A 104,492-nucleotide genomic window follows, 5' to 3' on the forward strand; every position below is an offset into this window, starting at 1 on the left:
AACGACTCGCCCAAGGCAAAAGCAAACGCGACATCATCCGCTGCCTCAAACGAGCCGTCGCCCGCGAAATGTTCCAGCTACTCACACAGAAAATCAGCAGTTGACACTCATAGGAGCATCACGGGTGGCGCAGCCGCCAGAACCGCCGCGCCCGTCAGCGTCCCGGCCCCGCCGAGTTTCGCGGGCACGATGGCGAGGTCGTCGAGGAAGCGCAGTCGCGCGTGCAGTGCCGCCGACTCCTTGATCGGATCCCACAGCGGTGGCCCGGCCTGCGCGAATCCGCCCCCGATGACGACGAGGTTCACGTCCACCAGCGCCACCGCCGACGCGATGGCCTGCCCCAAGGCGACGCCCGCGCGCTGCAGCGTCGTGATCGCGACGACGTCACCGTCCCCCGCGGACCTGGCCAGCTCGGCGCCCGTCGAGCCTTCCCATCCCTGTTCCTGAGCCCAGCGCACCGCGGACGGCCCGCTGGACACCGTTTCGACGCAGCCGAGGCCGCCGCACGTGCACGGCGTCGTCGAACCGGGGACGACGATGTGGCCGATGTGGCCCGCATTTCCGCTGCGTCCGTGCACGATCTCACCGCCGAGAACAAGGCCGCCGCCGATCCCGGTGGACACGACGATGCTCAACACGTCGTCGACGCCTTGCGCAGCGCCGAACTTGTGCTCGCCGAGCGCGGCGCATCCGCCGTCCATGGCGACCGTCACCGACGCGTCGGGAAACTGCTTTTCTACCGCTTCGCCGAGGCCGAAGCCGTCCTTCCATTCCGGGATGTTGATCGGTGCGACGGATCCGGCGACGGTGTCGACAGGCCCGGAACACGCGATTCCGACGCGGTCGATGTCGCTGCCGACGGCTACCGCGTCGAGCAGCTCGGAACAGGCCTTCCAGACGTCCGTCCGGGGCGTCGGAACTTCCAGTGCTTCGCCGGGGCGCCCGTCCTCGGCGACGACCGCCGCGGTCATCTTCGTTCCTCCGATGTCCAATGCCAGCGCAGTCATCGTTCCACGGTACCGGTGCCCGCGCTCGGTTCTAGGAAGCCCGCAGGACCACGACGAGATTGCTCGCGAGTAGCTCCCGAACGAACGGGATGTCGATGAGCCACCAGGCCCACCGCGGATGGTAGCGAGGGAATGCCGCGAGTAGATCACCGTTGGAAGTGCTTCGCGCCCAACGTAATCCGTCGGCGGCACCGATGTCGAACAGGGATTCTCCGAAGAGGTTCTTCGGGTCGCGGCCGTGCTTTCGGCGGTAGCGTTCGGCGGCGTATCGACCGCCGACGTAGTGCCACGGCCGGGTCTCGTGACCGCCGAACGGGCTGAGCCAGAGCGTGTACGACAGCACCATAAGGCCACCGGGTTTGGTGACGCGGAGCATCTCCTCGGCCATCGTCCACGGTTCACGCACATGTTCGGCAACGTTCGACGAGAAACAGATGTCGACGCTGTCGTTGCGGAACGGCAGTGCCATCCCGGAACCGCGCACGCTGCCGTGCACCTGCAGTCCTGCGGCGTGCATCTCGGAGGGGTCCGGTTCGACCGGGAGGTACCGGGCGCCGCTGTCGAGGAACACCTGGGCGAAGTAGCCGGGGCCACCACCGACATCCACGACGACGCGGTCGCGCAGCTCGTCACCGGTCAGGCCGCGGTAGAGGTCGCCGATCAGCTCGACGGAGTCGCGGGCGAGTGCGCCGTAGAAGATGTCGGGAGCGGTCTGTTCGTGGCCGAAGTCCTTCAGCAGGCTCACCGATCGACGCAGTGTCGCGCGTTTCGCGAAGTAACGGGTGACCCCGGACCTGCGGCTCCTGAAGTACGACACGAGCAGAAAGAGTATGTGAAGCTGACGCGTCGAGCTTCGCTGGGCCGGACGAACCGCTAGGGTGTTTCGAGTTCGTGTTTCGTGGCCGTAATGGGGGAAGCTGTGCAAGAGGTGCTGCTGCTCTGCTGGCGAGATACCGGCCACCCGCAAGGTGGGGGCAGCGAGCGCTACCTCGAGCAGGTAGGCGCGGGTCTGGCGCGAGGCGGAGTTCGAGTGACGCTGCGGACGGCGTCGTACCCGGGGGCTCCCGCCGAGGAGATGGTCGACGGCATCCGCATCAGTCGCGGGGGTGGTCGTCTCAGCGTGTACCCGCGGGCTCTGGCTGCCATCGTCGCTGGTCGGCTCGGGTTCGGGCCTCTGCGCGGAATCCGGCCCGACGCCGTCGTCGACACCCAGAACGGCATTCCCTTCTTCTCGCGCCTCGCCGCGGCCGCCCCGGTGACGTTGCTGGTGCATCACTGCCATCGCGAGCAGTGGCCGGTAGCGGGTCCGCTGATGGCCAAGCTCGGCTGGTGGCTCGAGAGTGTCGTGTCGCCGCGGGTGCATCGACGCAATCAATATTTGACGGTGTCGCTGCCGTCGGCCGACGAGCTGGTTGCCCTCGGGGTCGATCGTGACCGCATCGCCGTCGTTCGCAACGGCGTCGACGCGCTTCCGCCCGAGGCCCCCGAGGACGTTCGATCCGCTCATCCGTCGCTGTCCGTGCTGTCGCGTCTGGTGCCGCACAAGCAGATCGAGGACGCGCTCGCCGCCGTCGCCGCCCTGCGGCCGCGTGTTCCGGACCTACATCTCGACGTCATCGGCGGCGGTTGGTGGGAAGACAACCTGCGGCAGCGCGCCACCGAACTCGGCATCGACGACGCAGTCACCTTCCACGGCCACGTCGACGAGGCTCGCAAACACGAACTCCTCGGGCAGTCGTGGGTGCATGTGATGCCGTCGCGCAAGGAGGGGTGGGGTCTCGCCGTCGTCGAAGCGGCTCAGCACGGTGTTCCGACGGTGGGATACCGCAGCTCGAAGGGCCTCACGGACTCCATCATCGACGGCGTGACGGGTTTGCTCGTCGGCTCCGACGAGGCCGAGCGTGACGTTCCTGCGTTGACCGATGCCGTGGCCGATCTTCTGCTCGACGCCGACCTGCGTGCCGATCTCGGTGAGAAGGCACGCGTCCGCGCGCGGGAGTTCTCGTGGGAACAATGCGCGCACGGCGTGCGCAACGTTCTCGAGGCGTCGACGACGGGTGCGCACGTGTCCGGGCTGGTGTCGCCCGGGCCGGCTCAGGTTTTGCGTCTGTAGACCGCGACGCTCACCCCGCCGACGAGCAGCGCGATCCACACCAGATGTGCCGCGCCGACCAACCAGTTGGCCGACGATCGAGCTCTCTCCCGTGCGTCCGGAACGCGGTACAACGCCAATTCGTCGTCCGAGTAGACGTTCTCGAGCTGGTCCAGCGTGCGCTGCGAGTCGCCGAGCTGCCCGGGCGTCGTACGTTCCACCAACACCCACGCGACACCGAGTTCTCGCACTCGTTCGACGTCGCCGCCGGCCACCAGCACGGACTCGACGCCTTCCGCGCGTGATCCTTCACCGCGGACCGTGCCGCCCGCGACGATCAGTTCGCCGGTCTGCAGCACGTCGAGCGGCAGCATGCGCGGCGCCGGATCCAGCACGGGCGCGTCGCCGCTGTACGGGAAGATACGGAACATGCCCGCGGGGAGGACGGCGACGTCGCCCGCTTCGTTCTCGAGTCGTTCGGCGACGGTGGTCCACGACGACGGATAGCGAACCGGCTCGACCTGCCCGGCGACGCCCCACACCAGGTCGGGCAGCGCGACGACGACGGCCAGCATCGCGGCGACCGCAGGCAGCCATCGATTGCGCAGTCGCACACCGACCCAGACGACCCCGGCCGCGGCCGCGAGGGCGTAGAACGGCATCGCCAACGCGACCCACTTCTGGGCGTCGCGCAGCAGTCCCGCGCCGGGGACGTTCGAGACAGCCCATTCGCCGACGCGCAGGCCTGGGCCGGTCGCGCCCAGCGTGGGGCCCAGAACTGCGACAGCCGCAACGACACCCAGCGCGAGCACGTACGGGTTGCGTCGACGCCGCCACAGCGGTGCGAGACCCAGCGCGACGACTGCCAGCAGCAACACCGTTCCGAACAGCGCGAACACGGACGTGCGAGTCGGCGGGACGGCGTCGGAGTTCCAGATGCCGCCCAGTCCGGCGAGACTGCCGATCGTGCCGAGGCCCGGTTCGGCGCGGGCTGCGAATGCTGCGACTCCGGCCGGGTCGCTGCCCTCGGTTCCACCTCCGGACACGACGGTCGCGACGAGCCACGGCAGCGAGGCCGCGACGGCCAGCACGAGCGTCACGACGGTTCGGCGGGCGCGATGCACGCCGCCTGGAGTCGCCGCGAGCACGATCGCGACCGACGCCGCGAGCAGCGCGCCCGTCGGCGTCAGTCCTGCAGCGGCGAGACAGGCTGCCAGCGAGGCCCAGCGGCCGCGTCGGCGAAGGGTCAGGGCGGCACAGACAGTCCACGGCACTGCGGCGTAGCCGACGAGCAGCGACCAATGCCCCTGCAGTAGGCGCTCGGCCACGTACGGGTTCCAGATGGCGACGGTCGACGCCGTCAGCAACGCGGGCGTCGACGCGAAGGGAAGCAGCGCCCGCACCATCTGCGCTGCACCCCACCCGGCCAGCCACAGCGCGAGCAGCAGCACGGTCTTGACGACGATTCCGCCGTCGACGACGGCCGACAGCGTCGCCACGAACGTGTCCTGCGGCACCGCTCGGGCGGCAGCGTCGGTCGTGCCGAGAGCGGCGTCGGTCAGGTACGAGCGAGGGGTGCTGACCGCGTCGCGCATCAGCAGGTAGCCCGAGCCGAGAAGGGGCCCGACGACGGCGAGCGCGAGGATCAGGCTGAACGCTGCCGGTGCGGCCGTCCGGCCGCGCTGCGTCCACGCCACTCACGGGACCCTATACCGTGTCCCCATGCCGTCCCGCACCGTCAGCACCTCGGCGGTCGCCGGGATGTCGATGGTCACGGCCGGGTCGATGGCGGCCAACGCCGCGTCGTACCTGCTTCACCTGCCTGCCAGCCGTTTCCTCGGCCTCGCCGGCTACGCCGAGTTCGCAAGCCTGCTCGCCGCGCAGTTGGTTCTCGCGGTGCCTGCGCTCGCGCTGCAGTCCGTCGTCGCGCGTGATGTCGTGCGGGGGCGGAACAGCGGTGAGCTGCGGTCGCTCGGATATCGGTCCGCTGCCGTCGTCGCGGTCCTGGCGTTGGTCGCGTCGCCGGTCGTCGCCTGGGCGCTGCAGACGGGCGTGCTGGCGACGGTGTCGGCGTTGGTCGTCGCGCCCGTGCTGGTCGTGTTGGCGACGGAACAGGGGTTGCTGCAAGGTTCTGCGCGTTTCGGGACGTTGAGCATCGTGTTGGCTGCCGCGGGTCTCGGCAAGGTCGTGCCCGCGGTCGTCGTACTGGCGTTCGGAGGTGGGCCGGGCATCGTCCTGGCGGCCAGTGCGGCCGGAACGTCGATCGTGGCCGTCGGCGCTCGGCTTGCGACTCGAACGACGACTGGGCCGTCGACATCCCGGCTCAGTGTCGTCGAGGTGCTCGCCGCATCTCAGGTGCAACTGGCGTTGATCCTGCTGTCCTCGGTCGATCTCGTGCTCGTGAAGGCGTTGCTCGACGACGATCAGGCCGGTCTCTACGCACTCGGTGCGGTCGCGACGAAGGCCGCGTTCTGGCTGCCTCAAGCCGTCGGCGTCGTGCTGTATCCGAGAATGGCGAACCCGAAGCAGTCCGCGTCGGCGCTTCGATCCGCGCTTGCGGTCGTCGCCGGAATCGGGGCCGTGCTGGTCGTGGGGTGTGCCGTCGCGTCGCCTCTGTTGCCGCTCCTCGTCGGCGACGCGTATGCACCGGTCAAGGGGTACGTGTGGATCTTCGCGCTGCAGGGAGCGTGCCTCGCGGTGTTGCAGAGCGGATTGCTGTGGGCTATCGCGGGCAACAGAACTCGCCTGGCGGCCGTCGCCTGGGTCGGCCTCGTCGTCGAGGTGGTGCTTCTGGCGACGGTGGCGTCGACGGTGGTCCAGTTCGTCACCGTGGCGGCGTCCGTCGCTGCGGTCTGTGCGGCGGTGATGAGTGCGGTCGCGATAGGCGCGTCGCGCCCGTGAGTGGGAATGTATAGCGGGCTGTACATTCCCACTCACGGGTGACGAAGTCGCCTACTCCTTCGACAGATTCGTACGGGGGATTTCCTCGGTCCGGTCCGTCGTCCAGTCGCGGCCGACGGGCTCGGTGCGCGGGGCGTAGCCGCCGTCGTCGGTGCGCTGCGGTCCGCCGGTGCGTGCAGGCTGACGCGGGCCGCGGCCGCCGCGCAGGCCGAGCAGGATGCCTGCGATCAGTGAGATGACTCCGAGAATGCCCGCGATGATCGGGAGCGTGCGGCCGAACAGCGACAGCTTGTCCTGACCGTCCTTGGCTTGCTGGATCTGGTACTCGACGGTGTTCTCGTCGAACGCGATCGGGGCGTTCAGGACGTCGACCTCGGGCTGGCCCGCGGTGCGCGAGTAGTACTGGTGGACCTGCTCTTCGCCCTTGACGATGACGCCGGTCTCCGGCTCGACCCACACCGTGCGCGTGTTCTCGTACCAGCGCGTCATCGTGACCGGAGCCTCGCCGCCCTCGACGCCCCACGTCGCGGCAGGCAGCGTGACCTTGTTGGTCGGGGTGTTGACGACCGTCGACAGATCGACCGGTCCGACGTCCTGCTGGTACTTGTAGACCTTGGTGCCGTTGATCTCGGTCTCTTCGACGAAATCGATGTCCTTCGACGCGCGAGCGTTGATGTCGAAGAACGGGTAGCTCTTCTGCTCGGCGTTGAACGGGAACTTGTACTGAAGGCCCGTGTGCTGCACTTCCTCGGCGGGCTTGTCACCCTGCACCTGGATGCTGCCGATCGGATCGTCGACGGGCATCGAGCTGACGCGGTCGACGGTGACGCGGTCGACGGTCGCGGTCAGCAGGCCGGTGTCGCCCTGCTTGTCACTGCGGCGCAACGTCTGTCCGGCCTGCAGCGTCATGTCCGTTGCGCCCGACGGCTCCTCGACGGTGACGAAACGCTGCGACACGAGCGGAACGTTCTGGTCGACCTGTGCGCGACCCGCGGTGAGCGATGCGGCGTTGAGCACGCTGCCCGTTCCGGTCGACACCGTCGTGACCTCGAGGTCCAGTGGCGTCTTCTCGAGGCGCGACACCGTGTAGGTCGGTATCAGAATCGCGGCGATCACGAGGAATGCACCCAGGCCAACGAGAACGAGGGCAACAATCCGGCTCGGCCCTGAGCGCTCCGCCATGTGACAGTCTCCTTAGTCTTATTTCCCGGCGTGCCGCTGCTTCCACCCCCGTCAGCTCGGGTAACGCCCGCGTCCCCGACCTGGAGTGTCCGATTGGTATCGCCACGTCGCAGGTGACAGTAACAGTGATCACGCGTCGCAGTCGCGGGCACGCCCGATCATGGTCAACTTTCACGAACGTAAGTGCTTGACTGGTCGACGATGAGTACACCGACTGTCTCCGTTCCGCGCGAAGTCGTTCCGTTGCGCGGGTTCATCCCCTCGCTGGAGGGGATGCGCGCCTTCGCGTCCATCGGGATCATCGTCACGCACGTCGCGTTCCAGACCGGTGCCGCGAACTCGGCCGTCCTGGGCCGCATCTGGGGACGATTCGATCTCGCCGTCGCGTTGTTCTTCGCGCTGTCGGGCTTTCTGCTGTGGCGGCCGCATGCGGCTCACGCACGGGGCCTCGGCCAGGCCCAACCCATCCTGCGGTACTTCTGGTCGAGGGCGGTCCGCATTCTGCCCGCGTACTGGGTCGTCGTGACGCTGGTGCTGTTGTTCCTGCCGAACACGGGAAGCAGTTGGCGGGTGTGGGCGGCGAATCTGTCTCTGACACAGGTGTTCGTGCCGTTGACGCTCACCGAGGGCATGACTCAGATGTGGAGTCTGTCGGTCGAGGTGGCGTTCTACCTGGTGCTGCCGCTCATCGCCGTGTCGATGCTCGGACTGCGTGGTGATCGAGCACGATTCCGACGGCCGGTGCTGTTCGTCGTCGCTCTCGCGAGTCTGAGTTGGGCGTTCATCCCGGTGTCGACGCCCGACGCCATCCACCACGACAACTGGCTACCCGGCTACTTCGCCTGGTTCGCGGCGGGCATGCTGCTGGCCGAGTATTCGACGAGTTCCAGGACGTGGATGCATCGCGTCATGGGGCACAGGGTGTTTGCCGCGTCCATCGCGGTGGTGGCGTTCGCCCTGTCGGCGACGCCTCTCGCCGGGCCGGAAGGATTGGTGCGTCCCGAGCCGTGGCAGTTCGCGGTCAAGGTGACGCTGGGCGCGATCCTCGCGTTCGCGATGTTGTCGCCGCTCGTCCTTGCCGACGAAGGTCGGAAGCACCGCGTGCTGGAACATCCGGTGACGCTCGCGCTCGGCCGTTGGTCCTACGGCATCTTCATCTGGCATCTCGTCGTGCTGGCGATGGTCTTCCCGGTGTTCGGTCTCATCCCGTTCTCCGGCCATTTCCTGTTGGTGTTGGTCGTGACCGTCGGCCTGTCGATTCCGGTCGCCGCGGCGAGCTACGCCTTGATCGAGGAGCCGGCGAGGCGGGCGCTGCGCACCCGTGCGCGGTAAGTCGGTCCATGGAGCAACTTTTCACGCACGGGTGCGAAGCGCACTCACCGCCAAAGCCGCGATGCCGACGAGTGCGGAGAACTGCACGAGATACGAATGCCCGACGTAGCCGTCCGCGTCGCGCCACGGCCCCTTGGACAGCAGACCCATCGAGAGCAGGGTGCCGACGCCTGCAGTGGCGACGAGCGTCGTCGCGGCGATGTCCGGTCCGTAGCGTCGGCCCAGCCACCAGCCGAGTGCACCGACAGCCGCCGTCGTGACGACCCCGGCGATACCCGCGACGACCGCTGCTGCGACGAGTAGGAACGTCCAGGCGAGTATCGGACTGCGCCAGGGCGCCGGGGCGGGTGCGTCGGTCTCTCGGCTCCGAAGGAAAGCGAAGAACGTCAACGGGATCAGCAGCAACAGGCCGCCGAAGATGCCGAGGCGGTACCACGTGTCCGACGGGTAATCGAGCGTCACCGCAGTGACTCCTGCGGGAACGGTCCAGCCCTGCTGCCACCCGTTCACGACGACGGGTTCGAGTACGGTGCCGTCGGGAGTCGTTGCGCGCCAACCGATGTTGCTGCTCTCGGGGACGACGAGGAGCTGATCGGTCGTCGAGTCGCTCAGCTGGATCTCACGGTGGTTCTCTTCCCACGCCGACGTCGCCACCTGGCGGGGGGTGTTCGCCTGCGTGGTCTCGGCAGCAGTGGAGCCTGCGGAACGATCGGTTGCAGATGCAGGAACGGGCATGGTGCGCAGGCGCATTCCGTCGACGACGAACGCCGCACCCGGATCGACGACGACGTCCTGTCGACCTTCCGGCAGCGGGGTCGGGTTGAGCCTGTCGTTCGGGACCGGGAACACACCCTCGCACATCGTCGCCTGCAGCGGTGCACCGGAACGGAATTGTTCTGCCGTCGCGGTCACCGACGCGCGGGTGGTCTGCCCGGCAATCGACACGATCGGTCCGACGTCGCATCCGACGGTGATCTCGCGGTCCTCGTTCGCGGGAGCGAACTCATCGGCAGCTGTGCCGACTTCCTGTCCACCGGACAGGACCGTCACCTCGGCGAGACCCGGCGGCTGCGGGACGATGAAGCCGAGTGAGTTCCGGTCCCATACGTCGTCCCAGTCGACGATCGACAGCACGATACGGTCGGTCACCCGTGGCTGGAGGTCGACGGTCGTGGTCCCGTCCGTGTCCACGTCCCGAACCTGCGGTCCGGCACCGAGATTCACGGCCACGCGCGTCGGGTGCGCGGGTAGGGTGCCGACGCTCGGCGTCAGGGTGAGACCGTCGACGAGGGTCGGCTCGGGCAGATCTATCGTCAGGGTCGGTTGAGTTCCCGCTCGCTTCTCGACGCTCTTCTGCGGTGCCGTCCACGACGTGCGGTCGTCGCCGTCGGTGGCCGCGAACGCCGAGCCGTGCAGATCGCCGACGTCCGACGCGCCACTCGTCGTAGGCCGATCGGGTTGAGACAGAAGCGCTTCCAGCTCGGGGCTCTGTCGAGTGCGCAGCGTCAGTTCCGGCAACACCGCAGTTCCGATGGGAACCGACAACGTTCGCGAGAACCTGCCCAGTTCCTCGGGTTGCTGCGACAGGCCGCTGCTGCAGCGGATGCGATCGGCGGTGTCGAGGCATCCAGGGCGACCGGGGAATTCCTGGCCGAGGTCCCACTCCTTCACGCGCGCACCGTCGGTCACGGGAGGGAGTACCGCACGGTGAACGATCGACACCTGTTGCGGCGCATCGCGATCGGAGTAGTCGTCGACGGACAGCTCGCTGATGCCGAACTGGCTTCCTCGGGTGCCGTCGACTGTCGATTTCGCAGTGATTCGCACCCAGGGCGTGGAGCCACCGGGAAGCGACACCGTCAACGGGTCACCCGGCCTGTCGACGCGGGCCGCGGTGCTGCCGTTCGGTGTGGTGATTTCGAGCCACTTCACGGGGTCGCCGATGGTGCCGGGACTCGTGCGCAGATGGAGCAGTCCACCGCGTATCGGAGTGTCGAAGTCGACCTGAAGCCACTGTCCCACAGCGCTTTCGATGCCGTTGGACACCCAGGCCGTCGCGAGGTCGCCGTCGACGACTGCCGCGACGCCACTGCCGGGCTTCGTGCCACCGATCTGCGTCGAATCCGAGGCGGAGCTCGACGCGGTGATGGTCGCGCCCTCCCATTCCGCGTTCACCGTGTCGGCGCCGTCGACCGGATAGTCGGGCACTTCGTTGAGCGACCGTCGCGGTTCGTCGATCGAACGCAGCGCGGAACTGTGGTCGTCGACCTGGCCGAAATCCGTTTCCCGATTCATCGGGGTGTCCGTCACGGTGACCGTGTCGACGTCCATGCCCGCGGCGGCCGCGTCGGATGCGAGGATGACGGGACCGGCAGGGACCGCGTCCGGAGCGCCGGAGTTACGCCGAGTGTTCAAGCGCTGCACCGATTCCGGGCCACCCTGCACGAACGGCACGCGATCCAGGTCGACGGCGTAGGGGCCGGACACCCCTGCCGTCGACTCGACTTCGTAGATCTCGATTGCCGGGTACGGGGGCCGTAGATCGCCGTCGACGGTGACGCCCTCCACCGTGCCGGGGGCGATCTCGTCACCGAACTCGGCGACGCGCGTCAGTCCCGGGGATCCGTCGAGTGCCGCATGCACCTGCACGGGACGGGTGGAACGAGAGGTCTCCGGTTCCAGATCGTTCCGCACGACGACGTAGCGAATTCCCTGGCCGCGCAACGTGTCCGCGAGACCCGCCGACGGGGAACCGTCGGCGATGAGGCGTTGGACGGAGTCGAGCGCGCGAATCGCGCCGGGAGGGGTGAGCGGCACCGAATCACGCACGGCCCAGGGCGTCGTCGCCAATGCTTGAAGCGGTTCGTCGCGGGTCAGGCCCCACGTCTGCAGGGCGAAGGGTGCGCCGGGGACGACGAGGGCGCGGTCGGCGTCGGAGCCGTCGGGACTCGTTCCCGACGCGTTCTCGGTGAGCCAGTCGGCCGCATCGTGCCAGTACTGCGGAATGGATTGATAGGCACCGCGAGGGGCGAGCTTGCCGGTCCAGGCGAGTGACGTCGAGAACGTCAGAGCGACGAGGACGAGCCCGGCGACGGCGACCATCTTGTCGCGTTCGGGGTGTGCGATCGCTGTGGTCCACGTCCGGAACGGCGCGGAGCCGGGCAGCGGAACACGTGCCAGGAGGTGAGCGAGCCCGAGTACCAACGGGATTCGAACGACCGGCTCGAGCTTGTGCACGTTGCGCAGGGGAGCGCCTGCCGTGTCGAGGAAGAGTCGGACGGAGTCCGCGATCGGCGAGCTCAGGTCACCGACGTAGCCCGCGGTCAGTCCGACGATACCGACGAACAGCAGAACGGTGAGGCGTCCCCGGGCAGGCATGGACCGCATCGCGAGGCCGATGACGCCTGCCGCTGCGACGACACCCGTCGCGACGACGGCCGCCGGCTGAGTGACCAGCACTGCGCCGGCCACGCGCTCGGGGGAGACGAACGGCGTCCAACTGCTCGTGCCGCGCAGAATTTCGGCGAGCGACGCCCATTGCGTCGTGGTGCCGGATGATTCGATGTAGTCGAGGAACGGCGGGCTGACGCTGCCCAGTAGCAGCAGCGGGACGATCCACCACAGTGTCGCGAAGACGAGGAAGCCTGCCCACCACGCGCAGAACCGGATCCAGCGACTGTTCGGTCGGTGGCACAGTACCCAGACGACGCCGACGAGGCACGCGGCCGCCGTCGCAACGGCATTGACGGCACCCATGAGCGCGACGGCGACGGCCGACTGCGCGGCGAGCTTGCGGAGTGCAGGCGACCTGTCGGAACCCGGACGGAACGCCCACACGATCGGAACAAGCACCCACGGCGCGAGCATCATCGGCATCGTCTCCGACGAGATCGACGCCAGAGTCGTGATCACGCGCGGCGACAGAACGAATGCGAACGCCGCGACGATGCGCGAGCTGCGGCTTCCGACACCGATCGCCTCGGCAAGTCGAACGATTCCCCAGAAACCCGCGATCAGCAGCAGTGCCCACCAGATGCGCTGTGTGACCCACGGCGGAATCGACAGAACATCACCGAGCGCGAAGAACGCTCCGTGCGGAAAGAAGTAGCCGTACGCCTGATTCTGAACCTGACCGAGCGGCGCCTGCGACGTCCATTGATGCGCAGCGCGCGCGAGGAAGCCCAGCGGGTTCTGGGTCAGGTCGTATTTGGTGTCCGCAACGGTGAAGCCGGGAACCTGGAGAAAGGTGAGAAGGAAAGCGAGGGCGGAGACGCCGAGCAGCCACCGTCGACCGAGTGGTTCGGAAGAGATCGAAGCAGGAGCGTCAGCGGCTGCCGTACTCAACCTGGTTCAGCAGCGAGGAGTCGGCATTTCCGGAACGATCGATGTCGGGACGGGTGTTGTCCGACGCCGCCGCAGTCACTCCGAACACGACACCGGCGCCCAGCACCGCGCCGACCACCGCAGCAACAACTCCCGGGACAGCGAACTTCATCTCGGTTCTCCACTTTCGTCGACAGGCGCCGGGGACAAACGATCGCGCGCGGCTCACGGTATCACCCGAACGCGTGGACGCCCGGGTGCACGCGCGGTTCAGGCGACCGCGAACCTGCGTTACTTGCCCGGAGGGACGATCAACACCGGTCGATGACTGTGGCGCAGCACATGATCGGCGACGGAACTCTGGAGCAACGAACGGAGCCCCGTCGTGCCGCGAGTGCCGGTGACGATGATGTCGGCGTCGACGTCGTCGGCCTTCTCGACGATGGCGCTCCAGATCGCCGTCGTGCATTCGGCGCAGCTGCCCTCGACTTCCAGACCCGCTCGTTCTGCGAGTGCGACGCCTTCGTTGTTGGTCACCTTCGCGTCGGTCAGCGCGACGTCCTCGGCCTGGTCGTCGGGAACCCATTCGGGCTGCATGACGCCCGAGAGTCCCGACATGCGCGCGGCTTGGCGCACCATCGGCTCCCATGCGGTGACGACGACAGCCCGCCGCGTCGTCAGAAAGCGGCCTGCGTACTCGATGGCGCGTTTGGCGTTGTCGGAGCCGTCGTAGGCGATGAGGATCAGGTCCGAAGGCATCGAATTTCCCTTCTGATGTCGCTTTTGTCCAAGGTTATCTCGTTCGGACGCGGGATCGCGTGGGTACGGTCCGCTCCGCTACGGTCGAATGTCATGAGGAAGTTCCGTTCGCCCGTGCCCGTCCTCGCCGTGGTGCTCGGGGTCGGTGTCGTCACCGGATGCAGTAGTCAGAGCTCCGAGTCGGCGCCGATTGCCACGTCCTCGCCCGTCCCCGTCGCCGAACCGACCGGTACGACAAGCGAAGTCGTTCCGCCGCCGGTCGACGCGTGTGCGACGTTCGTCGGAACCCTCACCGAACGCCAGCGTCTCGCGCAGCTGTTGACGGTCGGCGTCACCGGAACTGCCGACGCCGTCGACATCATGTCCCGTGAGCAGGTCGGCGGAATCTTCATCGGCAGTTGGACCGATTCGTCGACGCTCGCCTACGGCCAAGTACCCGAGATTGACGCGGCGGCCGCGGTTCCCCCGATGGTGACGATCGACGAAGAGGGCGGCAGGGTCTCACGCGTCGAAGATCTGTTGGGTCCCGATCCGTCGGCGCGCGAAACAGCCCGGACGATGACGCCGGATCAGACATATCAGATGGCCCTCGAACGCGGCACCGAGCTGAAAGAGCTCGGCATCACCGTCGATTTCGCTCCCGTCGTCGACGTCAGTGGCCAGCCCGACGATTCGGTCATCGGTGACCGTTCGTACTCCGAGGATCCCCAGGAGGTCATCGCCTACGCCGGGGCGTACGCCCAGGGATTGCGCGACGCGGGAGTTCAGCCCGTCATCAAGCACTTTCCCGGCCACGGCTCCGGCTCCGGCGATTCGCACACCGGTGCTGTGACGACGCCTCCGCTCGAACAGCTGCGTCAGTCCGATCTGCTTCCCTATCAGGCTCTCTCCCAGACAGGTGTCGGAATCATGGTCGGGCACCTCGACGTTCCCGGTCTGACCGATCCCGGATACCCGGCCAGCATCAGCCCCGCCGCGATGAAGTTGCTGCGCGACGGCGTCGGATACGGTGCTGCACCGTTCACCGGGCCGATCTTCACCGACGACCTCAGCGGAATGGCCGCGATCACGGATCGGCTGGGCATCGTCGCAGCCGTCGAGTCCGCCTTGGTCGCGGGCGCCGACGTGGCGTTGTGGCTGACGACCGACGACGTGCCCGCAGTGCTCGACAACCTCGAGGAAGCCGTCGCGACGGGGCGTCTGCCTGCAGCGCAGGTCGATCGGTCGGCTGCCACTGTGGCCCAGTTCAAGGGTGCCTGCTAGATTTCACGGGCTCTTCGAACGCTCGTAGTGACGTAGGCCTCCTTACCGTGGAGTAAGGTTATGTGTTCGACGTTGTTTGGGAGGACACATGGCTGGCGGCTCCAAGCGATTGCCCCGCGCCGTCCGGGAGCAGCAGATGCTCGACGCGGCGGTCGATGTGTTCTCCGACAACGGTTTTCACGAGACCTCGATGGATGCGATCGCCAAGAAGGCGTCGATTTCCAAGCCGATGCTGTACCTGTACTACGGATCCAAGGACGAACTGTTCGCCGCGTGCATCAACCGGGAGGGCGTCAAGTTCGTCGAGGCACTCACCCCTGCCGCCGACCCGACGCTCACTCCGCGCGAGCAGCTACGACGCGCACTCCTCGGCTTCCTCGGCTTCGTCGGCGAACACCGAAAGTCCTGGATGGTGCTGTACCGGCAGGCCATCGGACAGTCGGCCTTCGCGTCGCAGGTGCAGAGCAGTCGTGATCGGCTCATCGAACTGACCGCCGGACTGCTCGAGATGAGCACGAAGGACCCGGAGCCGGGCCAGAATTTCGGCCTCATGGCTGTCGCCCTCGTCGGGGCGGGTGAAGCTGTCGCGGACCGCGTCGCCGGTGGCGAAATCGAGGTCGACGCGGCCGCGGACCTGCTCGAAAACCTCGCCTGGCGTGGTCTGGCGGGTAAGAAAACTGCGCACCTGGGGTAATGGGCTTTGGTAGGCCCGGCCGGGGGTCGGTCCCGCCCCGGGGGTTCGGACTTGCGCCCGGGGTTCGGACCGAATGTGGCTTTCGGGTCACTCTGAGTGACTCAGGGGCGCCCTCGCTCTGGTGGCCCCGGCTGGGGGGTTCGGAGCGAATGGAGCTTTCGGGTCACTCTGAGTGACCGAGGGGCGCCTTCGCTCCGGTGGGCCCGCCCGGAGTGACCGAATGTGACATTCGGTCACTCCGGGGACCCAGAACTCCGGGGACCCAGACCACCGGACCAAACCACCGCACTCGGGCCGGGCACCTACCTCAATGTGGCGGTCAGGTGCGGGTAACCCTTTTTCGGGTGCTTGAGGGACAGATCCCAGCCGGACTCGACGGGTTCGGCATAGAGGTTGACCGTCGCGGGCAGGATGATCGGCTTGCCGAAGCGGACGTTGTACGTGACGCGCGAGGGCACGCGACCCTCGACGACGCCCAGTACCGCTGCGGCACTCCACATTCCGTGCGCGATGGTGCGCGGAAAGCCGAAAGCCTTGGCCCCCAACGCCGACACGTGGATCGGGTTCCGATCGCCGGAGATCGACGCGTACTTGCTGATCGTCTTCTGGTCGACTCGCAGGGTGCGGGTCGGCGGCGGTGGCACTTCGTCGGCGGGCGGTGCTTCACGTGGACCACCCGACAGCGAGGTCTTCTGCAGGCTGAGGAAGCTGGAGGTCTGCTTCCAGACCAGTTCGCGCCCGACGCTGACTTCGCTGACGAGATCGACCAACAAGCCCTTGCGGTGTTCGCGCAGGTTCTCGGCGTGCACACGCACGTCCAGCGGCTCCGACGACGAGATGTCTCGGAACTGTTCGATGACGTTCTCGGCGTGTACCGATCCGATGGCCGCGAACGGAAACGCCTTCGACACCATCAGTTTCATGACCGTCGGGAAGACCAGCGTGAACGGGTAGGTGATCGGCAGGGTGTCGCCGAATCGCAGACCCGTCGCACGGCAGTATCCCGCGAGATTGTCCGGATCGACGCGCAGGCCGTTCAGTTCGAAGGTGGTGTCGGGCACCGAGTTCGACTTCGATCCGAGGAACGGCAGAGCACCCAGTGCCGCCGATGCGTAGATGTCGGACGTCTTCGGCTGCTCGTCGAGCTTGACGACGCTCATGCGCCGAGGAGGCTCTGGCCGCAGACGCGGACGATCTGTCCGGTGACGGCGTTGGACGCGGGAGAGGCGAAGTACGCCACCGTTTCTGCGACGTCGACGGTCTGGCCGCCCTGCAGCAGCGAGCTCATGCGTCGGCCTGCTTCGCGCGTCGCGAACGGAATGGCGGCCGTCATCGCGGTTTCGATGAAGCCGGGGGCGACGGCGTTGATGGTGATGTTCTTCTGCGCGAGCACCGGCGCCGACGCGTGCACGAGGCCGATGACACCCGCCTTCGACGTTCCGTAGTTGGTCTGGCCGCGGTTGCCCGCGATACCTGCAATAGAGGAGACGTCGACGACGCGGCCGCCTTCCTTCAGCGCCCCGGTCTTGACCAGGTGGTCGGTGATGCGTTGTGGCGCAAGCAGATTGACGCCGATAACGGAGTTCCAGCGACTCTCGTCCATGTTGGCGAGTGTCTTGTCGCGGGTGATGCCTGCGTTGTGGACGATGATGTCGGCGCCGCCGTGACGCTCGAGCAGGTGCTTCGACAGCACCTGGCCCGCGTCGTCCGCAGTGACGTCCAGCGCGAGAGACGTGCCGCCGACCTTGTTGGCGGTCTCGGACAGCGCTTCACCTGCAGCCGGGATGTCTGCGGCGACGACGGTGGCGCCGTCGCGTGCAAGTACTTCGGCGATCGTTGCGCCGATGCCGCGGGCAGCGCCGGTCACGACGGCGACCTTGCCTGCGAGCGGCTTGTCCCACGATGCGGGAGCTTCGGAGTCCTGATCGCCGACGGCGATGACCTGGCCGTCGACGAACGCCGACTTGGCCGACAGCAGGAACCGCAGCGTCGATTCGAGTCCGGACAGCCCGGTCGACGCCTTCGGGGAGATGTAGACGAGCTGCGCCGTCGCACCCCGCTTGACCTCTTTGCCGACGCTTCGGGTGAAGCCTTCGAGGGCGCGCTGCGCGATGTGCTCGTCGACGCTGGCTGTCTCCTCGGGCGTCGTACCGATGACGACGACGCGCGCCGACGGCGCGAGATTGCGGATGACCGGCTGGAAGAACTGGAACAGCTGCTCGAGTTCGGAGACCTGACCGATGCCGGTGGCGTCGAACACGAGTGCGCCGTACTTCTCGTCGTGCGGCTGGGCCTGGGGGTAGTCGGACAGCAGGGTGCGCAGCGGTTCCACGAGTCGGCCGTTTCCGCCGATCAGTACGGGTCCTGCCAGCGGCGGTTCGCCTGCCTTGTAGCGCCGCAGCTTCTCGGGCTGCGGCAGTCCTGCCTGCTTGGCGATGAACGCGCCCGGCGCGGACGCCAGGAACGTGGAGTAAAGGTCTGGGGCTCCCTTGGTGGCTGCCATGTCCTACCTTTCATTCGGCGCCGCGAAGCGCTCGACCGGGTGTCGACAACCAACTTACTCGTCAGTAAGATGAAACTCCACCAGGGCTATTTCAGCGATGTTGGGAGACGCAGTGACAAGCAAGCAGCTACGACCGGTCGCAATTGTCGGTGGCAACCGCATCCCGTTCGCGCGCTCGGACAAGAAGTACGCACAGGCCTCGAACCAGGATATGCTCACCGCCACGCTCGATGGGCTCGTCAGCCGATTCGGCCTGCAAGGGGAGCGTCTCGGACTCGTCGTCGCAGGCGCGGTGTTGAAGCACAGCCGCGACTTCAACCTCACTCGTGAGTCCGTTCTCGGAAGCGCTCTGAGCCCGTACACCCCGGCCTACGACCTGCAGCAGGCGTGCGGCACCGGTCTGCAGTCGGTCATCGCGGTCGGCGACGCCATTGCCTCGGGCCGCATCGATGCGGGCATCGGCGGCGGCGTCGACACCACGTCGGACGCGCCGATCGGCGTCAACGACGAGCTCCGCGAATTTCTGCTGTCGCTCAACCGCGCGAAGTCGACGACCGATCGCATCAAGCTGCTCGGCAACGTCCGCCCGTCGATGCTCGGCATCGAGATTCCGCGCAACGGCGAGCCGCGCACCGGCCTGTCCATGGGTGAGCACGCCGCGATCACCGCCAAAGAATTCGGTGTTCGACGCGAGGACCAGGACGAACTCGCCGCCGCCAGCCACAAGAACATGGCCGCCGCGTACGACCGCGGTTTCTTCGACGACTTGGTGACGCCATTCCTCGGCCTCACCCGCGACGACAACCTGCGCCCCGGATCGACCGTCGAGAAACTGTCGACGCTCAAGCCCGTGTTCGGAAACAAGCTGGGCGACGCCACCATGACGGCCGGTAACTCGACGCCTCTCACCGATGGTGCGTCGGCCGCGTTGCTGTCGACCGACGAGTGGGCGGCCGAGCGGAACCTGCCCGTGCTTGCGCACCTCGTCGATTCCGAGACCGCAGCCGTCGATTACATCCACGGCAACAGCTCGTTCAAGGACGGCCTGTTGATGGCGCCGACCTACGCTATTCCGCGTCTGCTCGCTCGTAACGGCCTGACGCTGCAGGACTTCGACTACTACGAGATCCATGAAGCGTTCGCGTCGGTCGTGCTCGCCACGTTGCAGGCGTTCGAGAGCGACGAGTACTGCAAGGAGCGTCTCGGACTCGATTCGGCGCTCGGGTCGATCGACCGCAGCAAGCTCAATGTCAACGGATCCTCGCTCGCTGCAGGGCACCCGTTCGCCGCGACCGGTGGTCGCATCGTCGCATCGCTGGCCAAGATGCTCGCCGAGAAGGGTTCGGGCCGTGGCCTGATCTCGATCTGTGCAGCCGGTGGTCAGGGTGTGACCGCCATCATCGAGCGCTGAGTCAGCGCACCTATACGGGGGCCGACGGTCGGCAAGTGAGGCCGGCGGAGCGATCCGGTCGGCAGATCCGTCAAACGAGGGGTTTATGGATCTGCCGACCGTGAGATCGGACGCCGACAGGTACGTCTATCGCGCCCCGATGCGGGGTGCCGTCGATCGTGCACTCGAGCTGGGCGTGGTCGGAGTCGGTGGTCGATTGGATGCGGTTCCCGTCGATTTCGCCGACGCGGTCGCGCGGACGGATCGGCTGTACGACGAGCGCACGGCGCGTCGGCTGGAGCGGTTCGCCGCTGTTCCCGACCTGTCGTTCGTCTGGACTCGCTCCGCTGACGGAGACTATTTCCTCGGGCAGATCGACGGGCCCTGGCGGTACGACGCCTCGGCCTCGGACGTGGATTTGGTGAATGTGCGGCCGTGCCGTTGGGTGACTGTGCCCGAACATCGCGTTCCGGCGGCCACTGTGCGCACTTTCGCCCGTGGCGGCCGCAACTTTCAGCAGACACATGATGCGAATGTCGGCAGGCTCAGCGCGGAGATCTGGACAGTTACTCATTCGAACGAATGAATCTCGAGAGACAGTCCAACGTCCGTTGTAACGCATCACAAAGACCGGCGATACTGGGAGTGGCTCCGCACTGCTGCCTGACCCCCGACCCGGCAGCGGTGCGGGGCCACCTTCGTATTGTCGACCCAATCCTCCGAAGCGAAGGTTCGGTTGCGCCCGCGTAAGCTTCGTGGCGGATGTCGATTGGATTGCTGGGGGTTCGGGAGGGCCGAGAACGTGAGCGTCGGTGGAGACGGTAGGGACAGGCGTGGAGACCAGCCGGATCCCGACGAAGGTACTTCCGCCGGCCAGGATGCCGCACCCGACGTCCCCCCGTACGACGCTCCCACCGAGGTTCTCCGCGCGATCGATCCGAACGAACCGGCCCCCGAGACCGCTCCCGAAAAGCCCGTAGCCGGTCAGCACGAGGCGCCCGTCGACCCGCCGACCGAGGCCTATTCGGCGCTCGCGCCCTCCGACGCCGCAACACCGGACGACGTCGACTCGGCCGCGCCCACGGTAGCTCAGCCGGCGGTGCCGCAGTCCGACGCGCAGCAGCCGGAAACACCAGGGCCCGAAACCACGCAGACCGAAACACTGCAGCCCGAAAAACTAGAGCCCGGAACATCCGAGCCCGAAACGCTCCGGCCCGAAACACCCGAGCCCGCAACACCCGAGCCCGCAACACCCGCGCCCGCAACACCCGAGCCCGAAACACTCGCGCCCGCCGCCCCGGCCCAGCAGTCCGAGGCCGACGGTCCGTCGAAGCGAGTGAAGATCGCGGTCGTCGCGGGAGCCGCCGTCGCGATTCTCGGGGTGTTCTACACGGCCGACATGCTGTCGACGAGCGGGTCGGTGCCCCGCGGTGTCACGGTTGCCGGTATCTCGGTCGGCGGTCTGAGTCACGACGACGCCGAGGAACGTCTGCAGTCCGAGCTCGGCGCACGCGTCGACCAGCCGGTGCGTGTGATCGCCGGCGACCAAGATCTCGAATTGGTCCCTGCTGCAGCAGGTCTCGACGTCGACTGGGCGTCGACGCTCGATCGGGCCGGGTCACAGCCGATCAACCCCTTCACGCGACTGGCGTCGTTCTTCACCGACCGCGAGATCGGTGTGCAGTCGACGGTCGACGAACCCGCGCTCGACGCGGCCGTGGAATCGATTCGCGCACAGACGGATCGGCAGCCGACCGAAGGCGACGTCGTCTTCGAGGGCTCCACGCCCGTCGCGGTGACGCCTGCACCGGGTCAGTCCGTCGACGTGACGGCGGCGCGCGACGAGATCGAATCGAACTGGGCTTTCGGCACTGTCGAGCTTCCGGTCGAGACGGTGGATGTGACCGTGCACCAGGACGAGGTCGACCGCGTTCTTCGAGATGTCGCGACGCCGGCCGTCTCCGCGCCGGTCGTGTTCACCGGTCGAGGTGATGCCACCGCCGTCCTCGCGCCGGACGCCATCGCGAGCGTCGTCTCGTTCGAGCCGGACGGAAACGGTGCTCTCGCAGAGAGATACGACGCGCAGGCCGCCACCGCGATTCTCGCCCCGCAGTTGGCGTCGACGGAAACCCAGCCCAAGGATGCGTCGTTCGCGCTCGGAGGCGGTGCGCCGACAGTGGTGCCCGGTGTCGTCGGCGAACTCGTCCAGTGGCCGAAGACGTTGGAGCAGTTGCCGACTCTGCTCGGATCCTCCGACTCGCGGTCGACCGAGGCCGTCTACGACCAGGCGCAACCCGCGTTGACGACGGAAGGCGCGCAAGCGCTTGGAATCAACGAGGTCATCGGCGAGTTCACGACAGGCGGGTTCGAGTACGCGTCAGGTGTCAACATTCGTCTGACCGCCGACATCGTCAACGGCGCTCTTGTGAAGCCGGGAGAAACGTTCTCGCTCAACGAGTACACCGGGCCCCGTGGGTCGGCGCAGGGATTCGTCGAGTCCGGCATCATCGACAACGGCCGACCCGATCGCGCCGTCGGCGGCGGCATCAGTCAGTTCGCGACGACGCTGTACAACGCGTCGTACTTCGGTGGTATGGAAGACGCCGGGCACACCGAACACAGCTACTACATCAGCCGGTACCCGGAAGCGCGTGAGGCGACGGTGTTCGAGGGCGCGATCGACCTGAAGTTCACCAACCCGACCAAAACCGGTGTGCTGATCGAGTCGTTCGGCACGAGTTCCAATGTCACGGTGCGCCTTTGGGGTACCAAGACGGTCGACGTCGAGTCGATCACCGGACCGCGCACCAACCCGACGAGCCCGAACACGATCACGTTGCCCGCCGGCAGCGCGTGCGTACCGTCGAGCGGTGGACCGGGATTCACGGCAAGCGACACCAGGGTGATCACGGATGTGGCGTCGGGCAACGAGATCTCGCGCAACACGCGGACGGTCAAGTACGACCCGATCCCGATCGTCAGATGCGTCTCACCCGAGCCCGAGCCCGAGCCGGAGGCGCCTGCCGATTCGCCGTCCGAGGAGACCCCGGCGAATCGGCCCGCGCCCGCCGAACCGCCTGCGGCGACCCCACCGGCGGACGGCGAGTAGCTACAGCGCCTGCAACGACGAATGTTTCGGCGCCACACCGTCACCCGACGACGTGCCGCGCAATCGTCTCGACACCCACGGTCCTGCGAACGACCTGACCCACTCCGTGTTCTCCCGACGCCTCTCGGCGGCCGCGAGAGGAGGCAGGGGATCGAGGGCGTCGACCTGGATCGAGTGGGGGACGCCCAGGAAGTCGAGTACTTCCGCTGCCATCCGTGTGTGACCGAGGGTCGACATGTGCAGCCGGTCCCAGTCCCACATACGTGGGTCGTCGTAGCCGTCGAAACGCCAGTAGTCGACCAGCTCGACGCCACGGCGTTCGGCGACGCCGCGGAGCAGCTCGTTGTAGATCGCGGTGCGACCGCGGAGCATGCGGAAGATCGGTGACCAGCCGGCGTCGTAGGCGGTGAAGGCGACGACGCGCGCTCCCGTGGCCTTCAGATCGGCGAGGGCCGCGTCGTAGCGGGCGACGATGCCGTCGATATCGACCTTCGGCCGCATCATGTCGTTTCCGCCTGCGTAGATGGTGACGAGATCCGGGGCCGCCTCGATCGCGATGCCGACCTGGTCCTCGATCACCTGGTCGAGAAGCTTGCCGCGGACGGCGAGGTTCGCGTAGCGGAACTCGGGATTGCCGACGGCCAACTGCTCGGCGACGCGATCTGCCCAGCCCTTGACGCCGTTCGGGCTGGCGGGGTCGGTGTCTCCGACGCCCTCGGTGAACGAATCTCCGAGCGCGATGTAGCTGTCGATCCTTGGCACGTTCCGGCCTCCGTACTCTTGCTAACTATTTGTTCCAGAAAGTCCAGCGTCGCGCGACGCCATTTCATTCCCTCTCGAAAGAATCACGATGATTCTGACCGTGGACACGCGAACCTCGACCGGGTTGGCTGGACGTGCACGTGTTCTCCGATCGAAAGTAGGCGCATGACAGTCACGGTGGTGGCAGGCAATCCGAAGCCGGGTTCGCGAACCCTCGAGGCGGCGGGACTGCTCGCATCGCAGCTCACCGGTGGGCAGGCGGACCAGGAGATCGACGTCGTCACCTTGGGCGCGGGCCTGCTCGGGTGGGGTGACGACGCGGTGAAGGCGGCCGTGGACACGGTTGCGTCCAGCGACATCGTGGTCTTCGCGAGCCCGACGTTCAAGGCGACGTACACCGGTCTTCTCAAACTGTTTCTGGACCAGTTCGCCACCGACGAGGGTTTGCGTGACGTCGTCGCCGTTCCGCTGATGCTGGGCGCAGGGCCCGCGCATGCGTTGGCACCCGATCTGCTGCTGAAGCCGGTGCTCGTCGAGCTCGGTGCGATCACCCCTGCACCTGGTCTGTACCTGTTGGACAGCAGCTACACCACCGATACTCGTATCGTGGACTATGCGCGGCGATGGGGACCCACCGTCACGGCCGCAGCAGACGCACGAAAGGGAGCATCGGCATGACGCTCACGCACACCGACCTCGACCAGACGACGCTTCGTCAGGCCTACGCCCAGTTCCCCAGCGGTGTCGTCGCCATCGCCGCCGAAATCGACGGGACCCCGGTCGGACTTGCTGCGAGCAGCTTCGTCGCGGTGTCGATCGAACCTCCACTCGTCGCCGTCTGCATTCAGAACACGTCGACGACGTGGCCGAAGCTCGAGGGTCTGAGCAGCATCGGCGTCAGCGTCCTCGGGGAAGCGCACAACGACGCCGCCCGCACCCTCGCGGCGAAGACCGGTGACCGGTTCGCAGGTCTCGAGCTGTTGACCACCGACCAGGGCGCAGTGTTCATCGAGGGTGCCACCGCCTGGCTGGAGACCAGCATCGACCAGCAGGTTCCCGCCGGCGACCACGTCATCGTGCTGCTGCGTATCCATTCGCTCGAGGTTCAGAGCGAGATCAGTCCGATCATCTTCCACGGCAGCAAGTTCCGCCGTCTGCAGGTGTAGCGTCCTTCCTCCCCCACACGGCTGATCGCGAGAACGCGGTCCGTAGCCGCTCACCGTTTCGCCAGGTGCACGGCAAATGGCCAACGATTACGCGCGCGTCTGGCGAAATGGTGAGCATGTGTCACGGACCTCATTACGGTACGTCCGTGCCGGAATCTATCCACAGGCCCAGAACTTGTGCACAGATTGCGGTGGAGCCCGTTTGGGAGCGTTGGCAGCGTGCAGTCTTGGCGGCATGGAACTCGATCCCACCCGGCTGCTCAGTCGTCGCGACGCGTTGTCGATGGGCCTGGCCGACCACGAAATTCGCGCGCTGCGCACGAGCGGCGGCTGGAGGACGCTGCACCACGGTAACTACATCGGTGCAGACCACTCGGACTCTCTCGACGCCAGGTCCACGCATCGACTACTCATCGACGCGGTCTTGCCCACGTTGTCGGACAAGGCAGTGGTGAGTCATGAATCGGCTGCGATACTTCATGGACTTCCCCTCTACGGGGTCGATTTGTCACGGGTCCACGTGACACGTGACCGGCGTGGTGGTGGCCGGACGTCCAAAGGGGTGGTGACGCACTGTTCGCCCCTCGGCGAAGTTGTGATCGTCGACGGCTTTCGAACCACGACACTCGCACGCACGCTCGTCGACATCGCTCGGACAATGTCACTGGATACCGCGGTGGTGCTCGGTGATGTCGCGATGAGGCACGGCGCATCGCTCGACGAAGTCGCAGAAGAGTTGGAACGTGCACGTCGATGGCAGGGCATCGCCTCTGCCCGGCGTGTCGCGGACATGGTGGACGCGCGGAGCGAAAGCGTCGCCGAGTCGTTGAGTCGAATTCGGCTGCATCAGCACGGTTTTCGGGACGTCGAGCTACAGGTGGAGGTTCGCGATCCGAGGGGCAGGTTCCTCGGACGAAGTGATTTCGGTGTGACGCCCGCGGTCATGGGTGAGTGCGACGGCAAGGTGAAGTACGGGAAATTCCTTCGCCCTGGGCAGGATCCCGGGGACGCTGTCTTCGAGGAGAAGAAGCGGGAGGACTCGATCCGCGACACCGGACTGCAGGTCGTCAGGTGGACGTGGAGCGAGATCTTCACGTTCGACGTCGTAGTGGACCGCATCCGTCGAGCGATCGTGAGGGCCGAGAACTCCCCGAAGCCGACGGCCAGCGTGCGGCCGGGAAAGCTCCGTTAGTGGCTCACCGTTTTGCCAGGTGCACGGCAAATGGCCAACGATTACGCGTGCATCCAGCGAAATGGTGAGCGTCTGCGCGCAAAACCCCGAAACACCAACGGCCGCACCCGAAGTCGGGTGCGGCCGTCGAGAAGCCAAAGATCAGAATGCGGCTTCGTCGAGCTCCATGACGTCGAGGTCGAGGTTCGTCAGGATGGTGCGAGTTGCCGTGAGCTGCGGGAGCACGTTTTTGGCGAAGAACGATGCCACAGCGACCTTGCCCTCGTAGAAGGCCTTGTCTGCGCCCTCGGCACCGTTGTCGAGTGCCGTGATGGCGATTTCGGCCTGACGCTGCAGCAGCCAGCCGATGAGCAGGTCACCGAAGGCCATGAGGAAGCGCACGGATGCGAGTCCGACCTTGTACAGCTCGGTCGGGTGTTCCTGAGCGCCCATGAGCTGCTGGGTCATCGAGGTGACGATGGCCTGCACGTCTTCGAGCGCAGTGTTCAGCAGTGCGCGCTCTGCCTTGAGGCGGCCGTTGCCCGCTTCGCTGTCGATGAACGACTTGATCTGTCCTGCAACGTGAGCCAGCGCTACGCCGCGGTCGCGGGCGATCTTGCGGAAGAAGAAGTCCTGCGCCTGGATGGCCGTGGTGCCCTCGTACAGCGAGTCGATCTTCGAGTCACGGATGTACTGCTCGATGGGGTAGTCCTGCAGGAAGCCGGAACCACCGAGAGTCTGCAGCGACTCTGCCAGCTGGTGGTACGCGATCTCCGAACCGACACCCTTGACGATGGGCAGCAGCAGGTCGTTGACGCGGAAGGCGATGTCCTCGTCGGCGCCGGACACCTGCTTCGCGGTGATCGGATCCTGGTGGGCGGCCGTGAACAGGTAGACCGCGCGGAGGCCCTCGGCGTACGCCTTCTGCGTCATCAGGCTGCGTCGGACGTCGGGGTGGTGCGTGATGGTGACGCGCGGCGCGGACTTGTCCGTCATCTGCGTCAGGTCGGCGCCCTGGACACGCTCCTTGGCGTAGTCCAGTGCATTGAGGTAGCCGGTGGACAGCGTGGCAATTGCCTTGGTGCCGACCATCATTCGCGCGTGCTCGATGACGTCGAACATCTGCGCGATGCCCTTGTGAACCTCGCCGACGAGCCATCCCTGCGCGGGAATGCCGTGGCCGCCGAACGTCAGTTCACACGTGGCCGACGCCTTCAGGCCCATCTTGTGCTCGACGCCGGTGACGAAGACGCCGTTGCGCTCGCCCAGCTCGCCCTTCTCGAAGTCGAAGTGCGTGTTCGGGACGAAGAAGAGGCTGAGCCCCTTGGTGCCGGGTCCTGCGCCCTCGGGGCGGGCCAGCACGAGGTGGAAAATGTTCTCGAACAGGTCGTCGGAGACGGCCGAGGTGATGAAGCGCTTGACGCCCTCGATGTGCCAGGAGCCGTCTTCCTGCTTGATCGCCTTGGTGCGGCCTGCGCCGACGTCGGATCCGGCATCCGGCTCGGTGAGAACCATCGTGGCGCCCCACTGGCGCTCTGCGATGACCTTGGCCCATTCCTTCTGCTCGTCGGTTCCGTTGTGGAACAGCACGTTGGCGAAGGAAGGTCCGGCGGAGTACATGAATGCAGCGGGCTGAGAACCGAGGAGCATCTCGTTGATGGCCCAGCCCAGGTTGCGAGGTGCAGCGATGCCGCCGATCTCCTCGTCGAGGCCGACGCGCCACCATTCACCGTCGTAGAGCGCCTTGAACGACTTCTTGAACGAGTCGGGCAGCTTCAGGGTGTGGGTCTCGGGGTCGAACACGGGTGGGTTGCGGTCCGCGTCCGCGAAGGATTCGGCCAGCGGGCCCTCGGACAGGCGTACTACCTCGCGAAGCATGTCGCGGGCCGCCTCGCCGTCGAGGTCGCCGAAGTTGTCACCCGAGAGGGACTCGTCGAGCCCGAACAGCTCGAAGAGGTTGAACTCGAGATCCCGAAGGTTGCTCTTGTAATGGCCCATTGCGTCGCTCTCCAGTCGGTGGTGCGGTCTCGTGAGTACCGCCCAAGTTAGCTACTCGTCGGTAACATAGAGGCATGTTACCCCCGTTCGTTCCGGCTGCCAAGACCGGACTTACCGGCGAGTAGCAAAGCATCGATGGCGGTACCACTGTCAGTTGTTCTGAGCCTTCTGTCGCATCGAGAAACGACGGCTCGATCCCCGACATCGATCGCCAATTCCTCTGCCGTATAGAGTAGTTCGGGATTCTGGGGTCCGCCCACCCCAGCGGAGATGTTGTCGGAATGATGCCCGAGAATCATGAGGATTCCGTCAGGTTTCAGCGCGTCGAGCGCGTTGCGGATTGCTTTGCGGCGTTGCTCGTGGGGCAGATGTAGATACAGCACGAGAACCAAGTCATACGTCGGCTTGGGAGCGATCTGCGTCACGTCCGCATGAACCCACGTCAGCCGGTCGCGGACCGACTTCGGCGACCGCGACGCGATCTCGTGCCCCTTCGTCAGTCCGACCGCAGAGAAGTCGACGGCCGTCACCTCCCAGCCGCGCGTAGCGAGCCAGAGCGCGTTGCGCCCCTCGCCCGACGCCAGATCCAGCGCACGACCGCGCGGCAGCGACGTGGCGATCTCGACGAGCGTCTGATTGGGCGGCGCTCCGTAGACCAGATCCCGGCTCGAATACTTGCGGTCCCAGTCTGCGGCGTCCATGTCACGAGCCTATCGGCGTGACACCGCAGCCAGCAGCCCGGCTGAAACAGGCTGTCCTACAGCGTCGTACGCAGCATCAGGACGTTGTAGTTCTGATGCACGGTGGCGAGGAAGTAGAGATCCCGGCCCGACGACCACGGGTGAATGAACGGCGCGTATGCGCTCGGGAGTTGTCGCGTGTCGACGACGACCTCGGGCGGACTCCACGGACCGGTGGGGGACGAGGCACGCCGCATCACGATGGAGTTGAAGGGGTCGGTGGTGAGCATCAGGTACTGACCCAGGTACTCGTTGTACGCGACGGACAGCTCACCGACGTTGTCGACGATCGGGACAGCTGCTGCCGGGTCGTTCTTCTTCCACTCGCTGCCGTTCCAGTACTCGTACTCGCCGAGATTCAGGATGTCCTTCTCGGGCACCCGTGCGACGTGACCGAAGTTGCCTCGTCCCGGAGGGGTTCCGTAGACGTACACGAAACCGCCGTCCTTCAGGAACGCGTTCTGCTGGAAGTTGCGGTTCCCGCCGTCGCAGTTGCGCTGCGTCTCGGGGACGACCGCCCAGTTCTCGCCGTTGTCGCCCGAAACGGCGAGGCCGGAGTAGTTGGTCTCCCACTTGCCGGGCTCGCCCCAGTTCTTGACCGACATCAAGCTCATGAACTGGTTGGGGCCGAGGGCGACCCCGGCCGTCGGAATGCGGCTGATCTCGACGAAGGGGATCTTCGGGCTGGGAACGAGTTCCTTGGCCTGGCCCAGTGGGTCGCGAACGATGCTGTCGAAGTTCATGCCGTCGGCGAGATTGCCGTCGCGGCTGCGCACGAGCGAGTTGCTCTTCCAGGACCAGACGCTGCCCTGCAACAGATTGGGCAGGCCGAGTCCGGCGGTGTCTCCGAAGGCGGTGAGGATTTCGCCGTTGCCGTTGTCCCACATGATGCCGAGGTCGGTGCCGAGCATGTTGTAGTTCTGGGTCATGTTGGCGCTGGCGAGGCCTGTCGCCTGTGCGACCGCGACAGTGCGTCCCGTCAGGGGCGGGAGGCCGAACACCCCGTTGAGACCCGGAATCGGATTGACGGCATTGGGGTTCGCGCCAGCCGGTCCTGCAGCGACCAGCGACATCACGAGCACAGCAATACCTACGGCAAGAGATCGTTTCACCAAGCCCCCCGGCTACCACCCTGTTTCGAACGAGCGCCCGGTAGTTTAGCCCAAGAAACCGACAGAAACGGGAAATCGGTTCTCGAACTGCACTGATTCGCCGCGCTAACCTGATCGTGTGAGCACCGACCCGCACCTCGCGAGGGATCTGTCGGTCATGGCCATGCGTCTGAACCGGCAGCTCAGGTTGCGGCATTCCAGCGACAAGATTCCCGTCGCACATCTGTCGATTCTGGCGACGCTGTTTCGCGAGGGGCCGACGACGACGGGTGAGCTCGCCGTGCGAGAGCGGATCAAGCCACCGTCGATCTCACGGTCGTCGTCCGCGCTGCTCGAGATGGGCTTGATCGAGCGTGTTCCGCACCCGACGGACGGTCGCCAGGTGCTGCTGACGCTCACCGACGAGGGCCGTCGAGTGGCGTCGCAGGATGTCGCGTCACGCGAGAGAGTTCTCGCGGAGCAGTTGGCCGAGTTGACGGACGAGCAGCGTGACACGCTGGCCACCGCTGCGGACATCCTGAACGGAATAGTGGAACGGGCCGATTAGCGCTCAGTCGTGATGCACGCTGTCGTCGATCTCCGAGGTGTTCCAGTTCAGCGTCGAGCCGAGTTCTTCGTTGTCGGCTCGCTTCGCGACACGGCCCAGTACGACGGCGACAATCAATGCCAACGCCAACCAGATCGCAATGCCGATGAGTAACCCGACCACATGATGTTTCTAGCACTCGCCTCTGAGAAAAACCGTAGAAACCAGCTAGTCGATTGTTGCGATGCGATCTTGTAGAGATCTTCGGTCGGCAACGAACCAGATGTGTCGGCCACGATTGGACTCGGCGACGAATGCGCGCAGCGACTCGCTGACCTGCGTGAATCTGCTGATGTCACCCACGATGGCCAGCCGAATTCGATAGTTCACCAATTTCTGCGTGAATTCCCCCATCAGCCGAGTTCGGAGCTCGAAGAATTCGGGACGAAATCGTTCGGCAGGAATGGCGATCATTGTTGCTTCAAGTCCGAATGCGTCACCGACCAGGTCGACGGCATCGGATTCCGAACCGAGCTTCGGTCCTTCGGCGTCGACGAACAGGATGGTCATCGCGTCCCCTCGACGAAGGCGTCGACGAGACGCAGCACTTCCGCGGTGTCGAGGGCGTCGCCGATCACGACGATCTTGCAGGTCGACGCGGTGTCGTCGTACGCGGTGTCGATCCGCAGGCGTGTTCCGGCGTTGCCGCGGCCCATGGCGGAAGCCTGAAGCGACGTGGCCAGGCGCGACGCGGTCTGCCGGTCGATCGTGTCGACGGTGACGATGCTGGTGACGTGCACGTCGGGACGATCGGCGGGAGCGTCGCCTCCGGTGAGCGACGCGAGTCCGGCAGGCGTGATGCGGTACTGCTTGCCGATCCGCACCGCGGGCAGCCGGCCGTCCTGGATGTAGTTGCGTACGGTCCGCACGTGCAGGCCGAGAAGCTCGGCGACCTGCTCGGCGGTGTAGAAGTCATTCCCCATACTTCCCTATCCTACGCCAAAGGCGCCGTTAGCAGTAATGTACAGCCCTCTATACAATCGCACTCACGAGGGCGAAGCGCCCACCCGGCGGACAATCCGCCGCGACGATCGCCAGATCGGACGCATGATCCACGTCCCGCAGCACGTCGAGCATCGTGACCTCCGCGCCCCGGGCCGTCAGGGCCGCCAGCGTCTCGGCACCCGTCTCGGGCGTGGACATCGGCACGTCGAGCAGCGCCCGCGCCAACGACGGGTCGGGGATTCCCAGCGCCCACCACCCGCCGTCCTCGGCCATGCCCAGCACTGATTGCCCGTCGGTCAACCGCGACGCCGACACGTTCAGCAGCTCGGGCGTCACCTGAGGCGTGTCCATGCCGATCTGGAACACAGGTAGCCCGTGGAAGGCGTCCATGTGTGCATTCACGAGTCGCTCGGCGAATCCGTCGCCGCGCTGTCGAACCACGGTGTACGACGCCAACCTGGCGGCGATCTCGGTCCCTCGGGCGGCGGCGTCGAGGTCGCCTGTCAGTGCGACGACGCGGGTCGCGAAGTCGGCGTCCGCGACCGCGTCGAGCGTGTCGAGCAGTGCGGCGGCGGCGATGTCGGCGGCCGCGTCGGCACCGACGGTGGCGGCCAGCCGCGTCTTGGCGAGACCGGGGACCGGGGCCTTGGCGACGACGAGTGCGGTGACGTTCACTCCGACAGCACCTTCCAGAAATCGCGCACCGCGACGACGGTGCCCTTGACCGAACCGGACACCTTCGATGCGCCTGCTGTGCGTGGGCTGTAGGTGACGTCGCGTTCGACGACGCGCCATCCCGCTTTCGACGCGAGCACCAGCAATTGCAGCGGGTAGCCGGAGCGGCGGTCGGTGACGTTCAGGTCGAGGAGCGCTGCGCGACGCACCGCGCGGATCGCACCGAGATCGTGCACGGGTAAGCCGTATTTCGTGCGAAGGCGAAGGGACAGAACGTAATTGCCGAGGCGCGCATGTATCGGCGAGTGTCTCGATCTGCGGCGTCCTACCACGAGGTCGGCATGCTCCAACCCCGCGACGAGCATCGGAAGCTCGGCGGGATCCATCGAGCCGTCGCCGTCGAGAACGCACACGATGTCGGTATCGGCGGCCAGAACCCCGGCGTGAACGGCCGACCCGTAGCCGGGCCGGGTCTCGTGGACGACCGTCGCCCCGTGCGCGCGAGCGACGTCGGCGGTGCCGTCGGTCGAGTTGTTGTCGACCACGACGACGCGGTAGCCGCCCGGGACACGCGCGAGAACGCCGGGCAGAGAACCGGATTCGTTCATGCACGGGATGATCACGGTCACGTCAGACACTCGGCGCTCCTGTGCTTTCGGCGTCGCGCAGAGGAGCTGTTGCGAACTCGCGCAGTCCGTCCCGTGGCCTGATGGCTGCCTCGAACCCGATCAGCTGCCGTGCCCGCTCCGGGCTCGCGACGATGTGCCGGACGTCGCCCGATCGATACTGGCCCGTCACCTCGGGGGCTGGGCCGTTGCACGCGTCGGACAGTGCGCTGGCGACCTCGCCGATGGTGATCGGCTGTCCGGACGACACGTTCAGTGCCGTGAACCCCGGCAACGCGGCGTCGATCGACAGAACATTGGCCGACGCGACGTCGTGGACATGGACGAAATCGCGGGCCTGCGCCCCGTCCTCGTATACCTGCGGCGCGCGGCCGGCCTCGAGCGACGACCGAAACATCGCTGCGACACCGGAATACGGTGTGTTCCGCGGCATGTGCGGACCGTAGACGTTGTGGTAGCGCAGCGCTGTCACGAATCCGCCCGTCGCGAGCGACCAGGCGAGTGCGTAGTTCTCCTGGGCGAGCTTGCTTGCGGCATAGGTGCTTCGAGGGTGCAGCGGCGCGTCCTCGGGCACGGGAGTCCACTCCAGCGATTCACCGGTGTCCGGGTCGGTGTTGTCGAAGCGGCCCGAATCCAGATCTGCACGGGTCCGCGGGCCGGGAACGACGATCCTGCCGTCCTCGGTGCGATAGCGTCCCTCGCCGTAGACGACCATCGACGACGCCAACACCAGCCGCGTGCATCCGGCGTCGGCCATCGCCGCGAGCAACACGGCGGTGCCGAAGTCGTTGTGGCTTGCATACGCCGGGGCGTCGGCGGCATTCACACCCGCGCCGACGACGGCAGCCTGATGACAGACGACGTCGACGCCTTTCAGCGAGGACGCCAACGCCTCTCGGTCCCGCACGTCGACTGCGGCAATGCCGTCGGACCGCCCCGAATCACCGTGAGCCGACGCCAGATACGCGTCGACGGCCACGACGTCGTGTTCGGGACGCAATGCCTCGAGAACATGACCGCCGATGAAACCGGCTGCACCGGTGAGCAATACGCGTGTCATGGCAACTCGATCGGAAGATCGGCGCCGTCGTGGATTCGGCAGGACGAACACGGACCGGGCGGAGCTGCGCCGATGGCGCCACGCACCAACGTCTTCAACGGCTCGATGTTCCGCGCGAACTCGGCGAACACGTCGACCGCGCGAACACCCTGTCCCGCTTCGATTCCTGCATCGAGATCGGTGACGAGGGCGATCGGCGCGTAGCAGAGCTCGAGTTCCCGGGCGAGGACTGCTTCCGGGTGGCCCGTCATGTTGACCAGCGTCCACCCCTGCCGGGCGAACCACTGACTCTCGGCCCGCGTCGAGAACCGCGGTCCTTCGACGACCACCATCGTGCCGCCGTCGACGACTCCGTCCTGCAGTGCCGCAGCACGCAGATCGCCGCAGTACGGATCGGCGAACTCGACGTGCACCCCACCCTCGTCGAAGTACGTCTGCGCGCGCCCGGACGTACGGTCGACGAGTTGGTCGGGGACGACGAACGTTCCCGGCCCGTACCGGGCCACCAGACTGCCGACGGCACACGGGGCGAAGACGCGCTGTACGCCCAGCGACCGCAGCGCCCACATGTTCGCCCGGTACGGAAGAGTGTGCGGGGAGTACTCGTGCTTCGCGCCGTGCCGAGGCAGGAACGCGACGCTGCGCCCGTCGACATCGCCCACGGTGATGGGCCCACTCGTAGTCCCGTACGGGGTGTCGACCACGACGGACTCGGCGTCGTCGTCGAAGAACGAGTAGAAGCCGCTGCCGCCGATGACGGCTACGTCGGGGCGGGCACTGGTTGTCATGGTTCCCTCTTCCATCCTCTTCTATGCTGTGCGCAACGAGTGACTCGCACGAACGTTAGGTGAACATCATCCGGTATTGGAGAGAATCCGTCGCGGCCGTTCTTGCCGTTGCACTCGTCGCGGTGGCGTTCGTCGTCCCCTACCTGGGCAACGAGCTCGTCACGCCGATCATCAACAGAACTCCGCAGCAGGTCCGCGATTTCGCCGACGCGGCACCGCTTTTCGGGTTCCGTGAGATCCACTTCGGCTGGGGCACACCGTTCGCGATCCTGCTCGGCGTCGCCGCCGTGCTGTGGGGTCCCGAGATCGCTCGACGGCTGTCGTGGCGACGGCTCCTGCTGTCGACGTGGGCCGCGTCGGGTGCGTGGACCATGTCGCTCGCGATGATCGACGGGTGGCGACGGGGATTCGTCGACCGGCTCGCGTCGACCGACGAGTATCTGCACGAGGTCCCCGGCATCACCGACATCCCGGAGACGTTGCGCGGCTTCTCCGAACGCATTCTCGACTACCAACCCGACTCGTGGACGACGCACGTCTCCGGCCACCCGCCGGGTGCGTTGCTGACGTTCGTGTGGCTCGACCGTCTCGGGCTGAGCGGCGGCGCGTGGGCCGCGGGGCTGTGCGTTCTGGTGGGAACCAGCGCGGCGATGGCGGTCATGGTGGCGCTGCGGGCTCTCGGTGACGAGACGATGGCGCGTCGGGCAGCGCCGTTCGTCGCGATCGCACCCGCCGCGATCTGGATCGCCGTGTCCGCCGACGCGTTCTACACCGGTGTCGTCGCGTGGGGCATTGCGCTGCTGGCCGTTTCGACGAAGCATCACCGGTGGCCGGCGTCCATCGCGGCCGGTGTGCTGCTCGGGTTCGGCATCTACCTCAACTACGGTCTCGTGCTGATGGGGCTGCCTGCGATCGCGGTGCTGATCGCGGCGCGCACGGCGTGGTCGTTGGTCGGCGCCGTCGCCGGCGCGCTGGTCGTCACGGCGATCTTCACGGCGTACGGCTTCTGGTGGTTCGACGGGTACGAGCTGGTCCAGGAACGCTACTACCAGGGCATCGCGACGGACCGGCCGTTCGCGTACTGGGGCTGGGCCAACTTCGCAGCGCTGTTCTGCGCGTTGGGTGTTGCCGTACCGGCCGCACTGCCGCGCATCTTCACGAGGCTGCATCCGGTGAATCTGCTCGTGCTCGCGGGGCTCGCCGCCGTCGTCATGGCCGACCTGAGTCAACTCAGCAAGGCCGAGACCGAACGCATCTGGCTGCCGTTCGCGATGTGGATGTTGTTGGCCCCCGCGGTACTTCCCGCGCGGACGCACAAGTTCTGGCTTGCCCTGCAGGTACTCGCGGCGCTGCTGATCAATCATCTGCTGTTCACGAACTGGTAGTGCGGCTGCGCCGCCCGTGCGTGCATAGTTGGCCCAGGCACCGACTATCCGCGCACGGGTGCCGAAGGCGCACTCAAGCGCGCGACGTATCGCCCGTGAATCTGCCCGATGTCGACGACGCGTAAGCCGGCCGAGCGTGCCAGATCGGCCGTCGCGTCGGCGCTGACGCTGGCCCACGCAAACCAGTCGCCGACCATCGTGTCGGTCTCCCACCGCACGGTCCGTCGACGTACGGCGCCGTCGCCCGGGGGATCGACCTCGGCGATGATCGTGCCGTCGGGGCGGATCAGTTCGGCGGCACGACGCAACAGCCGGACCGGATCTCCGCCGATGCCGATGTTTCCGTCGGCCAGCAGGACGCAGGCCCATTCGCCGGCGTTCGGTAGGGGTTCGAACAGATCTCGCAGCACCGCACGGCCTCCACGCCCGACGGTCAACTGAACGGCCTCACGGGAGGTGTCGACGCCCAGAGCCGAGATGCCGCGTCGCGCAAGACCTTCGGTGAGACGGCCGGGCCCGCAGCCGAGATCGAGTGTGGGACCGCTGCAATGGCCGATCATGCGATTGTCGGCGATACGGTCTTCGGTCGTCGACGCGTCGCCACCCATCCATCGAGCGATCGGCAACGAGACGCGTGTGCCGTCGGAATCTCCCATCCAACAGGGAAGGCCCGAAGAGGCCCGTCGAAACAGCTCGTCGGCTGTGACAGTCATGCAGGCCTCCTGGTGAGTGCGGTGCGAAGTGCATAGGTGATGGCGCTGATCCCGAACAATGCTGCGGTGAGCGCGAGCCACCGTCCGAGGAACGGGTCCTGAGTCAGACCCGTTGCGGCGACATAGGTTTGCGAGCCCTGCGAGATGATCCCGGGCAGGAACAGCACGAATGTCAATGCCGTCCCCATCAACGGGATTCGTATGTAGTTGAGCGGCGATACACGCCAGCGGACGTGAGGGGCGCGGCCGCGGACAGCGGCGATACCGCTCGAGAGAGACCGGTCGACGACTGCGTAGAGCGGGAACAGCACCAGATCGTGCACGACGACGGCCCCTGCGAACCACACTGCGATGGACTGCCACCAGACATCACGATTCCAGAATGTCTGTATGCCTGCCATCCAGACCACATAGCCCATGAGGGCGAAGGCGAAACCCATTGCCAGCACATGCAATGGGTGCGCCCCGTAGAAGCGGACGAAGTACCTCACGAGACAGTCCTGAATTCGATGGTCTCGACCCATTTGGTGTTGTGCACCCCGGGCATGGCCGGGACGATGATGCGAGCCGGGTAACCGTGGTCCGGCGACAGGTCGACTCCATTGACTCGCAGCGCCAGCAGCGAGTCCGGGTGCAGCACCTGATTGGACTGCAGCATCGCCTGACGGAACGGCCCGTCCTTCTCGAGTGACGTGACCTGCGCGGATCCCGGTTCGGGTGTTCCGGCAGCGGCGGCCAGGTCGCGTAGCCGCACTCCCGTCCATGTCTGTACCGTCGACCAGCCCTCGACGCAGGCGATAGGCAACCGGGCAGTGTGTTGAGGCATCGTCAGCAACGCTTCGCGCGTGAAGGTCACCGGCGACGTCCCTCCTGTCAGGGTGAGAGTCCACCCCGCATGGTCTTCGGGAATCCGGGCAGCAGCGGCGGTCCGGTTGACCTGGAAGTCGTTGGGTCCGTCGCCGTAGGAACGGCCACGGGGAAGGAGAATCGCTGCGTTTCGAAGGAATCCGCCCGTCGTCTGCCCGACGGTGAGTACTGCGACGAATGCCGCACCGCCACCGACGAGGGCAAGCGCACCGCGTCGGCTGATAGTGGGCTCCGACGGGTCGGCGGCGATCAGATCGGAGTCGCCGTGCTCCTGCCCGTCACGAAGAGTCTGCATCAGCGAGCGTCCGCGGAGCGTACGAATCATCAACGGTGTCTTGAGAATCGCGTGACTGACGAATCCGGCGATGAAGATCCACGCGCCCCAGTAGTGGGCCGTGTAGAAGCTGAAGCCGAAGATGTAGTCGTACTGGATGTTCAGAACACCGGTGACGATCTCGAACAGGATGCCCCCGACGAGCGCGAGGAGCGAAAGACGTTCGAGCGCTTGGGCAATCGACCGTACGGGTGGTGTCGTGAAGAGCTTCGGAATGACCGACCACAGTTTGGCCAACACGATCGGAACGAGCACCAGTCCGAGTCCGACGTGCAAGCCTTGCGTGAGGCGATACAGCCAGACGGGATCGGTGGGCCAATCGAACTGCGGCAACCGCAGCCAGCCGACGTCGCCGGGCATCGCCTGCCCGAACTGCGGTCCATACGCGATGTAGGACAGCAGCCCGGTGACGATGACGATCGGCAGGCCGACGAGCAGAACCGCTCCGAGAACCGAGGTGAACCACGGTCCGCGGAGCGGGCTGCGAAAACCCATCGGTGTTTTACGCAGTGGCGATGGTGATGGTTGCGACGCCCACGAGCAGGCCCGGGGTGACGGCGTCGGTCTTGAACGTATCGTTCAGCAGGCCGGCTGCGGTCTCCGAGATCTTGACCTGGGTGCCCTGCAGGATCGCGGTGTTGTCGGGGCCGGTGGCCAGCGGGTTCAGGGTGCGGCCGTCGAGATCGAAGATGACGGCATCTTCTGCGGCGACGTCGCCGTTCACCGTGACCGTGCCGGTCAGCAGAGACGTTCCCGGATCGATGTCGAAGTCCGTCAGCTCGACGACGGTGTCACCTGCGGTCAGCGAGAGTCCGCTGCCGTCGTGCATGATCTCGCCCTGCACGTACGGGTCGACGGTGCCCGGCTCCCAGTACTTGACCTCGCCGCCGGTGATCGGGAAGGAGATGGAACCGTCTGCGAGAGTGGCGGTTCCGATGGTTCCTGGGGTGAGGCCCAGGGTCGTGAGCGCGCCGGTGAATCCGGGGTCGAGGGCCACCGCGGTGCTGACGCCGTTGGACAGGTCGTCGACCTCGGCAACAGGCTCCGGGGTAGCTTCGGCCGAGGTGGCTGCTGCCGACGTGGTGTCGCTGGAGCTGGAGCTGGACGAATCGTCGCTGGAGCACGCCGCGAGCGGTACGAGCGTCATCGCACCGATTGCGGTGGCGGCCATGACTTTACGGATCGAGATCATGATGATTTTTCTCCCTTGCGTTGGCTCGTCTTACCCGAGCGTTGTGGGGGATTCGCCGCAGCCTCGAATCCGGATGGGTCGAAAGTCGATGGCCGGTTCACCCGGCGCTCGTTCGTCTTCCAGCGACGCCGCCATACATGTTGTGGCGGTGGCATATTCGACGCTACATCGGCAAGGGGGCAGGGTCACTCGTTCAGCACGATCGTTACGGCCCGTGACACATCACGGTACGATTCGTTACCGTACCGTGATGTTTGAATTTCGCCTGGGCGCTCAGCCCAGAATCAGATCCGCGGCCTTCTCGCCGATCACGACACTCGGCGCGTGGGTGTGCCCGCGGATGATCGTCGGCATGATCGACGCGTCCGCGACGCGCAGCTTGTCGACACCGCGCACCCGCAGGTCCGGCGTGACGACGCTCGACGCGTCGCTACCCATGCGGCAGGTGCTGACGGGGTGGTACAGCGTGTGCGCGTTCTGTTCGAGCGCCTCGGTGAGGAGGTCGTCGGCGGAGGCGTCGGCACCGACCCTCGGCCGCACGATGTCGCCGAGCAACCCCTTGAGCGCCGGCTGCGACGCGATCTGCGTACACACGCGCAGTCCCTCGATCATCGCCTGCCGGTCCACCCCGTCGGGATCGCTGAGGTAGCGGGGTTCGATGATGGGCTTGGCGAGCGGGTCGGCGGAGCGCAACGTGATCTCGCCGCGGCTTTCGGGCCGGAGCAGGACGGACCCGATGACGGCCGCATGCGCGTCGGGCGCGATGAGGCCTTCGTCGAAGAACGGCGCGGGCGCGTAGATCAGCTCGACGTCGGGCAGCGAGACGCTGTCACGACTCCTGATGAACCCGTACGCCTCGGCCACGTTGGACGTGAGCATTCCGCGTCGTCGGACGAGGTAGTTGACCAGTTCGGGGATCTTCTCGGCGAAGAACAGCGAATCCTTCTCGACGCTCCAGCCGATCAACGCGGCGAGGTGGTCGGTGAGGTTCTTGCCGACGTGAGGCGAATGGTGCAGGACCTCGATGCCGTGTGCGTCGAGCTGTGCCTTGTCTCCGATGCCGGACAGCATGAGAAGCTGCGGTGAATTGACCGCCCCGCCGGCGAGAACGACTTCGCGCGCGGCACGCACGGTACGGACGACACCACCCGAGACGTATTCGACGCCTACCGCCGCGGTCCCGTCGAACACCACTCGCTGCGCCTGCGACTCGGTGAGAACGGTCAGGTTGGAGCGCTTGCGGATCGGCTTCAGGTACGCGTCCGCCGTGCTCCACCGCGCCCCACGCTTCTGCGTGACCATGGTCTGCGAAAAGCCTTTCGGCTCCGGCAGATTCGCGGGTTCGACGGGGTAGCCGGCTTCGCGCACGGCCTCGAGGAACGACGACGTCAGTGCACGCGGGCTGCGTTGGTTCGACACGATCAACGGGCCGGAGTTGCCGGCGTCGAGAGCTGTTGCGTTCTCGATGCTTTCTATCTTGCGGAAGTAGGGGACGATCTTGTCGAACGACCACGACGAATCGGCCAGTGACGCCCATTCGTCGTAGTCGGCCGCGAATCCGCGCACCCACATCATGGCGTTCATCGACGACGACCCGCCGAGCATCTTGCCTCGCGGCCAGAAGATGCTGCGGCCCTTCAGTTCGGGCTGGGGCTCGGAGTCGTAGTCCCAGTCGACGTCGCTCCGGAACAGTTTCGAGAACGCCGCCGGAATGTGCGCGAACTTGTTCTTGTCCTCCGGCCCCGCTTCGAGGAGGACGACGCTGTTGCGTGGGTCGGCGCTCAGCCGGTTCGCCAGCACAGCCCCCGAGGATCCTGCGCCGACGACGACGTAGTCGGCGATCGATGGGTGGTCCATGTTTCCCCCTTATCCGCGCAACGCCGAGGCGAAGATCGCGGGAAGTTTCGCCCACGACGGCTTACCGGCGAATGCTGTCAGCAACCTACCTGTCGTGGCGGCCGTTCGGTTGGAAAGGAACCACGGAGGTTTGGGGGTGAGCGCCCATTCCCGGGCCAGCAGCGAGCGCGGCGCCGGCCGGAACGGGCCGCGCACCACCGTCCGTTCTGCGCCGTCGATCAGCAAAGCGTTGTGCACGATGCCGATTCCACTCTGGACGTCGTCGATGGTGTGTCCGGGAAATGCGCCCCACGTGGCTGCGGCGGAGAGGAATCCGAGGCCCGTCCACGTATTGACGGCAACCGTTCCATAGCGCAGTTCGGCGAGAAGGGATTCGAAGCGATCGCCCATCTCGGCGATCGTCGAGGGATGCGCGATGATGTTGATCCCGAGCGTTCCGACGAAGTCGTCGTTCGCGGTCTGCACTGCCTTCTCGGCGAATGAGTTTCCGGTGCAGGGTAGTTCGACGACACCGAGGACCGGTGCGAAGTACTCGGTGGTCAGCAGGGCCGTTTCGTCGCCCGGATCGATGTCGCCGATCAGCACGCGTCCGTTGCTCAACCGTTCCGACCGGGGATAGCTGTCGAGCGCGCCGGTCACCCGCGCGTCGCTGCCGGGGTAGTAGGCGCGGCGACCGGGCGCGCGGTCGAGGGCGTCACGCAGGGCGGCGAGGAATTCGTCGCGCTGGTCCCATGCCGACGAGATGATCACCGCCTGCGCTGCGACGCAGTTGTAGCCGTTGTTGTGCAGTCGTTGTGTGGCGATGTGTTCGGCCTGGAACTCGATGTCCGCGCGGCTCCACTTGCCGGGAAGCACGATGGTCGGTGACACGCCACCGAGTTCGCTCGTCATGGGTTTCGTCAGGATCGGGTCGTTGGCTGCTTTTCGTTCGGCGCCGGTCTCACCTGGACCGAACACGATGGCGTCGTGCGTGATCGAACTACCGGTCATGTGCACGTGCGCCACCGACGGATGCTGCACGAGGTACGTTCCGACTTCCGGGCCGCCGGTCAGAATGCGGACCGCGCCGACCTCGATCAGCGGCGCCAACACCGTCGTCAGGACGGGCAGCATCGGATCGGTGATGGGGTTGAGCTTCAATGCGACGACGCGGTTGTGCGCGAACAGCTCGTAGAACGTGTCCAGCGGTGCGATCGACGTGATGTTGCCTGCACCGAGGACGGCGCCGATGCCGCCGGTCCGCGTCGGCTCACGTTGGGCCAGCCCGGCGCTGCGGGTCGCAGTCGCTGCATCGATGCCGGGTTTCAGCCAGACGTCGGCGCGAAAACCGCTGAGCAGCAACGAATCGTACATGGTCATCGGTAGGACCTGAACGGTCGTGCGGTCGCCCGGGGCCGAACCGAACTCGACCGACGCGAGCGGGCTGTTGCCGGAGTCCAGCGCAGTCAACGTGTGGATGAGCGTGCTCGCTCCGCCGGCGAACGCGTAGGGCCCCGACATCCACTCCTCACCGAGCAGCGGCGACGACTCGCTCAGGCCCTTGATCACGCGGGCGGCGTCGACCCATTCGTTGCCGTGCTCGACAGTGAGGTCACGGACGCGACCGAGAAGATCCGCGCGCTTCGACAGCGACAGCGACGCCCATGTCTTCTCGCCCTCGCCGAGCTCTGCGAGGGCCGTGTCGACGGCATGGCGTGCCTCGATCTCCGCGTTCCGATCGACGTGCAGATGGGTTGTGGATCGTTCGGTCACTTCGGGCAGCCCCCGTCTCGCTCGGCATCGGTCCTTCGCTGTGATTGTCATCGCAGCCGAACGCGGACGCTATGGGCGGACGCTGTCGACTTCTTGTGCCGTCGCACAAAGAAACTGTGGCCTGGCTAACACCGGGTGATCTAGCATCGAATCATGACGACTGCACCGGCCGCCACCGCGTCCTACGAGCTGGCGGCGCCGCTGATGGATGCGGTGGACAGCCTCACCGACGAGCTAGTTCGACGCATCCTCGACGCCGAGCACGGGTATGTCGAGTCCACGTCGTTGACGCGGGAGCAACTTCGCGAGGCTTGTTTCGCGAACGTCACGGCGCTGATCTCGAACCTCGCGGGCATACGACCGATCGACTTGGACTCCGCGCGAGCAGCGGGTCGCTTGAAGGCCGAACAGGGCGTTCCGCTGGCCGCTCTGCTCCATGCGTTTCGATTGGGCGGACGCCTCATCTGGGAAGAACTCATGGAGCGTTCGGAGGCGGACCGACCACGGGCGCTGCTCGACATCGCTGCCCAGGTGTGGGCCCTCGTGGACGTCTACTCCGATGCAGCGGCGGACGCCTATCGACTGAGCACCGAGGCCAGGGCCGAGCAGGACGCCGATGTGCGACGACGGCTCGTCCGCGCGGTGTTCGCCGGTCACGGATCGAATCCGGCCGCCGTCTCCGACGCACTGCGCACGTTCCGTATCCCCGAGCGTGGCAGTTTCGTCGTCGTGTCGGCCGAGGCGTCCTGCGCCGACATCGCTACTCGCGGGGTCGATGCGATCTGGGACAGCGAGGTCGACGGCGTGCTCGGACTGTTGTTCGCCGGTTCCGATGCCCTTCTCGACGCCGTCGTCGACGCCATTCCTGCCGGCAGCGGCAACATCGGCGTCAGCTCACTGTTCTCGTCTCCGTCCGGTACGCCTGCCGCGGTCGAGCAGGCAAGGCTCGCCCGGGCGTGTGCACGCGTGGACGATTCCGCGTCGACGCGGTTCGACTCGGTTCCGGTCCCGCTGCTGCTCGCCGGAAACCCCGATTCCGGACGCACCGCAGGACGGCAGATCCTCGGTAAACTCCTCGATCTCCCCGACGCCGAGAGGTCGAGCCTGCTGGCCACGTTGGACGCGTGGTTCCGCTCCAAGGGGTCGACCACCGACGCAGCCGAACGGCTGCACTATCACCGCAACACCGTGCTGTACCGCTTGCGGCGGATACAGGAGTTGACGGGGCGGGACTTCCTCGACCCGGTCCACGCGTCGGAGTTGTTCATCGGGTTACGTGCTTATCAGCTGTGCATGGACGGCTCGATCCAGTGAGCCCGCATACACGGGCGAGCCTGGCGGCCGACGCGGCAGCACTGGGTCTCGGCGACGGGAACATCGTCATGATGCACGCGGCGTTCAGCCGAGTCGGTCCGGTTCTCGGAGGCCCCGATGCGCTCGTCGACGCCGTGCTCGACGTCGTCGGGCCGTCGGGAACGGTTGTGTCGTACCAGGATTGGGGCGTCGGTGTCGACATCTGGAACGACGACGGCAGTGTGCAGGAGCCGCTGCGCGCGCACGTCCCTCCGTACGACCCCGCGACGTCCCGGCCCGCTCGCGACCACGGCATCCTGGCGTCGACCATTCGTTCCAGGCCCGGTGTGCACACCAGCGCCAACCCGGGAGCTGCCATGTCCGCGTTGGGTTGTCGCGCCGACGAACTGACACGTGATCACCCGATGGACGACGGCTACGGCGCCTCGACACCGTTGGCACGGATCGTCGCGTCGGGTGGCATGGTGCTGATGGTCGGGGCGCCTCTCGACACGATGACGGTGTTGCATCATGCGGAGGCCACCGCCGACATACCGGACAAACGTCGCGTGCGCATCGAATACCCGCTACGGGGTGACGACGGCAGCACGGTCTGGCGGTGGGTGGAGGAGTTCGACACGTCGAGACCGATCGTCGACGGCCTGGACGACGACTACTTCGCGTCCGTCGTCGAGGATTTCCTCGCGACCGGTTCCGGCCGTCGAGGCACGATCGGCGACGCGGACAGCGTGCTCGTCGACGCGCGGGAGATCACCGCATTCGCGGTCGACTGGCTGACGCGTCGCAGTCAGTTGCTCGCGACGACGACGTCGAGAATGCCTGCACCGAGAGGAACCGGACCGCAGTAGGGGACGATTCCCGCGCTCGGATCGAGCGCTGCGAGAACGAGTCCCAGCGTCGTCGGATCGTAGGTGATCGTGAAGTGCGCGACGTTGTTGATCGGGCATACGTCCTGCACCACGATGTTCGTCACGTCCGGGTCGTGGAACAGCGCGTTGGTGTAGGGCTGGATCGTCTCGTCGACGCGGGTCGCGATGGACGTGTAGTGGACGCCGGGCACGGTGTCACCGTGTGCGTTCAACTGGTTCAGAAATTCCGATCCCTGAAGCAGTTGCACGAGCGCGGGCCCGAATTCACTCGACACCGCTGTGGTTCCACCCGGAATGGATTGCACGACAGGGGAAAAGCCGTACGCGTTTCCGCCGTAGGTCGGTGACGCGATACCGATCCATTCGTCGACGACGGCCGCCCCGCCCAACTCGTTGGTGTAATACCGTGACACCGCGGCGCCTTGCGAGTATCCGACGATGTCCACCTTCTCGGCGCCGGTTCGCGCGAGAACGCGTTCGGTGAAGTCCTTCAGTTCGGCTGCGCTGTCGCGAATGTCGCTGTATCCGTAAGTCGTTCCGTCAGGCGACGCGCCGTAGTTCAGTGCATACGCGCAGTACTCCTGTGTCTGCAGGACCGGACCGAGGCCCGCCCAGTCGGCATACGCCGTCGCATCGGTGCCGTGCACCAGGATCACGGGGTTCGGATGGTTCGGCGACGGCACGCACGAGGTGTCGTTGACGCCGGGTGGTGTCGAGTTCGGATGCGCTTCCGAGTAACGGATCGCGTCGGCATGACTGGATTGCGCAGGGCCGGGAACGGACGGCACGACGGGCTGTGCCGTCGCGATGCCGGCACCGAGCGCGATCGCTACCGTGCAGAAAGCCACAGTCAGTGTGCGGTTCACACAATCCCTCGCGCATTCTCCCCCGCGTTGCCTTCACGATATGCCGGTCGTGGTGACTTGTCGCAGCGAGCGAGGGGATGTATCGGGATTGTTCACAAAAGGCAGGTCGGTCGTTACACGCCGATAACTCCGTGAAGAGCCGGTGACGGGAATCGAACCCGCCTCTCAACCTTGGGAAGGTCGCGTTCTACCAATGAACTACACCGGCGTTTCGGGTCGTACGACCCGCGAGAAGACACTGTAGCAGCACGGGGATGCGTCAGATGTCGATGGTGACGCCCCGTAGCAGCTCGAGTGCGTCGGCTGCGGGGACAGGTCGGGATATCAGGTAGCCCTGGGCGCGTCGGCATCCGAGCCCCACCAGAACGTCGGCGGCCTCACGCGTCTCGACGCCCTCGGCGATGACGTCGAGATCGAAGGATGCAGCGAGTCCGACGACCGAAGCGACGATCGCGACGTCGTCTCGATCGGCAGTTCCGAGGCTGGCCACGAATGCCCGGTCGATCTTCAAGGCATCGACCGGTAGTTCCTTCAGGTGCGACAAAGAGCTGTAGCCGGTGCCGAAATCGTCGATGGCGACGTGGACACCGTGACGGCGCAGCCCGTGCAGGGTTCGTCGGGTGCGTTCCAGATCCTTCACGACGGCGACCTCGGTGATCTCGAGACACAGTGACGCGGGCGCGATGCCGTACTGCCGCAGCACCGCCGCGACGGTGCGTACGAAGTCGGTGGACACCAACTGTGTGGGTGAGACGTTCACCCGCATCGAGATGTCGAGTCCGGGTAGTGTGCTGCGCCAGTCGGCCAGCGTTCGGCACGCGTTCTCGAGTACCCACCGGCCGAGTTGGGGTGCGAGGTTGGTCGCTTCGGCGACGGGGATGAAGGCATTCGGGGGCAGGAGGCCACGGATCGGGTGCTGCCATCGCACGAGGGCTTCGAATGCCGTGACCCTGCCGCTGATCAGGTCGATCTCCGGCTGGAAGTGCAGCAGCAATGCGTTGTCCTCGATTGCATTCCGCAGATGCACCTCGACGTCGCTTCGCAGTTCGCTCTCCCGCTGTACCTCTTCGTTGAACTGCGCAATGTTTCTGCCGCCGTCGGCCTGCGCGATCAGCGCGGCCTGGTCGGCGCCTTTCAACGCGGCCTCGGCGGAGATGCGTCCCGGGTGGGCGACGGATATCCCGATGTTCGCTCGACGGTTTCCGTCCACGCCAGGCGCATTCAGCGCTCCGACTGCATCGAGGACGGACTTCGCGGTCACCGTGGCGATGTGGGCGTTGGCGGGTCCGCGCAGCACGATGACGAATTCGTCGCCGCCCAGACGTGCGATCACCGCGTCCGATCCGATCTCGGTGCGCAGGGTCTCTGCCACGGCGACGATGTATTCGTCCCCGGCAAGATGGCCGAGAAAATCGTTGAGCGCCTTCAATTGATCGAGGTACAGGGCCAGTACCGCGATCGGTCCGGTCGAATGATCGTCGAGTCGCTCGTGCAGATACGTGAGCAGTGCACGGCGGTTGAACAAGCCCGTCAGCTCGTCGTGCGTCGCGGCGTACCGGACGCGATTCTCGGCGTCGACTCTTGCGTGGACCTGTGTCATCAGGGCCGCGATGGCCCTGAGGGCGTTCAGTTCGTCGTACGACCATTCACGCGCGGACACTGTTCCGAACCCGAGGGCACCCACCGTGACACCGTTGTCGACCATCGGCACGACTGCCAAGGTGTCGGCGACGAATCCGGACGCCGACTCGACGAGTTTCCGGTATCCGTCGGCTCCGTCGCCGGCGCGGATGACGCGAATGTCGCGCAGCAGTTCGGTCGACGCGAACACGGGTTCGGCGTTCACGAACGAGACGATGTGCAGCGGGTCCGGATGCTTGACGTCGGTGCGCGGCGGCCATTCGGCGATCAGCACACTCGACCGTGTGTCGAAATCGACGTGGCGGAGGAACGCGATGTCCAGTTCGAAGCTGTTGACGAGTCCTCGGACAACTGCCTCGTAGGTCTCGCGGGCGGTCGCGGCGTCGGCGCCCATGAGCTGGGTCGCGACATCGGTCACCACAGCATCCAGACTCCGACGTCGATTCAGTTTCCTCTCCTACCTCGAGACTCCCCGCGTCACGGAGCTGACTCTACAGCCGAGACCAGCATGTTCCGCATGTCTTCTTCCGGAACGGGGCGCGAGAAGAGGTAGCCCTGTGCGCGATGACATCCGACAGCGAGTAGTTCGGACTGCGCCGCTTCGGTCTCGACGCCTTCTGCGATCAGGTCGAGGTCGAATGCTCTCGCGAGCGAGGCGATCGATCGAACGATGGCCTGGTCGCTTGCATCCGAGTCGAGATGCTCGACGAACTCGCGGTCGATCTTGAGCGCGTCGACCGGAAGGATCTTCAGGTGCGCCAAAGAGCTGAACCCGGTACCGAAGTCGTCGATCGCGATACTCACACCCAGCTCGCGGAGCATCGTAAGGACCTTCGCTGTCTGCCCGGTGTCCTGGACGACGGCGTTCTCGGTGATCTCGAGGCAGAGATGGGTGGGGGCCACCGAGCCCGAGGTCAGTGCGCGCGCGACGATGTCGACGAATTCGGTCGCCAGGAGCTGGGCAGGCGAGACGTTCACGCGCAGAACGATGTCCAGCGTCGGAATGTCTCGGGCCCACTCACTGTAGGTGCGTAGCGCATCCTCGAGGACCCATCGGCCGAGTTCGGTTGCGAGATCCGAGGATTCGGCGATGTCGATGAAGTCCGCAGGGGGTAGTAATCCGCGTGAGGGGTGCTGCCACCGAACCAACGCTTCGACGGCGGTGATGCGACCGGTCTGCAGGTCGATCTCCGGTTGGTAATGCAGTGTCAGCTCTCCGTTTTCGATCGCCGAATGCAGATGCAGTTCGACGTCGTTCCTCAGCGCGTTGCGGGCTCTGATGGTGGAGTCGAACAATGCGACGCTGTTTCCGCCGGTTCGCTTCGCCACCAACGCGGCCTGGTCGGCGTTCGCGATCACCTCGTGCACACTGTCGACACCCGGATATGCCGTCGTCACACCGATACTCGCGGTTCGGTTGATCGCGTCACCGGCGATGAGAACCCGGGTGGAGGAGACCGCGTCGAGCACTCGGCATGCCACGTCGTACGGCGACGCGGTCTTGCCGTCGATCGTCGCGGGCTGGAGTACGACGACGAATTCGTCTCCGCCCCATCGCGCGATGCTGACGTCGGGATCCAGCACACCCCGCAGGGTGTCGGCCAGTGCGCACAGATAGGCGTCCCCTGCGGTGTGACCGTAGAAGTCGTTGAGTGCCTTCAATCGATCGAGGTCGAGGAACAGGACCGCGACCGGCCCGCCGGTGGCCTTGGCGTCGAGCCGGCGTTCCAGATCGTCGGTCACGCCACGCCGATTCGACAATCCGGTCAGTGCATCGTGCTCGGCCGCCGTGCGCAGTGACTCCTCGGCCTCGATTCGAGCGTGCACCTGCGTGAACATGGACGCGATCGCGACCAGAGCGTTGGTCTCCTGTTCGGACCAGTCGCGGTCGCCGCCCTTGATGAGTCCGACCCATCCGATCGACCTGCCCTGGACGAGCGGGACGACCGCCATGGACGTGACCGCGTACCCGGACGCAGCCTTGACCCGTCGTCGATATTCTTCTTCCTCGGGACGCGGCCGAAACACCTTGGGGTGCAGCAGATGCTCACATGCTGCGAAGACGGGGTCGGCGTCGGCGAAGTACACGACTCCGAGGGGGTCCGGATCGGGGGCGTCCGGCCGGGCGGGCCACTCGGCCACCATGACCGTGGAGCGGTTGTCGTAATCGGTGTGGCGAAGGTACGCGGCGTCCACACCGAAGTATTCGACGAGAGTGCGCAGTACTCGCGTGTACGCGGTCATCACCGACGCTGCATCGACTCCCATGAGTTCCGATGCAACGTCGGTGACGAGAGCGTCGAGACTACGGATGTGTTTCATGGCTACCCCCGGCCATCTCGACGCCCGCCCGACAGCGGTTGACTCAGTTCTGCGGTACGGCGCCCGACTCTACCGGCTCCTCGGCCACATGAGACCGCGTTCGACGACGGCTGCGCACAGCCGTCTCGTCGGTGTGAGACAAACGCAGAACCAACGCGATCGACTCTCCGGTGTCGATTCCGACGATCGACTCGAACTGCTCTTTCAGCTGTGCCAGGGCCTGGGCGTAGTGCGCCGACAATTCGTCGAATTCCGCGGGCTCGTGAGCGTAGATGAACACCGGTGACGCGGGATGGACTGCGAGACCGTGTTCCTCGGCGGTGATCCACACGTTCTGAGTGCCGGATCCGCCGCGCACGAAATCGGCGGGTGTGTCCCCTGAAACGATCGTGACCGCAAGACCCGAACTGGACATGATGCGCTCGTGACTGTCCTCGCCGAGGGCGACGCCCGCGTCCCAATCACGAAGCAGCGCCATCACATCCGAGCGACGCGACACGTCGAGCTTGACGAGGTCCGTCGGATCGAGCGCCAACGCGTGAACGTCGATTCCGGTGTTCGGATCGGCCTGCCCCGGCCAACGAAGTTCCGAGATCATCTCCGAATGCAGCGAGTTCGTCAGATAGCGGATGCGATCGGACTCGGCGATGATGTCGGCGACGCGCTCGATCGCGTCGCGGTCGGTGACGAGCGCCAGACGCGTACCCTCGGCGTCCGCCGCGTCGGACAACGCGGACCTCGTCGCGTCGTCGAACGGACGGGGCGTTCCGAGATTCCGATTCGTGACACGGGACAGCACACGTGGGTACTTGGCTGCCAGATCGGTGTCGGTGCCGTCGGTCAGCGACAGGGTGATCTGTGCCGTGTCTCCGTTCGTTCGGATTTTCGGCTGTCCGACCAGACCGCGGTCCGCTGCAGCGACGCGAGCGTTGAACAACGCCGCACCCAACGCGACGTGGCTGCCGCGGTACGCGACGTCGAGCCCGGAGGTTCGGTGCGTGTCGACCTCGAGTGCGATCGATCCCTCGGAGACCGTGATGTGCCACGGCTGGACGTTCCCTCCCGAGGGCGCCCGGTTCGCGGCGTCGGCGATCGCGTCGAAGGAGCTTGCGGTCGCGGTCGTGGACTCGTCGGCGGACAGCGGAGAAACCGCGCCGTCGATGTGCACGTCGCCGGTCGGTACGGCGAGTGCGTCCAGATGCTCGTCGATGTGGATGCGGACGCGACCGGACTCGAGCTTCTGCCCGAGTCCGAAGCGTCGAACCGCGCCCGCGACCGACGCGCCTCCCAACCCGACCTCACTGCCGAGCTGCGGCCAGGTCGTCGTCGTACGGTCGACCTCGATCATCGACGCCGCCATACGAGCGGACAGGTCGTCGGCCCCCAGGAGCGCCAGTACGTACGGCACCTTGTCGTGCGTCGACAGTCCCTTCAGCGTGCTCGATTCGATGTCGCCGAGAAGGCCGTGGAACAGAGCCCGCTCCGGCTCGAGGTCGAAGCGTTCGACGTCGAGCAAGCCACGGTCACTGGTCTCCATGATGACGGGCACGCCGTGTGCGCGGGCATGCTCACGGACGAGGAGTTTGACGTCGAGCGAGTCGCATTCCTCGATCACGAGGTCCAGGCCGTCGACGAAGCTGTCGGCGGATTCGGCGGTCACGCCACGGTCGTCGATTTCGATCGGCAGGTACGGGTCTATCTCCGCGATTCGGCGTGCGGCGACGATGGGCTTCGTGATACCCAGATCGAGCAGGGTGGCGGGAATGCGATTCAGGTTGGACAGTTCGATCTCGTCGAAGTCGGCGAGTCGCAGTGCGCCGCAGACTCCGTCGAGAGCCAGTGCGTAGGCAATGGCATGTCCGACGCTCAGGCCGACGATGCCGATCTTCAGCGTCGAGAGTCGATCCTGTTCCTCGGCGGTGATCTTGTTGCGATTGCGGTCGAGCCGGAGTCGGCGGAAGGCGACGGGTCCCAGTGTCGCGACGACGGTTCGACGCCACGGGTAGTGCACCCACCGCATCGGTTCGTCGAGAATCTCCTGCGGCGGAGGCGGTGTCAGCCGCGCGAGTCCTTCGCGTTGTACCGACAGTGTGTCGAGAAACTCGATCGTCGGATCGTCGCGCAGCCGCCTGAGTTCCGCGCGGTCCGCCGAGTCGGTGTCGTCGAGAACGATTGCTTGCCAATGTGTGGTCATGATGCAGCAGCCTCCGTGGGGATGGGGGCGCGGCCCAACAGAGCGTCGACCGCGTCGGAGATGTAGCGATAGGTTTCGGCACTCGCAGTCGCATGTATCGCGCGATGATCCCACCAGAGGATTCGAGTGTTGTAACGGTGGTCGGGGTACGGCACTGGGTCGATGTGGGCCGCCATCACGGCACCCGAGTCGAGATAAGGGCCCACAGCGTGGTCAGCGCTCGTCGCGAGAGTGAAGCGGCATCCGAGAACTGCGGCGGCCAGCGATGCACCGATGGCGCCGAGGTATCCGGGTCTACCGCACCGAGGTCCGTCGACCGACGACCACACGGTCTTCATTTCCACGACGCCATGTGGAAGCCGATCGGCCACCATCGACCGCAGTGCGGTTCGGCCGGTCGGCGACGACGCCCACTCCAGATCCGCGTGGGTCTGCTGGGGGTAGGAGTACGGGCCCTGAACCCGAAGACCTCCACACAATTCTCCCGATCTGCTCAGCTTCGCGAAAAACAGCGACGTCGTCGACCCGTCTGCGATTCGCTCGTACTCCAATGCTTTCTCGACACCGAAATGCGAATAACTCTCTCGCGCGCCCTCGACGAATTCTCGCCACAGGTCCGGGCGTGCGCTCGGCGTGGTGGCCAGCACCGTGCACTGCAATTGATGGTCGAAATAGCTCGACTCGGGTGGAACGAGAACGTGATTACGCATTCGTTCTCCGACTCTCCGATCGAGCACGAAGGTGGAATTCATCGTCATCCCTCTGTGATAGCCCCGTGATGAGGCCAGAATTGGTGGACATTGCTCATTATCGGGGCAAATGGAACGAACGTGAGTCCGGCGAAATTTCCGAAGGGGTGGGCGCGAAGACGGATCTCGGCGTGCCCGCGCGGGCGGCGACCTCGACACCCGCCGGTAACCAGTCGCAGACGGGTGGTGCAGCGTTACGCGCTTCCCGGACGGCACGTTAGCCTTCGGTGTGCTGCTTTCCGACCGCGATATCCGTGCCGAAGTGTCCACCGGCAACCTCGGCATCGAGCCGTTCGATGCCTCGATGGTGCAACCGTCGAGTGTCGATGTGCGGCTCGACAAGCTGTTCAGGGTGTTCGACAACACTCGCTACACCCACATCGATCCATCGAAGCGGCAGGACGAGTTGACGACGCTCGTCGAGCCGGCCGAGGGCGAGCCGTTCGTGCTGCACCCGGGCGAGTTCGTGCTCGGTTCGACCCTGGAGCTGACGACGCTGCCTGACTACCTCGCCGGACGACTGGAGGGCAAGAGCTCGCTCGGCCGTCTCGGGCTGCTGACACACTCGACGGCAGGATTCATCGATCCGGGGTTCAGCGGTCACATCACGCTCGAGCTGTCGAACGTCGCGAATCTGCCCATCACGTTGTGGCCGGGCATGAAGATCGGGCAGCTGTGCTTGTTCCGGCTGTCCAGCCCCGCGGAGAACCCGTACGGAAGCGCGTCCGTGGGGTCGAAGTACCAAGGTCAGCGGGGGCCCACGCCGTCGAAGGCCTACCTCAACTTCGTGCAGTCCCCGGTCGACTGAACTTCACTTACAGTCGGTTTATCGGCCTGAAACCTGCGACACGCCGGTTTTTCCTGTAGCCTCACAAAGCGACCGTGTGGGTCGGGGCTTACATGGAGCGAGGTTTTTTCGATGGCCGCCGTATTCGGCGCATCCCTCGGCGTGAGTGGCATTCACGGGCTTTCGGTGGATTCGAGGAGGACTCCACCGGCGAGCACCGAGATGTTCGCCGCCCTTCCAGCCGCGTCGCAGAATTACTGGAAGGACGTCACCGCGACGGTGAAGAAATTGGCGGGAGGGGCACCCTCTCCCGTGCTGGCGCTGCGCGACAAGAATCCGACCGAGGCCTACGGCGTCGAATACGTGGACGGTCTTGCGCTCGTGTCCGACCTCGGTGCGCAGATCGGTGCACTGCAGGAGACCGGCCTGCTTGTCGACGAGAAGACCGTGGCGTTGTTCGACGTCGGTGCCGGCGGCGTCACCGTGTCCATCGTCGACGTCGCGTCGGGCCACGTACACGTCTCACGTCGCACCACCGTGTTGTCCGGCGATGCCTGCGACGCGGCCCTCGTGCGGTTTCTGCTCGAGCGGTACGGCTTCGGCCGGCCGTTGGCCCCGGACGTGCAGGAAACGTTCGTCGAGAGTGTGTGCGCGGGCAAGGAACGACTGTCGCGTTTCAGCGCGGTCGACATCGACGGCCCGCTGTCGGGCGGCGCGGCCCGGGTGCATCGCAGCGAGTTGGACGACCTCATCCGTGACGACGTCTACGACGCCGTCACGCTCGCCGAAGCGATGATCGCCGCGAATGCTCGCGTCGACGCACTCTTCGCGGTCGGCGGCGGCGCCGGCATGCAGATCGTCCGTCAATCGCTGTTCGACGCGGTGTCGGTGCCCGTGTTCGTGCCCGTCGATCCACAGCTGCTCGCTGCACGAGGTGCCGCAGGCGCCGCGGGCAGGCTCGTCGTCGGTGGTAGCGGGACGTCGGCCGGACGCCCGCGGCACAGCGACTCGTCGTCGAGGCATCGGGGCAGGCTGAAGAAGTCCCGCTATCTCGGTGGTGTGGTCGCGCTCGTGGTCGCAGGCGGAGTGGCCGCGTCCGCCGGTGCAGTGTCGAGGGATGCGGATCAGGCTGGCGGCGACGGCAACCCGTCCCGTGCCGTGTTCACCTCTCCGACGCACGTTCCGGCCGGATGATCGATCGATGTTCATCCGAATCGGGCACACTGGTTGGTATGGCTTCGATTCAGACCGAACGTGAAGACAAGTTCGACGCGGATGCGGACTTCGTTTTTCCCTCCTTGACCGATCTGGCCCCGAAGGGCGGTTCGATCGACGTATCGGAAGTGCAGTTGGTCAGTAGTTACTACGACACTGCCGACCTGGATCTTCTGCGGCGAGGCATCACGCTTCGTCGTCGCCGGGGAGATGCCGATACCGGGTGGCACGCGAAGGTCCCGGCGGACAAGGCCCGCACCGAGATTCGGCTCCCGCTCGGAACCGGTGAGGACGCGGTGGTTCCTGACGAGCTCGCAGACCTTCTCGTCGGCGCCGCCCTCGGCAAGCCGCTGGTACCCGTCGCGACGCTCACGTCGTTGCGCCGCGTTCATGTCGTCACCGGTGCCGGTGGGGCGGTACTCGCCGAGGTCGCCGACGATTCGGTCAGCGCCGACGTCCCAGGAGCGCCGGGGAGCGTCTGGCGTGAGCTCGAAGTCGAACTGGGGCCTGCCGGGTCGGAGAAAACTCTCGACAAGGCCGCGAAGGTCCTGAAGTCCGCAGGCGCCACGCGATCGGCCAGTTCGTCGAAACTGCACCGCGCGTTGACGACTCGGCCGGCCCGGCCGTCGTCGACACCGATCGGCGTGGTCGCGGCCTACCTCGACGAGCAGGCGCAGGCCATCTTCGCCGGCGACGTCTATCTGCGACGCGGTCTCGACCCCATTCATTCGACGCGTGTGGCGATCCGGCGTTACCGCAGCACGCTCCGTGTGTTCGCGGATCTGTTCGACGACGAGCAAGCCGAACGTTTCGACGAGGAACTGTCCTGGTATGCAGGGCTTCTCGGTGAGGTTCGTGACCGGCAGGTTCAACGAGCCCGATTCTCCGCCGCGGTGCACGCGCTCCCCGAAGAACTGGTGCTGGGCCCGGTCGCGTCGCGCATCGAGAACGACCTGCTGGCCGAGCAGATTCGTTCTCGTGCGATCGTGACCACCGAGCTCGACGGCGACCGCTACCGCGACCTGCTCACTACCCTGACGGCATGGTCGCAGAAGCTTCCGTTGGTCGACGGAGCCGAGGACGTCGGCGAGAAGTCTCTGACCAAGTTGGCGCGGAAAGCGTCCAAGAAGGTCGGCAGGCGTATCGATCAGGCCATCGAACTGGGTGACGACGAAGCGCTGCACAAGGCGCGCAAAGCGGCGAAGCGCGCCCGGTACGCCGCCGAGCTCATGCAGCCGATCCTCGGCAAGAAGGACGCCAAGGCCGAGATCAAGAAGTTCAAGCACGTCCAGGAGGTGCTGGGCGAGCATCAGGATTCGGTCGTCGCTGCGCAGACACTGCAGAAACTCGGCCGCGTCGCCGGTGTCACGCCGGGTGAGAACGGATTCACCTTCGGGTTGCTCTATGCCCGGGAAATGCAGGCAGCCGAGGCGGCCCGGGCCGAGGTGTCGGATTTGTCCCTCTGACTGTCCCTCGAACCGGGCACAGCGGTAACCTGACGCACGAGAAACCGACCGGAATCCCCGGTCGGCCGTCGAGCGTAGGGAGCCGTGACAGAAGTGCGTATTGCGCTGGGCGTACACGTGAGCACCTACGAGGTCACCGCGTCGCTCGTCGAGACCGGCACGCCGGAGCAGGGCCCGATCGCCACGCGAACGGTTCCGGTTGCTGCAGCGCCGGGTGGGATCGCCGGTGCGGTGTCGACTGCGCTCGGCTTCATGTCGGTTCAGGCGCGGCAGCACGACGTGGCCCTCGTCGGCGCTGCCGTCGTGTGCGAGAACTCGCTGCAACGTGAGATCGTCGCCGACGCGTTGGCCGAGACCGAGCCCGATCCGGTGCTCGTCGTCGACATCTTTGACGAGCGACTGACCGATGCCTTCTCGTCCGACGTCGCCGCGGCGTTGCTCGTCGGTGAAGTCGACGTCGTCGCGCCCAGGCCCGGTGCCCTGCCTGGGGCTCGCCGGACTGCCTGGCCGGTCGCGGCCGCCGCCGCGTGCGTGCTGGCTGCGCTCGGCGGTGTCACCGCATGGGCGATGACGTCGTCGCCGACGCCCCATCACGCGCCCGTTCCCGTCGAGATGGTGCATCCCACGAACGCGGTGACGATGACGGTCGAACCCCTCGAGCCCGTCGAGCCCGAGGCCGTGATCCCTGGTCCGCCCGTACCTGTCGAAATCGGCACGGCCACAACGATTTCCGTTACGAGGGACGCTGTCGCCCCTGCGCCCGTCGTCCCTCCTCGCCCGGTGTCGACGCAGACGCAGCAGCCGGGGCCGGTTGCCTCGACGACCTCGCGGACGACTCAGGCTCCCGAGCTGACGACGACCACGCCGCCGCCGGTCACGACGACCACGCCGCCGGATATCAGCACCACCACTGCGGAGCCGTCGACGAGCGGCAATGGGTGAACTGCGAAAAACAAACCGAAAGATCGCAAAACTGTAGTTCGACCTACCTCGAGACTTGTTTGCCGCTAGTATCTGCTGGTCGGATTGGGGTGACCTGAAGTCGAGGTAGTCATGAATGCGGTGCTGGGTGTCTCGGTGGGAACGTCGACGGCACGCGCAACTGCACTCGACGTCGCCGACGATTCGGTGACGTCGGCCAGTGTCGCGCGCTCGTTCGAGCCGGCCGATTACGTCAGCGCCGCCCTTGATCTTCTCGACTCGATGGCCTTGTCGCAGCGCGTCGACGGGGAGGACGTCGTGCTCGCCGTTCCGGACGATCCCGCGTCGCGGATGCGTACGTCGGCGTATTCGATGCACCGGTCCGAGCGCTGCATGGTGGTGTCGGAGCTCGGCGCGCAGTTGCGTTTTCTTCGCGGGACCGGCGAGCTCGACGGTCTTCGTACCGTCGCGATCTGCGATATCGGTGCGTCCGGTACGACGGTGTCGGTCGTGGACCCGTCGTCGGGACAGGTGTTCGGTTCGGCACGGACTTCGCTGTTCGGTGGCGCCGTGTGTGACGACGCGGTGCGCGACTATCTGCTCGAGACCTACGGCGCCGACGAACTCGTGTCGACCGCAGCTCTCGACGCTCTCACGACTGCGGTCCGCTATGCGCGCGAACAGCTGTCGAGCTTGCGGGTGGCGGAGGTGTCGGGTCCGTTCGTCGGTGGTCCGGTTCGGTTGTGGCGCAACTCTTTCGACGACATCATCGACCGATCCATCCGTTCGATCGAGGACTGGACGGCGAGCATCATCGTCGACGCGCCGAGGGCCGTCGGCGCGCTCGCCCTCGTCGGGGGGTGCGCACATATTCCGTCGCTGCGGCGCGTTCTTCGTCGGGATCTCAAGCTGCCCGTTCTCGCGCCGTCGCTTCCCGAATCGTTGACGGCGCACGGGGCTGCGCTGCTTGCCGCCGATGCAGTGCGACGTCGGCCGCCGCAGCCGTTCGCCGCCGTGACCACGATTTCGCCGCCGCGATTCGACCCGATGGCGCGCGATCGATCGGCGTAGAACTGTGGGGAGCAATCATGCGCTCCCACCGTTCCTATGACGTTCCACAAGCTCTCCGTCCCCTGTGGAACCCGTCGCGGAGAGACCGGTAGGTTTTCTGGAATGAGCGACAGCGAGTCAACAGTGGCAGGGGTCGATCCGGCTGAGCACGCGCGGGCAATGGTGGGCCAGCACTACAGAACCGACGACTACTACGAGGTCGGACGCGAGAAAGTTCGCGAATACGCGCGCGCAGTGCAGGATTTCAATCCGGCCCACTGGGACGGTGACGCAGCCAAGGCGCTCGGGCACACCGGGGTCGTCGCACCTCTCACGTTCATCTCGTTGGTCGGCACTCTCGCGCAGCGTCGGCTGCTCGAGAAGATCGCCGTCGGATTCGATCTGAGTCAGATGCTGCAGACCGATCAGGTTCTGCAATTCCATCAGCCGATCGTCGCCGGTGATCAGCTGTACTGCGACGTCTCGCTCGACTCCTACAAGGAAGTCATGGGCAAGGACATGATGGTCACCAAGAACATCGTGTCCAATCAACGCAACGAGCTCGTCCAGACCACGTACACTACGCTGCTCATCGGCCGTGAGGGTGACGTCGACAGCGGCATCGTCGAGGCGGCCGAGAACCTCGTCATGCACGGCGCGACGACGTCGGCCGCTCGGGCCAAAGCGGCCGACCATGCCGAGGAACAGGTCGAGCACCCGCCGCTCGAGATCGTCGAGCACCATGCCCAGCCTGGGGTGAAGTTCGACGACGTCGCCGTCGGGGACACGCTGCCCGGCCGTACCGTCCTGTTGACTCGCGGTGACCTCGTCAACTACGCGGGCGTTGCCGGAGACGCCAACCCGATCCACTGGAGCGAACAGTTCGCCAAGCTCATCGACCTCGACGACGTTCTCGCACACGGAATGTTGACGATGGGACTGGGCGGCGGATACATCACCTCGTGGATCGGTGACCCGGGTGCGGTCAAGGACTACACCGTCAGGTTCACCGCACCGATTCCCGTCGGCCCGCACAAGGCCGCCGAGATCGAGTTCAGCGGCAAGATCAAATCACTCGACGCCGACAGCCGCACTGCCGTCGTCGCGCTCGGTGCGACGTTCGAGGGGAAGCGAATCTTCGGGCACCGCGCCACTGCCACGGTTCAGCTCGGTTAGCCCGTCGTCGACGGCGGTGCCGCGCAGGTTGCAGCGAACGCGCACGGTGCAACCTGCGCACCGGCTGAAACCTGCGCAAGGACGCGGCGAAACGGACCGACTCGCCGTCGTCAGGAGCCCTGCACCACAGCGAACGACGGTTTCCGGCTGAAGTCGCTCCGCAGCAGACCGTAGTTCTGCTCCGCATCGAACGCGTCGGTTCCTGAGTCGCGCAGCGAGTGAACGAACACCGGCCCCACGTACGGAAGGGTCGACGCCCGTGCCAGGCTGCTTCCGATGATCGCGGCTTGCGCGTCCTCGGTCACCGCCATCGGACCGTTCCCGGTCGGCGCACCGAGCTCGGTGATCCAGATCTTCTTGCCACCGTCGCCGTTGGCTTTCATGATGCCGTGGGCCTGGTCGACCTGCGCCCACTGGCCGTTGGGGTCGTTCTCGACGGTGAACGGAAAAGTGTAGGGATGCATGGCAAGTGCGTCCATGAACCCTGCGGCGCCTGCCGCGTACATCTGCTGCAGGAACGTCACCGGAGCCACGGTCCAGCCGCCGGTGTCGATCGTCGTAGCGAGCCCACCACCGATCACGGTCGCGCCGGGATCGCCCGCGTGGATCGCCGGGTAGGCGGCACGCAGCAGACCGACGTAGCGCGACGCGTCCACGGGTGCGAAGAACGACGGGATGTTCGGCTCGTTCCATACCTCGTAGGTGTCGACGCGATCGCCCAGATGCGTCGCCGCAGCGCCGGAGAATGCACCGAAGGTGTTCGGATCGACGGGAACGGCACCCGGCAGAATGCTCGGGATCGGACCCTGCGCCCACGCCGGTGTTCCCGCCAGCACCGCCAGCACCGAATATCCCTGTGCCCGAGCCGCATCGACGACGCGGTCGGTGTTGCTCCAGTCGAACACGCCGGGCGCGGTCTCGACCGCAGCCCAGTTGACGACGATACGCACCCACGATGCACCGACCTCCCGGCCGGCGACGAGCTCGTTGTTCAGGGTCGCGTCGTCGAGAAGCACGAACGGTGCACCGCTGCTGAAACCGAGTCCCGACGGCGGGGCAGCCTGCGCAGTGGGCATGGACAGTCCGAGCGCAACAGCTGCGGCAGCAGCGACGGTGAGCAGGCGTCGTGTCAGCATGGCGTGATCCTAGGTGTTATCGGAGCGGTGCGCCGATCAACGATGCGACGGTCGTGTGCGGGATGCGTTCTTCCCAGCGGGCCGCGTTGAGTTCGTAGATCCGCTCTCCTGCTTTGACGGCGGCGTTGCGGTCGAGGAGGTAGCGACGGCATTCGGCGACGAAGTGCTCGGGGTCGTCGAACGTGGGCAGTTCGAACACCGGGCCGAGCGATCCGACGGCAGCCGAGGTTCCGACGACGGGGAGTCCTTTGCTGGCCGCGTCGAGAATCTTCACACGCACTCCGCCGCCCGTGGCGACGGGTGCGATCAGTGCGCGGCACGTACCGAGGAACTCCTGCAGGTCGTCCACGAAGCCGAGGTCACGGACGCCGGGAGGATACACGGGATCGACTGCGCCCGTTGCCTTTGCGCCGATGATGCACAGTTCGGCGTCGTCGATGCCGTCCGAGATTCGGGGCCAGTACTCGAGCGCGATCTTGAACGCTTCCTGGTTCGGTGGCCAGTCGCGCGTGCCCATGAAGACGAGACGGTTCGCGGTTTCGGTGAGGTCGAGCTTGGGCGTCGGCTCCAGCGTCAGATCGATCCACCGAGCGTCTCGGACGCCGTTGCTGCGGTACATGTCTGCCTCGTCGGCGTCGTAGGTTCCGACGGCATCGGCTGCACGAGCGACGCGAATCTCGTCGCGCAGGATGCGCGGCGCCTCGATTCGTCCGGTGAGCCCACGCGTCACCTTCCACACCTGGGACTCGGTGTTGACCGTGTTGATGACGAACGGCGAACCGAATTTGGCGGAGCGGATGAACGGCTCGGCCATGTAACTGTGTTCGGCCACATACACATCCGAGCGGGACGCCTCGATTGCGTGCACGAAGGCGTCGACGTCGTAGCGGCCGTGCACGACACTGCGCGTGGGACGCACCGATTTCAGCAGCAGCTTCGCGTCGACACGTGGCTTGAGGACTCGGGTGACGTCGGGATCGGGCGACGGTTCGGTCTCTTTGGACAAGCACAGCGACCGCACCTCGAACGCTTCACGGGCGAGCTGCATCATCAAGCGCGACAACGCGATATCACCGCCGTGCTCGGTGATCGGGTCCTTCGACAGCAGGAACGTCGCACGCCTCACGAGGCCACCTCTTCCTTGGCGGGTTCACGGTAGAGAGCCCGCGTGAACCACACGAGCAGAACTGCATCGGTGACGACCGATGCAAGAGCGGCGCCGACGGCACCGAGCGGGAACAGGCACAGAATCAGCACCATCTTCAGCGGCGCGAGTACCGCCGCGGCCAGAACGCGGGTGCGGTCGCGATGCTGCAGATAGAGCACCGTCGTGAACACGTAGTTCATCACGCGCATGACGACGAAGAACGACATGACGACCAATGCTCCGGCGACCTGCGACGGCGCGGGCGTGAAGAACAGGACGACACCGGCGATCAGCAGCAAAGAACCTGCGACGCAGCCGAGTACGACGGTGTGCTTCAACGCGGGGCCTGCCGTGACGCGGCCGTCGGCGAGGCGCAGTTTCTCGTGGAACGTGTGGCCGAACGACTGGCCGACGAACGCGACGGCCCATGCCGTCACCGAGGCGACCGAGTAGTAGCCGGCGATGGTGCTGTCGGTGAGGTAGCCGAGCAGCAGCACGTCGCCCTGGATGTAGACGGCGTTGGCGAGGTTCTCGGAGAACAACATCGAGATTTCGCGCCACGACCCGGGCAGGAGTGGCCGTGCGACACGTGTCTGGACGAGTGCGACGAAGGCGATGACGAAATACGGTGCGACGTAGAGCAGACTCGCGACGAGCAGGGTCGGCTCGGACACGGCGAACAGGTATGCCGTCGCCAAGGAGATGCTCGACGCCTGACGCACGGTGTCCATCCGCTGGGTGACGTCGGGGTGGCCGTCGCGTAGAGCTCTCGATTTGTATGCATTGAAGGTCATTTCGCCGCCCGCGACGACGAGGGCGAACCACGCGACGTAGTTCACGTCGATCAGGCACAGTCCGACGGCGATCAGCGCGACACCGATCAGTGCACGGGTGGTGCGCTCGCCGAGGTAGTCGGTTTCGTCGACGCGGATGGACCGAACGCCGAACGGATGATCCAGTGGCGCAGCGATTATCGCGGCGAGCGCGAACGCCATGGCGTAGTGGCCGTAGTCGGCGATACCGAGCTGCGCGATCAGTGCGACGGTCCACAGCAGTCCGATGCCGCGCCCGCCGTACGTCCAGAGTGCGGCGACACCGGCTTTGATCAGGTTCGCGTTCACCTGGACCACTCCGCCAGGAAGTCCTGCACGACGAGTTCAGCGGTGTTGGCTCGGCGCAGCGTCTCGACCTCGAGCCGGAGCGTGCGGAGCGCGACGGGGTCGGTGACCAGATCACGCGCTGCGTCGGCGACGTCGGCGATTCCTCCGTCGACGACCACTGCGCCGCCGTCGGATTCGGACAAGGCACCGTATTTCAGGCAGACGATCGGGGTCTGGTACGCGATGGCCCGCGTGACGACGGACGACGCGGGGAACGCGTCGCCGTAGATGGTGCGTTTGCCGTACGGGACGACGAGTGCACGAATGGATGCGAAGAACGCGTCCTCGTCCGCGTCGTTGACTTCGCCGACGATCTCGACGCCGTCGACGGCTGGAAGCTGGTCGGTGCCGCGGCCTGCGACGCGAATCGCGATATCGCGCGGCAACCGGTCACGGAGGCTCTGGATCTGTTCGAAACCCTTGCCGCGGTACACGAGTCCGAACAGTCCGACCGCGAGAGGGCGATCCTCCGCCGGTGGAAGATCCGGACGGTCCGGCACGAAGATCGTGCTCGCTCTGGCCGTGGCCCGTGGGTATTCGGCGTTCAGGGAGTCGGCGCCTGCCTTGGTCAGCGCGAACAGGGTGCGGTCAGCCGCGACACGGCGTTCGAGCGTGCGCCACAGCGAGCGAAACGGGTAGTGCAGACCGTGATTGAGGACCTTCCGGCCGGCCAGGAGCTTGGTGCGTGCAGGCCACCAGACGAGCCCGGGCGGGTCGTGGACCGTCGCGGTCACCGGTGGTGCCCCGGCGAGCCGATGCGTCGCCCAGAACGGGACGACGGACCCGCCGCTGAGCTCGCAGTGCACGATGGTGCGGCCGGGGTCGACGAGCGCGGCGACGGCCTTGCGGTGGGCGAGAATGTCACGCACCGAATCGCTGCCCGGCCCGTCGTGGCGGTACTCGACGACCTCGCCGAAGTGCGGACGCACGGCGGCCGCGAAGTCGTCGGAGTAGTCACCGACGCCGCCCACGCCGGAGCGCGGGGCGACGTAGACGAGTCTCTGGTCGCGGAGGATCAACGGGGCGGGCTCCTTCGGAGCACGTGCACGAAAATACGTAGCGGACTATGTATTTCCGTGCACATGGGGATCAGTAGAACAGTGGACGATACTTCGGGCGGTACTGCAGCGCATTCGGATCACGCATGCTGCGCACCTTGGCGGGCGTGCCTGCGACGACCTCGAGCTCGTTCACCGTGCCACGCACCATCGAGCAGCCGCCGACGACGGCGCCACGGCCGATCGTGGCACCGCTGAGCACTGTGCACCGGCTGGCGATCCAGACGTAGTCACCGATGAACGTGGGTTCGAGAATCGGCTTGAACGTCGGATCGTTGTGGTCGTGGTACCCACCGATGATGTGCGTGTCGCTCGCGATGACGACGTTGTCGCCGATGGTGATTCCGCCACGCGCGTCGAACATGCACCGAAAGCCGATGGAGCATGCCTCACCGATCACGAGATTCTCGATGTCGAGGATCGTTGTGCCGCGGAAGATCGACGTGTCCTTGCCGATCGTCGCCCCGAACGCGCGTAGGAAGTTCTGCCGTACGACGTGCGACGGGATGTAGGTGACCACCATGTTGAAACCCAGTGTGCCGATCCGGTTTCGGATCTTGCGGGCCAACGAGATGTCCTGCATCTTGTAGTCCGACACGTGGTGGATCTTCGCGTCCGTCGTGGGTTCTTCCACCGCTGTCATGCTGCCATCTCCTCGGTCATGTCGAATTCGACCATCGCGGTGACGATCTCCTCGAAGTTCTTGGTGGGCGCCCACCTGAGCACGTCGCGTGCCTTGGACGCGTCGCCGATCATTCTGGCCGAATCGGCGGGACGCAGCATCTCGGGATCTGCATCCACGTAGCTGCGCCAGTCGTCGATCCCGACGGCTGCCATCGCGGAGGCAACGAAATCGGCGACGCTGTGCGACTGCCCGGTCGCGACTACGAAGTCGTCACCCTTGCCGTGCAACGCCATCGCGACCATCGCGGCGACATAGTCGGGTGCCCAACCCCAATCGCGTTGCGCGGACATGCTGCCGAGCTCGAGCTTGCTCTGCGTGCCACGAGCGATCGCGGCGGCCGCCTTCGTGATCTTGCGGGTGACGAACGTATCGGGCCGTCGCGGCGACTCGTGGTTGAACAGAATTGCGTTCGTGGCTTCGAGACCGCGAGATCGGTACACCTGAACCATGTTGTGACTCAGTGCCTTCGATGCACCGTAGGGAGACGTCGGCGCGATACGCGAGTTCTCGTTCTGCACCGGGTCCGAGGATCCGGCGAAGATCTCGGCACTCGACGCGTTGATCACCATGACCCGCTTGCCCGACGCCTCCTGATGCGTGTGGCACGCGTCGAGCAGCGATGCGGCCGAGACTCCGTTGACTCGGGTGGTCAACACCGGGTCCTTCCACGACCGCCACACCGACGAGATGCCGGCGAGATGGAAGACGTAGTCGGGGTCGGTGGCGCCGACGAGATCCGACGCGGCTCCCGGCTCACCGAGATCGACCTGATGCATCGTGACGTCGTCGACGACGCTCATCGAGCCCGGCCGAGCCACACCGTGGACCGTCCATCCGAGATCGACGAGCGCTTCGGACAAGTAGCTGCCGTCCTGCCCGGCAACCCCCGTCACGAGGGCGCTAGGCGGCTCCCGCCTGGCAGTCACGCGATCTTGACCACGTCGGCCGACTGCTCGGCCAAGTCGCTCTGCACCATCATCGAAACCAGTTCGGGGAAGGTGACTTTCGGCTTCCAGCCGAGCTTCTCCTGAGCCTTCGACGAGTCACCGACGAGCAGGTCCACCTCGGCGGGGCGGAAGAAGCGGGGGTCGATCTTGACGTACTCGGACCAGTCGGTGATGTCGACGGCGGCGAATGCGTGGTCGAGCAGTTCGCGGATGGAGTGCGTCTCTCCGGTGGAGATGACGTAGTCGTCGGCCTGCTCCTGCTGCAGCATGAGGTACATCGCCTCGACGTAGTCACCGGCGAAGCCCCAGTCGCGCTTGGCGTCGAGATTGCCCAGCGAGATCTCGCTCTGCAGGCCGAGTGCGATGCGAGCAACGGAGCGGGTGACCTTGCGCGTCACGAATTCGATTCCGCGACGCGGTGATTCGTGGTTGAACAGAATGCCCGAGCTGGCATGCATGTCGTACGACTCGCGGTAGTTGATCGTCATGTAGTGGCCGTAGACCTTGGCGACTCCGTACGGCGAACGCGGCCACAGCAGCGTCGATTCGCGCTGCGGGACGTCCTGCACCTTGCCGAACATCTCGGAGCTCGACGCCTGGTAGAAGCGAACCTGCTTGCCCGCCATGTCCTGGTAGCCACGCGTGGCTTCGAGCATGTTCAGCACCCCGCCGCCGGTGACGTCGGTGGTCAGACGTGCGTTCTCCCACGAGTAGGCGACGAAGGAGACGGCGCCGAGGTTGTAGACCTCGTCCGGATCTGCGTAGGCGAACGCGCGCATGAGGCTGGACAGATCGAGCAGATCGCCCGTCAGCACCTCGACCTGCGGAAGGATGCGCTCGAGCATTGCCGCCTTCGGATTGTTCTGTCCCCGAAGCAATCCGAAGACCTCGTACCCTTTGCTCAGTAGAAGCTCGGCAAGGTAAAGGCCGTCTTGACCGGTGATTCCCGTGATCAATGCCCTCTTGGTCATTGCGACAGCTTCCTCTCGATGTTCTCTTCGTGAATTTCCGTGACTGCCGCAATCAGTTCTGCTGCGAAGCGTTCTTCACTGAACTGCTCCACGTGAGCCTGAATCTTCAGCGGCTCCCATGATGTTCGTTCGAGCTTCTCGACCGCTGCCCGGATTGCTTCGGGCGTCGGTTCGTCGAAATAGACACCGGTGACGCCTTCGACGACGGTGTCCAGGAACCCGCCCCACCGGAGAACGACGGTCGGTTTCCCGTGATAGCCGGCTTCGATGGGGGTCAATCCGTAGTCTTCATAGCTCGCGGCGACGACCGCGTTACACATCGTGTACAGCCAGGTCATTTCGCCCGCGCTGAGGTCGCTGAGCATGAGAACGTTGTCCGACTTGACTTTTCGCAGACGCTCGGCTTCGGGGCCGCGTCCGACGACGACGAGCTTGTGGTCGGTCCCGGCGAACGCTGCGATGACCTTGTCGACGTTCTTGTAGGGGAGCAGGCGCGAGATGCACAGGTGGAACGGCTCTCCGCCGCTCCAGTTCTCGACGTCGGTGATCGGTTCGGCCGGTGAGGTCTCGACGGTGAACGGCGCGGGAAGCACGGTGGATGCGATGCCGTACGCATCGGTGATGCGTTTGTTGATGATCGTGGAGATGGCCAGGTAGCGGTCTGCGGAACCTGCAGCGCGACGGTCCCACCGGCGTAACGGCCAGGAGAGTGCCTTCAGTGCAACACGTTTCAGTGAGCTACTGGATTCGCCGAGATACATTTGCGATTCGTACAACCAACGTGCAGGTGAATAGCAGTAGACGAGTTTGCGTCCAGATGTGCGGAATCCGTGTGCCCAGCCGCTCGTGCTGGTGAGTACGACGTCGGCGTCGATCGCTATCGAGCTCGACGCGAACGGCAGAAGAGGGAGCGCGAGGCGATGGTTCTTGCGCAGGAACCCGATTCGGTTCAACGTCGAGGTGCGAACGTCGATACCTGCGAAGTCGGGGAACGTGGTCGACGGCTCGAACAGCGTCGTGTAGACGGGACTGCCGGGGAAAGCGCGGGTCATGGCGAGCACGACCTTCTCGGCGCCGCCGCGCTGTGTCAGGTAGTCGTGGGCGATGGCGACGCGTATCGGGCGGGTGAGTTGCTCCGTCATGCGGCGACCCGCAGATGTTTCCGTTGCACAGCGGCGTTTGCATTCATTCTTGTACCAATCGTGTCGAACCGTGCACAAAGAGACTTTGACTTGAATTCCCGACCGCGGAAAGCATGGATTTCGCGACGTCGTTGTGCGATGTACTTCCGGGCTTATGTGCGTCCCCCGACTGGGACGAGAACTCCGAACACACTGGTGTCCCACTGTGTCAGTCGTTCACAGTAAACAAGTATCCGACATGCGCCTGAATTGGTAGCACTAAGTGATGTGCTTCACAATGACGAATCGGACGCGGGAGAGTATGGATACTCGGTATTCCTCGCGATTTAACACTACGGAAATGAATTCTCCGAGTCGGCGGGCGATATCGCGAGAAATGAACGTGAAACTCGGTTCGAAATAAAAACACCGACCGGTCTGTAATCGACCGGTCGGTGAATCTGTCAGTAATTCGGTTTTCAGTTTGTTTCGGTCCCCACGTGCGCGCGAATGTATAGCCCGCTATACATTCGCGCGCACGTGAAGCCGCCTACCGTTGCGCCCGCGCACCCGCCGTGGGCGTCCAGGTGATCGATCCGTACTGGAAGGTCACGCGCACACCGCCGCCGTCGATGGGCGTCTCGTCGCTGGTCGCAGGACCGAGCGTCGGGTCCCACGCGGAGATGATTCCGCCGCCGATCAGCCGGGTCCCGCCGAGGTCCGTCGAGAACACGCGCAGGCCGTACGGGCTGTCGAAGTCCTGGTAGCCGTTCGCGAAGCCGGTGGTGGGCAACAAGCCGGTGCGGCGGACCGCGTCGGCAACCACGTTCGGCGACGCGATGAACCCGGTCGGCGTCTGGAAGACCGTCGCGTAGTCGCGGATCTGCGCCCACGTGTCGCGGATCGGGAAGACCGGGCTGACGGCTGCACCCAGCTCGGACGGCACCATCTGGAACCGGTTGTACTCGGCCGAGCGCGGAATGCCGTTCATCAGTTGCGACATGACGCCCCAGAGCGCGGGCTTGCCGCTCCAATCCGAGCGCAGCAGGCCGAACGTCATCTCTGTGTCCTGACTACCGGTCTGCTGGTCTTTCAGCTGGTACAGGTAGATCGGGCCGGTGTACGGCAGCTCCTGCCACTTCGTGATGAAGTGGGTGATCATGTCGCTCTGCTGCTCTTCCGACGCGACCGCGGTGGGTACGCCGTACTCGGTGGCCCAGATCTTCTTTCCCCCGTCGCCGTTCGCGACCATGAGTGCGCGAATGTCCATGACCTGACGGACGGGAGAGTCGTCGACGTACGTGCCGTCGGCGAACTTCATCGTGTACTGGTACGGGTGGAACGACAGCGCGTCGAACTTCCCGGCTGCGCCCGCGGCGTACATCTGCTGCGTGAACGTGACGGGGTTCTGCATCCCGTGATTGTCGACGACGGCTCCCAGTACCCCGCCGACGACGGTGGCCGACGGGTCGGCGCCCTTGATGGCCGGGTAGGCGGCTTTCAGCAGGTCGGTGTACCCGGCGGCGTCGGGGGACGGACCGTAGAACATCGCTCCGTTGGGCTCGTTCCAGATCTCGTAGGCCTCGATCTTGCCCTTGTATCGGTCGGCGACCTTGCCGGCGAACTGGCCGAACAGGGCGGGCGACGCGGGCCGGTAGTTGAGTGCCTGTCCGGGTGGTGACGTCGCCCAGGTCGGTGTGTAGGCGATGATGCCGAGCATCGAGATACCGCGCGCGTTCACTGCATTCACGACGCGGTCGACGGCGGTCCAGACGAGCTGGTTCTGTGCGGGCTCGACGTTGGCCCACGGGATCGACACGCGCATCGACTTGATGCCCGCGGCGTCGAGTATCGACAGCGTCGTGTTCAGTTCGGCGTCGCTCGACCACAGCAGCGCACCGTTGTCGGAGACGCCGACCGTCGTCGGTGTCACGGCCGCGTCGGCCTGGGCGAGTGTGTGCTCGGTCGGTACTACGTAGGACGTGACCCCGAGCGACAGGCTCGCGGTCATCACGGCTACCGACAGTGCGGACACCACTGATCGAAGTCGAATACGGCTCATGATGATCTCTCCGGAAGGGGGCTCTTTTCGCGAGCCCATCGAGAAATCATTGCAGGAAAATCGAAAGTGTTACAAGCCGCAATCACTTTGTCTTTTCGTATCGAACTGCTGGTCAAGCCATGTTTGTCGCTACCGGGCTTTGCGACGCGAATGGCCTTAGGGTTCGGTCGTCGGGCACGTTATCGGTGGCCTTTTCCCACGCGACGACGAGGAAGACGATCAAGACCGAAAAGGCCATCGTCGTGGCCGGAATGGTGACGACGGGGAAATCCAACTGCAGCGCGACGACGCAGAACCCGATGAATCCGCCCCCGATGAATCCGTGTTCCCAGTGCTTCGACCGGAGGCATCGGTAGCCGATGATCGCGCCGACGACGATCACTGCGGAAAAGGCGAGGCCTGCCAGAATCCCGCCGCGATAGACGGACAGCAGCGGGGCGTTGGCCACGTAGTTGACCTCGAACGCCGAGCCGGGATCCTTGAATTCGGTGCGCCCCCAGCCGAGCCCGAACAGCCAGTGGCCGGCCATGTGCCCGGGGAAGTCGGCCAGTGCGTCACCTCTCGCGCTCGACCCGGCATCGCCGCTGCCGAAGGACGAGAAAACCCGGCTACGCACGGTCGGGACCGACAGTGCAGCCACGAACGCGGCGAAGAATCCGCCGATGATGACGACGCGGTCGCGCGTCCGCATGGATTGAAACAGCAGCATCAGCACGACGCCGAACACCACCGAGAACAGGGCAGCGCGCGACAAGGTCAGCACCAGTGCGCCGAACAGCAACGCCGACAGCGCCAATCGCATCCTGTCGCGGAGGAGCAGTACGCAGAGCATGAGTGCGACGAAGAGGCCGATGCCCGCGGCGTTGGGATCGATGTACGTGCCGGCGAGTCGAACCGTCGCCGCGCCGCCGGAATAGACGAAGCGCGTGCTTTCCTCTTCGGTGCCGTATCCGAACGGGGAAAGGTAGCCGATCAACTTGCCCGCCGGGTCGCCCATCAGAACGACGACCGCGAATGCCGCTGCGAGGGAGGCCGCGTAGACGTAGATCCTTCCGAACAACTCGAGTTCCGTCCGCGGCAACCGGAGCAGCGATACCGCTACGAGAGTCGAAACGAGCCATTTCCCGAATTCCGCGTAATCCACTGTCGCGCTGCCGGTTGCGACGACCGACAGCGCCGACGTGACGATCAATGCGATGACGGCCATCTCGCCGTATGTGACGCGACTCACTCCTGTGCGGTGGATCACCGACGCGAGTACGACGCCGAATCCCAGCGTGAATACCAACGGAGCATGAACGCCGGGGACGTAGCCGAACGGAAGCGCGCCCAGCGAAAATGCAAGAGCGCGAGTCAGATATGTGGGGTGCCTGAGTCCGATGTAAGCTCCCACCGCAAGCCCGACGAGGGCGAAAGCACCCAGTTTTCCTGGCGTTCCACCGACGATCATCAAGAATGTAACGAACAACGGGACGACGACGATCACAGCCGCGTCAACACGTTTCGAGATGTTCATGGGCACTGATGTTGTCACGCTTTCATCCGGTCGCAACATGTATGTACTGCTGAATTGATCTCTGCACTTTATTCTTTCTGGCGAACCGGGCAATCGAAGAGGAGCATTTCGTGGAGATGCGAGAGTACGGGCGGATTCTCCGTGCAGGATGGTGGATCGTCGCGATCGCGACGGTGCTCGGCATCGTCGGCGGACTCGTGTACTCGTTCGTCTCGGCGCCGCAGTATCAGGCGTGTGCTCGTCTGTTCGTCACGACCGAGGGTGGTAGCTCGGTCGGCGAGGCCTATCAGAACAACCTGTTCTCTCAGGAGCGCGTCAACTCGTACGCCGGTCTGGCCACCAGCACTCAGGTCGCGCAGCGCGCAGTGGATCAGTTGCAGCAACCGATGACGGCGAACGAGTTGCGCGACAAGCTGACTGCGACGCCGCTCGAGAAGACCGTGTTGCTCGACCTCTGTGCCACCGATTCGGATCCGGCCGTCGCCCGCGCACTGACCAACGCCGTCGCGGGTCAGCTGACTCAGGTCGTCCAGGAACTCGAGACGTCGCAGCGCGGCGGAAACCCGGCTGCCGGAGCCACCATCGTCGATCAGGCAGACGTACCGTCGAGCCCAGCCGGCACGGGACTGGTCACCTTGCTGGTCCTCGGCGCAGTCGCAGGTTTCGTCGTCGGCGTCCTCGCTGCGCTCGCCCGCGGGTTGATGGACCGATCGATTCGCGATCGTCCTCGTGCAGAGGACATTTCGGGCCGCACGGTCATCGGCGGTCTTCCGATCGACCCGGAACGACCGTCCACCGCCGTCGCCACATTCAGTCGTATGGGTGAGCCGCTGCGAGCCCTGCGAACCAACATTCGTTTCCTCGGTGCCGGTTCGCCGCCACGGGTCATCACCGTCACGAGTGGCAGTGCGGGCGAGGGACGTACCTCGACCGCGATCGACCTCGCCGCCGTGATGGCCGAGGCCGGCTACAAGGTTCTGCTCGTCGGCGGCGACATGCGTACGCCCGAGCTCGCCGATCGCCTCGGGATCGCGCAGACCCGCGGCCTCAGCACCGTACTGTCCGGCGAGCACCGTCCGGACGACGCCATTCACCGCGATGTCGTCAGCGGTGTCTCCGTGCTGCCTGCGGGCCCGGTGCCACCGAACCCGAGCGAGCTGCTCGGCTCGGACCGCGCTCAGGTTCTCTTCGAGACGCTGCGCGGCGACTATCGCTACGTCATCGTCGACACGCCTCCGCTGCTCGACGTCACCGACGGTGCAGTTCTCACCGCGCTCGCCGACGGCGCATTGGTGCTCGCACGCGTCGGCAGCACGACGCGTGACACGCTGCGCCGGACCGTCAAGGTTCTCGGCGGTGTGGGCGCCAACGTCCTCGGAGTGGTGACGACGTTCGAGCCCACCCGTCGTCGTGCCGCGACGCACGCGAGAGGTGCTGCGGCACAAACCAAGCCGCAGGCAGCCGACGCTACCTGGGAGGAACCTGCTTCCTCGTCCAGTAGGGGCTAGACGCATGCTGCGGTCCACGAGGCCTGCCCGAATCGCGGCGGGGATGTGCGCGGCCCTGTCGTTGGTGGCGGGGTGTGCCTGGGACGACCAGGTAGTTCTATCGCCCGACGCGGCCACGACGCCCGTCACCGCGACGACGTCGGCTCCCGAGCCTCTACCACCGCCGAACCTGGCTGATACCGGACCCGGTTCGTTGCGCTCGTTCGAGCCGATGGACGACATCGCCGACGACGTGACCGAACTCGGTGCGACGGCAACTCGCGTCGTCTACCGATCGACGTCGGGTATCGACGGCAGGGTCACCGACGTGTCCGGCACCGTGCTGATTCCGGGAGGCGCTGCGCCCGAGGGAGGTTGGCCGATCATCTCGTTCGGCCACGGCACGACGGGTGTGCTGAACAACTGTGGCCCGTCGGAGTACGCGAACCTCTTGGGCAGCGCGCCGATCGTCGCCGCACTCGTCCTCAACGGGTATGCAGTGACGATGTCGGACTACCAGGGCCTCGGACTGGGCGGTGACTATCACCCGTACCTCGATTCGAAGACGCTGGGCTACAACATGATCGACGCCGTCCGCGCGGCGCGGAACTTGGTTCCGACGCTGAGCAACCGGTGGGCCGCGTACGGGGTGTCGCTCGGAGGCATGGCGGCGTGGGCCGCCAGCGACCGTAACGGCGAGTACGGCGGTGGGCTCGAACTCGTGGGCACCGCGGCCATCGTTCCGGTCTCGGACATGACCGGGCTTGCCGACGCGGCCGCGAACGGAACGTTGACGCGCGCGCAGTACCCCCTCCTCATGTACGCGCTGCAGGGCCTGTCGATCTCGCATCCCGAGATGAACCTCGACGACTACCGATCCGGTCTGGCCAGGGAGCGGTGGAACGACTTCATGCAGTGCGTTCCGCCCGGCTCCGACCTGGTCCCGGAACTCGTTGCGGCGCTGCAGCCGTCGGACCTGCGTCCCGTCAGCCGGGAGGCGACGGATCGACTACGCGGCTGGTTGGCCGGTATGGCTGTGCCGCAGGCGAAGTCGACGTCCCCGCTTCTCGTCATGTACGGATCCGAGGACGACCTCATCCTCGAGCCGTGGACCGAGAAGGCGCTCGAGCAGGCCTGCGCGTCGGGCGATGTGGTCGAGTACGAACTGCACCGCGGCGAAGGCCACGGCAACCTCGACAGCACCCGATCGCTGCCGTGGGTCAAGGCACGATTCGCCGGTCAGGACGTCGTCGACACGTGCGAGCTGGATCGATGATCGCGCCGACCGGGGTGCCACGGCTGAAGGATTACGGCCGGATGCTACGTGCCTCGTGGTCGCTGATCCTCGCCGCGACGGTACTGAGTCTGGCAGGTGCATGGCTCGCCACTTCGCTTGTCGCACCGTCCTACACGGCGTCGACGCGTGTGTTCGTCACCGCGCCGGGTCCGACGACGACGCGAGCCGCGCAAGAAGGCAACCGAAGTTCGATGATGCGCGTCGAAAGCTACGTGCAGTTGACGGCCAGCGAGCAGGTGCTGAGGCGCGTCATCGTCGAACTGGGTCTGGCGATGGGGCCGGACGAGCTGAAGCAGGACGTCGTCGTCAGCCCTGTGCCGGCGTCCGCGCTGTTCGACATCACGGCGGTCGCCGAGTCCGGAGAGCAAGCCCGAGACATCGCGAATGCGTTGGCCACGAATCTGATTCAACTGGTCGAGGAGATCGACCTGGGTGCGAACGGACCGGTGTCGAACGTGACGCTGATCGACGCGGCTGCCGTGCCCGAGGAGGAGGAGACTCTCGTCGGCAATCTGATCGTCGGCGGGGGAATGGGATTCGTCGTCAGCTGTGTCCTGGTGATCGCGTCGGGGGTGTGGCGTGATGCCGTCGATCACCGTGACGAAGTGGAGCACATCTTCGAAGAGGTGGGGGTACCGAGACGATGAGGCATCTACGACGCGTCGGCGGGGCGTGCGCACTGTCCGCTGTCCTGGTGGCGGGCGCATGTTCCGATGAGTCTCCAGCGCAACCCGATTCGGCTGCGCTGGGTGGAACGCTGACGGCCGACTACTCCGGCGACGGACCGGGTTCGCTCGTCAGCGCCGACGATCTCCTGACCGTCGATCGCCGGCTCAGCGGAATCTCGTCGACCGTGGCGCGCGTGGTGTACCGATCGACGTCGGGTGTCGACGGTTCGGCCACGGAAGTGTCGGGCACGATCTTCGCGCCGGAGGGGGACGCCCCCGACGGCGGGTGGCCGATCATCGCGTACGGCCACGGCACGACGGGTGTGCAACCGGACTGCGCGCCGTCGACCGATCCGGAACTGCTGGGCAGCTCGCCGATCGTCACCGCACTCGTGCGGTCCGGCTACGTCGTCGCGGTCTCGGACTACCAGGGTCTCGGGCTCGACTCGTCGTATCACCCGTATCTGGATGCCACGACCGCCGCGAACAACCTGATCGACTCGGTACGCGCCGCGCAGAAGCTGGTCCCGGACGCGTCGGATCGGTGGGCGTCGTTCGGCGGCTCGCAGGGCGGCCAAGCTGCTTGGGCTGCAAACGAACTCGCAGGCACTTACGGCGACGGTCTCGAAATGGTGGGTTCGGTCAGCTTGGTTCCCGCGGCGGACATCACCGGCCTCGCACGGGCCGCGGCCGACGGCACGTTGACCGCGGACCAGAAACCGCTGCTGCAGTGGGTGCTCGTCGGTCTGGCCGAGTCGCACCCCGAGATCGATCTCGACGACTATCGCCGCGGCATCGTCGCCGAACGGTGGGACGAATTGTCCGCGTGCGGTGGACCTCTCGCCGCAGACCGGACGGAGCTGGCCGCGCAGATCGACGACGACGACCTGAGGCCGGCCACCCCCGAAGCGGAACGAGCCCTCGAAGGCTATCTACGCGAGATGAGTCTCCCCAAAACCCGTTCGGCGGCACCGATGTTGGTGATCTACGGCGGACAGGACTCGCTCATCACGCAGTCGTGGACGGACGGTGCCATCGCCGCAGCATGTGCGGCGGGGGACACCGTCGAATCGCTTCTCCAACCGAATGCAGGCCACGCAGACATCGACGGAGCTGCTGCGTTCTCGTGGATCACCGCACGCTTCGCGGGCACACCGGCCGTCAGTACCTGCCCAGCACCGCCACAACCGTAAGGCGAAGACGATGACCGCAACTCCCGACAGGACGGCCGCTGCCGCTACCGAGCCGGCGTCCACCGACAAGCGCCCGGCCCGCATCCTCGGACTCGACGGGCCGCGCGGTATCGCATGCCTGATGGTGCTCGCGGTGCACGTGGGCGGACACAACAGCCCGCAGACGGTCGCGACGTTCAAACTGGGTCTGCTCGGTCAGGGTCTCGTGTTCTTCTTCGCACTGTCGGGCTTCCTGATCTTCCTGCCGATGGTGCGACGGCTGTTCGCCGGAAAGCCGATGCCCGACACCAAGAGCTACGCGGTACATCGCATCCTGCGTGTGTTCCCGGCGTACATCGTGATCTTCCTGCTGTGCAGTGTCGTGCTCCGTGCGGTCTTCGTCGAGAACGCTGCCGTCGCCGAACGGCACTTCACCGACGCGGGGCTCGGCATGCTGACCGATCCGCTCGCACTGCTGGCGAACCTGACGCTCGTGCACTCCTACATTCCGCAGTACCTGCAGACCGGTATCAACCCGTCGTGGTCGCTGTCCCTCGAGTTCGCGTTCTACATCGCGTTGCCGCTCCTCGCTGCGATCTCGTTCTACCTACGGGGGCGCACGAACATCCCTGCACCCGTACTCGCCCTCATCCCGGTGGGGGCGATGTTCGTCATCGGCCTCACCGGCAAGCTGTACACGCAGAGCCGGGTGGAGGCGTCGGGAATCACGGATCCGTTGCTGCTGGACTGGGGCCCCAACGAGATCGCCGTCCTGAGCCGTAGCTTCTGGTCGCTCGCCGACAACTTCACGTACGGCATGCTCGTCGCCGTCGTGTTCGTGGCCATCGAGCGCGGAGTCATGAAGGGCCGCTTCGTCACTCGAATGCGGTGGTGGGCTTTCGTGGGGATGATCCCCGCGGCTGCCCTGTCGCTGAAGCTGATCGACGACAACTCTCGCTGGCAGAGCACGTTCGTCGCCATCGGGTCCGCCCTGCTGATCCTGTTCATCATCGTGCCGCTGGCACGCGGTCAGAGGTCGAAGTTCGCCGAACTCGCGGATTGGGCTCCGCTGAGCTACATCGGCACCATCTCGCTCAGTGTCTACCTGTGGCACTTCCCGATTCTGATCATGGTCGGACGGTTCGGCTGGATGGCAGGCGACAGTCCGGCAGGCATGCTGTGGAACTTCGCGGTGGTGACGGTCGTCAGCATCGTCTTCGGCACCGTCACCTACCGGCTCGTGGAGAAGCCGGCGCTGACGTTGGCCCGTCGATACAAGTCCACGTGAGGCGACTGCTTCTCGTGGCGCTCGCCGGTATGCTGCTGGCCGGATGCGGGTCGGCACCCGCCGTGCAGCAGAACCCGCTCGTGCTCGACGGACCGAGCATCCCGGACCCCGGCCCCTCCGCTCCGGTTCCGTTGAAGCCCATCGGGTTCACCGGCGGCGCACCCCTGTTGTGGGCGAGTGAGGACGAGCTCGACCGCAGTCTCGACGCGGTGGCGGCATCCGGATCGACGCGCCTACGCCTCGACATGGCGTGGCCTCTGCTCGAACCCCAACCGGGAGTGCAGGTCTGGGGGCCGACGGACCGCGTCGTCGATGCGGCCCTCGCCCGCGGTATCGAAGTGCTCGCCATTCTCGATTACACACCCGCATGGGCTGCTGCCGATCCGTCGCTCGGGCTCACGAGCAAGCCGGCGTCGGCGCAGGAGTACGGTCACTACGCGGGTCAAGTGGCACAGCATTTCTCGGGTCGCGTCCACCACTACGAGATCTGGAACGAGCCGAACGGCAAGGTGTTCTTCGCGCCCTGGGCCGACCCCGAACTGTATGCCGACATGCTGCGGGAAGCGTACACGCAGATCAAAGCCGTCGACCCGGACGCGATGGTCATCGGCGGTGCGATCGGGGCCGTCGGTGACAACCAGAACACGATGAACGGCCTGACATTCCTGAAACGGATGTACGCGGCTGGGGCACAGGGCTATTTCGACGCCCTGTCCGTGCATCCGTACTCGTACCCGGGCACGCTGGTCGGAACCGAATCGATTCCCGACGGCGCGTTGCGGATGATCGCCGACATGCGTCGCCACATGCTCACGCACGGTGACGACCAGAGGCAGATCTGGGCTACCGAGTTCGGCTCACCCACGGATGTGGGTGCCGGAATCACCGAGGACCGTCAGGGCGAGTTGATGACGTCGTTCATCCACGAATGGAGTCAGCTGTCGTTCGCTGGACCGATGTACGTGCACGAGATTCGCGATCGGCTGGCCGGCTCGGACAATCCGGAGGACAACTTCGGGGTTCTGCACCGTGATTTCACTCCGAAGCCGGCGTACACCGCACTGACCTCGGCCATCGAGTCGGGCATGCTCGACGATCCGGACTATCTGGCCATGAACGCTGTGGCGCAGAGCATTCCGTCACTCGGCGAGTCGTTGACTCCGGTGTATCCGGGGCACGATCGCATCGGCAGGCCTTACGTGGCGCAGGAATTCGCCGGTGGTGTGTTGTTCCGCTCGGCGAACGGTTTCGCGATGTCTCCGAATCAGGTGGCGTCGGCTGTTCTGGCGTCCGGTTTTCTGCCGGCAGGGCCGTACGTGCAGGGCATGCAGCAGTTGGACGCCGACGGCGGTGCCCGCGTGTTCCATTCGGAGCGAACGGGTGTGCACGTGGTGCGCGGTGCGATTCTCGACGCGTGGACGCCGGAGATCGGTTATCCCACGTCGGAGGAGTACCAGGACGGTACCGGTCGGGTGACCGACTTCGAATTCGGCCGCATCCGGTGGGAAGTCGACTCGGGAGCGCAGGTGCTGGCGCGATGAGACTCAAACTTGTTGCTGCGCTGTCCCTGTCGCTCCTGTTGGCGGGCTGCGCCGCCACCCCGTCGCTGTTCGCCGTCCCGGGGATCGCCGCGTTCGCGCTCCGGGACAGACCGTCGGAGCCGATCGAGATCGCGGAGAACGGCACGGGCCCGGGCTCGATCGTCAGCGCCGAGACGATGCCGAATCTTCCGTGGAGCGTCACTCGGTCCGGACTGAACGCGGCGCGGGTGGTCTACCGAAGTGTCGGCGATGTCGAGGTCTCCGGCAGCATGTTCACCCCTACCGGGGACGCCCCCGACGGAGGCTGGCCCGTCATCTCGTTCGGCCACGGCACGACGGGGATCGACGAGGCGTGCGGTCCGTCGCTGTCGTCCGACCTGCTCGGCGTGGCGCCGCTCGTCGCGGGATACACCGCGGCCGGATTCGCCGTCGCCATCACCGATTACGAGGGTCTAGGGCATCCCGGTGTGCACCCGTACCTGGACAACATCGCAGCGGGCTACAACATGATCGACGCGGTTCGTGCGCTCGGGCACGTGTTTCCGAACGTGTCCAGCCGGTGGGTCGCCTTCGGTGGCTCACAGGGCGGCGGTGCAGCGTGGGCGGCCAACGAACAGGCCGGGTACGCACCGGAATTGGAGATGCTCGGATCGGTGAGCCTCGCTCCAGGAGCCAACATGGCAGGGTTGGTCGACAAGGCGCAACGAGGAACTCTGACCGCTGATCAGGCTCCGCTTCTGCAGTGGGTTCTGGAGTCACTGTCGAGAAAGCTACCGGGCCTGGACCTGGACCTCTACCGCAGTGGCAACGTCGCCGCGGACTGGGACGCACTGAGCGCGTGCACCCCGGACGGGGCGTCGGCGCGCAGTGAGGCGGCGAAGCGGATCGGTCCGACGGACCTGGCGCCGAAGACCGAGGATGCGGCCGGACTGTTGCGCTACTTCCTCGACGAGATGTCCGTCCCGCAGCAGGGTGCCACTGCTCCGATGCTCGTGGTGTACGGCGACGCGGATACGTACATCGATGCGGTTTGGACGGACGAAGCCGTGAGAAGGGCGTGTGCGCTGGGAGATACCGTCGCGATCGATCGACAGCCGGGAAAGGGACACGGCGACGTCGACGGCACTGCGGTGAACCACTGGATCGGTGAACGATTCGCCGACGAACCCGCCGTCGACGATTGCAAGTGAAGGACAGGGCCGTGAGTCTGCGAAGGAACCTGGAAGTTCGTGCGAAGGACGTCGTCAAGCGGCGGCTGGGTACGGGCCTGCCGGTGGAACCGTTCACCGAGCCGTACCTCGTCGTCGCGGTGATGGGGCAATCGAACGCGCACGGCGCGGGCGTCGGACTGGATCGCGACGGCCTGGACAAGCCGCACCCGCGGGTGCATCAGTGGGCGTCGTCGGGTCGGTCGAAGAACACGATCGTCGCGGGCTGTGACCCGCTCTTCCACGAAGTACCCTCCAAGGCAGTCGGATTCGCGACGACGTTCGCACGAAGCCTCGCCGACGACACCGGTCGGCCTGTCCTGCTGGTTCCCTACGCGCGCGGCGATTCGGCCTTCGCGCGCGTGAACGGAATTTCCTGGGACCCGGCGGACAGGGCAGCCCGTGTCAATCTCTTCTGGAATGCGCTGGCGCGCATCGAATCCGGGCTCGCGCTCGTTCCAGGCAACAGTCTGGCTGCGGTGCTGTGGCATCAGGGGGAGAGCGACGTGCCGCTGACCCCCGGCCCGGTATATGCGCAGAAACTGGATTCGGTCATCGACACCGTTCGTGGTCGGTTCGGGGAAGTGCCGTTCGTGATCGGTCAGATGGTGCCCGACGAGATCGAATCCGCGCATCCGGACTATCCGGTGATCGACGCGGTCCATCGCGACACCCCGCGTCGTCGAGGCAGCGTCGTCTACGTGCCGGGGCCGCGCGGGCTCTACAACAGCGAGACCGAGAAGATTCACTACAACGCCGCCGGGCAGCGCGAACTCGGTCGGCGAATGTGGGACAGCTTCGCGAACATGTAGTTGCGCTCGGCTCGTGGCGGACTGAAACCTACTGCCCCGTGAACGGTTGCTTGGACAGGGCTGCGCTCAGGGTGTCCGCGGCCTCTCGGGCCTCGTCGGCGTTCCGGCGGTACTTGTCTTGCAGTGCACCGGGTTTCGTGCGCTTGGCGAGTGCGGTCGCGAGATTGGCGCGCTCGTGCAGGCTGCGCAACGCGATGGAGAGCGCCTGGTCGACTTGTTCACTCTGCGCGTCGAGGAGCGCCGGGCCGGACCAGGCGTGTCCTATCCGGCAGCGATAGTTGTTCTTGTCGTCGATCGCGAGTAGCGCACCGCCGCAGTCGGGACAGACGTAGCCGGACGGAGGCCCGAGGTCGTCGGCGGTCGGGTGAGTTTCGAAACGATTGCTACGGGCGATGTCTTCCTCGAACTCGAGCAGTCCTGGCACGGACGCTCCGGCAGGCTCCATTCCCCGTCGAACGTCCTCGGTCTCGACCTCCTTCGGGAGATCGAGGGCGGCCACGAACGGTCCGATCTTCGCGACAGGAAGGACATGGTCGACGCCGATCGTCTCGATGGCGTGGCACGGCAGCGTCGAGTAGAGGGCGTCGTCGGGGTCCTGGGCAATGGTGACGCCGCCTCGTTCCGCGATCGCGGCGAGGCCGTCGACACCGTCGTCGCCGACTCCGGACAGCAGGACACCGACGCCGCGCGAACCTGAATGCAGTGCGACGGATCGAAAGAGAGTGTTGATCGACGGCCGATGTCCGCTCTCGGTCGGTCCCTCGCTGAGGTGGATCGTGCCGTTCTCGACGAGCAGGTGTCGGTCGGGCTGGGCGGCGTAGATGACTCCGGGCTTCAGCGTCGTGCCGGTTTCTGCCGTGACCGCAGGGAGCAGACCGGAACGATCGAGAATCGAGGGGAGTGCGCTGTTTCCGTGCGCAGGCATGTGCAGCGCCACCACTACGGCGTGCGGGAAGTCGCTCGGCAGGTGCGCGACGAGGGCAGTCAGGGCCTCGACGCCGCCGGCGGAGGCGCCGAGGGCGATGACGGCTGGACCGTTCGTAACCACTTCCTCAACCTACCCGGCTGCAGTGGTTCTCACCGGAATACTTCGGCCCGAACCCACGGGGCGGGTCCGATAAGCGAGAATGAACCCTGTCATTGCCGCGCGACGGCAGTCAGCTGCGGTGTGAAAGGACTTGGTGTGGCCGAGGAACTCGACGACGATTTCGAGGCGCTGCTGCGGTTTCTGCGAGATTCGCGCGGTTTCGACTTCACGGGGTACAAGCGAACCTCGTTGATGCGTCGTGTGCGCCATCGCATGGACCAGATCGGATTCGAGAATTTCGCCGACTACCTCGATCATTTGCAGGCGAGTTCGGACGAGTTCAGTGCCCTGTTCAACACCATTTTGATCAACGTGACGGCGTTCTACCGTGATCCGGAAGCGTGGGACATTCTCAAGACGATCGTCATCCCGCAGCTGCTCGCGCAGCGTGGCCCCGATGACCCGATTCGAGTCTGGAGCGCCGGATGCGCGACCGGTGAGGAAGCGTATTCGTTGGCGATGCTGATCGCCGACGCCGTCGGCCCGGAAAGCTTCCGTCAACGCGTCAAGATCTACGCGACCGACGTCGACGAGGACGCGCTCGCCGAGGCCCGTCAGGCGTCGTATCCCGCCAAAGCCGTCGAGAACATCCCGCCCGAGCATCTCGAGCGCTACTTCGATCAGGACGGCACCCGGTACGTCTTCAGCAAGGATCTGCGTCGGGCGGTCATCTTCGGACGCAACGATCTGGTGCAGGATGCGCCGATCTCGCGGATCGACCTGCTGGTGTGCCGGAACACGCTGATGTACCTGAACGCCGAGACGCAGCGTCGGGTACTGGGCCGACTTCATTTCGCGCTGGCGCCGCACGGCATTCTTTTCCTCGGCCACGCCGAGATGCTGCTCAGCCACAGTGATCGTTTCGCGCCGTTCGATCTGAAGAACCGGCTGTTCCGTAAGGCGATCGATCAGCGCGGACTGTCGATGAGGCCCTCCGGCGACATGCTGACCAACGGCGGACACGACGACGTGCCCGGCGTCTCCAACCTGCGCGATCTGGCTTTTCGGTTCACGCCGGTCGCGCAGGTCGTGCTGACCGGCGACGAGACCGTCGCGCTCATCAACCAGCAGGCCGAGTCGTTGTTCGGATTGTCCGCTCGCGACGTCGGACGGCTGCTGCGTGATCTCGAGCTGTCGTATCGGCCCGTCGAGCTGCGCGGGTACGTCGAGCAGGCCAAGGTCGAGCGACGGTCGTCGAGAATTCGCGACGTCGAATGGCTGCAACACGGAAATCAGCCGATCTGGCTGGAGATCCACGTCAATCCGCTGATCGACGCGGGCAACGGTCTCGTCGGGGTGTCCATCGCGTTCTTCGACGTCAGTACCACCCGTGCGCTGCTCGACAAGGTCGAGGAGACCAACAAGCAGCTCGAGAACGCGTACGAAGAACTGCAGTCGACCAACGAGGAACTCGAGACCACCAACGAGGAATTGCAGTCGACGGTCGAGGAGCTCGAGACCACCAACGAAGAGCTGCAGTCGACCAACGAAGAGCTCGAGACGATGAACGAGGAGCTGCAGTCGACCAACGACGAGCTGAACGAGATCAACGGAACTCTCGGTGACAAGACCGTCGAGTTGACGCAGGCGCAGGAGTTCTTCGATTCGATCCTCGATTCCGCCGACGTCGGCATCATCGTCGTCGACCGCGACATGCGGGTGACGGTGTGGAACCGGGCGTCGACCGAGTTGTGGGGCGTCACCGAGCAGGAGGCGCGAAGTCGGCAGCTGTTGAACCTGGACATCGGGCTGCCGACGGCCGAGCTGCGTCCGTTGATCGGCAACGCATTGGTCGACGAGAGCTATTCGGGCAGCATCCAGCTCGACGCGATCAATCGCCGCGGTCGGCCGGCGCAGGTGACGGTCAGATGCAGCCCGTTCAAGGTTCACGACCGCGAGATCAGGGGCGCAATGCTGCTGATGCAGGCCGATGGCGCCGCGGGCGGTTCGAGCTAGTCGGTGGTCAGGGCCCGGTACTGCTCCGGGCCCAGCACTGCCCACACCGTCTTCCCGTCGTCGGCAGGCGCGGTACCCCACGAGTGGGAAAGCGACGACAGGATCGCCAGCCCCGAGACGTAGACGTTCGACGTCGCCGCCGATTCGCGCAGAAGTGCTGGAGCAGGGTTGCCGTCGCGCATCGCGAGGGTGAGATGATCACCGCGTAGCTCGATGCGCAGGTCCAGGTCGCTGTCGGTGTGCTGCAGTACGTTGCCGACCAGCACGGAGATGACGCATCGCGCGGCTGGGATGCAGTCGGCCCGGTCCCATTCTGTCAACGTCTCCGTCACCAGATCTCGCATCTGAATCAACACCGAGGGGGTACGCGGCCGCTCGAACCGGGCGCGTAGTCGAGGGGATGGTGCGGACAGCCCGGAATGGACGGCCTCGATCGCTGCGGCGACGCTGCTGTGGACGGACACGTAGCGAGTGATGGCGTTGCGGGTGAGCTCGCGGCGACGCCGATCGGAACTGGCGACGACGGCCAGCGGAATCCCCGGCCAGCGGCGGAGCAACCAGCTGGCGCTCGTGAGAACAGTCCATGCGGATTCCGTTGTGGCCGCAAGCTGGTCCACTTCGGCGATGACCGCTGCGGGCGAATCGGTCGCATTTTTGACGAGTGCATTTCGGACGGGCAAGTAACTTCGCGCGTCGAGAACGCCGCAAAAATGCACGACAGGGATCTGGCTGACCCACTCGGTCGTGATTGCTACTTCTTCGGACAACGGTCTGCCTAACGGAAGTGCCTCTGAGCCATGACAATTGGCATCGATTCGGACGCGGGACAGCTCGTGCTCGACTGAACGCGGTCAGGGGTGAGTCTACTCCTCTTCCACGCAATACGATTGCGCCCGAGATAGGCATACAGTAGGGGCACCGACGTCGACGAAATTGGGTGGAACGGATGTCTGGATGGGTGGCTCCGTGACTGCCGAAAGAGCGCCGGTCGGTCCGGTGGAACGAGGGAATGCAGCAGCCGCCCGAGCGCGGGAGCTGCAGCAGCGGCGTCTGGACTTGAAGTCCGGTAAACCGTGCACGCCCGAGACCGCGCGGTCTGCGCAGACCCGCGCGGACATGGCGTACGAACGTGCTGCGCGAGCGCATCTCGCCGCCTCCGATGGTCACTACCGGGCGTCGATGGCGCACGTGCGCGCAGCAGAAGTGCACGAGCGCGCCATCGAACTGGGCTTCGGAGACGCGGACGAGCATCGGAAGGCTGCTGCCCAGCACCGCAAGGCGGCCTGGGAGAACAACATCGCCGGTGCGGTCAGTCAGCGGGAGGCCGAATCGGATTTCGCGTCCGAAAGTGTTCAGCGACAGCGGGATTCGGGCGGTCGCTGATCCCTATCGCCGTTTCGGGTGTTCCGAGGCGACGAGTTGTCCGGCAAGCTGGACGACGGGGACGTTCTGGTCCTGGGACAGCTTGCTCAGTAGACGGAAAGCTTGAAGCGCGTCCAGTCCGAAGCGTTCCATGACTATTCCCTTGGCTTGTCCGATGATGTCGCGTGACACGAGTGCGGACCTGAACTGCTCGTCTCGACGGGCCCCGGAGATACCGACTGCGGCGTGCGCGGCGAGGGCTTCGGCTTCGTCGACGACTGTCTCCCCGAATGCGTGTGGCGTTTCGGAGTACAGATTGAGTGCTCCGATCGAGTGCTGGTCGGTGTACAGCAGGATCGACACGCTGGAACGGACCGGTGTGCTGTCCAGCAGGGCCGCGGTCAGCTCGGGCCATCGGGACTCGGTCGAGTAATCGTCGACGAGAACGGTGCACCTGTTGCGAATGGCATCCAGGCACGGGCCGTCGCCGACGGTGTTCTGGACACGATCGATGAACTCGGAAACCGCGCCGGTAGGCGCTTTCGCCTCGAACGTGTGCTTCTTTCCGTGGCGCTGCAGCAAGCTGATTCCAGCATGGTCCACACCGGGAACGAATCGCGTGGCACCGGCTGTGACCTCGGCGATGACGTCGTCGGCTGTGTGTGAACCCGAGCCGCTGGACGCGTGCATCGTCCGTGCCAGATCCGCGATCGCGCGCCGCACCGAATGTGTGTTCGTTTGCATCCGGGCCTCCTCTGCGAGTAGTGATCCGATTCCTACCCTGTCACACCAGGAGCCTGTCGGCGATTGCGTCTCGGAAACGAAACGCGGCACCGCGCTGCATTCGTACCGAAAGGTTCGCCGCGTCGGAATAGTTCCGAAATATGTGGAATCCGTCGCGTTTTTCGGCGATGTCTGTCACTCCGATTCACGTTTCTGGACCTACAGTAGTTAACCTGAGGCTCACTCATCGAAACTTCGGAAGGTATCGCAACGTGGCGAAGCAAGTGATCTACGAATTGATCGACGACATCGACGGCACTGCAATCGATGAGGGCCAAGGTGAATCCATCGAGTTCTCGCTCGACGGAGTCGACTACGTGATCGATCTGAAGAACAAGAACGCCAACGACTTTCGCAAGAAAATCGACTACTACGTCGGTTACGCGACGCGGGTCGGCGGACGCAAGAGAAAAGCCGCTTCGGCCGGAGTGACGACGAAAGCCGCATCGAAGGCTGCCGCGCCCGTGAAGCGCGATGCATCGCAGACTCGGGCCATCCGTCAGTGGGCCGCCGACAGTGGCTACGAAATCAACGATCGTGGCCGTATTCCGGCCGACATTGTCGAGGCGTACGAGGACGCGCACTGACGCGTCGACAATTGCCTGCGATTCGCTGCCGACGTGAAGGTTTCACGCCTTACCATCGGAGCGGATCACAGGACGGACACCGACGAGAAGAGGGCCCATGGGATCGGCAGATTTCCTCACCTGGCTGCACGAAGGAGCGAGCGCGGGCGACCCGATTCGTGGGCCCCTCTACGTCATCACGTTCATCGGGCTGGGTCTCGCCCACATTCTCGGCGGCGGAACCTTCTAGAGCATTCTCGAGCTAGGCCGTTTCGAGCCATTCGGCGAGGTCGTGCAGTTCGGACTCCGTCAGGTTCGCTTCGGTCAGAGCTGCGAGCGCGTCGGGATTCAGGTTTTCCGAACTGCCGTCCGCGAATCGGCGCACCCCGTCGGCGGTGACTCCGCTGGCCTTCACAGCAGCGAATCGGTTGTCGACGGCCATGTCACACCCCCGCGGCGACTGCGCGGGCTGCGACTCCGCCGCCCATGTTGAACCCGAGGTGTCCGCCGAGCGCTCCGGCGACCCCGGCGACGGTGAATCCCGCGAGCGCCAACGCTTTGGCGGTCTTGTCCGGCGTCGAATTCACTGCTTTCGATCGACGGCGATACGACGCCGCGAACAGCCCGGCCGCGACCGCATTGCTGCCCGCGTGGATGAGGCCCACGCGTCGCTGCTCGCGAGTCAGAGTCGACCAGGTCGCCCAGCCGGTCGCGATGGCCGTCGGGGCGGCGATGAGTCCGGCGCCGATCAGCAGGCGCGAGGCTTCGGCGTTACCCCCGGTCAGGTCGAGAAGCACAGCGCTGCTCCACGTTCCGACGGCCGAGTACGCCAGGATCGGATGCATCGGGTGTCCGACGAAGGTCCCTCGGAGCAGCCCGTCCACGGGTGAGCCGTCCAATGCGGACCGCAACTTCGTGGCCACGGTATCGCTGACGGGGTCGAGCAGTGACGCTTTTTCCAACGGCAGGAACAGCGGAGTCAGGTTCATACCCGGTCGGTTACCCGCGCTCGGAGCTCGTAATCGTCAGCGTCGGCAATTCGGACAGCTCGGGCGGTATTTCTGCGCCGGTGGTCACGACGAGGGAGAAGTCGGAGGGGTCGATGGCCTGGCCGCGTCGAAACCAGCGGATTCGTCCTGGATCGGTCTTCTCGACGGCCATCGCCTCGCGGTCGAGTTCGCCGGGCGTACGGGCGACCGATGTCGACACGGTCCCTCCCTGCTCGGCCGTCGCGTCGGGTAGCGGATCGTCGGTCGGTTCGTCGCGATCGAGAATGCATGCGGTCAGTCCGGCACGCACCCGACTGGCAGCTATCGTGAGCGTCGACGGTTCGTCGAACTCGATGTCGACGGACTCGCCTTTCTTCAACTCTCGCAACGCGTCCCACGCGGGATACCCCGGTTCGAGCATGGCGGCACCGGGTGCTCCGACGTCGAGAAGATGGCCGACGGTCTTCGTCGGCGTCTCCGAGGTCAGTGGGTCGCGTCCCACGCGAAAGGGCAACGGCCACACGGGGTACGGCGGTGTCGGCCACACGTATCCCGGCTCGCCGGACCATTCCTTCGGATAGAGCTCGGGAGCCTTGTTCGCCAATGCCCGTCGGTGGCTCTCGTGGACGGCGTCGTCCCCGAGCCATGGTGGCAGACGGCCCTCGCGGCTCAATTCAGCGAAGGTGCGCGCAGTGCCGTAGTCGAGAAATTGTGGTTCGAGCGCGTCGGCATGACCGCGCGCTGCCCATTCCCGGCACGTCGCGACGCCGTAGGCAACGAGCGCAGGCGTGAAGCCGCGCCACATCGTCACCGCGGGGTGTCGTTTCCATCCGTAGGTCGGCCAGATCAGGGCGCGCAGAATCTGGAAGGTTTCGACGCGTTGCTTGCCGAGGCGCTTGTCGTCGAGCGCCCGCGCCGAGCGGACGAAGCCGGCATCGGGAAGAAATGTCTGCACGGTGGCGCGTGCCCGGATGGTGGGGGGCGTAAACGCACGTGCACGAGAATCCATAGCCCTCTATGTATTTCTATGCACATGGGGAGGGTTACTCTCGAATTCATGGCTGCACCGACCTCAGTTCTCCCCGGACTCGAAAGCACCTACGCCGACGAGCTGAGTGACCTCGTCGTGCCGTGGCAGGGCGCGGAAGCTCCGGAACCGCGAATCCTGGTGTTCAACGACGCACTCGCGTCGTCGCTCGGTCTGGACGCCGACGCCCTTCGCGGCGCGCCGGACGTCCTTGCCGGTGCGACGCCTCCGGACGGGGCGAAGACGGTCGCGATGGCCTACGCCGGGCATCAGTTCGGCGGGTTCGTGCCGATGCTGGGTGACGGTCGGGCGCTGCTGCTGGGCGAGCTGAACGGCCCGGGCGGCCGCGTCGACCTGCATCTGAAGGGGTCGGGTCGTACGCCGTTCGCGCGTGGCGGCGACGGATTGGCCGTCGTGGGCCCGATGCTGCGGGAGTACGTGGTCAGCGAGGCCATGCATGCCCTCGGCATCCCGACGACGCGCTCGCTCGCCGTCACCGCCACCGGCCGCAGCGTCATGCGCAGTGAGCCGGAGCCCGGTGCCGTTCTCGCGCGCGTCGCGGCCAGCCACTTGCGCGTCGGAACCTTCGAGTTCGCGGCCCGGCGCGAAGGCCAGCTGCAGCTGCTCGCCGACTATGCGATTGCCCGGCATTACCCGCATCTGACGGGTCGCTACCTGGCGTTCTACGAGGCGGTGGTCGACGCGCAAGCCCGGCTCGTCGCGCAGTGGATGCTCACCGGATTCGTGCACGGGGTCATGAACACCGACAACACGACCATCTCGGGGCAGACGATCGACTACGGCCCGTGCGCGTTCGTCGACGCGTACGACCCCTATGCGGTGTTCAGCTCCATCGATCACGGCGGGCGCTATGCCTTCGGCAACCAGCCCGGTGTGATGCAGTGGAATCTGGCGCGCTTCGGCGAGACGCTGCTGCCGCTCGTCGCTGCCGATCCGAACGACGCGGTGCCCGCCGTCACCGAGGTGCTCGAGAGCTACGCGGACCGGTACGGCCGCTACTTCGCCGAAGGTCTGGCGTCGAAACTTGGTGTCACACAGGTGGAGCCGGCTCTGGCAGATGATCTGCTGACGCTCATGCGTGAGAACGGCCTGGACTGGACCGGCACCTTCCGTGCGCTCGCCGACGAACTACGCGGTGCGGCATACGTTCCCGAGGTCTTGGCCCCGTGGGTCGAGCGCTGGCGCGGCTACCTGCCTGACGACGTCACGGCCGTCGCCGACGCCATGGACCGCGTCAATCCGATCTACATCCCGCGTAATCATCTCGTCGACGCGGCGCTGCGCTCGGCGACGGCGGGCGACCTCGGCCCGTTCGAGACGTTGCTCGACGTCGTCACCCACCCGTTCGAGCGGCGTGACGACCGGTCCGAGTACGCCGAGCCTGCGTCGCAGGTGTTCACCGAGGGTTTTCAGACTTTCTGCGGTACCTGACGTGCGCGCGAATGTATAGCCCGCTATACATTCGCGCGCACGAGGGGTAGCCGGCTGTACATTCGCGCTCACGTGGAGGAGTAGACCGCCGTCAGATACTGCTCCGCCCGTTCCGACCCGACGATCCCCGGCCCCATCTTGTTCATCACGTACGAGAAGGTCATCCGGCTGTCCGGGTGCACGACGGTCAGCGATCCGCCCCAGCCACCCCAGAAGCAGATACGGCCGTCGGGGATGTACGGGACTGTATCCGGCTGCGGCAGTGCGTAACCCATGCTGAAGCGCAGCGGAACGCCGAGCGCCAGATCGACGCCGTTCGTCTGTTCGTCGAACGCGAGGGCAACCGCATCGTCACTCAGCAGGCGCACCCCGTCGACCACTCCGCCACGCGCGAGCGCCGACATGATCCGCGCCACCGACCGTGCATTGCCGTGCCCGTTCGCCGCACCGATCTCGGCTCGACGCCACTCGGGCGTGTTCGCCGACTCTGCACGGACGGCAGGGCCGAGGAACGTGCGACGACGAACTTTCAACGGGTCCGGTACGATGTCGGTCGGAACCGGAGGCGGAACGACGTCGGCGATACGTGACCAGTCCTGTTCTCGGGCACCGATCTGGAAGTCCGCGCCCAGTGGCCCGGCGATCTCCTCGGTGACGAACTGTCGCAACGTCTTTCCGGTCACGCGTCGTACCAATTCGCCGACGAGGGCGCCCTGGCTGACGGCGTGATAGCCCGACGTCGTCCGCGAATCCCACCACGGTTCCTGCACGGCGAGACGAGCAGCGGCCTTGTCCGCGTCGTACAGATCCTCGACGACGCACGGTCTGTCCCAGCCCGATACCCCGGACGTGTGCGACAGGATGTGCCGTACCTCGACGGACTCCTTTCCGGCGGCGGCGAATTCGGGCCAGTACTGCGACACCGGCGCGTACGGATCGAGCAGGCCGCGATCGAAGAGCATCAACGCCGCGAGGTTGGTCACCAGCTTCGACGTCGACCATACGTTGACGATGGTGTCCTCGGTCCACGGCTCGGAACGGGCGAGATCGCGGTGACCACCCCACACGTCCACGACGCGCCTGCCGTCGATGTCGACGACGATCGAGGCGCCGAGCTCCTCTCCTGCAGCGAGATTCGCGGTCAACGCGTCGTGGACCCGTTCGAAACCGGGCTCGACGATCATCGCCGGCCTCCGAGAAGTCGGTGGACGGCCAGGTCGACGTATTCGTCGGCGACGTCCTCGATGCTCATGGCTCCGTCCCCGTGGAACCATGCGCTGATGCCGTTGAGCATGTCGGTCAGCGCGAACGACGCCAAACGTGCGTTGCCGACGGTGAATTCACCCGTGCGCATACCCGCGGCGACGACATCGCGGACGCGTCGTTGATACCGACGGCGGTAGTCCTCGATCACCGACCGATGCTCGGGGGTCAGCGACGCCAATTCGTGTAGTCCGACAATGTATTCCACGCGTCGACTGTTCAGGTGAATCAGGTGCGCGCGCGCCAGCGCCGACAGTCGTTCGGTCGGCGTGCCGGGTGCGTCGAGCAGGGGCAGCGTCTGTTCCGCCGGTTCCTGAGTGACGGTGAGGCACACCGCGAACAGGATCTCCTCTTTCGACGAGAAGTGGTGGTACAGACTGGCACCTTTGATTCCGACGGCGTCGGCGATGTCTCTCATGCCGACGGCCGCGTACCCGTCGCGCGCGAAGATCTCCGCTGCCTTGGCGACGATGTCCTCGCGACGTCGACGCGTCCGGACTTGGCGGGGGAGTTCCTGGGCGTCGTCGGGCAGTGTCACACGGTCTCCTGCACGGGTTCGGTCGGCGCCAACGAGCGCAGTTCGCGTTTCAGGATCTTGCCCTGCGGATCGACCGGCAGTTCGGTCACGATGTGTACCGCCTTCGGCGTCTTGTACGACGCCAACTGCCCGCGGCAGTGTTCGATGATCGCCTCCGGATCGGGCGCGGCGCCCTCGGCGGGAATGACGAACGCGGTGACGGCCTCGGACCAGTACGGATCGGGCATTCCGACGACGGCAGCACGCAGCACGTCGGGATGAGCGTGAATGGCCCGCTCCACTTCCTGCGACGACACGTTCATACCTCCGGTCTTGATCATGTCCTTCATTCGATCGTAGAAGAACAGATTTCCGTCGGAGTCGATGCGGACCATGTCGCCGGTGTGGACCCAGCCGCCGTCGAACACCTCGGCGGTCTTGGCTTCGTTCTTGAAGTAGCCGAGCATGACGGACGGAGTGCGGCAGAGCAATTCGCCGATCTCGCTGTCGTTGCCGTCGGCGTCGACCACCTTGATCTCGAGGTGTGTGACCGGCTTGCCGATCCACGACGCGTCGCCGCCGGGGATGTCGTCGAGCGTGGAGAACCAGCCGACCGAGCCGAGTTGGGACAACTCGGACTGTCCCCAGTACGTGCCCCAGATCGCGTCGGGTGCAGCCGATGCCCATGCCGAGATGGTGTGGGGCGCGACCTGGCCGCCGTACGTCATGCACCGGCGTACCTGTCCGACCGCGGCCGGGCCGAAGCTCTGGTCTCGCGCCAACGCCATGTAGAACGTCGGCGTCTGCGCGATGACGGACACCTTCTCGTCGGCGATGATGCGCAGCGACTGTGCCGGATCCACGGTCGCAGGCAACACCAGGGTTGCGCCCATCAGCGTCAGCGTGGTCATCGAGCCGAGGCCGGCGATGGTGTGGAACGGCATGACGAACAGCCACGTGTCCTCGGGGCCGGTGCGCAGCCCCCAGCTCCATGCCGGCGCCGTCGAGACGAGGAAGTTGCGGTGCGGAATCATGACGCCCTTGGGCGCCGCTTCGGTTCCGGAGGTGTAGATGACCATGGCGACGTCGTTCTCGTCGAGGTCGACCTCGGGCTCGGTCGTCGGAGTGTTCGACGTCAGCTCGTCGTAGTTGTCGCCGAAGGCCACGAGCGTGGTGCTTTCGGGCTTGACGGCCGTGATGACGTCGGCGAATGCGGAATCCGCGACGACGACCGTCGGCTCCGCGTGTTCGAGCTGATGACGCACCTCGGGTTCGCGGTACATGACGTTGATGCCGGTGAACGCCGCCCCTACCTTCAGCGTGCCGTAGTAGGCGACGACGACGTCGACGCTGTTGCGTGCCATCGATGCGACGCGGTCGCCGCGGCCGACCCCGAGGTCGATCAACAGGTTGGCGAATTGGTTTGCGCGAGTGTCGAGTTGACCGTAGGTGGTGACCTGGCGGGTGCCGTCGGCGCTGTAGCTGATGAACGCGGTCTTGTCCGGGTTGGTGCGCGCGTGGCGGCGGAGTTGATCGCCGATCGTGGCGCGACCGATTCGGTTTCTGAACTGACTGGCAAGCTCGGGCATCGGTGGTCTCCTGGAGATCAGAGTGCTGCGGCGGGCGCGAACATGGGCTGGCCGAAGGATTCGAGGGCGACGATGTCCTCCACCGGGCTACGCGTCAGCTTCTTCGGGAACGACTTCTCGGGATAGCCGACGGCGATGTGCGCGGCGGTGATGTACTCGTCGGGAATCTCGAGCAACTCGCGGATGGCCGGTTCCTCATGGCACAGCAGCGTGGTCACCGCGGTGGCGACGCCCTGGTCGCGCAGCGCGAGGCAGAGGTTCTGCACGGTCGGGTAGATCGACGCGCCGCCGACGACGGACAGGCGACCGAGTTCGTGGTCCGTCGGGTGCAGACCGTCGAGCGCGGCGCACACGACGACGATGGCCGGTACTTCCGCGAGGTGGCGGGCGAAGTAGTCCGCGTCCTGCACCGTCTTGGGCAGGGCGCCGACGGCGACGGTGCCTCCGGTGATACCGGCGAAGTAGGCGTCCCACATCGGCAGGTAGAGGTCGGCGAGTGCCTGCTTGCGGGCGGCGTCGCGGACGACGATCCAGCGGACCGGCTGACGATTGCCGCCCTGCGGGCCGAAGCGAGCGACGTCGAAGGCGTTGCGAAAGACCTCGTCGGGGACCGGTGTGTCCGCGTAGCGCCGGCACGTACCGGTGGTGCGCATTGCTTCGGTGAGTTCCATGTCGATCCCTTCGCCTGACCATCGTTAGGTATGTGCAACAGCATTGTGTGGTCCGCGACACATTGTCAATACCCAAAACGGCACTTCGAGACCACCCTTGTGCCGAGATACCTAACTGTGGTTAGTTTTGGAACAGTTCCGCTACCAGGAGGTGTCCGGTGTCCGTCACTGCTGCGACCGCGATCGACCGAGCGCGGCTGGAACGTGCTCTCGACGCGGCCAACATGCCCAGCCTCGTCGCTGTCCTCTATCAGTTGACCGGCGACGACGCGTGGCTGCAGGATCCCTACCGGCCCACCCGCAGCCGCGGCATGGACGACAACGACAGCGGCGGGTTCGCACCGGAGGTGGCGTCGCGCATCCGGGTGGCCGCGCTCGACGCCATCGCCGACTGGGCGAACGGCGTCCCGATGGCGGTGCCGTCCCCGAGCGGCGCCCATCTGGTCGACATGATCAGCGCCGCAGTCGGCGAAGACGTGCCTGCGGAGTTCGCGTCGATGGTCGCCGAGGACATGGGCTTCGTCGACGAACCCGCGCGGACGCCCGTGAAAAGCGACCTGTCGGTCATCGTCATCGGCGCCGGGGTCTCCGGCATGCTGGCGTCGATCAAGCTCGGCGAGGCCGGTATCGAACACGTTGTGCTGGAGAAGAATTCCGACGTCGGCGGTGGGTGGTTCGAGAACACGTACCCGGGCGCGGGCGTCGACACGCCCAGTCACCTGTACTCGTATTCGTTCCAGCCGCGCGCGTGGAGCACGCATTTCGGCAAGCGTGACGAGGTGTGGCAGTACCTCCGTGACGTTGCGGCACAACACGATCTACGACGACGCATCCAGTTCGACACCGAGGTGGCGAACGCGGTCTACGACGCCGACGGGCAGTCGTGGACGGTGACCACCACCGCCGGTGACGTGCTGACGGCCGACGCCGTGATCACCGCGACCGGACAGTTGAACCGTCCGAAAGTGCCGTCCATTCCGGGTCTCGACACGTTCACCGGTCCGATCTTCCACACCGCCGAGTGGCCGGCCGATCTCGATCTGAGCGGCAAACGCGTCGCTATCGTCGGAACGGGTGCGAGTGCGATGCAGGTGTTGCCCGCCATCGCGTCGACCGTCGGACATGCGACGGTGTTCCAGCGCTCGCCACAGTGGGTGACGTCGAGTGACGTGTATTTCGCGCCTATCCACGACGACGTCAGTTACCTGATGGACGTCGTTCCGCTGTATCGGCTGTGGTACCGAACGCGATTGGCGTGGAACTTCAACGATCGTGTGCATCCGTCGCTTCAGGTCGATCCCGAGTGGGAGACGCCCGAGCGGTCGATCAACGCGATCAACGACGCGCATCGCCGGGTGTTCACGCGGTACCTCGAGCGCGAATTGGAGGGTAGGCCGGATCTGATCGAGAAGTCGTTGCCCGATTACCCGCCCTTCGGCAAGCGGATGCTCCTCGACAACGGGTGGTTCGCCGCGCTCAAACGAGACAACGTGACGTTGGTGGCGGAAAGAGTCGCGTCGATCGGACCGAATTCCGTTGTGGGATCGGAAGGTACCGAAGCCGAGGTCGACGTCGTCATCCTCGCCACCGGATTCGAGACGCACAAGCTGCTCAGCCCCATCGACATTCGCGGTCGATCAGGCAAGTCCATCAAGGATTTCTGGGGTCCGGAGGACGCGCACGCGTATCTGGGCATCACCGTGCCGGACTATCCCAACCTGTTCATCACGTGCGGGCCGGGCACTGTTCTCGGGCACGGCGGCAGCTACATCACGATCGCCGAATTCCAGGTCCGGTACATCGTCGATCTGCTGACGACCATGGCGGACAATGGAATCGGCGCCGTCGAATGCAGGCCCGACGTCGAAGAGGACTACGTGCGCCGCCACGACGAGGCGCATGCGCGGATGATCTGGACGCACGAGGGCATGAACAACTGGTACCGCAACGACGCCGGACGAGTGGTGTCGACGCTTCCGTGGCGGATCGTCGACTACTGGGAGATGACCCGCCACGCCGATCTGGACGATTTCGTCGTCGAACCCGCGCGTCGATAGCTACGAGGCCGGACCCGAGCCGGGCAGATGCATGGCGTGTTCCTCGTGGTCGAGTTCGTGTTCGAGGACTCGCATGTCCTCGTCGGGTAGTCGGCCTGCGTCTCGCCAGCGCAGCAGTTCGTCGCGCTGCGTCGCGATCAGTTTGCGCCTGGTGCCGAGCGAGGCCTGCTGTGCCGGGGAGACCAGGGAAGTCTCGTCGGCGTTGTCGAGGTGATCGAGTCGACGGCGATAACGCTCGATCCGGTGTTCCAGTTCCTCTCGAAAGGCCGTGGTGGCCTCGGGCTTCAGCTTCTCGTCCTTGGCGATTCGATCGAGTTGTGCGAGCGCTGCTTTCGCGGCTCCCTGTCTCGCCTCGTTGCGGACCCGGGACGTGGTCGCGGCGTCGGCGCGTACGTTCAGGCGACGCACGAGTGGTGCGAACGTCGTGCCCTGGCCGACCACGGTGACCAGCACGACGACAAAAGCGCAGAACAGCAACAGGTCTCGCGCGACGAAGGGATCCCCGTTGTCGAGCGTCAACGGCAGCGAGAACGCAGCGGCGACGGTGATGACGCCGCGTGTTCCTGCCCAGCTCATGACGACGATCTCACGGCCGCTCAGACGTGGAATGTCGGCGCCCTCGCGGTTCTTGCGACGCGGTAGCCGCTCGGTGACGTACAGCCACACGGGGCGCAGAAGCAGAACTCCTGCCAGGGTGACGCCGACGGCCGTCGCCACCGTGGGTAGCGAATAGGCCGACAGCCCTGCGACGACGGTGGGTAGCTGCTCGCCGATCAGCAGGAAGACGAAACCTTCCAGCAGGACGTCGATCAGGCGCCACACCGCGCCGGTCTGCAGGCGGCTTGCGCTCGACGCGGCATGGCGGGTGTCGTGCCCGACGATCAATGCCGTCACCACGACGGCCAGCACTCCCGACGCGTGGACGTGCTCGGCCGCGAGGTAGGCGATGAACGGTGTCACCAGCGAGACGATGTTCAGCAGCAGCGGATCGTCGATGACGCGTTGAACCAGCCGGATCACGAACGCGATGGCGACACCGACTGCGACGCCGCCGCCCGCGGCGAGGAGAAACAGGCCCCCGGCTTCCGGTGGCGACATGTCGTGCAGGGCGATGGCCGTCGTCGCGACCGTCAGCATGGTCAGTGCCGTCGCGTCGTTGAGCAGTCCTTCGCCCTCGATCAGCGTCACCAGCCTCGGCGGGATGCCTGCGCGTCGACCCACCGCCAGGGCGGCAACGGGATCGGGTGGTGCGACGGCCGCTCCCAGCGCCGTGCCCGCGGCGAGCGTGACGGTCGGTATCAACAGGTACAAACCCACTCCGACGACGCTCGCGGTGGCGATCACCAAACCGACCGAGAGGCTGAGAATCGTCAACGCGTTCTTGCGAATGGCGACAAGCGACGAGTTGAGCGCCGCGCTGTACAGCAGGGGCGGGATCACCAGCGTGAGGACGACGTCGGGGTCGAGGACGATGTCGGGCAGAGGCGTCGCCGACACACCGAGACCGGCCAGCGTCAGCAGCGCGGCGGACGGGATGGTGGTCTTCTTGGACAGCACCTGGGCCGCGACGATCAGCGCCACCGCCGCCAGGACCAGACCGAGGCCGCTCAACATGATTCGTCACAACAGAAGTTCACGAAGATGGGTTCCACGAGGTGGAGGCGTCAAACCTGGTGACGAATCCGGCTCAGGTGAGAACGGGAACCGCGACGAACAGTTCAGCGGTGGCGATGCGGCGGACCGCGCGGTGCAGCGTCACCGACTGCAGGAGCCCGTGGGAATCGATGGCGACGTCGACATCGAGAATGCCTGCCGCGGTGCCGATCCGAAGCGAACCGGGCCACCCGATTCGTGCGTTGGCTGCGACGACTCCTCCGGACACCGTTGCGGCGGCGGCCACCGCCACCGCGGAAGTCAGGCCGATCGCAGGATGCGGTGCCATCATGGACAGCATTCGAACCGAGATGTCGTAGTCCGACGCACCGATAAGGGCACCGTCCGAACTTCGGTAGTCCCGGGGTGGCCCCACGATTCCCACTTTCGGGATCGCGTGGGTGATGGGTTCGTCGGGCGTGCTGAGTCCCATTCGGAGAGCCGCCTGGCGCCGAAGCGCGAACAGAGTGGAAAGATGTTCGGAGAGAGCGTCATTCGGCTCTGCTCCTGTGAGTCCGAGATCGGACGCGTCGTACAGGGCGGCAGGTGCTCCCGCAGTGACGAAGGTTCCACGAAAGGATCTGTCGCACAGGGTGATTTCGTCGACGGGTTGGCCGGTCGGCAACAGAGACACGCGGTCGGTGGCGAGATCGGTGAATGTCAGACCCACCGGAACGCCTCGGGCCGTCGTGCCGGGAACCGTGGCATCACCGTCAGTGGGTACGTGTCCGCCAGGGGTGGCGATCTCGGCGGACAGCACCGCGCCGGTGTTCTGATTGCGCATGCGGACGACCGTCACTCGGTCGTCGACGGCAACCAGACCGGCCTGTAGCGCGTAGAGGCCGATTGCTGTTGCGCAGTTGCCGCAGTTGCTGCCCCACTCGACGGTGCGGTTGTCCACGGCGACCTGCGCGAACAAGTAGTCGACGTCGATGCCTGGGGCGGTGGAGCGTCGAACGATCGCTGCCTTTGACGTCGTCGAACTCCCGCCGCCCACGCCGTCGAGCTGACGGGGATCGCCCGAACCGAATGCCGAGGTCAGTATGTTGTCGAGTCCGCCTGCGTCGCCGATATATGGATCGATGTCGACGGCGTTGAACAGCCAACATTTGCTGGTGCCGCCTCGCATCCACGTGCCTCGAAGCGTGAACATGGTGTGCCTTCCGCCGTAGATTGTCGTACCGTTCCAGCCTGGGTGGGCCGGAGCTCAAGCACAATTACGAATAATGTTGTCGTCCTTCAGTAACGCTTAAGTCATCAGATGAAGCCTGGTACGACAACCAAGATCAACCAGCACAGCGCAGGCGCAACGGCGACGACGATTCCGGCATTGACTATCAGCTGACGGTAGAAGCGGGGCCGTTCGATGTTCTGTGCGTTTGCCAGCACCAAGGCGCCGTTGGTCGAGAACGGAGACACATCGACGACGGTCGCGGAGATCGCGAGGGCTGCGACCACGCCGATCACGGGCAGGGTGCTGCTGCCGAGCAAGGGCATCGCCATCGGGATCACGGCTGCCAGCAGTGCCGTCGACGACGCGAACGCAGACGTGAGTCCGATGACGTAGCAGAGCACGAGGGCCACGAGCAGCGGCGCACCGAGCGTGATTGCAAAGTGCGCGAGCGTGTCGATGGTGCCGACCTCCTCGAGAATCGAGATGTAGGTGACCATGCCGGCGACGAGCAGAACCGTGGACCAACTGATCCCGGCGATAGCTTCGTTCTGTTTCTTCAGGTCGGTGAAGGCAAGGACGGCGCCTGCTGCAATGGCGATGAAGCTGATGGGCAGGTGCAGTACGAGAACCAGCACCAGCAGGGCGCCGATGAGGAACAGCGTGAGTTTCTGGACCCGGGTGACGGGGGCAGGAGCGTCGACCAGGGTCGTCGACGTCGGTCGCGCCAGAACTTGGGTGCTTCCGGCGGCGCCGCCTGTGCTCGGTGTTCCCAGCGACGACGGTGCGTCGTCACGCGAACCGCTGGTCGGGACAGGCTTGTTCGTGCCGGTTGCGGTGAATTCGAGACCGCGCATCTTCGCCAGAGCCCCGTATCCGACGACGGTGAGCACCGACAGCAACAGGTTGATTCCATAGCTGGCGAGGAAGAGCGTCCATGGGCTGATGGTCAGCCCGTTGTTTTCGACGATGTCGCGGACCAGAACGCCGGAGACACTGATGGGTGAGAACGCACCCGCGTGGGCTCCGTTGATAGTCATGATGCCCATGACCAGTGGACTCATACGGGTGCGAGCGGCGAACGCCATCGCGGCCGGGGTGATCAGAGCGACGGCAGCAGGGCTGAAGGTTCCCAACGCGGTGAGCACCGATGCAGAGAAGAAGAACACCCACGGCACGATTGTCACGCGCCCGTGCACAGCTCGGATACACGAATTGACCAGCAGGTCGATGGTGCCGTTGCGTTTGGCCATACCGAAGAAGTAGGTGACCCCGACAATGGTGAGCACGATCGAACTCGGGAAGGCTTGGAGAATCTCTTTGTCGTCGTAGCCGAGTGCGAAGTAGCCGACTGCGAAGGCGCCGACAAAGCCCAGGATGCCGATATTGATGGGGAAGAATGTCGCGATCACGAACATCGCAACGAGCGCGATGAGCGGGAGTATCTCGATGGAGGTCATGGCGGGTCTTTCGGTGGCTGGGAAACGTGGGCGGTCACATTCAGCGCTTGAACGTCGTACAGGTCACACTATTGACCGCGCGGATTCAGAACAATACGGTTTTGCTACCGTCTCGTTTAGTACAACTGAAGGCAGGTAGTGAATGCAGCACTCGTTCGACGTCGTGACGCTCTTCCTGCTTCTCGACATCGCAGAAGCAGGGTCGCTGACGGCCGGCGCCGAAAGGGCCAACATGACCGCGTCGGCCGCGTCGCAGCGCATTGCCAAGCTCGAGAACAGCATCAAACAGCCCGTGCTGACGCGGCTGCCCCGGGGAGTGCAGCTGACCGAGGCCGGTGAAATTCTGACAAGTCGCGCGCGGCTGTTCAGGCGCGAAATGCGAGCCGCGAGTGGTGATCTCGAAGCAATACGTGGGCTGGAGCGGGGTGCGGTGCGGCTCGGCTCGTTTCCGACGGTGAGTTCGTCGCTGCTGTCGGATGCGTTGAAGGAGTACCACGCGCGGTGGCCCGGCGTCGACGTTCGCGTTCGCTCTGCGGTACGTCCGCAGCTGCTGGAGATGCTGCATTCCAGCGAGGTCGATCTGGCGTTGCTGTGGAGCTACGCGTGGACGGAAGAAGCGGAAAGATCGCTGTCACTCGAATCGTTGATGGAAGACGAGACGATGCTGCTCCTGCCTGTCGACGACCACCGTGCGTCCGACGAGATGGCGCTCCCGGACCTGAAGGGGGCGCGGTGGATCATCCGAAGCAACGACCATCCGGCCGCTGAGGTTCTGTACCGCAGTTGCCGAGCAGTCGGCTTCGAGCCAGAGGTGGTCTACGAGGCACACGATTATCAGGAGATCGAGGCGATGGTTGCTGCGGGGGTCGGCATAGCAATGGTGCCGGGTCTGGCAGTGGTACATCACCGGCCCGATGTTCAGCCGCTCGCATTTCGTTCGGCAGACCGGGTTCCCACCCGCGTCATCTACATCGCCTCCCTGGCACGTCGTCAGTACACGCCTGCGATGTATGCGGTATCGAGTGCGCTGCGTGGGGCGGCAGATCGGATCGCCGGGCACCGGTCGTGAGTGCGAATGTAGAGCAGGCTCTACATTCGCACTCACGACGGGTAATTCGCGCGACGGGGGCAGGCGGCGTGAGACGTCGATCTGGGGTTCGATGTCAACGTGTGAAGCCCCAGCGGTGCAGCGCGTCGTCGAGTCCGTCGGACGTGCCCTCTCCGACCCAGGCGACGTGACCGTCGGGGCGGATCAAGACGGCTGACGGCGCTGGGACGTCTCCGACCACCGGCAGAGTCCACCGGCCCGCGACGGTGGCAGAGATGCCGAGGCCGGAACCGTCGAAACTCAGCAGTACCGGCCTGGCGTCACGCAACAACTCGAACACGCGTGTCGGCCCGTCGGGCGTAGTGATGTCGAGATCCGGCATCCGGCGACCCAGCAGTGGGTGACCAGGACCGAGGTCGTAGGCGACGTCGAGTCCGGTGATCAGTGAAGCGATGCGGTGGGAAGCGTCGTCGACGCGGAGAACGTCGTCGAGCAGGTCACGTAACGCTTCCTGCCGCGGGTCGGCTTTCTGAAAAAGTGATTGCGCCATCGTGTATTTCAACGCTCGAGCGCCGGCGGGGTGCCGCTCGGTGTGATAGGTGTCGAGCAGAGACTCGTCTGATTCGCCCCGCACGACCTGCCCGAGCTTCCAGCCCAGGTTGACGGCGTCCTGAACCCCGAGTCCGATGCCTTGGCCGCCGGTGGGCGAGTGCACGTGGGCAGCGTCGCCCGCCAGGAGGACACGACCGACGCGATACGACGCCGCCTGTTTCGTCGCATCGGTGAAGCGCGACAACCAGGTTGGGCTGTGCACTCCGAAATCGGTGCCGAACACGTCGGTCAATGCATCCCGTAGATCGTCGAGAGTGGGCTCGGCCCTTCGAATGTCCGACTCGGTGACCACCACCCGAACTACGCCGTCGCCCATCGGGTGCAGTCCGTGTACGCCGCGTTCGTCGACCTTGCCTGCGTCCGGCAGCTTCTCCGTGACCTGCACTTCGGCGATGAGACTGCTGCGGGACGCGTCGGGACCGACGAAGTCGATTCCTGCGTCGCGGCGCACGGTGCTGCGACCGCCGTCGGCGCCTACGACATACTGTGCCCGCACCGAGCCGGACAAGGTCTCGACGGCGACGCCGTCAGGGTCTTGCGAGATACCGGTGACCTCGATACCGCGGCGGATCGTGACGCCCGATTCCTCGGCCCAGCCGAGCAGGATGCGTTCGATGTGGTTCTGGAACAACGCAAGTGTGTACGGGTGGCGCGTCGGCAGGGCGCTCAGGTCGATCCGAGTGCTGCCGAACGTCGCGGCAGGAATGGTAGTGCCCTCCGTGAGAAACCGATCGACGATGCCGCGCTGATCGAGCAATTCGATCGTGCGCGCGTGTATTCCGCCGCCGCGTGACCCGACCAGAGTCTGCGACCCGCGCCGTTCGAGTACGACGACATCCACTCCGGCGAGCCGTAATTCAGCGGCGAGCATCAATCCTGTCGGACCGCTGCCGACGACGACCACATCATGCATATCTTCTCCTCACTCAGTCGCGAACGAGCAGTGGAACGAGGCGAACGTACGCGACCATACCGACAAGTTCGACGAGTGTCTGCGTCACCACCACGACTGCTGCCAACGACAGTTCCTCCGGAAGCGCCAGGGCCAACGGTAGGACGACCAGTGAGTTCCGCGTCGCGCCCGAGAACACTAAAGCCCTTGTCGCTCGGACGTCTTGACGCGATACGCGACTCACCGCGAGGCCAGCGAACGCCATGATCACCAGGAATGCCACGAAAATCGGTACTGCCGAGAGCAGTTCGGTGCCGTGTGCCCGAACCTCCTCGATCTGCGACGCGACGACGACCAACAGTGTGGCCATCATGATCGGAACCATCGCCGACGCCATCGCATCCATCACCCGCGCGCCGACGCGGTGGCGTCGCGCAACCTTCTGCGTCACCGCGGCCAGCGACAACGGGATGGCGATGAGTACGACGAAAGCCTCGACGAACGGGGCGATGTCGATGATCGACACCAGATCCGATCCGACGAAGATCCACAGGTACAGCGGGAGAAACGCCATCTGTAGCAGCATCAGGATCGGAGCGGCGGCGAGCAGTCGTTCCGACGCCGCACCTGCCAGGCCGCTGAACACGATGACGTAGTCGATGCAGGGGGCGAGCAGAACCAGCAGGATGCCGACGAGCAGAGCATGATCGCCGGCGACGAACCGCGTCAAACCGAAGACGACGATCGGTACCAGAAGGAAGTTGAGGACGACGGAGCTGGTCAGAAAGCTGCTGTCGCGCAACGCAGTACCGATGTCCGAGAACGGGACCGCGAGGAACGTGGCGTACAGCAGGACGAGCAGAACCGGATTGATCGCGTGCCCGAACGCAGGGGCCGTGCTCGGCGCGAGCAGCCCGATGACCGCACCCGCGAGCAGCGCCGACAGGTAGAGCGGAATTTGATGCTTCTCGAGCCACTCGACCTTCACGTGGTGCTCTTCGGCGCAGGCATGACACTCAGGATAGGCGCCTTCCGATTACCGCATGGGTGAGCGGGTTATGCGGTCGTAAGACCCCCGCGTCTACGGAAGGAAGTATCACCATGTCAGACAGCCGCCCCCTCGCGCTGGTCACCGGCGGATCATCGGGGATTGGATTCGAACTCGCCAAACAATTCGCACAGCACGGGTACGACGTCGCGATCTCAGGGCAGAGTGAACGTGTCTACGCATCGGCCGACGCGTTACGTGGACTGGGTGTCGAGGCGTATCCGCACCGCGCCGATGCTGCCACGTACGACGGAGTCGAAAGTTTTTGGACTTTCGTTGCCGATCTCGGTAGACCCGTCGAGGCGGCGGCGTTGAATGTCGGGATCGGGCTCGGAGGTGCGTTCGTCGACAACGACCTCGACGACGAGCTCAGGCTCATCGCCATCAATGTCGCCGGGACTGTGCACATGGCAAAAAGGGTTGTGCAACACATGGTTCCGAACCGTCGCGGGAAGATTCTGATCGTGTCGTCGGTGTCGGCGACCACCCCGACTCCCTACGAAACCGTGTACGGACCGTCGAAGGCGTTCGGCTTCTCGTTCGCCGAATCGTTGCGAGAAGAACTGCGGGACAGTGGTGTCAGTGTTACCGCCTTGCTGCCGGGCGCCACCGACAGCGACTTTCACGCCAACGCAGGTATGGGTGATACGAAATTCGGCGACAACAGTTGGAAGAACGACAAAGCAGTTGTCGCACAGCAGGGGTACGACGCATTGATCTCCGGCGTCGACCATGTGGTCGGTGGCGACGACGCGACCAAACAAGAAGCCGTCGACAACCGTACGACGCCTGAGCCCGAAAAGGCGGCGAAGATGGCCGAACAGGCACGACCGGGCTCGAGGTAGTCGAAGATCGGACTGCGCGGATCGCGTGCAAGAATCGACGACGCGAATGCCACGCTGTCTGCGCCGGTGAGCACCACGTGAAGGTCGGGTGGCTGGAGCGTCAGAGCTGCGGTGACCCGCTGTTCGTCGATGTCGAGCCTCATGGCACTCAGGATGAGCGCTACGGTGCGCTCGTCATCGGCGTCGATGACGAGGCTCAGCGAACTTCAGCAGATGTGCTCGGCGAAATTCATCACCTGTGAGCGGTCTTCACTGTAGTGGTTGGCGGGTTCCTGTGGTGGCCTTGCGGAGCTTCTCCGATCGTGCGTTGTGGT

At 65.5% G+C, this 104,492-nt stretch carries 94 protein-coding genes and 1 tRNA gene; 38 read left to right on the forward strand and 57 right to left on the reverse strand.

Annotation, left to right across the window (positions count from 1 at the left end):
- Window positions 1-107 precede the first annotated feature (107 nt).
- On the reverse strand, window positions 108-1,007 hold the full coding sequence (locus HQ354_RS19270; protein WP_068420390.1) for an ROK family protein: 900 nt from the start codon (window positions 1,005-1,007) through the stop codon (window positions 108-110).
- A 31-nt stretch (window positions 1,008-1,038) separates the two neighbouring features.
- Entirely contained in the window at window positions 1,039-1,824 is a 786-nt protein-coding gene (locus HQ354_RS19275; protein WP_068420388.1) for a class I SAM-dependent methyltransferase, read from the reverse strand.
- Window positions 1,825-1,926: 102 nt separating this feature from the next.
- Between HQ354_RS19275 and HQ354_RS19280 the strand changes: the two genes are divergently transcribed.
- A complete protein-coding gene (locus tag HQ354_RS19280) occupies window positions 1,927-3,120 on the forward strand; it encodes a glycosyltransferase family 4 protein (protein ID WP_068420900.1) in 1,194 nt (397 codons plus the stop codon).
- On the opposite strand, the gene HQ354_RS19285 is transcribed toward HQ354_RS19280, so the two are convergent.
- Window positions 3,102-4,796 carry a hypothetical protein gene (locus tag HQ354_RS19285; protein WP_222635389.1) on the reverse strand — a complete coding sequence of 565 codons (1,695 nt, stop codon included), beginning with the start codon at window positions 4,794-4,796 and terminating at the stop codon, window positions 3,102-3,104. The two genes, HQ354_RS19280 and HQ354_RS19285, sit on opposite strands and share 19 nt — an antisense overlap.
- Before the next feature lie 25 nt (window positions 4,797-4,821).
- Here HQ354_RS19285 and HQ354_RS19290 point away from each other — a divergent pair, with 25 nt between their 5' ends.
- A complete protein-coding gene (locus tag HQ354_RS19290; RefSeq protein WP_068420384.1) occupies window positions 4,822-6,000 on the forward strand; it encodes a polysaccharide biosynthesis protein in 1,179 nt (392 codons plus the stop codon).
- Window positions 6,001-6,051: 51 nt separating this feature from the next.
- Here HQ354_RS19290 and HQ354_RS19295 read toward each other — a convergent pair whose 3' ends face one another.
- Window positions 6,052-7,182: a DUF3068 domain-containing protein gene (locus tag HQ354_RS19295; RefSeq protein WP_068420383.1), complete on the reverse strand. Its 1,131-nt coding sequence runs from the start codon at window positions 7,180-7,182 to the stop codon at window positions 6,052-6,054.
- 201 nt (window positions 7,183-7,383) lie between these two features.
- Between HQ354_RS19295 and HQ354_RS19300 the strand changes: the two genes are divergently transcribed.
- Complete coding sequence (locus HQ354_RS19300) at window positions 7,384-8,514, forward strand: acyltransferase (RefSeq protein ID WP_068420382.1); 1,131 nt, start codon at window positions 7,384-7,386, stop codon at window positions 8,512-8,514.
- A 21-nt stretch (window positions 8,515-8,535) separates the two neighbouring features.
- Here the strand turns inward: HQ354_RS19300 and HQ354_RS19305 are convergent, their stop codons facing one another.
- The 3 genes from HQ354_RS19305 to HQ354_RS19315 form a co-directional block, all read right to left on the reverse strand.
- The gene (locus HQ354_RS19305) at window positions 8,536-12,858 is read right to left on the reverse strand and encodes an alpha-(1->3)-arabinofuranosyltransferase (protein WP_222635388.1); all 4,323 of its coding nucleotides are present in this window, start codon (window positions 12,856-12,858) and stop codon (window positions 8,536-8,538) included.
- The gene (locus HQ354_RS19310; RefSeq protein ID WP_084423591.1) at window positions 12,839-13,009 is read right to left on the reverse strand and encodes a DUF2613 domain-containing protein; all 171 of its coding nucleotides are present in this window, start codon (window positions 13,007-13,009) and stop codon (window positions 12,839-12,841) included. The genes HQ354_RS19305 and HQ354_RS19310 overlap by 20 nt, the downstream gene beginning before the upstream one ends.
- A gap of 119 nt (window positions 13,010-13,128) precedes the next feature.
- On the reverse strand, window positions 13,129-13,596 hold the full coding sequence (locus tag HQ354_RS19315) for a universal stress protein (protein WP_068422672.1): 468 nt from the start codon (window positions 13,594-13,596) through the stop codon (window positions 13,129-13,131).
- Between the two features lie 93 nt (window positions 13,597-13,689).
- Here HQ354_RS19315 and HQ354_RS19320 point away from each other — a divergent pair, with 93 nt between their 5' ends.
- Window positions 13,690-14,859: a glycoside hydrolase family 3 N-terminal domain-containing protein gene (locus HQ354_RS19320; protein ID WP_068422982.1), complete on the forward strand. Its 1,170-nt coding sequence runs from the start codon at window positions 13,690-13,692 to the stop codon at window positions 14,857-14,859.
- Between the two features lie 88 nt (window positions 14,860-14,947).
- Complete coding sequence (locus HQ354_RS19325) at window positions 14,948-15,553, forward strand: TetR/AcrR family transcriptional regulator (protein ID WP_068422675.1); 606 nt, start codon at window positions 14,948-14,950, stop codon at window positions 15,551-15,553.
- Between the two features lie 302 nt (window positions 15,554-15,855).
- On the opposite strand, the gene HQ354_RS19330 is transcribed toward HQ354_RS19325, so the two are convergent.
- A complete protein-coding gene (locus tag HQ354_RS19330; RefSeq protein ID WP_222635387.1) occupies window positions 15,856-16,713 on the reverse strand; it encodes a MaoC/PaaZ C-terminal domain-containing protein in 858 nt (285 codons plus the stop codon).
- Window positions 16,710-18,056 (reverse strand): 3-oxoacyl-ACP reductase, encoded by a 1,347-nt coding sequence (locus tag HQ354_RS19335; protein ID WP_222635386.1) that lies wholly within the window; start codon window positions 18,054-18,056, stop codon window positions 16,710-16,712. Before HQ354_RS19335 ends, HQ354_RS19330 begins: the two co-directional genes overlap by 4 nt.
- 97 nt (window positions 18,057-18,153) lie before the next feature.
- On the opposite strand from HQ354_RS19335, the gene HQ354_RS19340 reads away from it, so the two are divergent.
- From HQ354_RS19340 to HQ354_RS19350, 3 genes are all read left to right on the forward strand, one after another.
- Window positions 18,154-19,467, forward strand: coding sequence for an acetyl-CoA C-acetyltransferase (locus HQ354_RS19340; protein WP_068422686.1), 1,314 nt, complete (start codon window positions 18,154-18,156; stop codon window positions 19,465-19,467).
- Between the two features lie 85 nt (window positions 19,468-19,552).
- A complete protein-coding gene (locus HQ354_RS19345; protein WP_261768932.1) occupies window positions 19,553-20,032 on the forward strand; it encodes a GAF domain-containing protein in 480 nt (159 codons plus the stop codon).
- 216 nt (window positions 20,033-20,248) lie between these two features.
- On the forward strand, window positions 20,249-22,555 hold the full coding sequence (locus tag HQ354_RS19350; RefSeq protein WP_222635385.1) for a VanW family protein: 2,307 nt from the start codon (window positions 20,249-20,251) through the stop codon (window positions 22,553-22,555).
- Here HQ354_RS19350 and HQ354_RS19355 read toward each other — a convergent pair whose 3' ends face one another.
- Window positions 22,556-23,317 carry an SGNH/GDSL hydrolase family protein gene (locus tag HQ354_RS19355; protein WP_222635384.1) on the reverse strand — a complete coding sequence of 254 codons (762 nt, stop codon included), beginning with the start codon at window positions 23,315-23,317 and terminating at the stop codon, window positions 22,556-22,558. It abuts the gene before it with no gap.
- 165 nt (window positions 23,318-23,482) lie between these two features.
- On the opposite strand from HQ354_RS19355, the gene HQ354_RS19360 reads away from it, so the two are divergent.
- From HQ354_RS19360 to HQ354_RS19370, 3 genes are all read left to right on the forward strand, one after another.
- A complete protein-coding gene (locus tag HQ354_RS19360) occupies window positions 23,483-23,995 on the forward strand; it encodes an NADPH-dependent FMN reductase (RefSeq protein ID WP_222635383.1) in 513 nt (170 codons plus the stop codon).
- Window positions 23,992-24,483: a flavin reductase family protein gene (locus HQ354_RS19365; protein ID WP_222635382.1), complete on the forward strand. Its 492-nt coding sequence runs from the start codon at window positions 23,992-23,994 to the stop codon at window positions 24,481-24,483. The genes HQ354_RS19360 and HQ354_RS19365 overlap by 4 nt, the downstream gene beginning before the upstream one ends.
- A 235-nt stretch (window positions 24,484-24,718) precedes the next feature.
- Window positions 24,719-25,675: a hypothetical protein gene (locus HQ354_RS19370; protein WP_222635381.1), complete on the forward strand. Its 957-nt coding sequence runs from the start codon at window positions 24,719-24,721 to the stop codon at window positions 25,673-25,675.
- Window positions 25,676-25,816: 141 nt separating this feature from the next.
- On the opposite strand, the gene HQ354_RS19375 is transcribed toward HQ354_RS19370, so the two are convergent.
- The 3 genes from HQ354_RS19375 to HQ354_RS19385 form a co-directional block, all read right to left on the reverse strand.
- Window positions 25,817-27,652 carry an acyl-CoA dehydrogenase gene (locus HQ354_RS19375; RefSeq protein ID WP_222635380.1) on the reverse strand — a complete coding sequence of 612 codons (1,836 nt, stop codon included), beginning with the start codon at window positions 27,650-27,652 and terminating at the stop codon, window positions 25,817-25,819.
- A 77-nt stretch (window positions 27,653-27,729) separates the two neighbouring features.
- On the reverse strand, window positions 27,730-28,353 hold the full coding sequence (locus tag HQ354_RS19380) for a class I SAM-dependent methyltransferase (protein WP_222635379.1): 624 nt from the start codon (window positions 28,351-28,353) through the stop codon (window positions 27,730-27,732).
- 56 nt (window positions 28,354-28,409) lie between these two features.
- The gene (locus HQ354_RS19385) at window positions 28,410-29,465 is read right to left on the reverse strand and encodes a DUF4185 domain-containing protein (protein WP_222635394.1); all 1,056 of its coding nucleotides are present in this window, start codon (window positions 29,463-29,465) and stop codon (window positions 28,410-28,412) included.
- Between the two features lie 157 nt (window positions 29,466-29,622).
- On the opposite strand from HQ354_RS19385, the gene HQ354_RS19390 reads away from it, so the two are divergent.
- On the forward strand, window positions 29,623-30,051 hold the full coding sequence (locus HQ354_RS19390) for a MarR family winged helix-turn-helix transcriptional regulator (RefSeq protein ID WP_254303425.1): 429 nt from the start codon (window positions 29,623-29,625) through the stop codon (window positions 30,049-30,051).
- A 3-nt stretch (window positions 30,052-30,054) separates the two neighbouring features.
- On the opposite strand, the gene HQ354_RS19395 is transcribed toward HQ354_RS19390, so the two are convergent.
- The 7 genes from HQ354_RS19395 to HQ354_RS19425 are packed head-to-tail and all read right to left on the reverse strand — an operon-like array spanning window position 30,055 to window position 34,184.
- Window positions 30,055-30,213, reverse strand: coding sequence for a hypothetical protein (locus HQ354_RS19395; RefSeq protein ID WP_165839641.1), 159 nt, complete (start codon window positions 30,211-30,213; stop codon window positions 30,055-30,057).
- 45 nt (window positions 30,214-30,258) lie between these two features.
- Window positions 30,259-30,600: a DUF4180 domain-containing protein gene (locus tag HQ354_RS19400; RefSeq protein WP_068422714.1), complete on the reverse strand. Its 342-nt coding sequence runs from the start codon at window positions 30,598-30,600 to the stop codon at window positions 30,259-30,261.
- On the reverse strand, window positions 30,597-31,013 hold the full coding sequence (locus HQ354_RS19405; RefSeq protein ID WP_068422716.1) for a helix-turn-helix domain-containing protein: 417 nt from the start codon (window positions 31,011-31,013) through the stop codon (window positions 30,597-30,599). Before HQ354_RS19405 ends, HQ354_RS19400 begins: the two co-directional genes overlap by 4 nt.
- Window positions 31,014-31,062: 49 nt before the next feature.
- Window positions 31,063-31,710: a DUF2064 domain-containing protein gene (locus HQ354_RS19410; RefSeq protein ID WP_167676226.1), complete on the reverse strand. Its 648-nt coding sequence runs from the start codon at window positions 31,708-31,710 to the stop codon at window positions 31,063-31,065.
- Window positions 31,707-32,348, reverse strand: coding sequence for a glycosyltransferase family 2 protein (locus tag HQ354_RS19415; RefSeq protein WP_222635378.1), 642 nt, complete (start codon window positions 32,346-32,348; stop codon window positions 31,707-31,709). Before HQ354_RS19415 ends, HQ354_RS19410 begins: the two co-directional genes overlap by 4 nt.
- Window positions 32,341-33,396, reverse strand: a complete 1,056-nt coding sequence (locus HQ354_RS19420) for an NAD(P)-dependent oxidoreductase (protein ID WP_222635377.1) — start codon at window positions 33,394-33,396, stop codon at window positions 32,341-32,343. Before HQ354_RS19420 ends, HQ354_RS19415 begins: the two co-directional genes overlap by 8 nt.
- Entirely contained in the window at window positions 33,393-34,184 is a 792-nt protein-coding gene (locus HQ354_RS19425; RefSeq protein WP_222635376.1) for an S-methyl-5'-thioadenosine phosphorylase, read from the reverse strand. Before HQ354_RS19425 ends, HQ354_RS19420 begins: the two co-directional genes overlap by 4 nt.
- 65 nt (window positions 34,185-34,249) lie before the next feature.
- Here HQ354_RS19425 and HQ354_RS19430 point away from each other — a divergent pair, with 65 nt between their 5' ends.
- Window positions 34,250-35,569, forward strand: a complete 1,320-nt coding sequence (locus HQ354_RS19430) for a hypothetical protein (protein ID WP_222635393.1) — start codon at window positions 34,250-34,252, stop codon at window positions 35,567-35,569.
- A 44-nt stretch (window positions 35,570-35,613) separates the two neighbouring features.
- Here HQ354_RS19430 and HQ354_RS19435 read toward each other — a convergent pair whose 3' ends face one another.
- The 6 genes from HQ354_RS19435 to HQ354_RS19460 all read right to left on the reverse strand — a co-directional run bounded on the left by HQ354_RS19435 (window position 35,614) and on the right by HQ354_RS19460 (window position 42,260).
- On the reverse strand, window positions 35,614-36,282 hold the full coding sequence (locus HQ354_RS19435) for a methyltransferase domain-containing protein (protein WP_222635375.1): 669 nt from the start codon (window positions 36,280-36,282) through the stop codon (window positions 35,614-35,616).
- Window positions 36,279-36,806 (reverse strand): hypothetical protein, encoded by a 528-nt coding sequence (locus HQ354_RS19440; RefSeq protein WP_068422731.1) that lies wholly within the window; start codon window positions 36,804-36,806, stop codon window positions 36,279-36,281. Before HQ354_RS19440 ends, HQ354_RS19435 begins: the two co-directional genes overlap by 4 nt.
- Window positions 36,770-37,978: a molybdopterin-dependent oxidoreductase gene (locus HQ354_RS19445; RefSeq protein WP_068422734.1), complete on the reverse strand. Its 1,209-nt coding sequence runs from the start codon at window positions 37,976-37,978 to the stop codon at window positions 36,770-36,772. Before HQ354_RS19445 ends, HQ354_RS19440 begins: the two co-directional genes overlap by 37 nt.
- Before the next feature lie 7 nt (window positions 37,979-37,985).
- Window positions 37,986-38,675, reverse strand: coding sequence for a hypothetical protein (locus HQ354_RS19450; protein ID WP_068422737.1), 690 nt, complete (start codon window positions 38,673-38,675; stop codon window positions 37,986-37,988).
- Between the two features lie 273 nt (window positions 38,676-38,948).
- Window positions 38,949-40,532: a GMC family oxidoreductase gene (locus HQ354_RS19455; RefSeq protein ID WP_068422740.1), complete on the reverse strand. Its 1,584-nt coding sequence runs from the start codon at window positions 40,530-40,532 to the stop codon at window positions 38,949-38,951.
- A 9-nt stretch (window positions 40,533-40,541) separates the two neighbouring features.
- A complete protein-coding gene (locus HQ354_RS19460; RefSeq protein WP_068422994.1) occupies window positions 40,542-42,260 on the reverse strand; it encodes an aldehyde dehydrogenase family protein in 1,719 nt (572 codons plus the stop codon).
- A 177-nt stretch (window positions 42,261-42,437) separates the two neighbouring features.
- Between HQ354_RS19460 and HQ354_RS19465 the strand changes: the two genes are divergently transcribed.
- Both HQ354_RS19465 and aac(3) read left to right on the forward strand, forming a co-directional pair.
- The gene (locus HQ354_RS19465; protein WP_068422743.1) at window positions 42,438-43,598 is read left to right on the forward strand and encodes a CdaR family transcriptional regulator; all 1,161 of its coding nucleotides are present in this window, start codon (window positions 42,438-42,440) and stop codon (window positions 43,596-43,598) included.
- Complete coding sequence (gene aac(3), locus HQ354_RS19470; RefSeq protein ID WP_068422746.1) at window positions 43,595-44,446, forward strand: aminoglycoside 3-N-acetyltransferase; 852 nt, start codon at window positions 43,595-43,597, stop codon at window positions 44,444-44,446. The genes HQ354_RS19465 and aac(3) overlap by 4 nt, the downstream gene beginning before the upstream one ends.
- Here aac(3) and HQ354_RS19475 read toward each other — a convergent pair.
- The 6 genes from HQ354_RS19475 to HQ354_RS19500 all read right to left on the reverse strand — a co-directional run bounded on the left by HQ354_RS19475 (window position 44,386) and on the right by HQ354_RS19500 (window position 52,242).
- Window positions 44,386-45,333: a triacylglycerol lipase gene (locus tag HQ354_RS19475; protein WP_068422749.1), complete on the reverse strand. Its 948-nt coding sequence runs from the start codon at window positions 45,331-45,333 to the stop codon at window positions 44,386-44,388. The two genes, aac(3) and HQ354_RS19475, sit on opposite strands and share 61 nt — an antisense overlap.
- A gap of 137 nt (window positions 45,334-45,470) precedes the next feature.
- A tRNA-Gly gene (locus HQ354_RS19480) sits at window positions 45,471-45,541 on the reverse strand.
- Window positions 45,542-45,592: 51 nt separating this feature from the next.
- Window positions 45,593-47,395, reverse strand: coding sequence for an EAL domain-containing protein (locus tag HQ354_RS19485; RefSeq protein WP_308115236.1), 1,803 nt, complete (start codon window positions 47,393-47,395; stop codon window positions 45,593-45,595).
- Between the two features lie 56 nt (window positions 47,396-47,451).
- Window positions 47,452-49,296, reverse strand: coding sequence for a bifunctional diguanylate cyclase/phosphodiesterase (locus HQ354_RS19490; RefSeq protein WP_068422751.1), 1,845 nt, complete (start codon window positions 49,294-49,296; stop codon window positions 47,452-47,454).
- A 43-nt stretch (window positions 49,297-49,339) separates the two neighbouring features.
- Window positions 49,340-51,490, reverse strand: a complete 2,151-nt coding sequence (locus HQ354_RS19495) for an Rv1355c family protein (RefSeq protein WP_261768934.1) — start codon at window positions 51,488-51,490, stop codon at window positions 49,340-49,342.
- The gene (locus tag HQ354_RS19500) at window positions 51,487-52,242 is read right to left on the reverse strand and encodes a hypothetical protein (protein ID WP_167676216.1); all 756 of its coding nucleotides are present in this window, start codon (window positions 52,240-52,242) and stop codon (window positions 51,487-51,489) included. The genes HQ354_RS19495 and HQ354_RS19500 overlap by 4 nt, the downstream gene beginning before the upstream one ends.
- 226 nt (window positions 52,243-52,468) lie before the next feature.
- Here HQ354_RS19500 and dcd point away from each other — a divergent pair, with 226 nt between their 5' ends.
- From dcd to HQ354_RS19530, 6 genes are all read left to right on the forward strand, one after another.
- Window positions 52,469-53,047 carry a dCTP deaminase gene (dcd, locus tag HQ354_RS19505; RefSeq protein ID WP_068422760.1) on the forward strand — a complete coding sequence of 193 codons (579 nt, stop codon included), beginning with the start codon at window positions 52,469-52,471 and terminating at the stop codon, window positions 53,045-53,047.
- A 111-nt stretch (window positions 53,048-53,158) separates the two neighbouring features.
- Window positions 53,159-54,220 (forward strand): Hsp70 family protein, encoded by a 1,062-nt coding sequence (locus HQ354_RS19510; protein ID WP_222635374.1) that lies wholly within the window; start codon window positions 53,159-53,161, stop codon window positions 54,218-54,220.
- 38 nt (window positions 54,221-54,258) lie between these two features.
- Window positions 54,259-55,707 (forward strand): CYTH and CHAD domain-containing protein, encoded by a 1,449-nt coding sequence (locus tag HQ354_RS19515; protein WP_068422765.1) that lies wholly within the window; start codon window positions 54,259-54,261, stop codon window positions 55,705-55,707.
- Between the two features lie 84 nt (window positions 55,708-55,791).
- Window positions 55,792-56,649 (forward strand): hypothetical protein, encoded by an 858-nt coding sequence (locus tag HQ354_RS19520; RefSeq protein WP_254303427.1) that lies wholly within the window; start codon window positions 55,792-55,794, stop codon window positions 56,647-56,649.
- Between the two features lie 111 nt (window positions 56,650-56,760).
- Complete coding sequence (locus HQ354_RS19525; RefSeq protein ID WP_157105240.1) at window positions 56,761-57,699, forward strand: Hsp70 family protein; 939 nt, start codon at window positions 56,761-56,763, stop codon at window positions 57,697-57,699.
- 102 nt (window positions 57,700-57,801) lie between these two features.
- Window positions 57,802-58,854 carry a fused (3R)-hydroxyacyl-ACP dehydratase subunits HadA/HadB gene (locus HQ354_RS19530; RefSeq protein WP_068422770.1) on the forward strand — a complete coding sequence of 351 codons (1,053 nt, stop codon included), beginning with the start codon at window positions 57,802-57,804 and terminating at the stop codon, window positions 58,852-58,854.
- A 110-nt stretch (window positions 58,855-58,964) separates the two neighbouring features.
- On the opposite strand, the gene HQ354_RS19535 is transcribed toward HQ354_RS19530, so the two are convergent.
- The 10 genes from HQ354_RS19535 to HQ354_RS19580 form a co-directional block, all read right to left on the reverse strand.
- The gene (locus HQ354_RS19535; protein WP_068422773.1) at window positions 58,965-59,990 is read right to left on the reverse strand and encodes a beta-galactosidase; all 1,026 of its coding nucleotides are present in this window, start codon (window positions 59,988-59,990) and stop codon (window positions 58,965-58,967) included.
- Window positions 59,991-60,006: 16 nt separating this feature from the next.
- Complete coding sequence (locus HQ354_RS19540) at window positions 60,007-61,116, reverse strand: glycosyltransferase (RefSeq protein WP_068422775.1); 1,110 nt, start codon at window positions 61,114-61,116, stop codon at window positions 60,007-60,009.
- Window positions 61,113-62,258 carry a lipopolysaccharide biosynthesis protein gene (locus HQ354_RS19545; RefSeq protein WP_222635373.1) on the reverse strand — a complete coding sequence of 382 codons (1,146 nt, stop codon included), beginning with the start codon at window positions 62,256-62,258 and terminating at the stop codon, window positions 61,113-61,115. Before HQ354_RS19545 ends, HQ354_RS19540 begins: the two co-directional genes overlap by 4 nt.
- Window positions 62,255-63,316, reverse strand: a complete 1,062-nt coding sequence (locus tag HQ354_RS19550) for a glycosyltransferase (RefSeq protein WP_261768935.1) — start codon at window positions 63,314-63,316, stop codon at window positions 62,255-62,257. The genes HQ354_RS19545 and HQ354_RS19550 overlap by 4 nt, the downstream gene beginning before the upstream one ends.
- Before the next feature lie 70 nt (window positions 63,317-63,386).
- Window positions 63,387-63,998, reverse strand: coding sequence for an acyltransferase (locus tag HQ354_RS19555; protein WP_068422779.1), 612 nt, complete (start codon window positions 63,996-63,998; stop codon window positions 63,387-63,389).
- Window positions 63,995-64,966, reverse strand: a complete 972-nt coding sequence (locus HQ354_RS19560) for a GDP-mannose 4,6-dehydratase (RefSeq protein ID WP_222635372.1) — start codon at window positions 64,964-64,966, stop codon at window positions 63,995-63,997. The genes HQ354_RS19555 and HQ354_RS19560 overlap by 4 nt, the downstream gene beginning before the upstream one ends.
- Entirely contained in the window at window positions 64,963-65,958 is a 996-nt protein-coding gene (locus HQ354_RS19565) for a GDP-mannose 4,6-dehydratase (protein ID WP_068422784.1), read from the reverse strand. Before HQ354_RS19565 ends, HQ354_RS19560 begins: the two co-directional genes overlap by 4 nt.
- Window positions 65,955-67,100: a glycosyltransferase gene (locus HQ354_RS19570; RefSeq protein ID WP_068422787.1), complete on the reverse strand. Its 1,146-nt coding sequence runs from the start codon at window positions 67,098-67,100 to the stop codon at window positions 65,955-65,957. The genes HQ354_RS19565 and HQ354_RS19570 overlap by 4 nt, the downstream gene beginning before the upstream one ends.
- A gap of 529 nt (window positions 67,101-67,629) precedes the next feature.
- Window positions 67,630-69,141: a cellulase family glycosylhydrolase gene (locus tag HQ354_RS19575; RefSeq protein ID WP_068423004.1), complete on the reverse strand. Its 1,512-nt coding sequence runs from the start codon at window positions 69,139-69,141 to the stop codon at window positions 67,630-67,632.
- Window positions 69,142-69,253: 112 nt separating this feature from the next.
- A complete protein-coding gene (locus HQ354_RS19580) occupies window positions 69,254-70,657 on the reverse strand; it encodes an O-antigen ligase (RefSeq protein ID WP_222635371.1) in 1,404 nt (467 codons plus the stop codon).
- Window positions 70,658-70,773: 116 nt separating this feature from the next.
- Between HQ354_RS19580 and HQ354_RS19585 the strand changes: the two genes are divergently transcribed.
- From HQ354_RS19585 to HQ354_RS19620, 8 genes are read left to right on the forward strand one after another with little or no spacing between them, the layout of a single operon-like run.
- The gene (locus HQ354_RS19585; RefSeq protein WP_261768946.1) at window positions 70,774-72,165 is read left to right on the forward strand and encodes a polysaccharide biosynthesis tyrosine autokinase; all 1,392 of its coding nucleotides are present in this window, start codon (window positions 70,774-70,776) and stop codon (window positions 72,163-72,165) included.
- A 4-nt stretch (window positions 72,166-72,169) separates the two neighbouring features.
- Window positions 72,170-73,420 carry a lipase family protein gene (locus HQ354_RS19590; protein ID WP_254303429.1) on the forward strand — a complete coding sequence of 417 codons (1,251 nt, stop codon included), beginning with the start codon at window positions 72,170-72,172 and terminating at the stop codon, window positions 73,418-73,420.
- Entirely contained in the window at window positions 73,417-74,088 is a 672-nt protein-coding gene (locus tag HQ354_RS19595) for a YveK family protein (protein ID WP_068422796.1), read from the forward strand. Before HQ354_RS19590 ends, HQ354_RS19595 begins: the two co-directional genes overlap by 4 nt.
- Window positions 74,085-75,302 carry a lipase family protein gene (locus tag HQ354_RS19600; RefSeq protein ID WP_222635369.1) on the forward strand — a complete coding sequence of 406 codons (1,218 nt, stop codon included), beginning with the start codon at window positions 74,085-74,087 and terminating at the stop codon, window positions 75,300-75,302. Before HQ354_RS19595 ends, HQ354_RS19600 begins: the two co-directional genes overlap by 4 nt.
- Before the next feature lie 10 nt (window positions 75,303-75,312).
- A complete protein-coding gene (locus HQ354_RS19605; RefSeq protein WP_068422802.1) occupies window positions 75,313-76,569 on the forward strand; it encodes an acyltransferase in 1,257 nt (418 codons plus the stop codon).
- Complete coding sequence (locus HQ354_RS19610) at window positions 76,566-78,110, forward strand: cellulase family glycosylhydrolase (protein ID WP_308115235.1); 1,545 nt, start codon at window positions 76,566-76,568, stop codon at window positions 78,108-78,110. The genes HQ354_RS19605 and HQ354_RS19610 overlap by 4 nt, the downstream gene beginning before the upstream one ends.
- Entirely contained in the window at window positions 78,107-79,300 is a 1,194-nt protein-coding gene (locus tag HQ354_RS19615) for a lipase family protein (protein ID WP_157105241.1), read from the forward strand. Before HQ354_RS19610 ends, HQ354_RS19615 begins: the two co-directional genes overlap by 4 nt.
- An 11-nt stretch (window positions 79,301-79,311) precedes the next feature.
- On the forward strand, window positions 79,312-80,130 hold the full coding sequence (locus tag HQ354_RS19620) for a sialate O-acetylesterase (RefSeq protein WP_068423007.1): 819 nt from the start codon (window positions 79,312-79,314) through the stop codon (window positions 80,128-80,130).
- Window positions 80,131-80,158: 28 nt separating this feature from the next.
- Here HQ354_RS19620 and HQ354_RS19625 read toward each other — a convergent pair whose 3' ends face one another.
- Window positions 80,159-81,178 carry a chemotaxis protein CheB gene (locus tag HQ354_RS19625; RefSeq protein WP_068422809.1) on the reverse strand — a complete coding sequence of 340 codons (1,020 nt, stop codon included), beginning with the start codon at window positions 81,176-81,178 and terminating at the stop codon, window positions 80,159-80,161.
- Window positions 81,179-81,313: 135 nt separating this feature from the next.
- Here HQ354_RS19625 and HQ354_RS19630 point away from each other — a divergent pair, with 135 nt between their 5' ends.
- Window positions 81,314-83,173: a CheR family methyltransferase gene (locus HQ354_RS19630; protein ID WP_308115234.1), complete on the forward strand. Its 1,860-nt coding sequence runs from the start codon at window positions 81,314-81,316 to the stop codon at window positions 83,171-83,173.
- Here the strand turns inward: HQ354_RS19630 and HQ354_RS19635 are convergent.
- Window positions 83,170-83,940, reverse strand: a complete 771-nt coding sequence (locus HQ354_RS19635; protein WP_167676188.1) for an ATP-binding protein — start codon at window positions 83,938-83,940, stop codon at window positions 83,170-83,172. The genes HQ354_RS19630 and HQ354_RS19635 overlap by 4 nt on opposite strands.
- A gap of 199 nt (window positions 83,941-84,139) precedes the next feature.
- On the opposite strand from HQ354_RS19635, the gene HQ354_RS19640 reads away from it, so the two are divergent.
- Entirely contained in the window at window positions 84,140-84,556 is a 417-nt protein-coding gene (locus HQ354_RS19640; RefSeq protein ID WP_167676186.1) for a hypothetical protein, read from the forward strand.
- A 3-nt stretch (window positions 84,557-84,559) separates the two neighbouring features.
- On the opposite strand, the gene HQ354_RS19645 is transcribed toward HQ354_RS19640, so the two are convergent.
- The gene (locus HQ354_RS19645) at window positions 84,560-85,279 is read right to left on the reverse strand and encodes a GAF and ANTAR domain-containing protein (protein WP_068422823.1); all 720 of its coding nucleotides are present in this window, start codon (window positions 85,277-85,279) and stop codon (window positions 84,560-84,562) included.
- A 251-nt stretch (window positions 85,280-85,530) separates the two neighbouring features.
- Here HQ354_RS19645 and HQ354_RS19650 point away from each other — a divergent pair, with 251 nt between their 5' ends.
- Window positions 85,531-85,905 carry an Lsr2 family protein gene (locus HQ354_RS19650; protein WP_068422826.1) on the forward strand — a complete coding sequence of 125 codons (375 nt, stop codon included), beginning with the start codon at window positions 85,531-85,533 and terminating at the stop codon, window positions 85,903-85,905.
- Between the two features lie 97 nt (window positions 85,906-86,002).
- Window positions 86,003-86,134, forward strand: coding sequence for a hypothetical protein (locus tag HQ354_RS25665; RefSeq protein WP_261768936.1), 132 nt, complete (start codon window positions 86,003-86,005; stop codon window positions 86,132-86,134).
- 12 nt (window positions 86,135-86,146) lie between these two features.
- Here HQ354_RS25665 and HQ354_RS19655 read toward each other — a convergent pair whose 3' ends face one another.
- From HQ354_RS19655 to HQ354_RS19665, 3 genes are read right to left on the reverse strand one after another with little or no spacing between them, the layout of a single operon-like run.
- On the reverse strand, window positions 86,147-86,326 hold the full coding sequence (locus tag HQ354_RS19655; RefSeq protein WP_068422829.1) for a hypothetical protein: 180 nt from the start codon (window positions 86,324-86,326) through the stop codon (window positions 86,147-86,149).
- Window position 86,327: 1 nt separating this feature from the next.
- A complete protein-coding gene (locus HQ354_RS19660) occupies window positions 86,328-86,873 on the reverse strand; it encodes a DUF2231 domain-containing protein (protein WP_068422832.1) in 546 nt (181 codons plus the stop codon).
- A gap of 10 nt (window positions 86,874-86,883) precedes the next feature.
- Window positions 86,884-87,882: an MSMEG_6728 family protein gene (locus tag HQ354_RS19665; protein ID WP_261768938.1), complete on the reverse strand. Its 999-nt coding sequence runs from the start codon at window positions 87,880-87,882 to the stop codon at window positions 86,884-86,886.
- Between the two features lie 48 nt (window positions 87,883-87,930).
- Between HQ354_RS19665 and HQ354_RS19670 the strand changes: the two genes are divergently transcribed.
- The gene (locus tag HQ354_RS19670) at window positions 87,931-89,352 is read left to right on the forward strand and encodes a YdiU family protein (RefSeq protein ID WP_222635368.1); all 1,422 of its coding nucleotides are present in this window, start codon (window positions 87,931-87,933) and stop codon (window positions 89,350-89,352) included.
- A 68-nt stretch (window positions 89,353-89,420) separates the two neighbouring features.
- Here HQ354_RS19670 and HQ354_RS19675 read toward each other — a convergent pair whose 3' ends face one another.
- Genes HQ354_RS19675 through HQ354_RS19690 form a run of 4 tightly spaced genes read right to left on the reverse strand, consistent with a single transcriptional unit; the run spans window position 89,421 to window position 93,392 of the window.
- Window positions 89,421-90,536: a serine hydrolase gene (locus HQ354_RS19675; protein WP_222635367.1), complete on the reverse strand. Its 1,116-nt coding sequence runs from the start codon at window positions 90,534-90,536 to the stop codon at window positions 89,421-89,423.
- Window positions 90,533-91,153: a TetR/AcrR family transcriptional regulator gene (locus HQ354_RS19680; RefSeq protein ID WP_222635366.1), complete on the reverse strand. Its 621-nt coding sequence runs from the start codon at window positions 91,151-91,153 to the stop codon at window positions 90,533-90,535. The genes HQ354_RS19675 and HQ354_RS19680 overlap by 4 nt, the downstream gene beginning before the upstream one ends.
- The gene (locus HQ354_RS19685) at window positions 91,150-92,721 is read right to left on the reverse strand and encodes a class I adenylate-forming enzyme family protein (RefSeq protein ID WP_222635365.1); all 1,572 of its coding nucleotides are present in this window, start codon (window positions 92,719-92,721) and stop codon (window positions 91,150-91,152) included. Before HQ354_RS19685 ends, HQ354_RS19680 begins: the two co-directional genes overlap by 4 nt.
- A gap of 17 nt (window positions 92,722-92,738) precedes the next feature.
- Entirely contained in the window at window positions 92,739-93,392 is a 654-nt protein-coding gene (locus HQ354_RS19690; protein ID WP_068422850.1) for a nitroreductase family protein, read from the reverse strand.
- A gap of 158 nt (window positions 93,393-93,550) precedes the next feature.
- Here HQ354_RS19690 and HQ354_RS19695 point away from each other — a divergent pair, with 158 nt between their 5' ends.
- Complete coding sequence (locus tag HQ354_RS19695) at window positions 93,551-95,449, forward strand: NAD(P)/FAD-dependent oxidoreductase (protein ID WP_068422853.1); 1,899 nt, start codon at window positions 93,551-93,553, stop codon at window positions 95,447-95,449.
- On the opposite strand, the gene HQ354_RS19700 is transcribed toward HQ354_RS19695, so the two are convergent.
- From HQ354_RS19700 to HQ354_RS19710, 3 genes are all read right to left on the reverse strand, one after another.
- Window positions 95,450-97,063 carry a Na+/H+ antiporter gene (locus HQ354_RS19700; RefSeq protein ID WP_068422856.1) on the reverse strand — a complete coding sequence of 538 codons (1,614 nt, stop codon included), beginning with the start codon at window positions 97,061-97,063 and terminating at the stop codon, window positions 95,450-95,452.
- Between the two features lie 73 nt (window positions 97,064-97,136).
- Entirely contained in the window at window positions 97,137-98,255 is a 1,119-nt protein-coding gene (locus HQ354_RS19705; protein ID WP_068422867.1) for a PrpF domain-containing protein, read from the reverse strand.
- 104 nt (window positions 98,256-98,359) lie between these two features.
- A complete protein-coding gene (locus HQ354_RS19710; protein WP_167676172.1) occupies window positions 98,360-99,733 on the reverse strand; it encodes an SLC13 family permease in 1,374 nt (457 codons plus the stop codon).
- A gap of 142 nt (window positions 99,734-99,875) precedes the next feature.
- Here HQ354_RS19710 and HQ354_RS19715 point away from each other — a divergent pair, with 142 nt between their 5' ends.
- A complete protein-coding gene (locus HQ354_RS19715) occupies window positions 99,876-100,802 on the forward strand; it encodes a LysR family transcriptional regulator (RefSeq protein ID WP_114329304.1) in 927 nt (308 codons plus the stop codon).
- A gap of 94 nt (window positions 100,803-100,896) precedes the next feature.
- Here the strand turns inward: HQ354_RS19715 and HQ354_RS19720 are convergent, their stop codons facing one another.
- Window positions 100,897-102,306: an FAD-dependent monooxygenase gene (locus tag HQ354_RS19720; RefSeq protein WP_167676170.1), complete on the reverse strand. Its 1,410-nt coding sequence runs from the start codon at window positions 102,304-102,306 to the stop codon at window positions 100,897-100,899.
- Window positions 102,307-102,319: 13 nt separating this feature from the next.
- Window positions 102,320-103,273: an arsenic resistance protein gene (locus tag HQ354_RS19725; RefSeq protein WP_068422878.1), complete on the reverse strand. Its 954-nt coding sequence runs from the start codon at window positions 103,271-103,273 to the stop codon at window positions 102,320-102,322.
- A 113-nt stretch (window positions 103,274-103,386) separates the two neighbouring features.
- On the opposite strand from HQ354_RS19725, the gene HQ354_RS19730 reads away from it, so the two are divergent.
- A complete protein-coding gene (locus HQ354_RS19730; RefSeq protein ID WP_174551367.1) occupies window positions 103,387-104,178 on the forward strand; it encodes an SDR family oxidoreductase in 792 nt (263 codons plus the stop codon).
- A 77-nt stretch (window positions 104,179-104,255) separates the two neighbouring features.
- Window positions 104,256-104,420 (forward strand): hypothetical protein, encoded by a 165-nt coding sequence (locus HQ354_RS19735; protein WP_222635364.1) that lies wholly within the window; start codon window positions 104,256-104,258, stop codon window positions 104,418-104,420.
- The last annotated feature ends 72 nt before the right edge of the window (window positions 104,421-104,492 follow it).

The organism is Rhodococcus sp. BP-261 (genome assembly GCF_019835205.1).
Lineage (GTDB): Bacteria > Actinomycetota > Actinomycetes > Mycobacteriales > Mycobacteriaceae > Rhodococcoides > Rhodococcoides kyotonensis_B.

What these genes read in the sequence shown, in the direction of transcription:
- HQ354_RS19340 (WP_068422686.1), top strand. Translation starts at nt 18,154, where the DNA reads ATGTTGGGAGACGCAGTGACAAGCAAGCAGCTACGACCGGTCGCAATT.
- HQ354_RS19705 (WP_068422867.1), bottom strand. Translation starts at nt 98,255, where the DNA reads ATGTTCACGCTTCGAGGCACGTGGATGCGAGGCGGCACCAGCAAATGT.
- HQ354_RS19330 (WP_222635387.1), bottom strand. Translation starts at nt 16,713, where the DNA reads ATGAGCGTCGTCAAGCTCGACGAGCAGCCGAAGACGTCCGACATCTAC.
- HQ354_RS19500 (WP_167676216.1), bottom strand. Translation starts at nt 52,242, where the DNA reads ATGAATTCCACCTTCGTGCTCGATCGGAGAGTCGGAGAACGAATGCGT.
- HQ354_RS19600 (WP_222635369.1), top strand. Translation starts at nt 74,085, where the DNA reads ATGAGGCATCTACGACGCGTCGGCGGGGCGTGCGCACTGTCCGCTGTC.
- HQ354_RS19530 (WP_068422770.1), top strand. Translation starts at nt 57,802, where the DNA reads ATGAGCGACAGCGAGTCAACAGTGGCAGGGGTCGATCCGGCTGAGCAC.
- HQ354_RS19370 (WP_222635381.1), top strand. Translation starts at nt 24,719, where the DNA reads ATGGAACTCGATCCCACCCGGCTGCTCAGTCGTCGCGACGCGTTGTCG.
- HQ354_RS19515 (WP_068422765.1), top strand. Translation starts at nt 54,259, where the DNA reads ATGGCTTCGATTCAGACCGAACGTGAAGACAAGTTCGACGCGGATGCG.
- HQ354_RS19345 (WP_261768932.1), top strand. Translation starts at nt 19,553, where the DNA reads ATGGATCTGCCGACCGTGAGATCGGACGCCGACAGGTACGTCTATCGC.
- HQ354_RS19300 (WP_068420382.1), top strand. Translation starts at nt 7,384, where the DNA reads ATGAGTACACCGACTGTCTCCGTTCCGCGCGAAGTCGTTCCGTTGCGC.
- HQ354_RS19685 (WP_222635365.1), bottom strand. Translation starts at nt 92,721, where the DNA reads ATGCCCGAGCTTGCCAGTCAGTTCAGAAACCGAATCGGTCGCGCCACG.
- HQ354_RS19710 (WP_167676172.1), bottom strand. Translation starts at nt 99,733, where the DNA reads ATGACCTCCATCGAGATACTCCCGCTCATCGCGCTCGTTGCGATGTTC.
- HQ354_RS19290 (WP_068420384.1), top strand. Translation starts at nt 4,822, where the DNA reads ATGCCGTCCCGCACCGTCAGCACCTCGGCGGTCGCCGGGATGTCGATG.
- HQ354_RS19590 (WP_254303429.1), top strand. Translation starts at nt 72,170, where the DNA reads ATGCTGCGGTCCACGAGGCCTGCCCGAATCGCGGCGGGGATGTGCGCG.
- HQ354_RS19575 (WP_068423004.1), bottom strand. Translation starts at nt 69,141, where the DNA reads ATGAGCCGTATTCGACTTCGATCAGTGGTGTCCGCACTGTCGGTAGCC.
- HQ354_RS19445 (WP_068422734.1), bottom strand. Translation starts at nt 37,978, where the DNA reads ATGGGTTTTCGCAGCCCGCTCCGCGGACCGTGGTTCACCTCGGTTCTC.
- HQ354_RS19720 (WP_167676170.1), bottom strand. Translation starts at nt 102,306, where the DNA reads ATGCATGATGTGGTCGTCGTCGGCAGCGGTCCGACAGGATTGATGCTC.
- HQ354_RS19440 (WP_068422731.1), bottom strand. Translation starts at nt 36,806, where the DNA reads ATGGGTCGAGACCATCGAATTCAGGACTGTCTCGTGAGGTACTTCGTC.
- HQ354_RS19615 (WP_157105241.1), top strand. Translation starts at nt 78,107, where the DNA reads ATGAGACTCAAACTTGTTGCTGCGCTGTCCCTGTCGCTCCTGTTGGCG.
- HQ354_RS19535 (WP_068422773.1), bottom strand. Translation starts at nt 59,990, where the DNA reads ATGCTGACACGACGCCTGCTCACCGTCGCTGCTGCCGCAGCTGTTGCG.
- HQ354_RS19495 (WP_261768934.1), bottom strand. Translation starts at nt 51,490, where the DNA reads ATGACCACACATTGGCAAGCAATCGTTCTCGACGACACCGACTCGGCG.
- HQ354_RS19510 (WP_222635374.1), top strand. Translation starts at nt 53,159, where the DNA reads ATGGCCGCCGTATTCGGCGCATCCCTCGGCGTGAGTGGCATTCACGGG.
- HQ354_RS19295 (WP_068420383.1), bottom strand. Translation starts at nt 7,182, where the DNA reads ATGGCGGAGCGCTCAGGGCCGAGCCGGATTGTTGCCCTCGTTCTCGTT.
- HQ354_RS19365 (WP_222635382.1), top strand. Translation starts at nt 23,992, where the DNA reads ATGACGCTCACGCACACCGACCTCGACCAGACGACGCTTCGTCAGGCC.
- HQ354_RS19385 (WP_222635394.1), bottom strand. Translation starts at nt 29,465, where the DNA reads ATGTCGCTGGTCGCTGCAGGACCGGCTGGCGCGAACCCCAATGCCGTC.
- HQ354_RS19405 (WP_068422716.1), bottom strand. Translation starts at nt 31,013, where the DNA reads ATGGGGAATGACTTCTACACCGCCGAGCAGGTCGCCGAGCTTCTCGGC.
- HQ354_RS19380 (WP_222635379.1), bottom strand. Translation starts at nt 28,353, where the DNA reads ATGGACGCCGCAGACTGGGACCGCAAGTATTCGAGCCGGGATCTGGTC.
- HQ354_RS19730 (WP_174551367.1), top strand. Translation starts at nt 103,387, where the DNA reads ATGTCAGACAGCCGCCCCCTCGCGCTGGTCACCGGCGGATCATCGGGG.
- HQ354_RS19425 (WP_222635376.1), bottom strand. Translation starts at nt 34,184, where the DNA reads ATGACAACCAGTGCCCGCCCCGACGTAGCCGTCATCGGCGGCAGCGGC.
- HQ354_RS19400 (WP_068422714.1), bottom strand. Translation starts at nt 30,600, where the DNA reads ATGACCATCCTGTTCGTCGACGCCGAAGGACCGAAGCTCGGTTCGGAA.
- HQ354_RS19320 (WP_068422982.1), top strand. Translation starts at nt 13,690, where the DNA reads ATGAGGAAGTTCCGTTCGCCCGTGCCCGTCCTCGCCGTGGTGCTCGGG.
- HQ354_RS19450 (WP_068422737.1), bottom strand. Translation starts at nt 38,675, where the DNA reads ATGATCTCGATCCGTAAAGTCATGGCCGCCACCGCAATCGGTGCGATG.
- HQ354_RS19675 (WP_222635367.1), bottom strand. Translation starts at nt 90,536, where the DNA reads ATGATCGTCGAGCCCGGTTTCGAACGGGTCCACGACGCGTTGACCGCG.
- HQ354_RS19325 (WP_068422675.1), top strand. Translation starts at nt 14,948, where the DNA reads ATGGCTGGCGGCTCCAAGCGATTGCCCCGCGCCGTCCGGGAGCAGCAG.
- HQ354_RS19555 (WP_068422779.1), bottom strand. Translation starts at nt 63,998, where the DNA reads ATGACAGCGGTGGAAGAACCCACGACGGACGCGAAGATCCACCACGTG.
- HQ354_RS19315 (WP_068422672.1), bottom strand. Translation starts at nt 13,596, where the DNA reads ATGCCTTCGGACCTGATCCTCATCGCCTACGACGGCTCCGACAACGCC.
- HQ354_RS19715 (WP_114329304.1), top strand. Translation starts at nt 99,876, where the DNA reads ATGCAGCACTCGTTCGACGTCGTGACGCTCTTCCTGCTTCTCGACATC.
- HQ354_RS19580 (WP_222635371.1), bottom strand. Translation starts at nt 70,657, where the DNA reads ATGAACATCTCGAAACGTGTTGACGCGGCTGTGATCGTCGTCGTCCCG.
- HQ354_RS19310 (WP_084423591.1), bottom strand. Translation starts at nt 13,009, where the DNA reads ATGAAGTTCGCTGTCCCGGGAGTTGTTGCTGCGGTGGTCGGCGCGGTG.
- HQ354_RS19490 (WP_068422751.1), bottom strand. Translation starts at nt 49,296, where the DNA reads ATGAAACACATCCGTAGTCTCGACGCTCTCGTCACCGACGTTGCATCG.
- HQ354_RS19670 (WP_222635368.1), top strand. Translation starts at nt 87,931, where the DNA reads ATGGCTGCACCGACCTCAGTTCTCCCCGGACTCGAAAGCACCTACGCC.
- HQ354_RS19585 (WP_261768946.1), top strand. Translation starts at nt 70,774, where the DNA reads ATGCGAGAGTACGGGCGGATTCTCCGTGCAGGATGGTGGATCGTCGCG.
- HQ354_RS19455 (WP_068422740.1), bottom strand. Translation starts at nt 40,532, where the DNA reads ATGGACCACCCATCGATCGCCGACTACGTCGTCGTCGGCGCAGGATCC.
- HQ354_RS19660 (WP_068422832.1), bottom strand. Translation starts at nt 86,873, where the DNA reads ATGAACCTGACTCCGCTGTTCCTGCCGTTGGAAAAAGCGTCACTGCTC.
- HQ354_RS19645 (WP_068422823.1), bottom strand. Translation starts at nt 85,279, where the DNA reads ATGCAAACGAACACACATTCGGTGCGGCGCGCGATCGCGGATCTGGCA.
- HQ354_RS19570 (WP_068422787.1), bottom strand. Translation starts at nt 67,100, where the DNA reads ATGACGGAGCAACTCACCCGCCCGATACGCGTCGCCATCGCCCACGAC.
- HQ354_RS19655 (WP_068422829.1), bottom strand. Translation starts at nt 86,326, where the DNA reads ATGGCCGTCGACAACCGATTCGCTGCTGTGAAGGCCAGCGGAGTCACC.
- HQ354_RS19465 (WP_068422743.1), top strand. Translation starts at nt 42,438, where the DNA reads ATGACGACTGCACCGGCCGCCACCGCGTCCTACGAGCTGGCGGCGCCG.
- HQ354_RS25665 (WP_261768936.1), top strand. Translation starts at nt 86,003, where the DNA reads ATGGGATCGGCAGATTTCCTCACCTGGCTGCACGAAGGAGCGAGCGCG.
- HQ354_RS19360 (WP_222635383.1), top strand. Translation starts at nt 23,483, where the DNA reads ATGACAGTCACGGTGGTGGCAGGCAATCCGAAGCCGGGTTCGCGAACC.
- HQ354_RS19270 (WP_068420390.1), bottom strand. Translation starts at nt 1,007, where the DNA reads ATGACTGCGCTGGCATTGGACATCGGAGGAACGAAGATGACCGCGGCG.
- HQ354_RS19665 (WP_261768938.1), bottom strand. Translation starts at nt 87,882, where the DNA reads ATGGATTCTCGTGCACGTGCGTTTACGCCCCCCACCATCCGGGCACGC.
- HQ354_RS19605 (WP_068422802.1), top strand. Translation starts at nt 75,313, where the DNA reads ATGACCGCAACTCCCGACAGGACGGCCGCTGCCGCTACCGAGCCGGCG.
- HQ354_RS19335 (WP_222635386.1), bottom strand. Translation starts at nt 18,056, where the DNA reads ATGGCAGCCACCAAGGGAGCCCCAGACCTTTACTCCACGTTCCTGGCG.
- HQ354_RS19420 (WP_222635377.1), bottom strand. Translation starts at nt 33,396, where the DNA reads ATGACACGCGTATTGCTCACCGGTGCAGCCGGTTTCATCGGCGGTCAT.
- HQ354_RS19565 (WP_068422784.1), bottom strand. Translation starts at nt 65,958, where the DNA reads ATGACCAAGAGGGCATTGATCACGGGAATCACCGGTCAAGACGGCCTT.
- HQ354_RS19700 (WP_068422856.1), bottom strand. Translation starts at nt 97,063, where the DNA reads ATGTTGAGCGGCCTCGGTCTGGTCCTGGCGGCGGTGGCGCTGATCGTC.
- HQ354_RS19525 (WP_157105240.1), top strand. Translation starts at nt 56,761, where the DNA reads ATGAATGCGGTGCTGGGTGTCTCGGTGGGAACGTCGACGGCACGCGCA.
- HQ354_RS19690 (WP_068422850.1), bottom strand. Translation starts at nt 93,392, where the DNA reads ATGGAACTCACCGAAGCAATGCGCACCACCGGTACGTGCCGGCGCTAC.
- HQ354_RS19375 (WP_222635380.1), bottom strand. Translation starts at nt 27,652, where the DNA reads ATGGGCCATTACAAGAGCAACCTTCGGGATCTCGAGTTCAACCTCTTC.
- HQ354_RS19595 (WP_068422796.1), top strand. Translation starts at nt 73,417, where the DNA reads ATGATCGCGCCGACCGGGGTGCCACGGCTGAAGGATTACGGCCGGATG.
- HQ354_RS19435 (WP_222635375.1), bottom strand. Translation starts at nt 36,282, where the DNA reads ATGACTGTCACAGCCGACGAGCTGTTTCGACGGGCCTCTTCGGGCCTT.